Source organism: Gordonia sp. QH-12 (assembly GCF_001578675.1).
Taxonomy (GTDB): domain Bacteria; phylum Actinomycetota; class Actinomycetes; order Mycobacteriales; family Mycobacteriaceae; genus Gordonia; species Gordonia sihwensis.
In genome coordinates this window covers 110,260-225,602 of sequence record NZ_KQ969282.1, presented here as the reverse complement: position 1 = coordinate 225,602, position 115,343 = coordinate 110,260, and the positions used below count along the sequence as shown (strand labels likewise).

Annotated in this window: 79 protein-coding genes (2 of these 79 only partly in view); 52 read left to right on the top strand and 27 right to left on the bottom strand. The window is 68.8% G+C overall.

The genetic code is table 11. The annotated features are described in order from the left end of the window. The 4 genes in view from Y710_RS00985 to cydC are tightly spaced (at most 12 nt apart) and all read left to right on the top strand, a layout consistent with a single transcriptional unit that may run on beyond the window. Positions 1 to 1,155 carry the 3' portion of a cytochrome ubiquinol oxidase subunit I gene (locus tag Y710_RS00985; RefSeq protein ID WP_045538367.1) on the top strand. It extends 405 nt beyond the left edge of the window, so the window shows 1,155 of its 1,560 coding nt (coding positions 406–1,560); its start codon lies off the left edge, out of view; the stop codon is at positions 1,153 to 1,155. 12 nt (positions 1,156 to 1,167) lie between these two features. Then, positions 1,168 to 2,211 (top strand): cytochrome d ubiquinol oxidase subunit II, encoded by a 1,044-nt coding sequence (cydB, locus tag Y710_RS00980; protein ID WP_062365957.1) that lies wholly within the window; start codon positions 1,168 to 1,170, stop codon positions 2,209 to 2,211. Continuing rightward, complete coding sequence (gene cydD / locus Y710_RS00975) at positions 2,208 to 3,935, top strand: thiol reductant ABC exporter subunit CydD (RefSeq protein ID WP_062365954.1); 1,728 nt, start codon at positions 2,208 to 2,210, stop codon at positions 3,933 to 3,935. Before cydB ends, cydD begins: the two co-directional genes overlap by 4 nt. Next, complete coding sequence (cydC, locus tag Y710_RS00970) at positions 3,925 to 5,577, top strand: thiol reductant ABC exporter subunit CydC (RefSeq protein WP_062365950.1); 1,653 nt, start codon at positions 3,925 to 3,927, stop codon at positions 5,575 to 5,577. The genes cydD and cydC overlap by 11 nt, the downstream gene beginning before the upstream one ends. 10 nt (positions 5,578 to 5,587) lie before the next feature. Here the strand turns inward: cydC and Y710_RS00965 are convergent, their stop codons facing one another. Beyond that, entirely contained in the window at positions 5,588 to 6,205 is a 618-nt protein-coding gene (locus Y710_RS00965; RefSeq protein WP_062365948.1) for a heme-binding beta-barrel domain-containing protein, read from the bottom strand. A gap of 322 nt (positions 6,206 to 6,527) precedes the next feature. Between Y710_RS00965 and Y710_RS00960 the strand changes: the two genes are divergently transcribed. Both Y710_RS00960 and Y710_RS00955 read left to right on the top strand, forming a co-directional pair. Continuing rightward, the gene (locus tag Y710_RS00960; protein WP_006895719.1) at positions 6,528 to 7,223 is read left to right on the top strand and encodes a 3-oxoacid CoA-transferase subunit A; all 696 of its coding nucleotides are present in this window, start codon (positions 6,528 to 6,530) and stop codon (positions 7,221 to 7,223) included. Then, on the top strand, positions 7,220 to 7,882 hold the full coding sequence (locus Y710_RS00955; RefSeq protein WP_062365945.1) for a 3-oxoacid CoA-transferase subunit B: 663 nt from the start codon (positions 7,220 to 7,222) through the stop codon (positions 7,880 to 7,882). Before Y710_RS00960 ends, Y710_RS00955 begins: the two co-directional genes overlap by 4 nt. Positions 7,883 to 7,928: 46 nt before the next feature. On the opposite strand, the gene Y710_RS00950 is transcribed toward Y710_RS00955, so the two are convergent. The 4 genes from Y710_RS00950 to Y710_RS00935 form a co-directional block, all read right to left on the bottom strand. Next, positions 7,929 to 8,915 carry a hypothetical protein gene (locus Y710_RS00950; protein ID WP_062365943.1) on the bottom strand — a complete coding sequence of 329 codons (987 nt, stop codon included), beginning with the start codon at positions 8,913 to 8,915 and terminating at the stop codon, positions 7,929 to 7,931. A 201-nt stretch (positions 8,916 to 9,116) separates the two neighbouring features. Then, complete coding sequence (locus tag Y710_RS00945; protein ID WP_045538354.1) at positions 9,117 to 9,422, bottom strand: DUF1416 domain-containing protein; 306 nt, start codon at positions 9,420 to 9,422, stop codon at positions 9,117 to 9,119. A 48-nt stretch (positions 9,423 to 9,470) separates the two neighbouring features. Beyond that, entirely contained in the window at positions 9,471 to 10,298 is an 828-nt protein-coding gene (locus Y710_RS00940; RefSeq protein ID WP_006895709.1) for a sulfurtransferase, read from the bottom strand. Positions 10,299 to 10,574: 276 nt separating this feature from the next. Beyond that, positions 10,575 to 11,489, bottom strand: a complete 915-nt coding sequence (locus tag Y710_RS00935) for an LmeA family phospholipid-binding protein (protein ID WP_006895708.1) — start codon at positions 11,487 to 11,489, stop codon at positions 10,575 to 10,577. 92 nt (positions 11,490 to 11,581) lie between these two features. Here Y710_RS00935 and Y710_RS00930 point away from each other — a divergent pair, with 92 nt between their 5' ends. The 8 genes from Y710_RS00930 to Y710_RS00895 all read left to right on the top strand — a co-directional run bounded on the left by Y710_RS00930 (position 11,582) and on the right by Y710_RS00895 (position 20,320). Further along, positions 11,582 to 12,307: a winged helix-turn-helix transcriptional regulator gene (locus Y710_RS00930; protein ID WP_006895707.1), complete on the top strand. Its 726-nt coding sequence runs from the start codon at positions 11,582 to 11,584 to the stop codon at positions 12,305 to 12,307. Positions 12,308 to 12,344: 37 nt separating this feature from the next. Then, the gene (mshD, locus tag Y710_RS00925; protein WP_006895706.1) at positions 12,345 to 13,271 is read left to right on the top strand and encodes a mycothiol synthase; all 927 of its coding nucleotides are present in this window, start codon (positions 12,345 to 12,347) and stop codon (positions 13,269 to 13,271) included. Positions 13,272 to 13,406: 135 nt separating this feature from the next. Further along, positions 13,407 to 14,477: a phosphate ABC transporter substrate-binding protein PstS gene (gene pstS, locus Y710_RS00920; RefSeq protein ID WP_045539831.1), complete on the top strand. Its 1,071-nt coding sequence runs from the start codon at positions 13,407 to 13,409 to the stop codon at positions 14,475 to 14,477. 113 nt (positions 14,478 to 14,590) lie between these two features. Beyond that, positions 14,591 to 15,553 carry a phosphate ABC transporter permease subunit PstC gene (pstC, locus tag Y710_RS00915; RefSeq protein WP_231875653.1) on the top strand — a complete coding sequence of 321 codons (963 nt, stop codon included), beginning with the start codon at positions 14,591 to 14,593 and terminating at the stop codon, positions 15,551 to 15,553. Between the two features lie 11 nt (positions 15,554 to 15,564). Beyond that, positions 15,565 to 16,437, top strand: coding sequence for a phosphate ABC transporter permease PstA (pstA, locus tag Y710_RS00910; RefSeq protein WP_006895703.1), 873 nt, complete (start codon positions 15,565 to 15,567; stop codon positions 16,435 to 16,437). Between the two features lie 2 nt (positions 16,438 to 16,439). Then, positions 16,440 to 17,216 carry a phosphate ABC transporter ATP-binding protein PstB gene (gene pstB / locus Y710_RS00905; protein WP_006895702.1) on the top strand — a complete coding sequence of 259 codons (777 nt, stop codon included), beginning with the start codon at positions 16,440 to 16,442 and terminating at the stop codon, positions 17,214 to 17,216. A gap of 198 nt (positions 17,217 to 17,414) precedes the next feature. Continuing rightward, positions 17,415 to 18,032: a TetR/AcrR family transcriptional regulator gene (locus Y710_RS00900; protein ID WP_006895701.1), complete on the top strand. Its 618-nt coding sequence runs from the start codon at positions 17,415 to 17,417 to the stop codon at positions 18,030 to 18,032. A 47-nt stretch (positions 18,033 to 18,079) separates the two neighbouring features. Next, positions 18,080 to 20,320, top strand: coding sequence for a CocE/NonD family hydrolase (locus Y710_RS00895; RefSeq protein ID WP_062365941.1), 2,241 nt, complete (start codon positions 18,080 to 18,082; stop codon positions 20,318 to 20,320). A 77-nt stretch (positions 20,321 to 20,397) separates the two neighbouring features. Here the strand turns inward: Y710_RS00895 and phoU are convergent, their stop codons facing one another. From phoU to Y710_RS00870, 5 genes are all read right to left on the bottom strand, one after another. Further along, positions 20,398 to 21,060 (bottom strand): phosphate signaling complex protein PhoU, encoded by a 663-nt coding sequence (gene phoU / locus Y710_RS00890; RefSeq protein WP_006895699.1) that lies wholly within the window; start codon positions 21,058 to 21,060, stop codon positions 20,398 to 20,400. A 99-nt stretch (positions 21,061 to 21,159) separates the two neighbouring features. Next, positions 21,160 to 23,385 (bottom strand): LCP family glycopolymer transferase, encoded by a 2,226-nt coding sequence (locus Y710_RS00885; RefSeq protein ID WP_006895698.1) that lies wholly within the window; start codon positions 23,383 to 23,385, stop codon positions 21,160 to 21,162. Positions 23,386 to 23,519: 134 nt separating this feature from the next. After that, positions 23,520 to 24,653: a tRNA dihydrouridine synthase DusB gene (dusB, locus tag Y710_RS00880; protein WP_197462897.1), complete on the bottom strand. Its 1,134-nt coding sequence runs from the start codon at positions 24,651 to 24,653 to the stop codon at positions 23,520 to 23,522. Between the two features lie 95 nt (positions 24,654 to 24,748). After that, positions 24,749 to 25,741: an acyl-ACP desaturase gene (locus tag Y710_RS00875; RefSeq protein WP_006895696.1), complete on the bottom strand. Its 993-nt coding sequence runs from the start codon at positions 25,739 to 25,741 to the stop codon at positions 24,749 to 24,751. 263 nt (positions 25,742 to 26,004) lie between these two features. Then, the gene (locus Y710_RS00870; RefSeq protein ID WP_062365939.1) at positions 26,005 to 26,517 is read right to left on the bottom strand and encodes a nuclear transport factor 2 family protein; all 513 of its coding nucleotides are present in this window, start codon (positions 26,515 to 26,517) and stop codon (positions 26,005 to 26,007) included. Positions 26,518 to 26,646: 129 nt separating this feature from the next. Here Y710_RS00870 and Y710_RS00865 point away from each other — a divergent pair, with 129 nt between their 5' ends. The 5 genes from Y710_RS00865 (at position 26,647) to Y710_RS00845 (ending at position 32,822) form a co-directional block, all read left to right on the top strand. Further along, positions 26,647 to 28,431 carry a serine/threonine-protein kinase gene (locus Y710_RS00865; protein WP_062365937.1) on the top strand — a complete coding sequence of 595 codons (1,785 nt, stop codon included), beginning with the start codon at positions 26,647 to 26,649 and terminating at the stop codon, positions 28,429 to 28,431. After that, entirely contained in the window at positions 28,431 to 29,240 is an 810-nt protein-coding gene (locus Y710_RS00860; RefSeq protein ID WP_062365935.1) for a hypothetical protein, read from the top strand. Before Y710_RS00865 ends, Y710_RS00860 begins: the two co-directional genes overlap by 1 nt. Before the next feature lie 215 nt (positions 29,241 to 29,455). Then, complete coding sequence (locus tag Y710_RS00855; RefSeq protein ID WP_062365933.1) at positions 29,456 to 30,916, top strand: WS/DGAT/MGAT family O-acyltransferase; 1,461 nt, start codon at positions 29,456 to 29,458, stop codon at positions 30,914 to 30,916. Positions 30,917 to 30,940: 24 nt separating this feature from the next. After that, positions 30,941 to 31,618: a nitroreductase family protein gene (locus Y710_RS00850; RefSeq protein ID WP_006895691.1), complete on the top strand. Its 678-nt coding sequence runs from the start codon at positions 30,941 to 30,943 to the stop codon at positions 31,616 to 31,618. A 436-nt stretch (positions 31,619 to 32,054) separates the two neighbouring features. Next, entirely contained in the window at positions 32,055 to 32,822 is a 768-nt protein-coding gene (locus Y710_RS00845; RefSeq protein WP_062365931.1) for an alpha/beta fold hydrolase, read from the top strand. Between the two features lie 193 nt (positions 32,823 to 33,015). Here Y710_RS00845 and Y710_RS00840 read toward each other — a convergent pair whose 3' ends face one another. After that, entirely contained in the window at positions 33,016 to 34,599 is a 1,584-nt protein-coding gene (locus Y710_RS00840; protein ID WP_062365929.1) for a GMC family oxidoreductase, read from the bottom strand. 22 nt (positions 34,600 to 34,621) lie between these two features. Next, positions 34,622 to 36,325, bottom strand: coding sequence for an aldehyde dehydrogenase family protein (locus Y710_RS00835; protein ID WP_062365926.1), 1,704 nt, complete (start codon positions 36,323 to 36,325; stop codon positions 34,622 to 34,624). A 172-nt stretch (positions 36,326 to 36,497) separates the two neighbouring features. Between Y710_RS00835 and Y710_RS00830 the strand changes: the two genes are divergently transcribed. After that, positions 36,498 to 37,685: a PucR family transcriptional regulator gene (locus Y710_RS00830; RefSeq protein WP_062365924.1), complete on the top strand. Its 1,188-nt coding sequence runs from the start codon at positions 36,498 to 36,500 to the stop codon at positions 37,683 to 37,685. Between the two features lie 11 nt (positions 37,686 to 37,696). Here Y710_RS00830 and Y710_RS00825 read toward each other — a convergent pair whose 3' ends face one another. Continuing rightward, on the bottom strand, positions 37,697 to 38,608 hold the full coding sequence (locus tag Y710_RS00825) for an oxygenase MpaB family protein (protein WP_062365923.1): 912 nt from the start codon (positions 38,606 to 38,608) through the stop codon (positions 37,697 to 37,699). 656 nt (positions 38,609 to 39,264) lie between these two features. Further along, the gene (locus Y710_RS00820) at positions 39,265 to 40,326 is read right to left on the bottom strand and encodes an o-succinylbenzoate synthase (RefSeq protein ID WP_062365921.1); all 1,062 of its coding nucleotides are present in this window, start codon (positions 40,324 to 40,326) and stop codon (positions 39,265 to 39,267) included. A 243-nt stretch (positions 40,327 to 40,569) separates the two neighbouring features. On the opposite strand from Y710_RS00820, the gene Y710_RS00815 reads away from it, so the two are divergent. From Y710_RS00815 to Y710_RS00775, 9 genes are read left to right on the top strand one after another with little or no spacing between them, the layout of a single operon-like run. After that, positions 40,570 to 41,907, top strand: a complete 1,338-nt coding sequence (locus tag Y710_RS00815; protein ID WP_062365917.1) for a cytochrome P450 — start codon at positions 40,570 to 40,572, stop codon at positions 41,905 to 41,907. Positions 41,908 to 41,909: 2 nt separating this feature from the next. Beyond that, entirely contained in the window at positions 41,910 to 42,500 is a 591-nt protein-coding gene (locus tag Y710_RS00810; protein ID WP_006895680.1) for a TetR/AcrR family transcriptional regulator, read from the top strand. A gap of 50 nt (positions 42,501 to 42,550) precedes the next feature. After that, positions 42,551 to 43,432 carry an SDR family NAD(P)-dependent oxidoreductase gene (locus Y710_RS00805; RefSeq protein WP_062365916.1) on the top strand — a complete coding sequence of 294 codons (882 nt, stop codon included), beginning with the start codon at positions 42,551 to 42,553 and terminating at the stop codon, positions 43,430 to 43,432. Positions 43,433 to 43,450: 18 nt separating this feature from the next. Continuing rightward, complete coding sequence (locus Y710_RS00800) at positions 43,451 to 44,041, top strand: hypothetical protein (RefSeq protein WP_006895678.1); 591 nt, start codon at positions 43,451 to 43,453, stop codon at positions 44,039 to 44,041. Next, complete coding sequence (locus Y710_RS00795) at positions 44,038 to 44,547, top strand: hypothetical protein (protein WP_006895677.1); 510 nt, start codon at positions 44,038 to 44,040, stop codon at positions 44,545 to 44,547. The genes Y710_RS00800 and Y710_RS00795 overlap by 4 nt, the downstream gene beginning before the upstream one ends. Further along, complete coding sequence (locus Y710_RS00790; protein WP_062365915.1) at positions 44,544 to 45,155, top strand: hypothetical protein; 612 nt, start codon at positions 44,544 to 44,546, stop codon at positions 45,153 to 45,155. The genes Y710_RS00795 and Y710_RS00790 overlap by 4 nt, the downstream gene beginning before the upstream one ends. Continuing rightward, complete coding sequence (locus tag Y710_RS00785) at positions 45,155 to 45,751, top strand: hypothetical protein (protein ID WP_062365913.1); 597 nt, start codon at positions 45,155 to 45,157, stop codon at positions 45,749 to 45,751. The genes Y710_RS00790 and Y710_RS00785 overlap by 1 nt, the downstream gene beginning before the upstream one ends. A 17-nt stretch (positions 45,752 to 45,768) precedes the next feature. Next, positions 45,769 to 46,968, top strand: a complete 1,200-nt coding sequence (locus Y710_RS00780) for an NAD(P)/FAD-dependent oxidoreductase (RefSeq protein ID WP_006895674.1) — start codon at positions 45,769 to 45,771, stop codon at positions 46,966 to 46,968. Further along, complete coding sequence (locus tag Y710_RS00775) at positions 46,965 to 47,684, top strand: DNA alkylation repair protein (protein ID WP_006895673.1); 720 nt, start codon at positions 46,965 to 46,967, stop codon at positions 47,682 to 47,684. The genes Y710_RS00780 and Y710_RS00775 overlap by 4 nt, the downstream gene beginning before the upstream one ends. 21 nt (positions 47,685 to 47,705) lie before the next feature. Here the strand turns inward: Y710_RS00775 and Y710_RS00770 are convergent, their stop codons facing one another. The 3 genes from Y710_RS00770 to mftR all read right to left on the bottom strand — a co-directional run bounded on the left by Y710_RS00770 (position 47,706) and on the right by mftR (position 49,975). Next, on the bottom strand, positions 47,706 to 48,092 hold the full coding sequence (locus Y710_RS00770) for a DoxX family protein (RefSeq protein ID WP_006895672.1): 387 nt from the start codon (positions 48,090 to 48,092) through the stop codon (positions 47,706 to 47,708). Between the two features lie 58 nt (positions 48,093 to 48,150). Beyond that, a complete protein-coding gene (locus Y710_RS00765) occupies positions 48,151 to 49,209 on the bottom strand; it encodes a ferredoxin--NADP reductase (protein ID WP_006895671.1) in 1,059 nt (352 codons plus the stop codon). Positions 49,210 to 49,363: 154 nt separating this feature from the next. Then, positions 49,364 to 49,975 carry a mycofactocin system transcriptional regulator gene (gene mftR / locus Y710_RS00760; protein WP_062365906.1) on the bottom strand — a complete coding sequence of 204 codons (612 nt, stop codon included), beginning with the start codon at positions 49,973 to 49,975 and terminating at the stop codon, positions 49,364 to 49,366. A gap of 140 nt (positions 49,976 to 50,115) precedes the next feature. Between mftR and mftA the strand changes: the two genes are divergently transcribed. From mftA to mftD, 4 genes are all read left to right on the top strand, one after another. Beyond that, positions 50,116 to 50,208 carry a mycofactocin precursor MftA gene (gene mftA / locus Y710_RS00755; protein ID WP_101841532.1) on the top strand — a complete coding sequence of 31 codons (93 nt, stop codon included), beginning with the start codon at positions 50,116 to 50,118 and terminating at the stop codon, positions 50,206 to 50,208. After that, positions 50,208 to 50,579 carry a mycofactocin biosynthesis chaperone MftB gene (gene mftB / locus Y710_RS00750; protein ID WP_006895669.1) on the top strand — a complete coding sequence of 124 codons (372 nt, stop codon included), beginning with the start codon at positions 50,208 to 50,210 and terminating at the stop codon, positions 50,577 to 50,579. Before mftA ends, mftB begins: the two co-directional genes overlap by 1 nt. A 46-nt stretch (positions 50,580 to 50,625) precedes the next feature. Then, positions 50,626 to 51,873, top strand: a complete 1,248-nt coding sequence (gene mftC / locus Y710_RS00745) for a mycofactocin radical SAM maturase (RefSeq protein ID WP_231649972.1) — start codon at positions 50,626 to 50,628, stop codon at positions 51,871 to 51,873. Positions 51,874 to 52,143: 270 nt separating this feature from the next. After that, positions 52,144 to 53,361, top strand: a complete 1,218-nt coding sequence (gene mftD / locus Y710_RS00740) for a pre-mycofactocin synthase MftD (protein ID WP_006895667.1) — start codon at positions 52,144 to 52,146, stop codon at positions 53,359 to 53,361. 103 nt (positions 53,362 to 53,464) lie between these two features. Here the strand turns inward: mftD and Y710_RS00735 are convergent, their stop codons facing one another. The 3 genes from Y710_RS00735 to Y710_RS00725 form a co-directional block, all read right to left on the bottom strand. Beyond that, entirely contained in the window at positions 53,465 to 54,757 is a 1,293-nt protein-coding gene (locus Y710_RS00735) for an alkane 1-monooxygenase (protein ID WP_006895666.1), read from the bottom strand. A gap of 206 nt (positions 54,758 to 54,963) precedes the next feature. After that, positions 54,964 to 55,764, bottom strand: a complete 801-nt coding sequence (locus tag Y710_RS00730) for a mycofactocin-coupled SDR family oxidoreductase (RefSeq protein ID WP_006895665.1) — start codon at positions 55,762 to 55,764, stop codon at positions 54,964 to 54,966. 136 nt (positions 55,765 to 55,900) lie between these two features. Continuing rightward, positions 55,901 to 57,013: a CaiB/BaiF CoA transferase family protein gene (locus Y710_RS00725; RefSeq protein ID WP_045536410.1), complete on the bottom strand. Its 1,113-nt coding sequence runs from the start codon at positions 57,011 to 57,013 to the stop codon at positions 55,901 to 55,903. Positions 57,014 to 57,197: 184 nt separating this feature from the next. Between Y710_RS00725 and mftE the strand changes: the two genes are divergently transcribed. From mftE to Y710_RS00705, 4 genes are all read left to right on the top strand, one after another. Beyond that, entirely contained in the window at positions 57,198 to 57,911 is a 714-nt protein-coding gene (mftE, locus tag Y710_RS00720; protein ID WP_062365904.1) for a mycofactocin biosynthesis peptidyl-dipeptidase MftE, read from the top strand. Continuing rightward, positions 57,908 to 59,323: a mycofactocin biosynthesis glycosyltransferase MftF gene (gene mftF / locus Y710_RS00715; protein WP_006895662.1), complete on the top strand. Its 1,416-nt coding sequence runs from the start codon at positions 57,908 to 57,910 to the stop codon at positions 59,321 to 59,323. The genes mftE and mftF overlap by 4 nt, the downstream gene beginning before the upstream one ends. A gap of 18 nt (positions 59,324 to 59,341) precedes the next feature. Continuing rightward, a complete protein-coding gene (mftG, locus tag Y710_RS00710; RefSeq protein WP_062365902.1) occupies positions 59,342 to 60,652 on the top strand; it encodes a mycofactocin system GMC family oxidoreductase MftG in 1,311 nt (436 codons plus the stop codon). Between the two features lie 200 nt (positions 60,653 to 60,852). Continuing rightward, complete coding sequence (locus Y710_RS00705; protein ID WP_006895660.1) at positions 60,853 to 61,692, top strand: PIG-L deacetylase family protein; 840 nt, start codon at positions 60,853 to 60,855, stop codon at positions 61,690 to 61,692. On the opposite strand, the gene Y710_RS00700 is transcribed toward Y710_RS00705, so the two are convergent. From Y710_RS00700 to Y710_RS00670, 7 genes are all read right to left on the bottom strand, one after another. Further along, positions 61,671 to 62,336 (bottom strand): vitamin K epoxide reductase family protein, encoded by a 666-nt coding sequence (locus Y710_RS00700; RefSeq protein WP_006895659.1) that lies wholly within the window; start codon positions 62,334 to 62,336, stop codon positions 61,671 to 61,673. The two genes, Y710_RS00705 and Y710_RS00700, sit on opposite strands and share 22 nt — an antisense overlap. A gap of 6 nt (positions 62,337 to 62,342) precedes the next feature. Then, positions 62,343 to 63,092: a DsbA family protein gene (locus Y710_RS00695; protein WP_006895658.1), complete on the bottom strand. Its 750-nt coding sequence runs from the start codon at positions 63,090 to 63,092 to the stop codon at positions 62,343 to 62,345. Positions 63,093 to 63,230: 138 nt separating this feature from the next. Then, on the bottom strand, positions 63,231 to 63,722 hold the full coding sequence (locus Y710_RS00690; protein WP_006895657.1) for a hotdog fold domain-containing protein: 492 nt from the start codon (positions 63,720 to 63,722) through the stop codon (positions 63,231 to 63,233). Between the two features lie 11 nt (positions 63,723 to 63,733). After that, complete coding sequence (locus Y710_RS00685; protein WP_006895656.1) at positions 63,734 to 65,167, bottom strand: wax ester/triacylglycerol synthase domain-containing protein; 1,434 nt, start codon at positions 65,165 to 65,167, stop codon at positions 63,734 to 63,736. A gap of 96 nt (positions 65,168 to 65,263) precedes the next feature. Then, on the bottom strand, positions 65,264 to 66,694 hold the full coding sequence (locus Y710_RS00680) for a wax ester/triacylglycerol synthase domain-containing protein (protein WP_062365899.1): 1,431 nt from the start codon (positions 66,692 to 66,694) through the stop codon (positions 65,264 to 65,266). Positions 66,695 to 66,708: 14 nt separating this feature from the next. Continuing rightward, positions 66,709 to 67,872: a lipid II:glycine glycyltransferase FemX gene (locus Y710_RS00675; RefSeq protein ID WP_231875644.1), complete on the bottom strand. Its 1,164-nt coding sequence runs from the start codon at positions 67,870 to 67,872 to the stop codon at positions 66,709 to 66,711. A 150-nt stretch (positions 67,873 to 68,022) separates the two neighbouring features. Then, on the bottom strand, positions 68,023 to 69,390 hold the full coding sequence (locus Y710_RS00670; RefSeq protein ID WP_045536395.1) for a wax ester/triacylglycerol synthase domain-containing protein: 1,368 nt from the start codon (positions 69,388 to 69,390) through the stop codon (positions 68,023 to 68,025). Positions 69,391 to 69,842: 452 nt separating this feature from the next. Here Y710_RS00670 and rpsJ point away from each other — a divergent pair, with 452 nt between their 5' ends. From rpsJ to Y710_RS00595, 15 genes are all read left to right on the top strand, one after another. Then, the gene (rpsJ, locus tag Y710_RS00665) at positions 69,843 to 70,148 is read left to right on the top strand and encodes a 30S ribosomal protein S10 (protein WP_003938093.1); all 306 of its coding nucleotides are present in this window, start codon (positions 69,843 to 69,845) and stop codon (positions 70,146 to 70,148) included. A 16-nt stretch (positions 70,149 to 70,164) separates the two neighbouring features. Then, on the top strand, positions 70,165 to 70,821 hold the full coding sequence (rplC, locus tag Y710_RS00660; protein ID WP_006895652.1) for a 50S ribosomal protein L3: 657 nt from the start codon (positions 70,165 to 70,167) through the stop codon (positions 70,819 to 70,821). After that, positions 70,818 to 71,477 (top strand): 50S ribosomal protein L4, encoded by a 660-nt coding sequence (gene rplD, locus Y710_RS00655; RefSeq protein WP_006895650.1) that lies wholly within the window; start codon positions 70,818 to 70,820, stop codon positions 71,475 to 71,477. The genes rplC and rplD overlap by 4 nt, the downstream gene beginning before the upstream one ends. 2 nt (positions 71,478 to 71,479) lie before the next feature. Continuing rightward, positions 71,480 to 71,785, top strand: coding sequence for a 50S ribosomal protein L23 (gene rplW / locus Y710_RS00650; protein ID WP_006895649.1), 306 nt, complete (start codon positions 71,480 to 71,482; stop codon positions 71,783 to 71,785). Positions 71,786 to 71,817: 32 nt separating this feature from the next. After that, the gene (gene rplB / locus Y710_RS00645) at positions 71,818 to 72,654 is read left to right on the top strand and encodes a 50S ribosomal protein L2 (protein ID WP_006895648.1); all 837 of its coding nucleotides are present in this window, start codon (positions 71,818 to 71,820) and stop codon (positions 72,652 to 72,654) included. A gap of 17 nt (positions 72,655 to 72,671) precedes the next feature. After that, on the top strand, positions 72,672 to 72,953 hold the full coding sequence (gene rpsS / locus Y710_RS00640) for a 30S ribosomal protein S19 (RefSeq protein WP_006895647.1): 282 nt from the start codon (positions 72,672 to 72,674) through the stop codon (positions 72,951 to 72,953). Between the two features lie 2 nt (positions 72,954 to 72,955). Then, complete coding sequence (gene rplV / locus Y710_RS00635; protein ID WP_006895646.1) at positions 72,956 to 73,363, top strand: 50S ribosomal protein L22; 408 nt, start codon at positions 72,956 to 72,958, stop codon at positions 73,361 to 73,363. 3 nt (positions 73,364 to 73,366) lie between these two features. Beyond that, a complete protein-coding gene (gene rpsC, locus Y710_RS00630; RefSeq protein ID WP_006895645.1) occupies positions 73,367 to 74,173 on the top strand; it encodes a 30S ribosomal protein S3 in 807 nt (268 codons plus the stop codon). A 4-nt stretch (positions 74,174 to 74,177) separates the two neighbouring features. Then, entirely contained in the window at positions 74,178 to 74,594 is a 417-nt protein-coding gene (rplP, locus tag Y710_RS00625) for a 50S ribosomal protein L16 (RefSeq protein WP_006895643.1), read from the top strand. Further along, the gene (gene rpmC / locus Y710_RS00620; RefSeq protein ID WP_006895641.1) at positions 74,594 to 74,827 is read left to right on the top strand and encodes a 50S ribosomal protein L29; all 234 of its coding nucleotides are present in this window, start codon (positions 74,594 to 74,596) and stop codon (positions 74,825 to 74,827) included. The genes rplP and rpmC overlap by 1 nt, the downstream gene beginning before the upstream one ends. Then, complete coding sequence (rpsQ, locus tag Y710_RS00615) at positions 74,824 to 75,105, top strand: 30S ribosomal protein S17 (protein WP_006895639.1); 282 nt, start codon at positions 74,824 to 74,826, stop codon at positions 75,103 to 75,105. Before rpmC ends, rpsQ begins: the two co-directional genes overlap by 4 nt. 208 nt (positions 75,106 to 75,313) lie before the next feature. Further along, the gene (locus Y710_RS00610) at positions 75,314 to 76,804 is read left to right on the top strand and encodes an ATP-binding cassette domain-containing protein (RefSeq protein WP_045536400.1); all 1,491 of its coding nucleotides are present in this window, start codon (positions 75,314 to 75,316) and stop codon (positions 76,802 to 76,804) included. Then, entirely contained in the window at positions 76,804 to 77,622 is an 819-nt protein-coding gene (locus tag Y710_RS00605; RefSeq protein WP_006895637.1) for an ABC transporter permease, read from the top strand. The genes Y710_RS00610 and Y710_RS00605 overlap by 1 nt, the downstream gene beginning before the upstream one ends. 47 nt (positions 77,623 to 77,669) lie before the next feature. Continuing rightward, positions 77,670 to 78,479: an ABC transporter permease gene (locus tag Y710_RS00600; RefSeq protein ID WP_039867095.1), complete on the top strand. Its 810-nt coding sequence runs from the start codon at positions 77,670 to 77,672 to the stop codon at positions 78,477 to 78,479. A gap of 202 nt (positions 78,480 to 78,681) precedes the next feature. Next, on the top strand, positions 78,682 to 115,343 hold the 5' portion of the coding sequence (locus Y710_RS00595; protein WP_062365896.1) for a non-ribosomal peptide synthase/polyketide synthase. It continues 6,622 nt past the right edge of the window; only the first 36,662 of its 43,284 coding nucleotides appear in the window; it begins with the start codon at positions 78,682 to 78,684; its stop codon lies beyond the right edge, outside the window.

Below are 115,343 nucleotides of genomic sequence, written 5' to 3'. Positions count from 1 at the left end.
GTCAACGCCTCCGCCTACTTCATCATCGCGGCCAACTCGTGGATGCAGCACCCGGTCGGCGTCGAGTGGGATCCCGAACGCGGACGGCCCGCGATGAACAACTTCATCGCAGTGATCACCAACAACACCACGCTCGTCGCGTTCCCGCACGTCATCATGGGCGCCCTGCTGACGGCGTCGACGGTGGTCGCCGTGGTCGGTCTCTGGTGGATGGCGCGCAACACCTACCGCGCGTCGAAGATCGAGGAAGCCGCCAAGATCGGTGACGAGTCGATCATCCCGGCGACCACGTCGCCGAGCCAGGTCGGTGCGTCGCCGGAGAAGCTCCGCCACGACAACGCCACCCTGTGGAGACCGGTGAGCATCTTCGCACTCTGGGTGATCATCGGCTCGGGACTGGGATTGTTCATCACCGGCGACATGCAGGGCCAGCTCATGTTCAAACAGCAGCCGATGAAGATGGCCGCGGCCGAGTCGCTCTGCGAGACCGAGACCGGAGCGTCCTTCTCCGTGCTCAGCATCGGACGGCAGAACAACTGCGACAACATCGAGCACATCATCACCATTCCGAACATGCTGTCGTTCCTGTCCGACCACAGCTTCGACTCCGAGGTGAAGGGCGTCAACGAGCTGCAGAAGCAGTACCAGGAAGCGCTGAACATGCCGGGCCAGAACTTCGCGCCCAACCTGTTCGTCACGTACTGGAGCTTCCGCGCCATGATCACCTGGGCGCTCGGCTCAGTGGTCGTCGCCTTCGGCGGACTGTGGTTCCTGCGGAAGAAGCGCACGGAGGTTCCGAGGTGGTTCGGGCGTCTGGCGCTGTGGATGCTGCCGACTCCGTTCCTGGCGAATGCGTCCGGCTGGATCTTCACCGAGATGGGCAGGCAGCCGTGGGTGGTCGTCCCCAACTGGGCCGACGCCGACGGAGATCCGCTCAGGATCCACATGCTGGTGCAGGACGGCGTCTCGAACCACACACCGCCCATGGTGTGGGCCACGCTGATCGGGTTCACGCTGCTGTACGGCGCGCTCGGGGTGGTCTGGTTCTACCTCGAACGGCGCTATGTGATCGAAGGTCCCAGCGACAAGGACGCCGCAGCGCCCGACGTCGGCTCGGACGACGACGAATCCGCCGAACTCTCGTTCGCGTACTAAGAGGAGCATCCGATGAGTCTTGAGAACTTCTGGTTTCTGGTCATCGCGGTCCTGTTCACGATGTACTTCGTCCTCGAGGGCTTCGACTTCGGCGTCGGCATGCTGATGTCCTTCCTCGGACGACGCTCCGAGCCGGACGGCGACAAGCGCAGGCGAGTGCTGCTGAACACCATCGGACCGGTGTGGGACGGCAACGAGGTGTGGCTGCTCACCGGCGGCGGCGCGCTGTTCGCGGCCTTCGGCGGCTGGTACGCGACGATGTTCTCCGCGTTCTACCTGCCGCTCTTTCTGATCCTGATCGGCCTGATCGTGCGCGTGGTGGCGATCGAGTGGCGGGGCAAGATCAACGACCCGCGCTGGCGCTGGTGGTGCGACTTCGGCATCGGACTCGGATCGTGGATCCCGGCGATCCTGTGGGGCGTGGCATTCGCGAACGTGGTGCGCGGACTGCCGATCGACGCCGACCACCAGTACACGGGTGGCTTCTTCAACCTGCTGAACCCGTACGCGTTGCTCGGCGGCGCGACCACCCTGCTGGCCTTCCTCACTCACGGTGCGGTCTTCGTCGCGCTCAAGACCGCCGGGCAGATGCGTCACGATGCGCAGACCTTCGCGGCCCGGCTCGCCGTGCCGACCGCCGTGGTCGCAGCGGTGTTCCTGATCTGGACGCAGCTGGCGTACGGGCACGCCTGGACCTGGGCGATCGTCGTGGTGACCGCTGTCGCGGCGGTGGGCATGGTGATCGCGACGGCCGCACGGCGCGAGGGCTGGGCGTTCGTCGCCACCTGCATCGCCATCGCCGGAACCGTGGCGATGCTCTTCGCGTCGCTGTTCCCCGCGGTCCTGCCGTCCACCACGGACGCCGCGTACGACCTGACGATCGCGAACACGTCGTCGAGCCACTACACGCTGGTCATCATGACGTGGGCCGCGGCGATCATGACACCGGTGGTCATCGCCTACCAGGCCTACAGCTACTGGGTCTTCCGCAAACGGCTGTCGGTGGACCAGATCCCGCCGTCGGTGGGCCTGCCGCTGCAGAGCTCCGGTAAGTGACCGAGCCCCGGACCACGTCTCGTCGCCGCCCGCCGCTCGACCCGCGACTGCTCCGCGCGTCGCGGTCGGCGCGGCGGTACGTCGTGGCCTCGGCGGCGTTCGCGATCGGCAACGTCGTCGCGGTGGTCGCCTCGGCCATCGCCCTGGCCGGCCTGCTGTCGGAGGTGATCACCGATCCGGCGGCGCGCGGGTTCGCTGCTCAGTCGGTGCACCTCACGGTGCTCGCGGTGGCACTGACCGCCCGCGGCGCGATGAGCTACTTCGGTGATCGGGTGAGCCGGCGCGCCGCTCACGCGACCATCGACGAACTGCGCGTCGCAGCGCTCGACACTCTCACCGATCCCGGGCAGACGAGTCCGCGGCGGTTGCTCGACGAGCGCGAGCACGCGCTGACGGTGGTGCTGCGCGGACTCGACCGGCTCTCCGACTACCTGTCGGGGTATCTGCCGGCCCTGCTGTCGACGGTCGTCATCACCCCGCTCATCGTGGTGGTGGAACTGTGGACCGACCCGATCTCCGGCGTCATCATCATCGTGACCCTGCCGCTCATCCCGGTGTTCATGGTGCTCATCGGACTGGTCACACGAGACCGCACCCGGCGGAAGCTGGCGGCGATGAGCCGGCAGAACGCACAGCTGGTGGACCTCATGACCGGATTGCCGACGCTGCGTGCGCTCGGTCGTGCACAGGGGCCGGCGGGGCAGGTCGCCGAGCTGGGGGAGCGTCTGCACCGCAGCACGATGGGTTCGCTGCGGATCGCCTTCCTCTCCGGGGCCGTCCTGGAACTTCTCGCCACCCTCAGCGTGGCCCTGGTCGCCGTCAGTATCGGATTGCGGCTCGTCTTCGGTGAGATGAGCCTGTATGCGGGAGTGCTCGCATTGGTGCTGGCGCCCGAGGCCTACCTGCCTCTGCGCCAGATCGGCGCGCAGTTCCACAACGCCGAGGACGGTGTCGCGTCGGCGGATGACGTTCTCGATCTCATCGAGTCCGGACGCGCTGCTTCACGTGGAACAGCGCGCGCAGCCGCGAGCGGCGAGGCCGAGGCGAGCAGTCGGCCCGGTGAGGTCGGCGTCACGGTGGAACTCGATCGGCTCGGCATCCGCGGCCGCGACGGCTGGGCGCCGCGGGGCCTGTCGGCGACGGCGCGGCCCGGAGAACTCACCGTCTTCACCGGCCCCAACGGCGCGGGCAAGTCGACCGTGCTGGCCGCGGTGCTCGGACTTCACACGCCCGACGAGGGGCGGGTGCTGATAGCCGGTCGCGACCTCGCCTCGCTCGATCGGGACGCCCACTACGGTCGGCTGGTGTGGCTGCCGCAGCATCCGGTGATCGTCCCCGGAACCGTGGCCGAGAACCTGGATCTGTTCGGCGAGCTGCCGAAGGAAGCCGTCGCCGAAGCGATGCGCGCCTCGGCCTTCGACGAGATCCTCGCCGATCTGCCCGACGGAATGGACTCGGTGCTCGGCTCCGGCGGCGCCGGACTGTCGGCGGGCCAGCGACAGCGACTGGCGCTGACCCGAACGCTGGCCTCACCCGCGCGGCTGCTGTTGCTCGACGAGCCGACGGCGCATCTCGACGAGGGCACCGCCGGCCGGGTGATCGCCGCACTCGTCGACCGCGCGAGAGCAGGCGACACGGTGATCGTCGTCTCGCATCAGAAAGGCGTTCTGTCGGCGGCCGACGCGGTGGTCGACTTCGCGAAGGAGCTCTCCGATGGCCGCTGACCGCTCGCGCGATCCGATGCTCGCCGCCCTCGCCTTCACCGGGATGCGCGGGCGCGTTCTGGTGATCCCGATCCTGCTCGGCGCCGCCGGAGCGCTCTCGGCGCTCGGGCTGGCGGCACTGTCCGCCTGGCTGATCACGCGCGCGTGGCAGATGCCACCGGTGCTCTACCTCTCTGTCGCGGTCACCGGGGTCCGGGCGCTCGGCATCTCACGCGGCGTGTTCCGCTACGTCGAACGGCTCGCCACGCACGACGTGGCACTGGCGGCGATGGCCGACGCACGCACACGGATGTACCGGGCGCTGGCGCAGGGCTCGCCGGGCTACACCGTCGGCCTCCGGCAGTCGGAGCTGATGGCGCGTACCGCCGACGACGTCGATGAGATCGGCAGTGCGGTAATCCGCGGGCTGGTCCCGATGGCGGTCGGGGCGGTGACATCGGTGTCGGCCGTGGCGATCATGGCCTTCGTCTCGATTCCCGCCGCGATCGTGCTCGCGGTCGCATTGCTGGTGAGCGGTGTGCTCGCGCCTTGGCTGGCCGCGCGCGGGGCGGCCGATAAAGTCGCTGCCGCCGCGCGCGCCCGCGACGATGTCGTCGAAGCCACGTCGTCACTGCTGTGGCACGGCCCGGAACTGGCGGTCGCGGGGGTGCGCCGATCCGTGCTGGGGACGGTCGCCGCAGCCGATCGCCGTGCCGCGGACGCCGAGAACGCCGGTATGCGCCGGCAGGCGGCGGCCCAGGCGGTGACGCCGATCTCGATGGGCGTGAGCGTGGTCGCTGCGGCGATCATCGCGGTGCAGCTGGCGTCCGGGCTTCCCGGATCGCTGGCCGACGTCGCGTCGGGCACGGGTGTGACGCCGATGGTCTTCGGCATCCTGTTGCTTCTGCCGTTGTCGTCGTTCGAGACGACCGCACCGCTCACCGAAGCCGGCATGGCGTGGGAGAGCGGCCGCCAGGCCGCTCGGCGGGTGCTGGCACTCGTCGACGGCGCATCCGACGGTGACCGCGAGGCCGCCGACCCGGTCGTCGACCCGCGTCCGGTGACCCTGACTGCGGAGTCACTGCGGTGGGGATGGACCACCCCGCTGGGGGAGACGGACGACTTCCGCGTGGGCCCCGGGGAGCGTCGGGTGGTCGTCGGACCGAGCGGTGTCGGCAAGTCGACGCTGCTGATGACCTTGGCGGGGCTGCTCCCGCCGCTGTCCGGGACGGTGAGCGCCGGCCCCGGGGAACTACGCGAGCACGTCTGCTACTTCGCCGACGACGCGCACGTCTTCTCCACCACCGTCCGGGAGAACCTCCATGTGGCACGCGGCGACGTCTCCGACGACGAGATGCGCGCAGCGCTCGAGAGGGTGGGGCTGGGTGAGTGGCTCGGCGGTCTGCCAGACGGGTTGGGAGAGAAGCTGACCGGTGGGGGCGGAGCGTTGTCGGGCGGTCAGCGGCGCCGACTGCTGCTGGCGCGGGCCCTGCTGCACCCGGCTCCGGTGGTGCTGCTCGACGAACCGACCGAACACCTGGATGCGGGCGATGCGGAGCGACTGCTGTCGCTCATCTGCGGTGATCTCTTCGGCGAGCGCGCCGTGGTGGTGGTGACGCACCAGGACGTGTCACGGATCGACGTGCCGGTGGTGCGGTTGTGAGACCCGAGGGTCAGCCGACGACGCGGCGGAGCTTCGCGGACAGTCGCGGCGTCAGTTCGCCCTCGGCGTCGACGCGCTCCTCCACGTAGGCGAGGTCGCCGTCGGGGACCAACCCGAACAAGCGCTTCGCTCCGCCGGTGTGTGACCCGGTCTCGGAGCGGATGGTGACGTCGGTGGTGAGATTCCACGACGTCTGAGTGAGCGGACGGCCGTAGTAGAGCTCGATGGAGCCCTCGGCATGGGTCAGCAGCAATTCGATCTCGTCGTCCTCGCTGATCCGCCAGAAGCCGGACTCCCGGAGGTCGGGCCGCACGTACGAGCCGTCGTCGTCGATGACCCAGGATCGGGCCTGCCAGACGAGGTAATTGCCGCCGTCGTGCGAGACGATGATCTGCTGACCGAACTGATAGTCGTCGCCGGTCACCGGATCGTGCCCTTCGCCCTGTCCCTCCCAGACACCGACCATCGGCAGGAGAGCGAGCAGGCCGGAATGGAGATCGGGACCCTCGCGGAGGTTGGCGGTGTCCGGAGGAACGGGCAGATCGCCGACCGGCGTCAGGTTCTTACCTGCGGTCTGCTGAGCGCGTTGCTCGGCGTCGGAGATCGCTTCGTTCCCGGAGCGCGTCATGACTCGTCGTTGACCAGTCGGTAGACGGTGTACAGCGCGAACCAGATGATCAGCAGCGAGGCCAATCCGAGCAGGATTTCAAAGAAGAGGACCACGCTGCCGATAGTACCGCGCGCCGGTGGCGTCACCGAAACGAGTCGTCCGACTGCTTCCTAGATCACAGTGGTCGCCACGCTCGCCGAATAGTGAAATCCATCAGGTATCAATAGTGCCTCAATGAGTAATTGCCAGTCTGAATCGGGAGGCATAGCGTCGTAGGGGTAGCACTCGGACCGCCGGAACGGAACGCGTCCCGACGGCCGACCGACCGAGGAGGGCACCAGTGAGCGCCACCGTCTTCTGCGGAGACGTCGACGAAGCCGTGGCCGGCATCGCCGACGGGTCCACCGTTCTGATCGGCGGATTCGGACTGGCGGGTATGCCGTTCGATCTGATCGACGCGCTGATCCGGCAGGGGGCCACAGACTTGACGGTGGTGAGCAACAATGCGGGCAACGGCGACCACGGACTCGCCGCGCTGCTCGCGGCCGGCCGGGTCAGGAAGATCCTCTGTTCCTTTCCCCGGCAGTCGGACTCCTGGGTCTTCGACCGCCTGTACCGCGCGGGCGAGATCGAGCTCGAAGTGGTGCCGCAGGGCAACCTCGCCGAACGGATGCGGGCGGCCGGTGCGGGCATCGGTGCGTTCTACTGCCCGACGGCGGTCGGCACTCCGATCGCCGAGGGCCGGGAGACCCGCGAGATCGACGGTCGGACGTATCTGCTGGAGTACCCGATCAAGGGCGACGTCGCTCTGATCGGCGCGCACCGCAGCGACCGCGCGGGCAACCTCGTCTACCGGAAGACCGCACGCAACTTCGGGCCGGTCATGGCCGCGGCCGCCGCGACCACCGTCGTCCAGGTGGACGAGGTGGTGCCGGTCGGCGGCATCGATCCGGAAACCGTCGTGACGCCCGGCATCTACGTCGACCGGGTGGTCGCGACTCCCACTCGCCGATTCGCCGTGGAGGGCGCACGATGACCGATCGACTGATTCACGCTTCCGGGGCGCTTCGGAGGGCCGACGCGCCGATGACGAAGGAGCGTCTCGCTGCGCGTATCGCCGCCGACATCCCGGCCGGCTCCTACGTCAACCTCGGCATCGGTCAGCCGACCCAGATCGCCGACCATCTCGACCCCGGCGCCGGAATCACCCTGCACACCGAGAACGGGATGCTCGGGATGGGGCCGCAGGCGACGGGTGACGATGTGGACCTCGACCTCACCAACGCGGGCAAAGTACCCGTCACCGAGTTGCCGGGCGCCTCGTACTTCCATCACGCCGACTCGTTCGCGATGATGCGGGGCGGCCACCTCGACGTATGCGTCATGGGCGCCTTTCAGGTCTCCTTCGGCGGCGACCTGGCGAACTGGAGCACCGGTGCGCCGGACGCGATCCCGGCGGTCGGCGGAGCGATGGACCTCGCGATCGGCGCCAAGCAGGTGTTCGTGATGATGACTCTGTTCGCCCGCAACGGTGATCCGAAGATCGTGCCGCAGTGCACGTACCCGCTGACCGGACTGACGTGCGTCGATCGCGTCTACACCCCGGAGGCCATCATCGACGTCGGGGACGACGGCGCACAGATCGTCGAGACCTACGGTGTCGATCCCGTGGAGCTGCTGGACCGGTTGACGTAGCTCTCGTCGGAGAGTGCGGCTGTCCGCTCAGTTCGCGCGGGTCCGCTCAGTCGCTCACCGAGCGGAAGCCGCTCGCTTGAGCGGATTCCCATTCGCGTACACCGTAGGTCGGTAGGTGCTGCTGGAGGAGCCGCACCAGCGTGCGCTTCTGAAGATGCTCCCATCGCCATCGGACGACGCCGAGGCCCAAGCCGCGAAGAGCATCCTCTCTGATCTTCTCGCGGATCACGATGTCGCCCGCGTCCTCGTCCGTGTCGATGACCTCCCTGCGGTACTTGCCGAATCCGTCGAACTCGCCGATGACCAGTCCGTCCCAGTCGTAGTCGCAGATCGCGAGATGCCCATCGGGCAAGACGTACTCCGACTGCAGCTTCGGCGCGGGGACACCGGCTTCGATCATCTGTGCCCGGCTCCACGACTCCCCGGGGTTCGCTGACAGCCCGCTCGCGAGGCTCAGTGCGAATCTGGCTCTGGCGACACCGCGCCGGGGCATCGCGAGTCGTCGTTCCAGGTCGGCTCGGGACACTCCGGCGCGTAGCGCACCGTCGAAGACCGTCAGGATCTTGGCGAAGTCGGTCTGGCTGAGCGCGACGTCGACGGCGGTGCGGGGGAGATTCGTCAGGCGCAGTCGGCCGATTTCGATGACGTCGTCGTCGGCGACCAGACCCGAATGGATCATCCGTTCCCTGGTGCTGTTGCCGCCGCCGCTCCGGCCGTTGGTGAGGTGAACGAGCCGCCGATCGGGGAGCAGCAGGTCCAGCCCGAGGATCGCCGCGGCCGACTGATGGCTGACGACTCGACCGTCGCTTTCGCGACGGGCCGCTGCGGCTCCTGCCGCCAGACATCGGAACCGATAGTGCTGACGGGCCGCTGCGCTGGGCTCGGCGGGATACGCGCTCGCCAAGGCGAAAGCGCCGCGCCCGACGTCGTAGATCCGGCGTTCTCGACGGGCCTGTCTCAGCTCCAGCTCGGTGACACCGCAGTCGAGGGCGTCGGCACGCCAGATCAGTCCGTGTTCGTCGATAGGCCACATATGAATTGGACGCAGGCGCCGACGCATCGGTTCCGTTGTTCGCGACGTGGCGGGGTATTCGCTCAGTTGAGCGGTGAACGCGCGGTGAGGGAGCGAGCGTCGGCCGGTGAACTGAGCGGATGCTGCGTAGATTGCCGCACAGACGACGAGGCCCCGGTCAGCAGCAGCGGACCGGGGCCTCGTCGAACAGCTACGCGCGAATCACTTCGCGACGGTGACGTCCTGGTTGTGGACGCCCGGCCCCTCGGGCGAGACGGTCACGTCGCCGTTGCCCTGCGAGCTCAGCGCGCGCAGAGTCCAGGTGCCCGGGGCGGCGAAGAAGCGGAAGTCGCCGGTGGCCGAGGCGACGACCTCGGCGGTGAACTCGCCGGTGCCGTCGAGCAGACGGACGAAGGCGCCCGCGACGGGGTTGCCCGAACCGTCCACGACCTGACCGGTCAGGACGGTCTCCTTCTCAGTGTCGACGCCGGCGGGGAGGGTCTGACCCTGCTTGGGTGCTGCGCACATGTCACTAGTCCTCTCAGAGACTGTCGATGGGGGAGTTTGCGGGGCGGCTCAGCGCTCGATCGGAGCGCCGACCAGCGAGCCGTACTCGACCCAGCTGCCGTCGTAGTTCTTGACGTTCTTCTTGCCGAGCAGTTCCTGAAGGACGAACCAGGTGTGGCTGGAGCGCTCGCCGATACGGCAGTAGGCGATGGTCTCCTTGGCGTCGTCGAAGCCCTTGTCCGCGTACAACGCGGTGAGATCTGCGTCGGACTTGAAGGTCCCGTCCTCGTTGGCGGTGGTCGACCACGGGATGTTGATGGCGCCCGGAACGTGACCGCGCTGCTGCGCCTGCTCCTGCGGCAGGTGCGCCGGAGCGGCGATCTTGCCGGAGAACTCGTCGGGGCTGCGGACGTCGACGAGGTTCTTGGAACCGATCGAGTCGATCACCTCGTCGCGGAAGGCGCGGATCGAGTTGTCGGCGGCCTGGGCGACGTAGTCGGTGGCCGGGCGGGTCACAGCGTCGGCGCTGAGCGGACGGCCGTCGAGCTCCCACTTCTTGCGGCCGCCGTCGAGCAGACGGACGTCCTTGTGACCGTAGATCTTGAAGTACCAGTACGCGTACGCGGCGAACCAGTTGTTGTTTCCGCCGTACAGGACGACGGTGTCGTCGTTCGCGATCCCGCGCTCGCTGAGCAGTGCGGAGAAGCGCTCGGCGTCCAGGAAGTCGCGACGCAGGCCGTCCTGCAGGTCCTTACGCCAGTCGAGGCGGATGGCGCCCGGGATGTGGTTGCTGTCGTAGATCGAGGTGTCCTCATCGACCTCGACGAACACGACCTTGTCGGTGTTGAGGTTCTCTTCAGCCCAGTCAGCGCTGACGAGCACATCGGAGCGTGCCATATTTCGGTTCCTTTCGAAATGATCACCGCGCGCGGCGTGAGGCCGCGCCAGACGGCGAGTTCGTCGCACTGGGCGACGGGTGTTCCGGGCCGGGGACGGCGGTCGTCTGCGACGAGACGGTGGAGGATGCGGCTGAGATCGTCAGCGGTGCATCACGCCCGGTGCGTCACCGGCAAGCGACAGCAGCAGTCGACGACGCGACAGAGGTCGATCGCCAGTCGGCGGGTGAGCATCAGCCCACGTCGGTGCTGCATGGACCCGACCCTACAACAGAAATCAGGGCCTGCTCGGGAGCGGTTTCGCGTAGTCGACGGCGCGCACCGACACCGGTCCGGTCTCGCTGACGGCCACAAGGTCGCTTCCCCTGCTCAGGGCATGTTTCGCGGTGGTTCCCCAGGCCATCTGGAGGGCCGGAAGAGTGGTTGAAAACCTTTTTAATACCGCTGATCGAAATTCCTCTGGGACGTCGGCGGAGTAGTGCTCCTCGGGTCCGGTGTAGAAGTCGGTGGCTTCGATGCGGACACGGCCGTCGACCACCGACACGCGAGCCTTCACGCTCACCTTGACCTTCGGCGCGGTGTACTTCGCGGCCGACGGGGGATAGCCGTTCTGCGTCTCCGGCGAGCCGGGCAGAGGGACGGTTCCGCTCAGCATGATGCCCTCGGTGCGCTCGAGCAGGCCGTCGCCCGGCCCGCCGCCGCCCACTTTGTCCTCGGGAGCCGGGGTGTTGATGTAGAGATCGACGATCCCCATCAGGCGTCCGAGGGTGGGGGAGTTGATTCGTGTCTCGGTCCGCATCGACTGCGCCCGCAGCTCCGTCCGCGGGCCCAGATCGCCGGTGGGGCCGAGGTCGGTGCTCTGCAGCCGAGCGTCGACTGTCGAGGTGCACACCGGCACGCCGGAGCAGCCCTCGATCGGGACGCCGTCGGCGCTGATCAGCACCGAGCTGAAGTTCCCCTCAGAGCGGTGCGCGAGGAACGGGAAGCCGGCCATGATCACATCCGGTTCGAAGGGGACTCCGGGTGAGGCCTGGACGGCGCGTGCGAGGCGGTGCTCGGCGCGGGACGCCGCGAAGTCGTCGGCGATCAGCGCCAGGACGCCCACGACGACGAGGACGACTGCGATCCAGGCACCGATTCGCAGGTACCGGCGGGACGCGGGTTTCGGGGGGTCGTGGGCGGTGAGGAGCATCGGCGCTATTCTGTCATCTGATAACCGGGTGCTGCGACCAGCGTCGATCGACAGCCCACAGTGCTGAGGCCACGACGAGATCGGAGTGGTGTGTGGACCTGTTGCTGCTGACCGAAGAGCAAACTGCCGAAGCCGTCCTGGGATCGCTCTCCCTGCTGTCCCATCAGGTGGCCGTGCTGCCTGCCCAGACGTCCTCGCTGGTGCAGCTGGGCGAACCACAGGTGATCCTGGTGGACGCGCGCAGCGATCTCGCGGGTGCGAGAACCATGTGCCGGCTGGTGTCGGACACCGGCACCGCCCCGGTGGTGGCCGTCGTCGGCGAGGGCGGACTGGTCGCGGTGAACGCCGATTGGGGCGTCGACGACTTCCTGCTGCCGACCACCGGACCCGCGGAGCTCGACGCCCGGCTGCGCCTGGTGTCGACGCGCGTGACCGGTGGCGTGGACGAGCAGCCGGACAAGGTGACGCTGGGCGAGTTGGTGATCGATGAGTCCACCTACACGGCCCGATTGCGGGGCAAGCCGATCGATCTCACGTACAAGGAGTTCGAGCTGCTGAAGTTCCTCGCGCAGAACGCGGGCCGGGTCTTCACCCGAGCCCAACTGCTGCACGAGGTGTGGGGTTACGACTACTTCGGCGGCACCCGCACAGTCGACGTCCACGTCCGGCGTCTGCGAGCCAAACTGGGCAGTGATCACGAGTCACTGATCGGCACGGTGCGCAACGTCGGCTACAAGGCGGTGCGGCCGACGCGCCGGGGCGACCGCGACGGCGGCGACACCGCCGGCGACGACACCGAGCAGGACGAGACAGGGTAGGACGAGTGGTCGCCGGCTGCCGATACATTGGACTGTGATGAATGAGCAGATCCGGCACCGCGTCGTCTCCGACTCCCTGACCGCCGACGACTCGGCGTTCGCGCGCGAGGTGTGCGAACGCGCCGAACGCGTCGACGGTATCGCGCCGCTCGCCGAGCAGGCGCGCCTCGCGATCGACTCGGGGGCGGACCTGCATGTCCTCACCGATCATGGATACGCCAACGTCCTCGCGGCGCGCGACGGCGGCGCGGCGATAGTGGAAGCGGTGGTGGACCCCGACCACCGGGGCCACGGGGAGGGTCGTGCTCTCGTGGACGCCGCCCTGACCGCCGCCGGCGATCTGCCGGGCTCGGAACCGCCGCAGGTGTGGGCGCACGGCGACCTGCCCGCGGCCGCCGCCGTCGCCGCGGCACTCGGTCTGGTCCGTGCCCGCGAACTGCTGCAACTGCGCAGGCCCGTGGCACAGCCGCTGCCCGATCTCCCCCGGCGCGAGGACATCGCGCTGCGTACGTACGCGGGACCGTCCGACGACGCGGAGATCCTCCGGGTGAACAACGACGCCTTCTCCTGGCACCCGGAGCAGGGCGGATGGACGCTGCGCGACATCGCCGCCCGCACCGGCGCGGACTGGTTCGATCCCGACGGTGTATTCCTGGCGTTCGACGCCGCCGACCCGGACGTCCTGCTGGGATTCCACTGGACGAAGATCCATCCCGCCGCCGACGGAGCCGCGCCCCTCGGCGAGGTGTACATCGTCGGCGTCGACTCCGCCGCGCAGGGCCGTGGCCTCGGCGCGCTGCTGACGCTCGCCGGCCTGCGCTATATGGCCGACCTGCGCCCCGGCGGCCGCGGGCTCGACGAAGTGGAGTTGTACGTCGAGGGCGACAACTCTGCGGCGTTGCGCACGTATTCGCGGCTCGGATTCACCCGGTACACCGCCGACATCGCCTATCGCCGGGGCTGAACCCGGCGTCAACCAGCCGTTCATTTTCGTGCCCGGACTGTTACCCGGGCCGTCACTCGCCGGTCGCTCTGTCCTAACCGGGCGTCGATAGTTTCGCCTCGATACCTGAACAGATCGAAAGGCACCCCGACTCCCATGAGCGCGTCACCGAAGCTCGTCCGCACCGCAGGCGCCGCCGTTGCCGGCATCGCCGCGGCCTCCCTCGTCCTCACCGCGTGCGGTGACGGCGACTCCTCGTCCGGCACCGTCACCGGTGAAGGGTCCACGGCCCAGCAGAAGGCCATGGAGCACTTCTCGCAGGTCCTCACCGACAACGGCGGCGTCATCCTCGACTACACGGGCTCCGGCTCCGGCGACGGAATCAAGAAGTTCATCTCGGGCGACGTCGACTTCGCCGGCTCCGACTCGCCGCTCAAGCCGGCTGAGGCCGCCGACGCCAAGAGCCGGTGCTCGGGCAACGAGGCCTGGCACCTGCCGCTGGTCGCGGGGCCGGTCGCGATCGCGTTCAACCTTCCCGGTGTGGAGAAGCTGAACCTCAACGCGCCCGTACTCGCGAAGATCTTCGACTCCAAGATCGCCAAGTGGAACGATCCCGCGATCGCCGCGCTCAACCCGGGCGTCAAGCTCCCGGCCACGACCATCGTGCCGGTGCACCGCAGCGACAGCTCCGGCACCACCGACAACTTCACGCGCTACCTGAACACCGCCGCACCGGCCGACTGGCCGTACGAGCACAGCAAGGAGTGGGCCGGCCACGGCGGCTCGGGTGCCTCGAAGTCGACCGGCGTCGGCGACACGGTCAAGAAGACCGAGGGCTCGATCAGCTACGTCGAGTGGGGTTTCGCCACCGAGAACGAGCTGAGCGTGGCGGCCGTCGACTTCGGCGCCGGACCCACTCAGCTGACCAAGGACACCGCCGCGAAGGCTCTCGACGCGGCTCAGTTCGTGGACCCGTCCAGCAAGAACCTGGTGGTCGACACCGACGCCCTCTACCGACTCAAGGAGACCGGCGCCTACCCGCTGGTGCTCACGACCTACGAGATCGTGTGCTCCACCGGCTACTCGGACTCGGCGGTCTCCGACAACCTGAAGTCCGCGTTCACCACGATCCTGGACAAGGGCCAGGACGGCCTCGACAAGCTCGGTTACGTCCCGCTGCCTGAGGCCTTCCAGGCCAAGCTGCGCGGAACGATCAACGCGCTGTGACTCGCTCGGACACTCCCGTGACCTCCCGCGCAGATGCCGACGGGGACCCGGCCGTGTCCGAAACGCCCGTGGTCGGCGGAACCCCGTCGCCGCGGGCGGCCGGTGAGCGATCGCTGACTGCCGAGTCGGGCCCCGCGTCCGGCTCGGCGGTCAGCCGTCTCGGCGACCGCGTCATGTCGTCGCTCGCCACCGGCTCGGGCCTGTTGGTCTCGATCGTCATCGGGCTGATCGCGCTGTTCCTGCTCATTCAGGCGGTCCCTGCGCTCGCGAAGAACACCGTCGGCTTCTCCACATACACCGGGTCGTGGGTGGTGGCGGGCAGTGAGATCAAGTTCGGCATCCCCCAGCAGCTCTACGCGACGGTGCTGGTGTCGGTGATCGCACTGGTGATCGCGATGCCCGTGGCGCTCGGCGTGGCACTGTTCGTCAGCGAGTACGCGCCCAAGCGGCTCGCGACGGTGATCGCGTACGTCGTCGACCTGCTGGCCGCGATCCCGTCGATCGTGTACGGCCTGTGGGGAATCCTGGTGCTCGGTCCGGCGATGGTGGGGCCGAACCAATGGCTGGTCGATCACCTCGGCTTCCTCCCGTTCTTCCGGCAGCCGGCGAACGTCGCGAACATGTCGACCGGCGGCACCCTCCTCACCGCGGGCATCGTGCTGGCGATCATGATCCTGCCGGTGATCACCGCGGTCACCCGCGAGGTCTTCGCGCAGACGCCGCGAAACCAGCGTGAGGCCGCCCTGGCCCTCGGCGCCACCCAGTGGGAGGTCGTGCGATACGCGGTCCTGCCCTTCGGCCTCTCCGGCTACATCAGCGGCGCCATGCTCGGACTGGGCCGTGCGCTGGGCGAGACGATGGCGCTGCTGCTGATCATCTCCACGGCCGGACCGATCAACTTCAACCTGATGGAGAGCGGTCAGACGCTGGCGACCGTGATCGCGAACAACGCGGCCGAATTCGACTCGCCGATCAAGACCGGCGCCTACATCTCAGCCGGTCTGGTCCTGTTCGTCTTGACCTTCCTCGTGAACGCCGCGGCCCGCGGTGTGATCGCGCGCAGGGTTCGAGGCTGAGGAATCACGATATGGAACTGACACAACTCTCGCCGCGCCGGAAGGTCGCCGACACGACCGTGCGCGGCGCGGTGATCGCCGCGGTGGCCGTGGCGGTGCTTCCGCTCGGCTGGCTGGTGTACACGCTGATCGCCCGCGGCATCGGACCGGTGCTCGACATCGACTGGTGGACGCGATCGGAACGCTACGGCGGCGCGGCCAACGCGATCGTGGGGACGCTCGTACAGACGGCGATAGCGGCGGCCGTCGCGATCCCCTTGGGCGTGCTCGTCGCCGTCTATCTCGTGGAGTACGCGGACACCGGGAAGAGGCGCGGACGGTTCTCGCTCGTGCGCGTCACCACCTTCATGGTCGACGTGCTCTCGGGTGTGCCGTCGATCGTCGCCGCGTTGTTCATCTACGCGGTCTGGCGGACCACCCTCGATCTTCCTCGTTCCGGCTTCGCGGTGGCGCTGGCGCTGGTGCTGCTGATGGTGCCGCTGGTGGTCCGGTCCACCGAGGAGATGCTCAAGATCGTCCCGCAGGACCTTCGCGAGGCCGCATACGCGCTCGGCATCCCGAAGTGGAAGACGATCCTTCGGGTGGTGCTGCCCACGGCGATGTCGGGGATCATCACCGGGATCATGCTGGCGGTGGCCCGCGTCATGGGCGAGTCGGCTCCGGTGCTGATCCTGGTCGGCGCCACCCGGGCGATGAACCCGAATCCGTTCTCCGGCAACCAGCAGTCGTTGCCGCTCATGATGCTGCAGGAATACAACAAGGGGCCCAGCGGCTACGAGACCGTCTGGGGCGCCGCGCTGACGCTGGTGATCGCCGTCGCGATCGTCTACGTGCTCGCACGAGTGCTGTCACGGTTCACCGGGCCCCGAATGGAGAGAAGCTAGACATGGCCAAGAGTCTGACCATCGAGGATCTGAACGTCTACTACGGCGACTTCCACGCAGTGAAGGATGTCTCCCTGACGATCGCGCCGAAGTCGGTGACCGCCTTCATCGGTCCGTCGGGGTGCGGTAAGTCCACCGTCCTGCGCACACTCAACCGGATGCACGAGGTGACGCCAGGGGCGTACACCACCGGGTCGGTGAAGCTCGACGAACTCGACCTGTACGGCAGGGGTGTGGACCCGGTGGGGGTGCGAACCACCGTGGGCATGGTGTTCCAGCGGGCGAATCCGTTCCCGACCATGTCCATTCGCGACAACGTGGTGGCGGGGCTCAAACTGGCGGGCGTGCGTGACAAGGCCAGACTCGACGACGTGGCCGAGGCCAGCCTGCGCGGGGCCAACCTGTGGAACGAGGTCAAGGATCGGCTCGACAAGCCGGGCGGCGGACTGTCCGGCGGCCAGCAGCAGCGGCTGTGCATCGCGCGGGCCATCGCGGTGTCACCGCAGGTGCTTCTGATGGACGAGCCGTGTTCGGCGCTCGACCCGATCTCGACCCTCGCGATCGAAGATCTGGTGGCCGAGCTGAAGAACAATTACACGATCGTGATCGTCACGCACAACATGCAGCAGGCGGCGCGGGTGAGCGATCAGACCGCGTTCTTCAATCTCGCCGGTGCGGGACGGCCCGGGGAACTGGTGGAGGCCGGCGCCACCGCCGACATGTTCTCGAATCCGGTTCGGAAGGAGACCGAGGACTACATCTCGGGACGGTTCGGATGACGGTGCGCGTGCGCGCCCGGTACGGCTCTCGAGGCAGCATCCCCCGGATCTGACATCGACCGGTCGGATCTCACACCGACGGATACGACGGCGACCCCGGCCACTCTCCGCAGATAGTGGCCGGGGTTGCCTTTTGCCTAGCCGGTGACTACGGTCACCACGGAACAGTTTCGATCAATTGATCAACTTCGAGGGCAGATGGCGCGACTGACGGTGGAACAGCGGCGCGAAGCAGCGATCGACGCCGCGATGCGGGTGATCGCCCGCGACGGCGTCGAAGCCGCCACTACGCGTCGGATCGCTCTGGAGGCCCAGGTCGGACAGTCGAGCCTGTTCTACGCCTTCGCATCCCGCGACGATCTGCTCGCCGCGGTCGTCGAGACCGGGATCGCGCAAGAGCTGGCCGGCATGGGCGAATGGCTCCGCGAGGCGTCGGCGATGTTCACCACCTCCCAGATGAACATCGCGGATGTCGCGCGGGCCGCATTCGACTCCTTCATGCACGACCTCATCGAGAATCGGGACCGCGAATACGCGTTGGTGGAGCTGGCGCTCTACGCCCGACGAACCGAAGGTCTGGAGCACCTCGCCGAGAGTCTTTACCGCGGCTACAACGAGCTCGTCTCCGGACTGCTCGTGGTCGCGGCCGAGACCACCGGTGTCACGTGGACGCTCCCGGCCGAGGAATTGGCCACGATCGTCGTGGCCATGACCGACGGCATGACTCTCAGCTATCTGTCCACCGGCGACCGTGAAGCGGTCCGACGGATCGCGGACGGCGGTGTGCAGCTGCTGCTGGGTTACGTCGCGCAGTGACCCGTGCGCTGCGGGAGCGCCGGGAGAAGAACAGAATCGGGGATCAGATGTTCTCAGGAAGACGCGCGTTGCGCCGGACCGCGGCCGCGGTCGCCGCGGCGACCGTGCTACTCGCCGCGGTCGGGACGGTGGGCGAATCCGCCGCGGCACAGCCAGTCCACGTCGGCGGCGGGGTGTCGCAGGCGTATCTGACCGACGCGCGGCCGGGTACCGCGCTGACACTCGTCGACGACGCGGGCAATCGTGCGGGCTCGGGCGTCGCCGATTCGCTCGGATCGTTGATCGTGCGCGACCTGCAGCCGGGGCGCTACCGCTTCGTCGGGGCCGGGATCAAGAGCGCGCCGGTCGAGGTGACCGGCAAGGACTCTCCGCCGCCCGCGCCGTCGCTGTACGGGCAGACCCTTCACGAAGGGCTCAACTACATCACGATGCGCGACGGGGTCTCGCTCGCCGCCACGGTTCGGCTGCCGTACGGCAAGAAGCTCTCGGACGGGCCCTTTCCGACCGTGATCGAGTACTCCGGCTACCAGAACGCCGCACCGGACGACCTGGTGGTCGGCGCGGTCGGGGAGAAGGTCGGCCTGAAGGACCCGCAGGCCCCCGACACCTCCGTGATCGTCGGCTCGACGCTGGCGACGCAGATGCTCGGCTTCGCCTCGGTGAGCCTTCAGATGCGGGGAAGCGGTTGCAGTGGAGGAGACTTCGGCCTCTTCGACAATGTCGCGGCGTTCGACGCGTACGACGCGATCGAGACCGTGGGACGCCAGCGATGGGTGTCGGGGCATCGCGTCGGCATGGTCGGCATTTCGTTCTCCGGCATCTCGCAGATGTTCGCCGCGGGTACGCGACCACCCCATCTGGCCGCGATCGCGCCGATGAGCACCACCGATGACCTGTACTCCACCGGTCTGCCGGGCGGCATCTACAACAAGGGTTTCGCGAACTCCTGGCTCCGCGAACGGGTGCAGCAGGCGCAACCCGGGCCGGCAGGCGGACAACCGTGGGTGCGGGCGCGCATCGAGGGCGGCGACAAGACCTGTGCGAACAATCAGAAGCTCCGCCGTCAGACGCAGAACGTGTTCAAGCTGATCCGCGACAACCCGACGCGTGCGGCGAAGGTGTACCAGGAACGCTCGATCCCGGACTGGGCCGACCGCATCGACGTCCCGGTGTTCCTGGTCGGTGCCGCACAGGACGAGCAGACCGGACCCAACTGGGTCAATCTGATCAAGCATCTCGATCACAACCCGAACGTCTGGGTCAACATCATCAACGGGCATCACTTCGATTCGCTCGGACCGCAGATCCTCTCGCGCTGGGCGGAGTTCCTGCAACTGTTCGTCGCGAACCAGGTGCCGCACACGCCGCCGAACATGCAACCGCTGGGCACCGTCGTGTTCCCGGCGGCCACCAATGCACCCGGCCAGCAGATCCCGCCGGTGCGCTTCAGCGATTCGCGCACCGTCGCCGCTGCGAAAGCTCGTTTCAAGGCGCAGACGCCGCGACTGTGGGCGCTCTTCGACAACGGCGGTGGCGCAGCCGGTCCCGGCGGGCTCTCGTCGGCGTGGCAGCGATCGCTGTCCGCGTGGCCCACGAGCACCGAGCGGATGTTCCTGAACGACAAGGGCCGGCTCGGTTCCCGGCCCGCCGGCGGAACCGTGTCGTTCGCACCGAATCCGCTCAACCGGCCGCTGAACACGCTCAAGAACGCCTCCACCGACACGGCGGCGGCCTGGGGCATCCACCCGGACTACGATTGGCGTCCCGCACCGGGCCGCAGCGGGCTGGGCTTCATCAGCGCTCCGCTTTCCCGTGACAAGGTGGTTCTCGGGAACGGTTCGGTGACCCTCCGGCTGAAGAGCACGGCGAAGGTCACCGATCTGCAGGTCACGGTCTCTGAGGTGAACGGCAGGGGACAGGAGACATCGGTCGGGACCGGTGTGCTGCGCTCGAGCTTCCGCGGCGACGGCACCGCCCCCGATTTCACCACTCAGACGCCGCTGGCCGACGGATTCAACCAGATCACGATCCCGATCAACCCGTTGATGCACGGGTTCCGAAAGGGCTCACGGATCCGGGTCACGGTCTCCGCACCCGGCGGCGACCTTCCCTCATGGCAGTTCAGCACGCCTGCCACCGGCGGCAAGGTGATCGACACCGTCGACCTGAGCAAGTCGTACGTCACGATCCCGGTGATCGCGGGCGAGGTGCCCGGCGCCGGACCGGATTGCGGCTTCCTGCGCGGTTCGGCCTGCCGCGCCTACAAGCCGGCCTTCAACGGCGGCTGATCGCGCGGAGTGCATTCGTGCGCGAAAGCGCCCTCCGGCTCCGCTGATGCGGATCGCCGGAGGGCGCTTTCGTCGGGTCAGCTCGCCTCGAGCAGTTGTTCGGGAGTCTTCCCGGTGGCTTGGAAGACGACGCGGCGGGCGATGAGGACCGCGTGGTCGGCGAACCGCTCGTAATAGCGGCCCAGGAGAGTGACGTCGACCGCTGCGGCGACACCATGCGACCACTCGCGGTCCATCATGACGGTGAACAGATGGCGGTGCAGATCGTCCATCGCGTCGTCGTCGTCCATCAGGGTCAGCGCGTCGTGGTAGTCCTGGTTCTCGAGCACGCGGCGTGCGTTCTGCGCGAGCTCGACGGCGAGCCGGCCCATCTCCTCGAAGTACCCCGCGACCTCGTCCGGCAGGACCTTGGCGGGGTGGCGGCGGCGCGCGACCTTCGCCACGTGCAACGCCAGCGCCCCCATCCGGTCGATCTCGGACACCAGCTGGAAGCCGCTCACCACCGAGCGCAGATCACCCGCGACCGGCGCCTGGAGCGCCAGCAGCTGAAAAGCCTGATCCTCTGCCTCGGCCGACTTCTCGGCGACCGAGTCGTGGTTGGAGATCACTTCTTCGGCCAGTTCGAGATCGCCCTCGAGCAGTGCCTGGGTGGCCTGAGCCATCGCCGCACCCACCTCGTCGACCATGTCGCCGAGAGCCTTGTTCAGTGCAGCCATCTGCTCCTGATAAGCGTCACGCATGCAACCCAGCTTACGTAAACCGGCCGGCCTCGCCCTTCACCGACGGTGAAGTCGGCGTGAACACTCGGCGCGCAGGTTGTCGCAGCGGTGGCCGACGGGCTACGCGCAGGTCGTGTCGCCTGCGTTGGTGACCGAGAGGTCGTTGGGCAGGTCGCTGTTATCGGTGTTGGCCGGCAGTTCGCCGACGGAGAGCACCGAACCGGCGGTCGGGACCGAACCGATGGTCTGCGTGCCGCCGAAGTCGGACCCGACGATCACCTCGACGCCGGCCTTCACCGTGCTGTCCTCCTGGATCTGCGCTCCGGGGAACATCTTCGCGATCGTCGCCGCGGAGTCCTTCTCGCCCGGACCGTAGCGGACGACCGTGTCGGTCCGCTTCTCCGAGGAGTCGGCGATGCCGGACACGTCGATGCCCTGACGGACCAGTTCCTCCATCACGGACCCCGCGACGCCCGACTCGTCGGTGCCGTTGAGCACGCGCACGCTCATGTTGGACGCGTGCTGAGCGGTGAGTTCGGTCCTCGGCGCCGGGGGCTTCGGGGAAGCGGAGGGCTTCTTGGTGCTCGACGGCTTGGCCTTCTTCTCGCCGGGCAGCGGCTTGTCGTCGATGATCGCGTTGAAGATCGCGTCGATGTCGTCCATCCGCGGGATCTCGTTGTTCTGTCCGTCGGTGGACGTGCCCGAGGTCGGAATGGTCAGGAACGTGACACGCCCGGCTTCCATGCCCTGCATCGACTCGGCGAGCTGGATCAGCGAGTCGGTGTCGACGTTGTCGACGTAGCTGTTGGCGATGAACGAGCGCGCCACCTTGTTGAGCTTCGACGGGTTCGACAAGACGTCGCCCGACAGCGACGACCGCAGCAGCGACGACATGAACAGCTGCTGCCGCTTGATGCGACCGTAATCGCCGTTGCCCTCCGCGGAGATGTGCCGAGCGCGGACGTAGTTGAGGGCCTGGCGGCCGGTGAGCTTCTTGGTGCCGGCCTTCTTGAGGATGGTCCCCAGCTCGTAGTCGTAGAGCGGGACGGTCGAGCACACCTGGACTCCGCCGACCGTGCGGACCACGTCCTCGAACCCGGAGAAGTCCATCGCGATGAAGTGATTGATGTTCAGCCCGCTGATCTGCGTGAGCGTCTTCACCAGGCAGTTGGGGCCGCCGTCGGCGTAGACGCCGTTCAGCTTCACCGAACTCGCGGCCTCGAGCGTCCCGGAGTACTTCTGCGTCGAGTTGTCCCAGTTCTGGCATTCGGGACGGTCGACGGCGAGGTCGCGAGGCCACGACACCGCGACCACCCGGCTGCGGTCGGCGGGGATGTTGACCAGCAGGACGGTATCGGAGCGGGCGCCCTCGACGACGTCGGCGTCGCCCGCGCCGAGCTTGGAGTTCTTTCCCGCGCGGGTGTCGGTGCCGACGATCAGGTATGTCTCGTCGCCGGTCTGATCGCCCGGTTTGCGGACGTTGGAGTTCTCCGGGTCCAGGGCGTTGACGATGTTCCAGCCGCCGTTGATGCTGCGCATCATGTTCCATGCGTAGCCGGTGCCGACCAGCGACAGCACGCAGGCGAGGCCGAGCAGGATGCGCCCGGTGTTGGTGGCGATTCGCGTCGTGCGTTCCTTGCCGGTGGGCTTCGTCCGGCGACCGCCGCGCACGCGGGACAGCGCCGCGGTCAGATCGGGAGTCGGCTCCAGCGGGCGCTTGCGAGTCGGTTCGCCGTTGCCGGGATCGGTCGACGCGCCGCTCGCGGCGGCACCCGCGGCGGCCGCCGGGCTGCGAGGAGGCGCTGGCGCCGGAGTGGCAGCCGGAGGCGGGGGGACGGACGGGCGTTGCGCTCGGGACTCCTGAGACAAGCGCGCGGCCGTAGTGGTGTCTGAGAGGTCGACCGCCGACGAATCGGCGACCGGCGGGATCATCGCCGTGACCTCGGAGGCCGTCGGGTCGTCAGTGCTCGTCCGGGACGGCTGTGCGGGCGGGGCCGGCGGCTGCGGACGTTGTTGCGGCGCCGGGCGAGGGCTCGGCTGCGCGCGGCGCGGGGGCTGCGGCTGTGCGGCCCGTGCCGGCCCGGAGGCGGTCTCGTCCACCCCCATCTGCTCCATCAACTGGCGGACGGTCAGCCGGCCCCGCGGACGGACGTATCCCTCGCGGGACGACGGCTCCCGCAGACCCTCGGCGCGCTGACCGGCCGCACCGGGCTGTGACGGAGCGGCGTCGCCGAACCGTTCGCGGAAGTCGTAGGCACCGGATGTCCGGCCCGCCCGACGGGGTCGCCGGGGCTGTGCCGACTCGTCGTCATCGGGCTCGGGAGAGCCTGGGCGGTCAGAACTCACAGTGCTTCTTTCGTATGCGGCAGTGGTCTCGCAGTGGTCGCCGGGCAGGCCCGGAGTGCACACGCCACGCGTGCTCGGCACATCTTAATGCCGAGACCTGAGAACTCTCTGCGGTGCGCCCCGTCGGCGAGGGCTCAGCCGCCCGAGTGCATGATCTCGGCACCCTCGGGGACGACGTCCTCTTCGGGGTCGTCGAGCCATCCTTCGGGCAGCGCCACCGACGCGGGCGAACCCTGGCGGCCCCGCGGGCCATGACCGTCAGCGGGAAAGGGGACGTCGGAGGGCAGCTCGGCGACGAGTTCGCGCAGGTCGTCGAGGGTTTTCACCAGAGAGAGCGAGGAGCGCAGGTCGGAGCCGGCTGGGAAGCCGCGCAGATACCAGGCGACGTGCTTGCGAATCTCCCGCATGCCCTTGTCCTCGCCGTGGTGCGAGGCGAGCAGTTCGCCGTGCCGGATCATGATTTCGCCCACTTCGCCGAGGTCGGGCGGAGTGGGCGCATTCACACCGGCCAACCGTGCTGACAGCTCGGCGAACAGCCACGGGCGGCCGAGACAGCCGCGGCCGATGACCACGCCGTCGCAGCCTGTCTGCTCCATCATGCGGACGGCGTCCTCGGCCTCGAAGATGTCGCCGTTGCCGAGCACGGGCACGGTGGTGACATGCTCCTTCAGGCGCGCGATCTCGTCCCACGCCGCCGTGCCCGAGTAGCGCTGCGATGCGGTTCGGGCATGCAGCGCCACGGCTTGGGCGCCTTCCTCGGCGGCAATCCGTCCGGCGTCGAGATGCGTGTGGTGCTCATCGTCGATGCCGATGCGGAACTTGACGGTGACCGGGATGTCGGTGCCCTCGGTGGCGCGCACGGCGGCGGCGACGATGTTGCGGAACAAGCGTCGCTTGTAGGGGATCGCCGACCCGCCGCCCTTGCGGGTGACCTTCGGGACCGGGCAGCCGAAGTTCATGTCGATGTGGTCGGCGAGATCCTCGTCGACGATCATCTTGGCCGCGCGGTAGGTGTATTCCGGATCGACCGTGTAGAGCTGCATCGATCGCGGTGACTCGCTCGGATCGAAGGTCGTCATGTGCATCGTGACCGGATGCCGCTCCACGAGCGCCCGCGCCGTGACCATCTCGCAGACGTAGAGGCCGGAGACGGTTCCGGTCCGTGCGAGTTCGAGCTCACGGCAGAGCACGCGGAAGGCCACGTTGGTGACGCCGGCCATCGGTGCCAGCACCACCGGGCTGTTCAACTCGATCGACCCGATCCGCAGCGGGGTGCGATCAGTGGACGGACGCTGGAGAGACGACGGCGCACCGGCGCCCTCGGAGGTCTCCGAAGGCGCCGGTGCAGTCAGTGCGGTGGTACTCAGGATGCTTGCTTCTCCCGCTTGGCCGCCTCGCGAGCGAGCGCGCGGTCGCGCATCTCCTCGAAGCGGGTCGCGTCCTTGTCGAGCTGGTCGAGGAAGGCCGCGAGCTCGTCGCGGGTCTTCTCGCCGGCGGGGCTGAAGTCGTTTCGCTCGAAGACGTTCCATTTCCGGAGAACCGGCTGGACGACCTCTTCGAGGTGCTGGCGCAGATCGTAGATGCCGTGCTTGGCCATCAGCACGCCGTGGCGCCGGAAGTTCGGCATACCCGCTCCGGGCATCTGGAAGTTGGTGACGATGTCGGTGACCGCGCGCAATGTCTGGTCGGGCGCCAGATCCATGCCGGCCCCGCAGATGTTGCGGTAGAAGATCATGTGCAGATTCTCGTCGGCGGCGATGCGCTGCAGCATCCGGTCGGCGATCGGATCGTTGCACGCCTTACCGGTGTTGCGGTGGCTCACGCGGGTCGCGAGTTCCTGGAAGGTGACGTACGCGACCGAGTGCAGCAGCCCGATCTCCTCGCCGTTCGCCTTCATCTCGTCGGCGCGGTCCGCAGCCGCGAGCATCGGATCGTAGCCGTTGGTCATGTGGATCATGCGCGCCTCTTCGAGGGCCACCGGGTCGACGCCGCGGGTCACGACCAGGTAGTCGCGCATCACGATGCCGTGACGGTCCTCCTCGGCGGTCCAGCGACCGACCCAATGGCCCCAGGCGGAGTCCATCGAGAAGTTCTCGGCGATCACGCGGTGGTACGAGGGCAGGTTGTCCTCGGTCAGCAGGTTGGTGATCATCGCGGCCTTGGCGACCTCGTCGAGCTGCGAGTCCTCGGGCTCGTAGTCCCTGCCGCCCAGAGCCGCGTAGTTCTTGCCCTCGTCCCACGGCACGTAGTCGTGCGGGTTCCAGTCGCGTGCCGTCTTGAGGTGGCGATTGACGTTGGCCTCTGCCGTCGGCTCCAACTCCTTGAGGAGTTCGAGTTGTGTGAGTTGACGTGCCATCGGTGTTCCTCTGGTCGGGTTCAGGTCGTGTCGGGTCGCGGCCGAGCACCGCCGCGACGTGCCCGACATGCATATTCGGACTCCAGGCTACGTCACATGGACGCATGCCCCAAGTCTCCGCGCGCCCTGTGGGGGCGCTGAGAAACCGCAGCCCTCGGTGCGTAGATCGTCTGCCCGGGGCAGATCCGTTAACGTGCGGCCCGGTGGGTTACGTCACCGTAGGTTACCGCGAGGTCGGTAGTGAGGAGCGGTCGAAACGCCGGTCACCGCCGACCGAACATCGGGCCGGTCTTCTCCAGCCACCGGCGTCCGGCGTCGTCGAGCGTGCCCAGTTCGGCGGCGCGGTCACACCACGCCAGAGCCATCTGAGCGAACTCCATCGGGTTGTAGACGTCCTCCTCGCAGCTCCACAGCCCGTCGCCCGCGTAGGTGAGGATGGTGATGTTGGTGGCCGTGAACACCGAACCGTCGCCCGGATCGATCATCGGGTTGTCGATCTCGCAGATCACTCGGCCGGTCGCCGGATCGGCGACGTGCCAGAGCGACGGGTACTCGGCCATGTGGCTTCCGGGGAACGAGTGCATCGTCTTGTTCACCCAGGTGCGGATCGCCTCGCGGCCGTCGAATCGGCCGTAGGCGTGCTCGATGTACGTCGCGTCGACGGTGAACTGATCGGCCCATCGATCCCAGTCCTTACTGATCGCCACATCGGCGACGGTCTGCTGGAACTGAGCGAACGCGGTGTCGAGCTCGTCTGCGGAGAAGGATGCGGTCATGTCGGCCGATGGTAGGGGCGGGCCGCGGCGGACGGCCGTCATTCGGCGGGGATAGGCGCACATCTGATCTCCACGCCGCGCAGGTAGCATTCGGCGCGAACGGCAGTCACCTGGTGAAACGGCGGAGGAATGTTCGGAATCGGCGACGACATCGCGGGCTACCGCGTCCAAGCGGTGCTCGGCGCCGGAGGGATGGGCGAGGTCTATGAGGCGGCCCACCCGCGCCTGCCGCGCAGCGATGCGATCAAAGTGCTCCGGTCGGCACACGGCTCCGATCCGGTGGTGCGCCGGCGGTTCGAACGCGAGGCCGATCTGATGGCGCCGTTGACGCACCCGAACCTCGTGCGCGTCTACGACAGGGGCGGATTCGGCGACGTCCTGTGGATCGCGATGGAACTCGTGCCGGGCACCGATGCGTCGAAGATATCGAAGGCGTCGCCCGCCGGGATGGATCCGCGGCTGGTCGTCAACATCGTCAACGGCGTGGCCGCCGGCCTCGACGTCGCCCATCGTCACGGTGTACTCCACCGTGATGTGAAGCCTGCGAACATCCTGATCACCCCCGGCGGAGATCCGGTGAACCCGGAGGCGGTCAAAGTGACCGACTTCGGCATCGCTCAGGCGCTCGGCGAAGCGGGAGCGGGACTCACCAGCACCGGAACCACGGTCGGCACCATGCGGTACTGCTCGCCGGAACAGATCGACGGCCGTCGGGTGGACGCCCGCAGCGACATCTACTCGCTCGCGGCCACCACGTTCGAACTGCTGACCGGCAGCGCACCGTACGACTCGACCAGTCTGCAGGGACTGATGACGGCACATCTGTTCGCCGAACCGCCGCGGGCGTCCGAGCGGACGCGCTCGCTGCCGCCGGCCGTCGATGACGTGTTGCGAGCGGGCCTCGCGAAGGATCCCGCCGCCCGGCCACCGACGGCGACGGCTTTCGCCTGCGCGTTGTACTCGGCGTTCACCGGAGGACCGGTGAATGTGACGCCCAGCGGGCCGATGTTCGCGAACACTCCCGGTGCACCCGTCCCCGGGCCACACCGGGCGGGTGGCCCGTCCGGCCCGGCACCGGTGCCCACGGGGAGCCCGGACCGCTCGCACGGGGATCACTGGTACCGGCGGACTCCCGCGCTCGCGACCGTCGCGGTCGTTGCGGCACTGGCCCTGGGGGTGGGTGGAGCGTTCGCGTGGAACAGTGCGTCGGGCCTGTCGACACCGTCGTCGCCGGAGGCGAAGATGACCGCCGAGGGTGTCGACCTGTCGTGGCCGGCGGTGAGCGGGGCCGAGCAGTACCTGATCAAACAGGACGACGACGTCATCGACGTCACCGACGACAATTCCTATGTGGTCCGATCTCCGGTCCCCGGCGAGCACTCCTACTCGGTGGCGGCGCGCTCGACGTCGTCGGGCGGTTCGGCGTTCTCCGACCGGGCCGAGCTGACGGTCACCCAGACGTGGGGCGAGTTCCTCGACATGGCGAAGCTCTATCCGGAACTCGTACCGGCCACCCCGGTGAATTCGAACGGCTTCGAATCGCTCTGGTGCCGCGGACTGGGGCCGTACCCGGTGGACGACGACCAGAAGACGTCCCGGCTGATCGTGTGCGACAAGATCGACGGCGCCGATCGGCAGTACTCGGTGCAGATCGCCGCGTACGCGAACAGTGATGATGCGGGGACGGCCGCCGTAGGCCAGTTGCCGATCACGGCTCCGACCGACTTCGGCTTCAAGACCGCCCAGGGCACCAAGGGGCGGCTCTCGACGGGCGTGCAGAGCTCCGAGGCGAGAGCGGTATTCGTCTATTCCAGTTCGGACGATCCGCGCGCGCGTACCTACGTCGAGGTGGCCGTGCCGGACTCCAAGGACCCGAAGCAAGCGCGGGCGATCATGGAAAGGCTGCCGTTCTGATGAACGAACCGAGCGCACCCGGACGTGCCCGGACACCCGCCAGGCCCGTGCTGATCATCGCCGCGGTCGCCGTGCTGGTGCTGCTGGCATCGTTGTTCGCCGTGCGGGCGATGCTGGGCGGTTCGGCGCCGGACTCACCGGGCGGACTCAGTCTGTCGGCGGACGGCGGCGAGGTGAAAGCGGTCTGGAACGGCGTCTCCGGTGCGGACGAGTATCTGCTGATCCGGGACGACGGGGTGGTCGTCTACTCCGGGCCCGACACCACCGCGGTCGATCGGACCGCGGGCACCGGCGACCATCGCTACCGCCTGCGCGCCGCGGATTCGGGCCGGTGGTCGGCCGACGGTGCCGAGAGCAAGGTGACGGTGGTGTCCGGCTGGGGCGAGCTCGGCCCGCTGGCCGCACAGTTCCCCCGGCTGCTTCCGCAGACACCCGAGGCGACGGGATGGCAGGACCTCACCTGCCGCTCGATGGTCCGGGCGATGCCCGCCGAGCGCGGCCCGTCGAACACCGGATCGGGGCGAGCGCTGGTGAAGAGCCGCATGCACTGCTTCAACTCGGAAATGGTGATCCAGCCGGCGTGGATGACGTCGAAGGACGCCACCGACCAGGTGTTCACCGACATCTCGAAGAACGCCTCGCCGGAGTCGATCGGCTGGCGTCACGGTACCGGCTACGTGGTCGAATCCGAGCATGCGGCGTACCTGCGTCTGGCCGACCGCGACGACGTCGTGTTCACCGTTCTCCTCGACCGGGGCGGCAGGAGGGAACTGCTCGACGTCGCCAACCGACTGCCGATCGACGAGTAGCAGTCCGGCCGCGGTCGGTGATCGGGCAGGCCCCGCCCGGGCGGCGCCTGCCTTCGTGCACGCACTGTCGGTCCACGGCGCTACTGTGAATAAGCACCTGTGAGAACTCGTTTCAGGCGCTCGGGAACAGTGGAATACAGGACAGTGGCATACAGAACAGTGGCAGACACGGACTGTGGCAGACACGGACTGTCATACAAGGATTGGGGGCCGTCGTGCAGAGGTTGAGCGGTCTGGACGCGTCGTTCCTCTACTTGGAGACGCCGTCTCAGGTGATGAACGTCGCCGCCATCGTGGAGGTGGATCCCTCGACCATCCCGGGCGGATACACGTTCAATTCGCTGCGGCTGGAGATGGAGCGCCGGGTCCGCGGTCTCCCGATGCTGCGCCGCCGGCTCGCCGACTCGCTGACCAATGTGGACCACCCGGTGTGGGTGGAGGACGAAGACTTCGACATCGAGCGGCACGTCCACCGGATAGCGGTGCCCGCACCCGGAGGCATCGAGGAGATGGCGGCCCTCTGCGGGCACCTCGTGGCCCAGGTGATGGATCGGAAGAAGCCGCTGTGGGACCTGTGGGTTCTGGAGGGATTGTCCGAAGGGGCGATCGCGCTGGTGCTGCGCATGCACCACGCCTGCGTGGACGGTGCCACCGTCGCCGAGATCCTCGGCGAACTCGCGACGTCCACTCCCGAACCACCCGCGCTGGACGCTGCTCGGGTGAAGGAGAGCGCCGGAGGCGCCTCGCGACCCGGCATGGCTTTCGGCGGTGCGGTCAACTTCTTCGTGCAGCGTCCGATCGCAGCGATGAAGCTGATCCCGAAGACGCTCCCGGTGCCGTTCGAATGGTTCAAACGAGTACGGTCCGGCGACGGCATGCCCGCACCCTTCCTCGCTCCGCGGACCCGGTTCAACGGGCCGTTGACTCCGCGCCGGAACCTGGCCTTCGCGCGGTTGCCGCTCGGTGACGTCAAGCGTGTCAAAGACCACTTCGGTGTCAAGGTGAACGATGTGGTGCTGGCGATGGCGGGCGGCGCGCTCCGCGAGTACCTCCAGACGCGCGGCGAACTCCCCGAGGAGCCGTTGGTCGGGCTCGTCCCGGTCTCGGTGCGCGGGGTCACCGAGGACGATCTCATCGAGACCGGCACCAACAAGGTCACCGGTATGTTCACCCGTCTCCCGACGTCGGTGGCCGATCCGGTGGAGCGCATTCGGCTGGCGGGCAAGTACGCCAGGCAGGCGAAGGGGCATCACCAGGGCATCGATGCGAATCTGCTGCGCGCATACGCGGAGTTCGCGCCGGGCAACACCCTCGGCGCTCTGATGCGCCTCTACTCCGACCGCCGTCTCTCCGGCCTGCACCCGCCGATCTTCAACGCGGTCATCTCCAACGTCGCGGGGCCGGACTATCCGATGTACCTGCTCGGCGCGAGAGTGAAGGCGGTGTACCCGATGGGGCCGATCTTCCACGGCCTCGGGCTCAACATCACGGTGATGTCGGTGGACGGCGAGCTGAATGTCGGGCTGCTGTCGTGCCCGGATCTCTCACCGGATCTGTGGGACCTGGTCCGCGGATTCGGGACGCAGCTCGAGGAACTGGTGGCCGCGGTCGAGGCCGATGCGAACGGCGATTCGTCCGACGACGGCCCGTCGGATACCGGCCGACAGAGCGAGTAGAACGAACCCTCGCGGGCGACGGCAATGGAATTCGACGACGTGGTCAAGACGACGTTCGCAGCGCGCAGTTTCACCGACGATCCGGTTCCGGACGAGCGGCTGTCGGAGATCCTCGACATCGCGAGGTTCGCGCCGAGCGGCGGCAACCGACAGGGTGTGCGCGTGATCGTGGTCCGGGATCCGGGTACGAAAGCTCAGTTGGCCGAGTTGAGCAAGCCCGCGGCTCGGCGGTACCTGGCTCAGCGCTTCGCGGGAGAGAACCCGTGGAACCCGGTGCACCCGAGTGCCGTCACCGCGACCGATCTCGCTGAGACGCCCGGAGTCGACGAGTTCGTCGCGCCGATCGCGGCTGCGCCGGTGGTCTTGGTGGTGGCCGTCGACCTGGCGGTGGTGGCGGCCACCGATTCCGAACTCGACCGGGTGGGCGTGGTCTCCGGAGCGTCGGTGTATCCGCTCGTGTGGAACATCCTCACCACCGCCCGGTCGCGGGGATACGGCGGGACGATCACGACGATGGTCAGCGCGCAGGAGCCCGCGGTGCGCGAACTGCTTGGCATCCCCGAGACCTTCGCCGTGGCCGCCGCCGTACCGATCGGCCGGCCGGTGAAGCAGCTCACCCGGCTCCGGCGACGGCCGGTGAGCGATTTCGTCACCCTGGAGCGCTTCGACGGAACGGCTCTGGCCGGCCCGGCGGATCGGTGACCCCGCGACTCCCGCTCTGACTCGCGACTCCGCACGGCAGCCGATCGCACCGGGGAACGTGCGACGAGGGGCGCGCGGACATGCCGCGCGCCCCTCGTCGTCAGCTGGAACTAGTCGCTGCTGCCGCCGCCGAGCAGGCTGGAGAGGCTGCCCAGGTCGCTGGAGCCGCCGCTGCTGCCGCTGTCGCCGCCGCCGAGCAGACTGAGGATGAGGTTGATGATCTCCATGCGAATGTCCTTTCGAGACAAGTGAATTGGGAGGGTGAGGACGATTGCGTCAATCGCCGACGGGTGTGACACTACGTACTCTCACAGCAGTTAGTGAACTGCATCACGGAATGTTTCACGCGATCGGGCGACATATGGCGGCACGGAATCGACGTTTCGCGTGTCGGGCGTCCCGAATCTGGCTTCTGTCTGGGGCCTATCCTGGTGCGATGCGCGTGATTCACAGTGCCGACCCGGCGGAACCCGACCTCGCGGTCGACGTCTCGGGGTGTCCGACCGCCGGTGGGCCGCCGGTGGTCCTGGTACACGGAATGGGTGGCGACCACACCACGTGGCATTCAACGGTTCGCACGCTACGTGCCACCTGTCGTGCCACCGTGGCCGTGGACCTGCGCGGTCATGGGCGCAGCGGGCGCGCCGCGGACTATCGCCTCGACGACTTCGCGGCCGATCTCGGACGCGTGGTCGATGAACTGCGCCTGGTCCGGTTCGACCTCGTCGGGCATTCCCTGGGCGCGCACACCGCACTGCGCTATGCGATGGACCGGCCCGACCGCGTCCGTCGCCTCGTACTGGAGGAGATACCGCCGATGCCTCGCGATGAGGCGGATCTCGCCGAACAGATCGCACCGACCGCGACTCTGGGCGAGCGGATCCGCGGTGTCGGCGCGCTGCTCGCACGTCCGGGCCCGTTTCTTCGCTTCGACCGTTCGCTGCCCGACACCGTGCTGCGGCAGTTCGACGTCCCCGAACCCGAATGGTGGGCTCGGCTCAACACTGTGCCGGCGTCGGCATTGGTGATCTCCGGAGGCGCCCGCAGCTTCCTGCCGGGCCGGCATCTGCAGTCTCTCGCTGATGCGTTGCCGCGTGGCCGAATGGTCACGATCGATGCCGGGCACAGTGTTCACCGCGACCGCGGTCCGGAGTTCCTGTCCGCGCTGGTGGCGCATCTCGATGAGCCGGACGGGCAGGACTGACGCAGTCGGCGCGATCGAGCGATCCGAGTGTCAGCCGCGCAGGGCGGAGGCGAGGATTCCTGGAACCAGGGAGTGATCGAGCGTGTCGAGATCTGCATTAGTGTTGTTGTCGGACAGGTAGTTTCGACTCGCTGCGCTCGCTCAACCGGCCTGCGGGGAGACCCAGGGTAATCGAGCGGTCGGGGAGGCCGGGTCAGCCCTTGATCAGATCCGCGGCGCGTTCGCCGATGACGACCGTCGGCGCGTGGGTGTGGCCGCGGACGATCTTCGGCATCACGGAGGCGTCGGCGACGCGCAGACCCTCGACGCCGCGGACCTTGAGGTCGGGCGTCACGACGCTGGCACTGTCCGAGCCCATCCGGCACGTGCCGGTCGGGTGGTAGAGCGTGTGCGAATGCCAGGTCAGCGCATCTTCGAGAGTGGCTTCGATGGTGTCCAGCTCCCGCTTCGGCTGCAGGAACCGGCCGATCTTCGACGCCAGCGGCTCCGACGTCGCGATCCGGTGGGCGGCGCGCAGACCTGACATCAGGGCCGCGCGGTCGGCGCCGTCGGCGTCCGACAGGTAGCGCGGGTCGATGAGGGCCTTGGCGGTCGGGTCCGACGACGCCAGTGAGACTGTGCCGCGACTGCGTGGGTCGACGAGGATCGGACCGAGACCGATGCCGTGACCTGGCGCGTCCCCGATGCCCTCGTCGTAGAACGGCGCCGGACCGAAGATGATCTCGATGTCGGGCAGCTCCAGGTCGGGGCGGCTGCGGATGAAGCCGTAGGCCTCACCGACATTCGAGGTGAGCATGCCGCGGCGGCGCGTCAGATAGTTGAGCAACTCCAACGGCTTCTCGGCGCCGTAGAGGGTGTCGGAGTCGACGGCGAAGCCGATCAGCGACATCAGGTGATCACTGAGGTTGCGGCCGACCTCGGGCAGATGCTGTGCCACGGCGATGCCGTGCGCGCGCAGTTGCTCTTGATCGCCGATGCCCGACAGCAGGAGAAGCTGCGGCGTGTTGATCGCGCCGCCCGAGAGGATCACCTCCTTGCGGGCGCGGACGGTGTGGGTGACGCCGTCCTTGAGGTACTCGACGCCCACTGCGCGCGAGCCCTCCAACAGCACCCGGGTTGCGTGCGCATCGGTGAGCACCGTCAGGTTCCGGCGCGACCGCGCGGGCTTGAGGTACGCGTCGGAGGCGCTCCAGCGCGACCCGTTCTTCTGGCACACCATCGTCTGCGTGAAGCCTTCCGGCTGAGGCAGATTGGCACGTTCGCGCTTGAATCCAGCCTGTTCGGCCGAGGCGAGGAAGTCGGACGTCCAACCGCGCGGGCTGCGCTGGTGGGCGACGTTGAGCGGCCCGTCGCGTCCCTCGTCGCCCTCGACGGCGCCCTCGATCGACTCGATGCGCTTGAAGTACTCGACGACGCTGGCGAACGACCATCCGTCGCCGGCCTCCAGCGCCCATGCGTCGTAGTCGGCGGCGTATCCGCGCACCCACATCATCGCGTTCATCGACGACGATCCGCCGATCATCTTGCCGCGCGGGAAGAACACCCGGCGGTCGCCGAGCTCTGGCTGCGGCTGGGTGAGGTAGTTCCAGTCGAGGTCGGTCTGGAACTGCTTGGAGAAGGCGGCGGGAATGCGGACGGACTGGCTCTTGTCCTCACCGCCGGCCTCGAGTGCGACCACCGTGTCGGCCGACCGCTCGCTCAGACGGGCAGCGACGACGGCTCCGGCGGAACCGGTGCCGACGACGACGTAGTCGGCGTCCATGGAAGTGGTTGTCATTGAGTCCCTTTCAGTCGAACGGTCAGCCGCGCAGGGCGGAGGCGAAGATTCCGGGCAGACGACTCGCCCGCGGATCGGCGGCGAACTCGGTGAGCCGCTTGCCGGTCGTCGCGGCGGTCTTGTTGTTCACGAACCATGGCGGCTTCGGCGACAGTGCGAGTTCTCCGCGGATCACCGATCGCGGGGCGGGGCGGAACGGCCCGCGGACCACGGTGCGCTCGATTCCGTCCATCAGCCAGGCGTTGTGCACCACGCCGATGCCGCTCTGCACGTCGTCGATGGTGTGGCCGGGGTACGCGCCCCACGACGCGGTCGGCGTCAGGTAACCGACGCCGGTCCAGGCGTTGATGGCGATGGTTCCGTAGTGGAGATCCTCGACGAGGTCGTCGAACGCCGCGCCGAGTTCCTTGACGCTGGCCGGCGCCGCGATGATGTTGACGCCGAGGGTGCCTGCGAAGACCTCGTTGGCCGTGCGCGCCGCGGCACCGGTGAAAGCCGCACCGGTGCAGGGGATCTCGACGACGCCGTAGACCGGTGAGAAGTACTCGCCGGACAGGATGGGTTCGGTCGCATCGGGGCGGACGTCGTCGACCAGCAGGCGACCGCCGCCCGGGCCCAGGCGTTCGGCGTTCGGGTACGACTCCAGCGCGCTCGCGACGCGGTCGTCGCTCCCGGGGTAGTAGGCGGCGCGCTCGGGTGCGGCGGCGATGGCGTTGCGCACCTCGGCGAGGAACCGGTCCTTCTGATCCCAGTCCGACGAGATGATGAGGGCCTGCGATGCGACGCAGTTGTATCCGCCGTTGTGCAGACGCTGAGTGGCCACGTGCTGTGCCTGGAACTTCAGATCGGCGTTGCTCCACCGGCCGGGGATCACGATGGTGGGGGAGACTCCGCCCAGCTCGCTGGTGACCGGCTTGGTCAGCTTGGGGTCGCCCGCGCGCTTGCGGTCGACGGCCTCGTCCCCGACACCCCACACGATGGCGTCGTGGGTGCGTGCACTGCCGGTCATGTGCACGTGGTTCACGAGATCGTGCTGGACCAGCGTGCCGCCGACCTCGGCCCCGCCGGTGACGATGCGGACCGCGCCGACCTCGATCAGCGGGGCGAGGACCTTGCCGAAGACGGGAAGCAGCGGATCGGTGATCGGGTTGAGCTTGAGCACCACCACGCGGTTGTGGGCGATCAGCTCGTACAGCACGTCTAGCGGTGCGATCGACATGATGTTGCCTGCGCCCAGCACCACGCCGATGCCCGCGGTCCGCGACGGGTCGAGCTGCGCGAGCCCGGCCTCGGCCTTTGCTGCGGCGCGACTGACTCCCCGGCGCAGCCACACCTCGGCGCTGAAGCCGCTGAGCAGCAGCCCGTCGTAGACGCTGGTCGGCAGGACGTTGACGGCGACGCGGTCGCGGACGTCGTGGAACTTGACGTCGGCGAGCGGACTCCGGCCCTGTGCGAGGTGGTCGAGGGTGTCGGCGAGGACGCCGAGGCTGGCGGCCATCACATACGGTCCAGACATCCATTCCTCGCCGACCAGCGGCGAGTTCGGGTCGAGGCCCTTGATCTGCACGGCCGTGTCGACCCACTCCTGGGCGTGGGCGCCGGTCAGATCGCGCATGCGCATCAGGAGGTCGCGACGCTGCTCGAGCGTCGTCGTCGCCCAGCGGCGTTCGCCGTCGACGAGGTCGGTCAGCGCGGACTCGACCGCCTGCAGTTCGAGGTCTTGCATTTCTGCTCCATTCGCCAGGTGAGCGTGCACGCTCGGCAGTGATCGCTCCATTGTGTGAGTGGGGTCACCGACGGTGCCAGGTATGGCGGCACAGGGTTGATCCGGCCGACTTTGTGCCGGTGCACAATGGCCGCGTATCGTGGGTCACACTGCGACGATTGGACATGCACGCGTGAACTCCCCGACCACTCCGCGGTTGAACTCACCCGCGCTTCTGCTGCTCAGCGACGTCGACTCGGTGGCGGAGGAGTTGGCGGTCCGCATCACCCAGGCCGACCGTTTCTACGTCGACGGCGGCCCGCTGGCGGAGGAGGAGTTGCGGGGCGCGTGCCGGGACAATCTGGCGGAGATCATCCGGGCGCTCGCCGGGGCGGAGCCGAACCTCAAGCCGGCGCTTGCGGTCGGCCGGCTCAAAGCCGAGCGAGGGGTGCCCCTGGCGGCGCTGCTGCACGCGTTCCGGCTCGGCGGCCGACTGATCTGGGAACAGCTGACGGCGCTGTCGAAGGGGCCGGGCGACCCGGAAGTCCATGAATGCGCGACCCTGCTCTGGGAGCTGATCGACGCATTCTCCGACGCCGCGGTCGAGGCGTACCGGGACACCGAGACGCTCCTCGCGCACTCCGACGCGCAGGCGCGCTACCGCCTGATCAGGATGCTCTTCGACGACCACGCCGACGGTTCGGTGCGTTCGCTCGGTGCCCTGCGAACGCTCGGGGTGCCTGAGGACGGCGTGTTCCAGGTGGTGGTGATCATTCCGGCGGATCCGGGCCAGGCGCTGCCGGCACCGGTCACGTCATCCTTGCGCGACGCCGGGGCTCAGACGGTCTGGGACAGCCAGGCGGACGTGCACATCGGGCTGCTGCGCACCGCGTCGTCGCGAGAGGCGGTGCGGGCGGTCGACAGACTCGGGCAGGCTGTCGCCGGGCGGATCGGCGTCAGTGCGGAGTTCGGTACTCCGCTGGGGATTCCGGAGGCTCTCGGACAGGCCCGGCTGGCGGCGCGCAGCACGCCGCCGGGCACGGAGGGGCTGGTGCGGTTCGGCAGTGACCCGATGGCCCATCTGCTGGTGACCGCGTCCGGCGCGGCGCGAGTGTTCACCGAGTCGGTGCTGGGCGGTGTGCTTCGACTGCCCCCACCCGACCGCGACGATCTGCTTTCGGTGCTGGCGGAGTGGTATCGCTGCCACGGGGCGGCCGGCGACGTCGCCGAGGCGCTCCACTGCCACCGGAACACGGTCCGCTACCGATTGCGCAAGGTTCGGGACCTCACTGGACGCGACGTGACCGACCCGGTGCAGTCGGCCGAACTGTACGCCGCATTGCGGTCAGTTGAAGTGCTGGGGATCGTGGCAGATGAGTGACCGGCGCTCGCTCACCCGTTGTGGATCCGGCGCGGATCCACGCCGGTGCGTTCCCAGCCCTCGGCCGCCCACGGTGTGTACAGCAGCCGGATCGGAAGCCGGTTGAACAACGGGTTCGCTGCGCGCATCCCCGCTGCGAAGCGATCGAAACGGCGCTGCTTCCGGTCGTCCCAGTCGAGTCCGCACACCTCGCGCATCTGGCGGGGGAGGGTGCCGACGATGACGGTTCGTAGAAAGGCGTTGATCGGGGCGGAGATCACGCGCCACAGCGGCCGGGGCATCCAGCGCGGTCCGGGAACGCCCTTACGCAGGTACCCGGTGGCGTAAAGGATGGTCCTGGTGGGGACGAACTTGTCGCACATCGTCTCCCAATAGACGCAGAAATCCTCGTAGGTCTCCGGCTGGCTGCGCGCGGAGACGCCGTACAGCTGATACCACGTCTTGCTCTCTTCGAAGATCTGCTCCTTCTCCTCGTACGACAACCGCCGGATGAATGTGTCTGTGATGGTCAGGACTTGATCGACGAAGGTCGCGTGCGCCCAGTAGTAGAGCTCGGGGTTCAGCGCGTGATACCGCGAGCCGTCGGGCACCGTTCCCTTGATGTCGCGGTGGAAGTCGCGGACCCGTCGGCCCCACTGGTGCGGCTGGTCGGAGTACACGGTCCGCATGATCGGCGGGCCTGTGCGCCGGGCGCGGCCGAGGAAGTCGGAGAAGATCACCGAGTGGTCTTCCACGCCCTGCGCGAGTTGTTCGATGCAGTTCTCCGTCCCGGCCAGACGCTGGAAGCCGAGGACTCCCCGGATGTCGCCGTAGAACTTCCACACCAGGGAGTCGGCGCCGAGGCGCAGATCGATGGAATCGATATCGACGTAGGCGGGTTCGGCCTCTCCGACGCCCGCCTCGAACACGTCCGGTGAGTTCATGCGGTCTCCTATGACGCGTGCGGCGTGATGACGTCGACTGTAGCGCCGCGGTGGAACAGATGTAAATATTTGTGTCAAAGTTTGCGAGGAGACCTCAGGGTTATCGAGCCGGGAGGCGCCGCAGGCGCCGAGCGTGTCGAGATGGGCGTGACTGTTATTGCCTGGCGGGTGGTTTCGACTCGCTGCGCTCGCTCAACCGGCCTGGGGGGAGACCTCAGGGTGATCGAGCGTGTCGAGATTGCGTGAGCGTTGCCTGGCGGGTGGTTTCGACTCGCTGCGCTCGCTCAACCGGCCTGTGGGGAGACGCCAGGGTTATCGAGCGTGTCGAGATGGGCGTGACTGTTATTGCCTGGCGGGTGGTTTCGACTCGCTGCGCTCGCTCAACCGGCCTGGGGGGAGACCTCAGGGTGATCGAGCGTGTCGAGATTGCGTGAGCGTTGCCTGGCGGGTGGTTTCGACTCGCTGCGCTCGCTCAACCGGCCTGTGGGGAGACGCCAGGGTTATCGAGCGTGTCGAGATGGGCGTGACTGTTATTGCCTGGCACGTGGTTTCGACTCGCTGCGCTCGCTCAACCGGCCTGGGGGGAGACCTCAGGGTTATCGAGCGTGTCGAGATGGGCCTGTGGGGAGACCGCAGGGTGATCGAGCGTGTCGAGATCAGCGCCGGGTCAGCAGGTCGTGGCAACGACGCAGGCGCTCGTGCCACCATCGAGTCCGCTCAGCGGACGCCAGCGGAAGGTCGATACCCGGCTCCACACGTCGCGGCCGAACCGTGCCGTGTTCGATCCGGAACGACCGCGCGACGTCGCGGACGAAGAGCTCGCCGGTACCCAATCCGCACGCGCGGTCGAGGTCCGGGAGTGCGGCGGCCGCTCCGATTCCGGCGGCCATGCCGACGGCGGTGTCGAGGGCGCTGGAGACGACCACGTCCATCGGGAGCCGTTCCGCCAACGCGACCAGCGCCCGCATACCGCCTAGTGGCGCCACTTTGAGTACGGCGATGTCGGCGGCGTCCAGCGCGGCCACCCGCATCGGATCGCCGGCCCGGCGGATGGACTCGTCGGCCGCGATCGGGACCGAGACGGCGCGGCGCACCTGCGCGAGTTCCTCGACCGTCGCGCACGGCTGCTCCACGTACTCCACGTCACCGATCGCGGCGACGGCCTCGATCGCCTGTTGCACGCTCCAGCCGCCGTTGGCGTCGATCCGGACGGTGCCGACGAGGTCACGGGCGGCCGCGACCCGCTCGACATCGTCGGCCAGACTCTGTCCCGGTTCGGCGACTTTCACCTTGACCGTGTCGACGCCGGGATACCGCGCGATGAGGCCGGCCACCTCCTCGGCGGGAACCGCGGGCACCGTCGCATTCACTCGCACCGAGTCGCGAACGGGCGCCGGCGGACCGAGGTAGGCGGCCTCGATGCCCGCCGCGAGCCAGGTCTTGGCCTCCGCGTCCTCGTATTCGACGAACGGGGCGAACTCGCCCCAGCCCGCGGGACCGGAGAAGATCAGCGCCTCGCGGACCTTGACCCCACGGAATCGGGTGTGCATCGGCAGCGCGACCACCTTGGCCGATTCCAGCAGGTCGTCGGCCGACGGCATGCTCGGCGGCGGCGGGTTCTTCGGCTGCAGCCGGAAGGTCGGCACACCCTTCTTCCGGTCGTCCGACGTACCGAACGGCGACTGCTTGTTACGGCCGGTTGGCGAGGAGAAGACCATGTCGGCCAGCGTATCGCCCGACTGCCCCTCGGTTCCGCGGGAAGTGTCGGGGAGACGGTTTCGGCTCGCTGTGCTCGCTCAACGAGCTTTGAGGGCGGACGCCGGCCTGAAGTGAGGGGACGTCCACGGCGTGCGACGGATTCGCAAATATGTCCCACGAACTATAGACACAGATCTACCTATTTGTTTCAATCGAGATATGGGCCGGATCACAACTGAGGCGGCCGGTATCGAGGAGGAACGATGGTTGCAGTGCTCGCCCAGCCGGAGGCCGGCAGCGATCTGAAGGCGGTGCCGCTCAGCGATCGCAATGGAGTGCTGGAGATCCTTCAGATGCGACGGGATCCGTTCGGCTACTCCGACCGCAAACGTCTGCAGTACGGCGACGTCTCGGGAATGAACGCCTTCGGCGTCCGCATCGTCACGTGCATGGGCGCCGAGGCGGCGAACGAGATCCTCATGAACAAGGACCGCGCGTTCGCGAACGCTCCGGCATGGAGCTACTTCATCGGACCGTTCTTCAACCGCGGCATCATGCTGCTCGACTTCGAGGAACACCGGAACCACCGGCACATCCTCCAGCAGGCTTTCACGCCCAAAGTCCTCAAGGGCTACATGGACGAACTCCAACCGATGGTGGCCGACCGCGTGTCCCGGTTCCCGACCGGCCGAGTGAAGCTGTTCTCCGAACTCAAAGCGCTCACGCTGGACGTCGCACTCGAAGTATTCCTCGGGCTCGAACTGCCGCAGCACGAGGCGGACCGGCTGAACAAGGCCTTCATCGAGACCGTCCGCGCCGGCGTCGCATACGTCCGCAAGCCGGTCCCGGGCGGTCGCTGGTGGAAGGGCGTCCGCTCGCGCAAGGTCCTCGAAGACTTCTTCTACGAGCACATCGCCGCCAAGCGGGCCAACGCGACCCCCGACCTCTTCTCCGTGCTCTGCCACGCCGAGGGCGACGACGGCGAGACCTTCACCGACGAAGACGTGGTCAACCACATGATCTTCGTGCTCATGGCGGCGCACGACACGTCGACCATCACGATGACCCAGATGGCGTACTGGATGGCGAAGTACCCCGAATGGCAGGAGAAGGCCCGCGCGCAGTCGTTCGAGTTCGGACCCGACCTCGATTACGCAGACCTGAGCGGGTTGACCGTCTTGGACTCGATCATGAAGGAGTCGCTGAGACTGTGTCCGCCGGTTCCGGCGCAGCCGCGCATGGCAGTCAAGGACACTCAGGTCCAGGGCTTCTTCATCCCGGAGGGGACGATGGTCTCGGTGCCGCAGCTGATCAATCACCGCGACCCGCAGTACTACACGCACCCGGCGATGTTCGACCCCGAGCGCTTCTCCGCCGAGCGCGCCGAGGACAAGGGGCACCGGATGGCGTGGATGCCCTTCGGCGGAGGCGTGCACAAGTGCATCGGACTGTACTTCGGCCAGATGGAGATCAAGACCGTGATGCACCACCTGCTCCGCGGCTACGAGTGGTCGGTCCCCGCCGCGTATCAGGTGCCGATGGATTACAGCGCCCTGCCGGTGCCGAAGGACAAGCTCCCGGTGCAGATGCGGAAGCGGTAGTCGTGCCTGCGACGCGAAAGGCCAGGATCACCGCCTCGGTGTCCGAACAGGAACGCGACATCCTCGACGCTGCGGCCGCGGAGTTCGCCGCTGTCGGCGTCCGGAAGGCGGGGATGGACGAGGTGGCGCGGGCCGCGGGAGTGAGCCGGTCGACGCTCTACCGTCGTTTTCCGAACAAAGAGGCGTTGTTTCGGGCGGTCGCGCTGGAGACCTTCGAGGCCGGCCTGTCACGTCTCGAGGAAGCCGTCGAGGGGATGCCGCCGCGAGAGGCGGTCGCCGAAGCCTTCGCGCGCGGGGCCGAGATGGTGCAGACAGATCCACTCCTGCGACGGGTGGTTCACGAAGACCGGACCGTACGCGAAGTGACCTCCGGTGTCAGCGCACTGTTCATCGAGATGGTCACCGCGAGGATCGCCGCGACCCTCCGTTCGGCCGGCGCCACGATGGCCGACGACGACCTGCTGCAGGCCGTGGAGATCCACGTGCGCGTCGTCATGTCGTATCTCGAAGTCCCAGCGAGCGACCCGGCTCACTCGACCTCCGACTACGCGCGTGCGGTGGCTCGCAAGCACCTCGCGCCGATGATCCACTGAGTACCCATCGGGCATCCGGCCGGATGCCGCCCCTCGACCCAGGAGCACCCATGTCTGTTTCGCTGACCAGCCGGTTGTCGCGTGATCGACGGCGCACGGCGCGTCTGGCCCGGATCCGCGCGCGGCTGGCGGGGAAGGTCGTCGCGATCACCGGCGGAGCACGCGGCATCGGCTTCGAGGTCGCGACTGAGCTCCTCGACGCGGGTGCGAAGGTGGCGATCGGTGACGTCGATGTCGATGCGGTCGGTAAGGCGGCGGCAGATCTCGGCGTGGAGGGAATCGAACTCGACGTCACCGACCGCTCGTCGTTCGAGAACTTCCTGGACACCGTCGCCGACCGGATCGGTCCCGTCGACGTGCTGGTCAACAACGCCGGAATCATGCCGGTGGGCCCCTTCCTCGACTACCGCGAGACGCTGATCCGGGCGACGCTCGACGTGGACCTGCTCGGGGTGATCCTCGGCAGTCAGGCTGCGGCGACTCGCATGGTGGCCCGCGGACACGGCCAGATCGTCAACATCTCGTCGGTGGCCGGACGTCTGCCCACACCGGGGTTGACGGTGTACAACGCGGCGAAGGCAGGCGTCATCGAGTTCTCGGAGGCACTCGATTCGGAGCTCGCCGGCCACGGTGTGCGGGTCGGAGTGGTGATGCCGACCTTCACCCAGACCGGACTCATCGACGGGCTCGCGACCAACTCGATGGTCACCTCCGTGAATACAGCCGTCGTCGCCGAACAGGTGCTCGCCTCCATCGCCGGCGTCCGGGTGCGTGCCGCTGCCCCGCGCTCCATGGGCTGGGTGAACGCCTACCCGATTCTGCCGCGGAGCCTGAAACGCGCCTTGCTGCGCACCACACGCTCGGGCGAGATCTTCATGAACCCCGATGCCGAGTCACGATCCGCTTACAGCAGACGGATAGGCCAGAGCTGAATCAGTACGCTCGACCGGGTGGGGTTCAGATCAGACGACCGCCTCAGACAATGGAGGCGCGCGCGCAGCGAACTGCGCAGTGCGCGTGACGATTTGGCGGAGGCCGAGGCGTCGGCCGGGTTGCGTTCGCGGATGTCGCGCCGCACGCGGTGGATTCTCGCGACGGTCGCCGTCCTCGCGCTCGCAGCTGCGGGGGCCGGAATCTGGTACGCAGCGGCAGCACCCCAGCGGTATTCGGACGAGGACTATCTGAAAGCGGCGACGGCCGAGGTGGAACTGCTGCTGGACGTCGACGCGAACGACCCCGCACGTGCCAAGCGCATCCTCGCCGGCGCCACCGGCTCCTTTCACGACGCCTTCGCGCAGTCGGCGGACGCCTACAGCTCATATGTCAAGGACTCCGGCGCCCACGGCCAGGGCCGCATCGACGCGGCCGCCGTGCAGTCCAGTTCGGCCGACGGCGCCGAGGTGATGGTCGCCGCCAGTGTCCAGGTCGGCGACCGTGACACCGAGCAGGACGCGGCCCCGCTGCAGAATCTGCGCCTGGTCGTCAGCCTGGTCCCCGAAGACGGAGACCTCAAGGTCGACGGGTTGGTGATGGTTCCGTGAACCGCTTCCTCACCTATCTCGAGAAGCCGATGTCGACGTGGGGAACGGTGCTCCGACTCGGCGTGACCGCCGTCGTCTTCACCGCGGGGTTGATCTTCTGTATCAGCGGACTCGACGACCACGCTGAACAGCGCGACGCCGCGCAGGCGCGGCAGACGCTGCAGGAGAAGGCCGGAACCATCGTCGCCGACGTCTTCTCCGTCGACTCGCGAACCTGGGCCGGCGACCGGAAGACCGCGCGCAGCCTGGTGGCGCCACCGCTGTCGATCGCGTCGGGCCCCGCACTGAACGGGCCTCCGCCCGACGGCACCGCGTCGGTGAGTTGGGTTCCGCAGAACGTCGCCGTCTCCTGGGCCGACGGTGACGCGGGAGAGGCGCTGGTGATCGTGCAGGTCACGGTGACCTCGCGCAGCGGGCACAGTGAGAGCAGAACCAAGGCGGTCCAGGCGTCGTACGTCCGCTCCGACGACCGCTGGCTGCTGAGCGGATTGGAGGAACTGCAGTGACCGACGACGCCGCCGACACCCGACGACTGCAGCAGGCCCGCGAGCGGTACGACCAAGCCGTCCGGTCGGAGCGGCTGGCGCGGGCGGCCGCTGAACCCGCGCTGGTCAGGCGCTCCCATCGCCGGGCCGCGGGGGTCCGATTGGCTGTGGTCGCCGCGGTGATCGCCGCGCTCGGACTCATCGGCGTGGGCTGGTGGGCGCACAGTTCGGCGGACTCGATGGCGACTGCGGCGAGCGAGGAGCAGGCGGCGCGCGAGGCCGCCGAGCACGCGATCGTCACGATGCTCACCTCCGATCCGGCGCACGCCGACCGATATGTCGGCGACATCCTGGCAGTCAGCACCGGCGACCAGCGGATCCGGATTCAGGGCGCCCGCGAGCAACTCCAGTCGACGGTGGCGTCGCAGCCGCGCCCCAGTTCCGGTCAGATCCTCTCCTCGGGCGTCGTGGGTACCGAGGACGGCAAGACGTCGGTGCTGGTGGTCGCGCAGGCCACCAGCCCGGAACTGATCGGCGGTGATCCGTCGCAGAGCCGGGTCGGTGTCAGCGTGACGATGGCCGAGGTCGACGGGCACTGGCTGGTGCAGCAGACGGAGGCGGTGTCCTGATGGGAACTCACTCGAGGGACGACGCGGGCGTGGGTGCCGTCGCCGAACCCGAGCGTCCAGCGGCCGGGTCGGGCCCCTGGTCGCGGTGGCGGGCGCAGGTGCCCGGTGATCGTCGGTGGCAGACGGCGTGGGCGCTGGTGACGGCCGCGGCGCTGGTGGTCGCGGTCGTCGGATGGATCGTCGGAGTGCAATCGCGTGCCGAACCCGTCGTACCGGACCATACGGCCGTGCGTGCGGCGTCCGAGGGCGTGGCGGCTCTGATGACCTTCACCCCGGACGACTCCGCCGCGCAGCGTGCCGAAGTCCAGAAACACCTGACCGGCGCGCTGGCCGCAGACTATGCTGCTCGCGGCCCCGACGTGGTCTTTCCCGACGCGGTCTCCGCGAAGGTCTCGATGCGAACCACCGTCTCGAGCGCGGCTCCGGGGGAGCGGCACGACGAACAGATGTCGGTGCTGGTGTTCGCCACTCAGGAAGTGACGGTGGGCAAACAACAGGACTATCCGACGAGAACGGGTATCGCACGATGGGCCACGGTCACTAGAGTGGGCGATGTTTGGCGGTTGTCGCGGGTGGAGAACGTTTCGCCGCAATGAGATTGGGATGTGACGCAGTGGTCGAGGCACCAGTGGTGGTCGTGGGGGCGGGACTCGGCGGGGTCCGCCTGGCGGAGAACCTGCGCAACGGCGGATACGACGGGCCGATCACGCTGCTCGGGGCCGAGCAGCATCCGCCCTACGACCGTCCGCCGTTGTCGAAGACCGTCCTCACCGGCGACGACGAACGCGTCGACCTCAAGCCCGCGGAGTTCTTCCGGGACTCGGACATCGATCTGCGCACCGGTACCCGGGTGGTCGCCGTCGACCCGACGTCCCACACGGTCTCCGTGGAATGCGACGGAACCGTCGAGCCGTTGCCGTACGGCACGTTGGTCCTGGCGACCGGGCTGGCCGCACGGCGCTTCCCGGGGTCGGAGGGCGTCGCCGGAGTGCACGTCATCCGGACCGTCGAGGACGCGCTGGCACTGCGGGCGGAAGCGACGTCGGCGAGCCGCGCGGTCGTGATCGGCGCCGGGTTCATCGGCTGCGAGGTGACCGCGAGTCTGCACTCGATGGACATCTCGGTGACTCTGGTGGAACCCACGCCGGCGCCGCTCTCGGGGCCGCTCGGCCCCCGGATCGGTGAGATGGTCACCCGCCTTCACGTGGAGGCCGGGGTCGACCTGCGGGTGGGCGTGGGCGTCGACGAGATCGTGACGGAGGACGGCCGCGCGGCGGGCGTCGTCCTGTCCGACGGCAGCCGGGTGGACGCGGATCTGATCGTGGTCGGCATCGGCGGCTACCCGGAGCTGGAGTATCTCGAAGGATCGGGTATCGAACTCGCGGACCGTGCGGCCGGAGGCGGCGTCGCGTGCGACGGTGTCGGCCGCACCGGGGTGGCGGACGTGTACGCCCTCGGCGACTGCGCCAACTGGCACGACGTGGACGGTCACGGCCACCGCGTCGAGCACTGGACCCACACGGTCGATCAGGCCGCGATGGTGGCCGCGCACCTGTTGGGTCACGCGATCCCGCATCAGACAGTGCCGTACTTCTGGAGTGACCAGTACGGGCTCAAGTTCCAGATGCTCGGCACGCCGCGCCCGGACGACGAGGTGCATCTGGTGGACGACGACGGCCGCAAGTTCTTGGCGTACTACAGCCGGGAGGGGCTGCTGACCGGCGTCGTCGGCGCCGGCCGAGTGGGCAAGCTGATGAAGGCACGACAGTTCCTGCTCACCCCTACGCCGATCTCCACGCTGCTCGGCGGATGAACGCCGACTCCGGTGCCTCTGAGATCGTCTCGGCCGTCGAGGCGCTCGGGGATCCGGAGCGCGCGGCGTCGTCGCAGCGATTCTTCAAGACCGGACCGGGCCAGTACGGAGAAGGCGATCGTTTCGCCGGTGTGCCGGTGCCGAAGCTTCGGGCCCTGGCCCGGAGTCTGCGTGGACTTCCGCGGTCGGTGATCGTCGACCTCCTCGGCGACCGGACCCACGAGGTCCGTCACCTCGCACTGTTGATTCTGGCCGACAACTACTCGCGCGAGAGCGGCGATCCCGAACGGTGGGTGGACGTCTATCGGGACGCCGTGCGCGGCGGTCGAGTGGACAACTGGGATCTGGTCGACGTCTCCGCGTACGCGATCCTCGGGGATCGGTGCCTGCGCTCGGGCGACTGGTCGGAATTGCTCGAGTGGGCAGCATCGGACGATCTGTGGCAGCGCCGCGCCGGTATCGTCGCGACGTTCGCGTTCATTCGGGCGGGGCGCTGGGAGCAGATCGAGGCGGTGGCTCCATTGGTGATCGACGACCGGCGCGATCTGATCCAGAAGGCGTTCGGCTGGATGCTGCGCGAGGCGGGCAAGCGCGCCGACGAGCAGACGCTGCTCCGCTATCTGGAGGTCAACGCCTCGTCGATGGGCCGTACCGCGCTGTCGTACGCCGTGGAACGACTGTCGACGGAACGCAGGGCTCACTTCCGCTCGCTGTGAGCGGGATCGGAACGCTACCCCTCACTCAGCGGCGGCGCGGCGCGGCGCACCCCGTCGTACCAGGAGAGCGAGGGCGATGAGCGGCACCTGCAGGGGCAGGCGGGCCCATGCGACAGCCTTCAGCGCCGGGCTCTTGTCGACCCACAGACGCACCATGTTCACGTTCGCGGGAAAGACGGCGATGAACAGCATCGCTGCCAGTCCAGCTGCGGTGCGTCGGGTACGCGGAGCGAGAACCGCTGCGCCCAAACCGATCTCGGCCATGCCCGAGGCATAGGTCCACGCGCGCGCGTCGCCGGGCACCTCATCGGGAACGATGGCGTCGAACGGCTTCGGCGCGGCGAAATGCAGTGCGCCGGGGACCAGCAGGATCAGCGACAGGACTCGGGCCAGACGTTCGTTCGTCATGGGCCGAGTCTAGTGCCTGACTCCGGCGGGCCGGTCGCGCGAGTCGGTTCCCCGCGAGTCAGAACTCGATCTTGAGCTTGTCTGCGGTGGGCCGGGCCTGGCAGCCGAGGATGTAGCCGTCGGCGATGTCGTCGGGATCGAGGGCGCCGGTGACCTCCATGTCGACCGTGCCCTCGACGAGCGTGCAGGCGCACGAACCGCACTCGCCCTCCTGGCACGAGTACGGCGCGTCGAGTCCGGCGGCCAGCATGATGTCGACCAGGGTGCGCGACCGCGGCCACGCGAGGGTGTGCGTCTCGCCGTCGAGTTCCACTTCCACTTCGGCGGCGGCTGCGGCCTCCTCGGCCGAGACCTCGCCCAGTTCGACGTCCGCGAACGGGTCGCCCGAGAGCGAGTTGTAGATCTCGACGTGCACCCTCTTGCTGTCGAAGCGGGCCTTGATCAGGGCGCTGTGGGCGGCGTCCATGAACGGGCCCGGCCCGCACATGTACGCGGTGTGCGTGGCCGACATCGGGGCGAAGAGCGTCGCCAGGGTGCGGTCGCTCGGCAGACCCTGTACCGATTCGAGCCAGTGCAGCACCGTCAGCCGGGCCGGGTACTTGGCCTGCAGCCGGCGCAGTTCGTCGGCGAAGATCACGTCGTTCTCGCTGCGGTTGGCGTAGAAGAACGTGATCTGACCGGTTCCGGTGAGCAGGGCGTGCTTCAGAATCGACATCACCGGGGTGACGCCCGACCCGGCTGCGATCAGCAGCAGCGGGGTGTGGAAGTTCGCCGGGGTGAAGACGCCCGAAGGCGGCAGTGCCTCGATCTGCGAGCCGGCCTCCAGGTTGTCGCAGATCCAGTTGGATCCGTAACCGTCGGCGGTGCGCTTGACGGTGACCTTCGGCAGTTTGTCGTGGCGGGGCGCCGACGACAGCGAGTAGCACCGCGCCACGGAACCGGTCTGATCGCTCGGGATCCGCAGAGTCAGGAACTGCCCGGGCAGGTAGTCCTCGAACTTCTCCCGGTGGGTGTCGGGGATGTCGAAGACGATGCTGCGCGCGTCGGCGGTCTCATCGATCACCTCGGAGACGGTGAGGATGGCGCTGCGCGCGCTGTGCGGGGTCAATTCGGTCATCGGTTGACTCTCTGTGGAATCGGGCCCGGCGCTCGGCCGCGGCAAAACTGAAACGTGTTCTATTTAGGATATCAGCGCTTCGAAGTCTGTCACAGACCTCGTTCCGGATGGCGGGAGCCGGGCGTGCGACGGCGAGTCCGCCGGGGCGGTCGGGCTACGTCTGCGTGAGTGATGCGACCCCGTCGATCAGGATGCGGCTGCCCGATCGCAGCAGGTCGGTGAGGTCGGCCGACGGGTCCGGGAGCCATTGGTCGTATGCGGCGAGCGCGGTGCCCAGCGTCTGCCAGGCGATGGTCTGCGGAACGTGCGACGCGGGGTCGAGCCCGAGTCTGGCACCGCAGTGGTCGGCGATGACCTGTCGCCAGTCCTGGTACATCAGCATCGAGTGGGCCTGGAGCGCCGGTACGCCCAGGAGCAGTGCCATCCGGCGGCGATGTTTGTCGATCTCGGATGCCGGGACGGTGTTGAAGGCGATCAGCGCATCGCGGAGGGTGGCGCCGAGCGGCACGTCGTCGGAACTGTTCCGCAGAAGGTCCCGGAGACCGTCGAGGTGCTCGTTGAACTCACCCCAGGCCAGAGAGTTCTTGGACGGGTAGTAGCGGAACAGCGTGCGGCGGGCGATTCCGGCGGCGGCGGCGATGTCGTCGACGCTGGTCTCGTCGAAGCCGTGCTCGGTGAACAGATCGATCGCGATGGCGCTGAGTCGGCCGCGTGTGGTCGCGGCCGGCCGGCCGCCGAGCACTCCCGCACGCCCAGATCTGGTCATCGCTCATCATCTCCGATCCAAGAAACCGCCGGTCACGATCTTACGACGCACAATTCTCGCCAACCCCTAGAGATTCTGCACCCAGTGCCATTATGGTGTGAAGCGAACCACATCAGTACTCGTGAAGGAGGATGGTTCATATGGCCGATCAGGCGAATGCGACTCAGCAGGATCTCGTGGCTGAGTCTCTGGTGGAGGAAGTGTCCATCGACGGGATGTGTGGCGTCTACTGATGACGACGGCATCGACCACTGTTCCCGGCGGCCCTGCGGCCGCCGGGAGCGGTACCCCATTCGACGTATCGCGTGCGTGGCGGATGAATCCGAAAGTCGCTCTGCGACCGGAGCCGTTCGGCGCGCTGCTGTATCACTTCGGGACGCGCAAACTCTCGTTTCTGAAGAACCTCGAGGTGGTCCGGCTGGTCCAGTCTCTGGACGACCACGACAGTGCCGACGCTGCGATGACCGCGACCGGCATCGGCGACGGCGATCGCCCGCTGTATCTGCAAGCCCTCTCCGCGCTGAGCGAGTCCGGAATGATCATCGAACGGCAGGCCCCGGACGCCGCCTCTCGACCCGCGCCGGCGCACCCGACCGAGGAGTGACCCTGTGACCACCCTGGAATCCCGCCCCGGCGCCGAGGCTCTCGGCATGCCGTCCCTCACGCCGCCGCTGACGGTGCCCGCGCCGCCGAAGGTCGGGCGCCTCGTCGACCAGTTCGAGCGGGGGCTGGACGCGCCGATCTGCCTCACGTGGGAACTGACGTACGCCTGCAACCTGTCGTGCGTGCACTGCCTGTCGAGCTCGGGCAAGCGTGATCCGCGTGAGCTCTCGACCGAACAGTGCAAGGCGATCATCGACGAGCTGCAGCGCATGCAGGTGTTCTACGTCAACATCGGCGGCGGCGAGCCGACCGTGCGGCCCGACTTCTGGGAGCTCGTCGACTACGCGACCGATCACCAGGTCGGCGTGAAGTTCTCGACCAACGGGTTGCGGATCACTCCGGAGGTGGCGGCGCGGCTGGCCGCGTCCGACTACGTCGACGTCCAGATCTCGCTCGACGGCGCCAACGCCGAGGTGAACGACGCCGTCCGCGGTCCGGGGTCGTTCGACATGGCGGTCCGCGCGCTCGAAAACCTCGCCGACGCGGGATTCCGCGACGCCAAGATCAGCGTCGTGATGACCCGTCACAACGTCGCGCAACTCGACGAGTTCAAGGCTTTGGCCGACAAGTACGGTGCCACGCTGCGCATCACGCGCCTGCGTCCCTCCGGGCGCGGCGCCGATGTGTGGGACGATCTGCACCCGCTTCCCGAGCAGCAGCGCGAGCTCTACGAATGGCTGGTGGCCCATGGCGACCGGGTGCTCACCGGAGACTCGTTCTTCCACCTCTCGGCGTTCGCCGGAGCGGGTGGCAGCGGTCTGCCGGGTCTGAACCTGTGCGGGGCCGGCCGGGTCGTGTGCCTCATCGATCCGGTGGGCGACGTGTACGCCTGCCCGTTCGCGATCCACGAGAACTTCCTCGCCGGAAACATCACCACCGACGGCGGATTCCAGGAGATCTGGCAGCGGTCGGAGCTGTTCACCGAGCTCCGGGAACCGCAGAGTGCCGGGGCATGCGCCAGCTGCAACCACTACGACGCGTGCCGCGGTGGATGCATGGCGGCGAAGTTCTTCACGGGACTGCCGCTCGACGGTCCCGACCCCGAGTGCGTCCAGGGCTACGGTGAGTCGCTGCTGGCCGGCGAACGGTCGAAGCCGACCGCCAACAAGGACCACTCCCGCGGGGTGCCGCTGACCTTGATGACGCGCCCGCCGTCGCGCGACTGCGACGAGAACCCGCTCGCCGGATTCATGCCGACCACCGCGACCGGCTGCTCGTCGTCGGGCTGCTCCTGAGCGATTGCCTTTTGCGCCAGTTGAGCGAGCGTCTTCCCCCAGGCTTGTTGAGCGAGCGAAGCGAGTCGAAACATCGGCGAGCTTCCAGCGGGCACGCGGGCGGTTTGCCGTTTCGACTCGCTTCGCTCGCTCAACTGGCCTGAGAAGGACGCTCGCTCAACTGGCCTGAGAAGGACGCTCGTTCAACTGGCCTGGCGAGACGCTCGCTCAACAAGCCCGCCCAGCACAACGCGAACTCTCACATCATTCACAGCAGGAAAGAGACTGATCATGTCCAAGTTCTCCGAACTCATGGAGAAGAACCCGTGGCGGCAGAACCCGTGGTTCGAGACCATCGGCGAGGCGCAGCGTCGAGCCAAGAAGCGGTTGCCGAAGACGGTCTACTCGTCGCTGATCGCCGGCACTCAGGCCGGTATCACCGTCAACGACAATGTGGACGCCTTCGGGGAGCTCGGGTTCTCGCCGCACGTCATCGGGGTGAAGCCGGAGCGCAATCTCGCCACCCGCGTCATGGGGCAGGACCTCCCGTTCCCGGTGATGATCTCGCCCACCGGTGTGCAGGCGGTCAATCCCGACGGCGAAGTGGCGGTGGCGCGAGCCGCGGCCAACCGCGGAACCGCGATGGGACTGTCCAGCTTCGCGTCGAAGCCGGTGGAGGAAGTGACCGCGGTCAACGACAAGATCTTCTTCCAGATCTACTGGCTCGGCAGTCGTGAGGACATCCTGGCGCGCGCCGAGCGCGCCCGCGCGGCCGGCTGCAAGGGCCTGATCGTCACCACCGACTGGGTGTTCAACGTCGGGCGCGACTGGGGCAGCCCGGAGATCCCCGAGCAGGTCGACTTCAACGCCGTAGCCAAGCTGGCGCCTGAGATGATCACCAAGCCCCGGTACACGATGAGCTGGTTCCGCGACGGCAAGCTCATCATCCCCGACCTGAGTGCGCCGAACATCGCGCACAAGGGCGAGCCGGGACCGACCTTCTTCGACGTCTACGGCCAGTGGATGAACACTCCGCCGCCCACCTGGGAGGACATCCAGTGGCTGCGTGAGCAGTGGGGCGGCGAGTTCATGGTCAAGGGCATCACCCGAATCGACGATGCGCGCCGCGCGGTCGACATCGGCGCCACCGCGATCTCCGTCTCCAATCACGGCGGCAACAATCTCGACGGCACGCCGGCCACGATCCGCGTCCTCGGACCGATCGCGGACGCGGTCGGCAACGAGGTCGACGTTCTGCTCGACGGTGGCATCCGCCGCGGCAGCGACGTGGTCAAAGCGCTCGCACTGGGCGCCAAGGCCGTCATGATCGGCCGCGCCTACCTGTGGGGTCTTGCCGCCAACGGGCAGACCGGCGTGGAGAACGTCCTCGACCTGCTTCGCATGGGCGTCGACTCGGCGATGATGGGTCTGGGTAAATCCGACGTCGCCGATCTCTCGCGAGCCGACCTGATCATCCCCGAAGGATTCGAGCAGATTCACGGCGCGTGAGTCACGGGGCGACCCGTCGACGGCGATTCGGCCGGCGGCCCTGATCGGGGCCGCCGGCCGATCACATTCGCCGAGTCACCGTCGTCAAGTCATCGCCTGGCCGTCACGTCTTCGCGTGAGTGAACCGACCCCATACGGTGTCGACGACGCCGACCGCGGGCCGCGGCGTCACGCCCCGCGGCTTCTCCCGGCCCTTCGACGGAGGTGCGATCGCGGCAGCCCGTTCGGTGGCGGGCGGCGGGAACCTCCGCAGGAGCCGCTCGCGTCGCGACGGCTGCACGTTGGCGCGCATCACGTCGCCGCGGTAGTGAGCCACCACGCGCGGGTCCATCACGCGTCGCCACAGGGGAGGCATCAGTGCCAGCAGCAGCATCGCCGCGTAACCGGCCGGCATCTGCGGCGCGGTGTCGTACGACCGCAGCGCTTGATAGCGGCGCCGCGGATTTGCGTGATGGTCCGAGTGGCGCTGCAGATGGTAGAGGAACAGGTTGCTGCAGATGTAGTCGCAGTTCCAGCTGTGCTCGGGAAGAATCTTTCCCGGACGTCCGTTCTCACCGACGGGCCGGAGGAGTCCGTAGTGCTCGATGTAGTTGACGCCTTCGAGGATCAGTGCCGAGATGGCTGCCTGCAGGACGAACCAGGGAAGAACGCCGGGGCCGAAGGCGATCGCGACGGCCGCTGCCAGCACCGCGGTGAGCAGCCAGGTCTGGACGACGTCGTTGCGCAGCGTCCAGAAACCCTTGCCCTGCCGCCGGAGCCGGTCGCGCTCGAGCCGGATACCCGAGCGCAGCCCGCCGAAGATCGCGCGGGGCCAGAACGCCCACAGCGATTCGCCCAGCCGTGCGCTCGCCGGGTCGCCGGGTGTCGCGACCAGGACGTGATGTCCGACGTTGTGCTCGATGTAGAAGTGTCCGTATGCGCTGGGAGCGAGCGCGATCTTGGCCAGCGACTTCTCCAGCCGCGGCTTCTTGTGACCGAGTTCGTGCGCCACATTGATCGCGATGGCGCTCGAGACCGCGATCGTCATCGACATGGCGATGCGCTCACCGGTGGCCATCGGCGCGTGCGCCAGACACCAGAAGCCGAAGAAGAATCCCGCGTACTGGACCGGAAGATAGGCGTACACGCACCAGCGGTAGTACGGGTCCGCTTCAAGACGCGCCAGAACCTCGTCGGGCGGATTCACTTGATCGAGCCGGACGAGTAGATCGATCAGAGGAATCAGTACCACGAAAACGAGGAAACCGACGGCCCAGAAGATCCCCCACGACAGATAATGAACCAGCAACCACGCGATGCCGGGGCCGAAAGCCGCCACGATGCCGAGAGGCCAGAGATAGCGTTTGCGGTCGCGCCATCGGTCGGCCTGATCCGGTTGCCGCCCCTGTCGTCGCATACCCCTCGCCTCCCCACCGCTGCCCCCAACGGCCGGTGATTTCAAGACTAACTTCACATCGGCGTCGGATACTCGGATATCGACGAGGAAAGCAGGTTCGTTATCCGGTTTTCACGCCGATGATGACCGCAGGCACGGATCTGACAGACACCGTCTTCGCATGTCAGACGAATGAGACATGCTCGGCGGACGCGGCTGCGATCGAGTCAGACCTTCGAATGACCCATGTCGATCTGGAACTCGGCGCCGGTGACCGACTGGGCCGTCGAGAGGTACAGCACGGCGTCGGACAGATCGTCGAGGCTGGCGACCGGGTAGTGGCCGAGCATTGACGGGAAGTGCATGCCGTACTCCTCGAAGGCCTTCATCGCGGAGGTGTCTTCGAGCCCCATCGGGGTGTGCACCGCGTACGGGTGGACGGTGTTGACGCGGATGCGCTTGGGCCCGAGTTCCTTGGCGGCGGTCTGCGCCAGGCCGCGCAACCCGAACTTGGACGCCGAGTACGACGCCTGCACCGGCATCGCCTTGAGGCCGGCGACGGACGAGATGATGGTGATGCTGCCGCCGTTGCCCGCGTCCAGGATCGCCGGAATGGACGCCTTCAACGTCTTCCAGGTGCCGACCAGGTTCACATCGATCACATCGGTGAACTGCTCCTCGGACAGTTCCCACGTGAGGCCCCAGGTGAGAATGCCGGCGTTGGCCACGACATGGTCCAGGCGACCGAACTGTTCGACGCCGTCGGCCACGAGCTGCTCCTGGAAGGCGAGGTCGCGGGTATCGCCCTGCCGCGCGAGGATCTTGCCGCCCGCTTCTTCGACGAGCCGGACGGTCTCGGCGAGGTCGTCAGCGGTCGACGGCGGGTAGGTCATGTGGTCGGCCACCGGGCCGGCGAGGTCCATGCCGATGACGGACGCGCCTTCGCGTGCGAACCGGACCGCGTGGTTGCGCCCCTGGCCGCGTGCGATGCCGGTGATGTAGACGACCTGACCGTCGAACTGTCCCATGCTGGTATGCCTCTCGTCACAATGCCCTGAGAGCCAAACTGTAACACGTTCTAGTCAATCGGAAACGGCCGGGACGCACGACGCCGGAGGGGCGTGCGTCGTGCGTCCCGGCCGTCGGGCCGAGTCGGAGTAGGTCTCAGTCCTGCCAGACCGTCGCCGGGTCGGTGGCCTCACGTGCGGGGCCGACGGGGGTCTGCGTGGCCGATCGCTGGAACCGCGGTGCCACCTGCGCCTGCGTGACGCCGTCGATCTCGACGAGCGTGCCGCGGGCGGCCAGGTGCGGATCGTGAGGAGCCTCGGTGAAGTCGAGGATCGGGGACGTGCAGGCGTCGGTGCCGTCGAAGATCGCCGCCCACTCGTCGCGCGTCTTGGTCTTGAACGTGTCGGCGAAGATCTGCTTCAGCTCGCCCCACTTCGCGGTGTCGAGCTGATTCGGCAGCGACGCCGGGTCGAGTTCGAGACCTTTCAGGAGTTCGGCGTAGAACTGCGGTTCGATGGCGCCGACGGCCATCCACTTGCCGTCGGAGGTCTCGTACACCTCGTAGAACGGGGCGCCGGTGTCCAGGAGGTTGACTCCGCGCCGGTCCTGCCAGAGTCCGGTGCCGCGGAAGGCCCACATCATCTGCCCGAGGACCGACGCTCCGTCGCACATTGCGGCGTCGATGACCTCGCCCTTACCTGAGGCGGCACGCTCGACCAGTGCGGCGAGGACGCCCATGACCAGGAACATCGAGCCGCCGCCGAAGTCGCCGACCAGGTTCAACGGCGGGGTCGGCTTCTCGTTCGGGCGGCCGATGGCGTGCAGCATTCCGGTGAGCGAGATGTAGTTCATGTCGTGTCCGGCGAGGTCGGCGCGCGGACCGTCCTGACCCCAGCCCGTCATCCGGCCGTAGATCAGCCCGGGGTTCACCGCGTGCAGATCGTCCGGACCGAAGCCGAGCCGCTCCATGACGCCGGGGCGGAAGCCCTCGATGACCACATCGGCTTTGGCGACCAGGTTGAGAATGGTCTCGCGATCGGCCGGGTTCTTCAGATTGGCTTCGATGACGCGGCGGCCGCGCAGCAGGGCGTCGGCGTTCCGCTCCGGAGACGGCAGTTCGCCTGGCCGCTGGACGCGCACGACGTCGGCGCCGAGGTCGGCCAGCAGCATCGCGGCGTGCGGTCCGGGGCCGATGCCCGCGAACTCGATGACGCGGATGTCGGCGAGGGGGCCGGAACGTCCGGACGGCCGGCGGGTGGGAGTAGACACGGGGAGGACTCCGTTCACAGGTATCACCACGACCTGACGGCGTGGTCTGGGTCACGTGCGGTCGTCACTATACACGTGTACCGGATTCGCACTGATGGTGTCAGTGGTTCGGATGAGGCGCGCAGACCGGCAAAAGGGCCCCAACGGTTCCCTAGCCAGGGGGCACGTCGGTAACGTTGTCGCAATGACACCGGCGACCGAATTGGCGTCCCGGACGTGGCATGAACTGGTCGGGGCCGAGCCGACGTTAGTCGTGCCGGTCGGGGCTGTCGAACAGCATGGCCCGCATCTGCCGCTCGACACAGATGCGCGCATTGCAGACGCCGTGTCGCGCGAAGCGGTTGCCGCACTGGATGATTCGTCGGATGCTCTGGTGGCGCCGTCGATCTCGTACGGCGCTTCGGGCGAGCACGAGGGCTTCCCGGGGACCGTCTCGATCGGGCGTGAGGCCCTCCGACTGCTGGTTCTCGAGTACGGGCGCAGCGCGATGCGCTGGGCCGGTCGGCTGCTGTTCGTGAACGCCCACGGCGGCAACGCGCACGCGATCGCGGACGCCGTCGCGCGGTTGCGCTACGAGGGACGCGACGCGGCCTGGTTTCCCTGTGCGTTCCCGTCGGCCGACGCGCATGCCGGCCTCACCGAGACGAGCGTGGTACTGGACCTCGCGCCGGAGTCGGTCCGCCGGGACCTGCTCGCGGCCGGGAACACGGCGCCGATCGCCGAACTGCTCGATCCGATGCGAAAGGGTGGCGTCGCGGCCGTCTCGGCCACCGGAGTGCTCGGCGATCCCACTGCCGCGAATCCGGCGCTCGGTCGTCGGCTCCTTGCGGACCTGGCCGGGCAGTTGGCGGAATCGGTGCGTGCCTGGGACGTCGACGAGGCGGGGAGGCTTCGGTGACGCCACCGGTGAACGCCGACCTCCCGGTAGGGTTCCAGGTCCAGATCGATCCGCGCTGCGTTCGGCGCGGCGACCTCCGCAACCTGGTCGGCGGCTCGCCGCTGCGGGTGCTGAAGCTCTCGGATGCAGCGCTGGGGATGACTTCCGCGGACGGTCGGATCGAAGTCAGCGACGCCGGGACGCGCAGCCTCGCCCGAACCCTGCTCGACGCCGGAATCGCACACCCGCGCCCGATGGCCGGACCCAAGGAGTGCGAGGTCACGGTGGTGATCCCGGTGCGCGACAATCAGGCGGGTGTGGACCGACTCGTCGAAGCGCTTCCCGGGCTGCGGGTGATCGTGGTGGACGATGCCTCGTCGCGGCCGATGACTGTTCCCGACGACGAACGCCTCCGTGTGATCCGGCTGGAGGTGAACGCGGGGCCCGCGGCCGCGCGCAACGCCGGTTTCGACGCCGCCGACACCGAGTTCGTCGCCTTCCTCGACTCAGACACCCGCCCGTGCGGTGAGTGGCTGACGATGCTGCTGAGTCACTTCTCCGACCCCGCGGTCGCGATCGTCGCACCGCGGATCGTCGGACTCGGCGACACCGCGGGCCGCGACGGACGGACGCCGGTGGCGGCCTACGCGAACAGGTACTCCTCACTGGACATGGGGCCGAATGAGGGCCCGGTGCGGCCGGGCACTCCGATCGCGTACGTGCCGAGCGCGGCGATGGTGGTGCGTCGCGCCGCCTTCGCCCGGTTCGATGAGTCGCTGCGTGTAGCTGAGGACGTCGATCTGTGCTGGCGCACGCACGCGGCCGGTTGGGTGGTCCGATACGACCCGGTCGCGCACGTCGCACACGACCATCGGCAGTCGCTCCGGGCGATGCTCGACCGCCGTCGCTTCTACGGCACCGGCGCGGCTGAACTCGCGAGTCGGCATGATCGGTTGGCCGCTCCGGTGATGACGAGCATTCCGCTGGCGGTCGCGGTGGTGTCGCTGCTGACTCGGACCAGGATCGGCCTGGGAGTGGCGATGCTGGTCTCCGGCTGGATCTTCGGTCGCATCCGGAAGCCGCTCGCAGGCGTGCCGGCGCGTGACCTCATCGCAGCGCGCAACGTCGGCCGAGCGCTGGGCTACGGTGTCCTGCAGATCTGGTCGGCGGCCCTGCGTCACTACTGGCCGCTGTCGCTGCTCGGTCTGGTGGTCTCGTCGCGATTCCGACGGTGGTTCCTTGAGGCCGCGGTGGCCGAGGCTGCGGTGATGTGGTTGCGATCCCGGATCGCCGAGCCGTCGTCGCCGATGGTGGAACCGGTGGGGTACTCGGTGATCCGGCGGCTCGACGACTTCGCCTACGGACTCGGCCTGTGGCAGGGTGCGGTGACCAATCGCGACTGGTCGGCGCTGCGGCCTGTCGTCACCCGCTGACACGGACCGCGTGAGGCGATGAGCGGCCACCGGGCGCGTGCCGTCGAGACCGCCGACGTGGTCGTCGTGGGAGCGGGCAGCGCCGGGTGCGTGGTGGCCGATCGGCTGTCGCGCGATGCTGGCAGGAAGACCCTGCTTCTCGAGGCGGGGCATGCCCTACCTCCGCGTACGGCGGTGACCGCGATGAGCCGGCTGCCGATCGCGCCGGGAAGCGAGCGCGTGCGGCGAGTGCGGGAGCGGCGCGGACGCGATGTGGTGCGCGGCTATGGCGCCGGCGGGTCGTCCGCGGTCAACGGCGGCTATTTCCTGCGCGGACACCGCGACGACTATGCGGCGTGGCCGTGGCCGGCGAGCCGGATCGACGACGCCTTCGACGTGCTCGACGGCGGTGCCGCCGGGGGCGGGGTGATGCGCGTGCGGGAGGTTCTCGACGGCGAACTCGGTCCGGCGGGGTCGGCCTTCGAGACTTATTGGCGAACCCGCGTGGCCGCGGGACCCGAGGGCGCTTGGCCGGTGGTCGGCGTGAATCGGGTCCGCAGCAACAGCATCCGCGACGGGGGAGTGTTACGGCGGTGGACGGCGATGGATGCCTTCGCCCCCGCGGTCCGAGGCGGGAGCGAGGTGATATCGCTGGCCTCTGCGGGTGGACGGGTGACGGGAGTGCACACCGCCGCCGGGCGCATCGACGCCGCCACCGTGGTGCTCACCGCGGGCACGCTGGGCACGGCAGAGCTGGTGTTGCCGCTGCTGGGCGGGGAACTGTCGGTGTACGAGCATCCCGAATCGCTGGTGCGCTTCGCCGCTCGGCGCCCCCTCCGGACGCAGGTGCTGCTGCCGACCGTGGTGCACACCGCAGACGGCCTCGAAATCCGCTGCTACAGCGATGATTTCGCGTCGTTCATCGATGGGATTCCAGCCGGGGGCGTCCCGATCGGAGTCGCGGACATGACTCACGGCACCACCGGGCGCATCGGCATCGAGGGCGATGAGGTGGTGATCGATCTCGGTGTGCCCGACGCCGGCGGTCTCGAGCGGTTGTCGGAGGGAGTTGACGAGGTGCTGGAGATGCTGCACTCGCCGGCGTTCGACGGCCTCGTCGAGCCGGGATCGGTGACGGTGGATCCGGTGGTCGGGCTGTCGTCACATGCCTGGGGGACGCTCCCGCTGGGGGCGACCGTGGCACCGGACGGTTCCGTTCACGGCGTTCCCGGGCTCCACGTCGCCGACGGGTCGGTGCTGCCCGCGCCGCTGCGTTCGGGGCCGCACGCGAGTGTGATGGCGACGGCGGCGCTGATCGCCGAGGAACTGGTGGCGGGCGAGTCGGTCTGATCTGCCCGCGCCGAGTCGGGCGATCAGATGAAGTTCGTCGCGCCGCTTCCGGAAGGTCGGAGAAGGTCGGCACCGGATCGGCCGGAAACCGCAGTTCACGGGGGTTCTCTGCTGTAAAATCCGTTGGCCTGCCTGGTCAGCGCATTATCCGGCTGAACGACCGATTCTGATGGTCCACACCGGCCATTAGCGTCGGCGCGATGATGAGTGAGCGCGATTACCAAGAGCGGTCGCTGGCGGCGGTGATGAGCGGTGAGGCGAGGTGTGCCTTCCTCTTCGCACACTACGACGACAGCGTCTTCGACGCCTTTCACGCCATGGCGCATGCGAGCGGCGGAGCCATCGACATAGTCCTGTGCACCGAGTGCCCACGGGGTCGATGGGGCGAGTTCCGTCGACGATCGCTGCCGCCGGCGCTTCGCAACTCATTGCCGGTGAAGGTCGCGGCCAGATTCGTGGGCCGTCCGGTATTCGCCGAGTGGGACTACTACTGCGGACTCGCACTGACACCGGCCGAAGTGATCGACGTGCGCAGAGCCGAGCACGCCGCGGCGTGTGCAGCGGCGGGCGTACCGACGTTCGCCCTGGGCGATTACGAGGTGCAGTACTCGCGGTCGAGCCGCACGCGCTATCGACACGCGGTCGACGCGGCGACGGCACTGCTTCGGGATCACGATGTTCAGACGATCGTCACGCACCCCGCCTCCGCTCGTCATCCGGATCACCGACGCACGCATCGGTTGGCGCAGGAATGCCGCGAGCGCACCGGCGTCGATCTGGTGACGGTGTGCGAGCGGCCGTACACGGTGTGTTCGGAGGCCGACGGGTGCCGGGAGGTCGAGACCGACTCGGCGCTCGTCGCCTCACTGCTCCCGCTGGCGGATGAGGAGTGGGCGGGAAAGCTGGCCGCGACCAACGAGTACCGTACCCAGATCGGCGGACTCGAGAAGACCTTCGGATCGGCGTGGATGGACCGTGACCGACTCGGCGTCGAGTGCTATCACAGCCTCTGCGGCTCTCAGATCAGCGTGCGCCAGTAGTCCCAGAACTGGACGGTGATCATGGCGATCACGACCACGTAGTAGACGGGCAGCGCGATCCACAGCCACTCGCGGGCCGACCGGCCGCCGCGCGAGTCGGGCAGCACGCGCGAGATGCTGAGGATCAGCACCACCGGCATCAGCGTCCACACCACCATGCAGTACGGGCACAGCGCGTGAATGCGGTAGAGGCTCTGGAAGATCAAGTAGCCGACGAAGACCTGGCCGAGTGCCGAGACGACGGCCTGTCCGGCCCAGTACCAGCGTGGCAGTCGGACTCGTGCGATCGACAGCACGGCGGTCACCAGGATCACCGCGAAGGCGGGCAGGCCGAGCAGCGGATTCGGGAATCCGAAGAACTTGCCCTGATCGGTCACCATCACCGATCCGCACGAGATGATCGGATTGATGCTGCACGCGGGCGTGAACGACGGATCGATGAGCAGTTGGATGCGGTCGAGCGTCAGTGCGACCGCGGCAGCCATCCCGAGAACACCGCACACCAGCAGCACCCAGGCGGCCACCACGGGCACCGGGCGACGCTCTCGCCAGAAGCCCCGGGGGGCGGGCGGTGCGGTCTCAACGTCGCTCGCCGTGACTACGGGCGAACCGTCCTCGATCTCGGCCGGCGTCTCATCCGTCATGGCGGGCTACTTCGCGAGGGCCGCGTTGACGGCGTCGGTCAGGCCCTGCGGTCCCGCCTGCGGGTCGAACTGCTGTCCGTTGATGCGGATCCACGGAGTGCCCTGGAACTCGGGATTGCTTGTCGTGTCGGCGGTCTGCTTGGCCACCCACTGACCGAACTGGTTGTTCTCGATGCAGTCGGTGATGCCTTCCGCGCCGGCCTGCTTCGCGAGCGAGATCAGTTCGCTGTCCGGGAGTCCGGCGCCGCCCTCCTCGGGCTGGTTGGTGAAGAGGAGATTGTGGAACTTGAGCCAGATGCTCCAGTCGCCGTTCTTGGCGGTCGATTCGGCGACGCACGTGGACGCGTTCATGGCGCGGCTGGAGTAATTCGTGGTCGACATCCGGTCGAGGAATGCGATCGGGTGGTAGTCGACAGCGACCTGCGGGTTCTTCTCGAGTTCGGCGAGGGTGCCGCCGAAGCTCTGCTCGAAGGCACGGCACCCGGGGCACTGGAAGTCCTCGACGGTGGTGATGACGACCTTGGGCTCCGTGCCCGCCGGCGCACTGGTGATCCGGATGGAGCCGTCCGGCCGCATCACGGTGGGCGTGTCGGAACCGCCGGTGGTCGAGGCGCTGTCCTTGTTGTGGTTGATCGCCCAGAACGTGACGCCGACTGCGATGACGATCAGCACCACCGCCGCACCGATTTTGTAGATGAGGGAACGGCGGCGCTCGGCCTGCCGAGGATCGATGACGGTCCGGTTCTTCTGGGCCACGATTCTCTTCCTCCGCTATCGCTCAGCGAGTCTCCGGCCACCCTGTGTGTCCGGCGGTTACGAGTGCAACCCTACTGGCAGTCGACTGAGAAACTCATTACAGACCTGCGGAAAGGACCAAGGGCGTGCCTGATTCGGTCACTTCGGCGTCACCCAGGTGGTGATGTCGCAGTGGACCACCTCGGTTCCCGCAGTATCGAGGATCCGGATCGTGACCATCACTTCACGACCCTCGGTGATGGTCGAGAAGTCCACCGGTTCGGCCAACTCCGCGTGGGCGGTCAGTCGCGTGGTGGCCTTGGCGAGGTACTGCGTGCTCATCGCCTTGGGGATCCAGCGGTGCCCCGTCGGCACGGTGGCCTCCATCAACATCCCCATCGCGGTCTCGGCGAGATTGCAGGCCGCGATGGCGTGAAAGGTTCCGAGGTGGTTGTGAACGCCGAACCAGTTGGGCGCCGAGACACGGCAGTATCCGGGTTCCATCTCCTCGACGAGCGGGAGAATGGTGCCGAAGTACGGCACGCGCGCGACCATGCCGAGCGAGAACAGTGCGTTGCCGAGCCGACCACCGGGCAGACGCTTGCGGAGGGCGTACGTCGCACTGTTGGTGTTACCGGGAGTTGCAGTCATGAGTTCCGATGCTATCGGGCAGTCGCGCCGAGCGCGGCGTCGCGCAGTCCCTCATACGAGCTCCGCAACGCGGCTGCATACCGCTCGGGGTCGGGAATCAGATCGCGGTCGCAGAGAGCGGTGATCCCCATCCATTCACCTGCCACATTGTGGGCGTGTGAGAGGCCTGTGCCGTTGAGCGGACCGAAGACGACGCTGCACGCGCGGGAACGGCCGAAGAACTGCGGGTCGAAGGGCAGCCGAAAGCTGGTCATGACGGAGGTGTTGAACGGTTTGCCGTCGGGTTCCGTGCGCCTCGGATACCCGCGAGCGTCTTCCCTCAGTCTGCGCAACGCGCGGGCGACGAACCCCGGCGGCACATATCTCGCGGTGATGTCGTCGGCCGTGGCCTCGATCGGGTGACTCAGCCGCTCGCGTTCCCCGAGCACGGCGTCATGGACCGCTCGAAGCCGTTCGAGCGGGTCGACAACCGTGCTGTGCAGGTCCACCGTCATCATGACGAACCGGTTGTTGCCTTCGGTCGTGTCGTCTGACGCGAGCGAGCCGTCCGCGGTCTTCGGTCGCACGGTCATTGGAACCGAAGCGACCAGAGATCCCGCAGGTGTTGAACCGATCGCGTCGAGGTAGTCGTGCATCGCCCCACCGATCACGGTGAGGGCGATGTCATTGATCGTCGCCGAGCCGGCAGCACTGCGAATGTCGCGTACCTGCTGCCAGGGAAGGTGAGTGGCCACTACTGCCCGGCGCGGTCCGACGGGCCCATCGATCGGCGTAGGCGTCGGTTCCGAAGGAGGCAATGGATAGTCGGCGTCGCCGCGCGCCGACTCCAACTCGGCGAGAGTTCGGCGGTGTTCATCCGCCGCGCTGATGAAGTCGCCGACCGAGCGGCGGATCCGGCGGAGTATCGCGTGGCCGCGGTCGCCGGGGACGGAGATCGGGGCGAACGGTCCATTCGCGCCGGGGAGTTCGGAGCCGAACAGCGCGGCGTAGATGGTCTGCATCTCGATTCCGTCGGCCGCGGCGTGGTGCACGCGCAGCGTGATCGCGACGCCCGATCGCCTGACCGGGCCGAACCCGTCTGGGCAGGGAATGACGTGGACCTCCCACAGCGGTCGCGTCAGGTCCATCGGGGTCTCGGCCAATTCCCCGAGCAACCCGAGCACGCCGCTTTCAGAGACGGCAGGGTGAAGGAACACGTGGTGCTCGAATCGGAAGTCGTCGTCTTCGATCCACACGGGATAGTCGAGGTCGAGAAATGACCGCTTGAGACATCTGCGGAAGATCATCCCGGTGGTTCGAGCGCGGAACCAGTCCGTCACGGCCTCGGCGGGCAATTCCGTGGCAGGGTCGTCGACGACGAAGAATTGGGTGGCGACGTTCATTTGGCGCGACCGCGGTCCGTCCGTGTATACGAACAGGGCGTCTTTGGGTTGCAGACGTGCCATCGAGGACTCTTCCGATCGTGACGGTGGGGAGTCTGCGGACGTGGGCCCGGGGCGGAGAGCAGGCACGGCCGGTGGACTTGGGGCGATCGCCCGATGTTATCCGGCAGTGGTGCCGAGGGTGGCGTTCCGGAGATCTGCGTATGCCGCATCGAGCGCTGACGCGTACTCGGACGGGTCCGGTACGAGATCGGTATCGCACAGTGCTGTCACACCGCACCAGTCGTCGCCGGCACCGTGTGCGTGGGAGATGCCAGTGCCGTTGAGTGGCCCGAATCCCAGCCCGCAGACCTGGCGGCAGTCCAGGAGGCGGAGTTCGAACGGCAGCCGGTAAGCAGTCATCACCGACGTATTGAAAGGTCGGTCGTCGGGCTCGTCACGCCGTGGATAGCCGCGGGAGTCTTCTGTTCGTCGTCGCAGTGCCCGGATCAGGAAGCCGGGCGGTACGTAACTGACGGTCGCATCCGCGGATGCCTCGGCCCGGTGGCTGAGCCTGAGGCGCTCGCCCAGCACTGCGTCGTGGACCGCTCGCAGCCGGGCGATCGGGTCCGGTTGGGTGCTGTGGAGGTCGACCGTCATCATGACGAACCGGTTGTTGCCCTCACCATCGTCGTCGGTCACGGTGCCGTCGGCCTCCCGTGGCCGTACCGTCATGGGAACCGACGCCACCAGTGAGCCGTCCGGCGGGCTCCCGACAGCGCAGAGGTAGTCGTGCATCGCCCGGCCGATCACGGTGAGAACAAGGTCGTTGACGGTGGCCTCGCCGGCACTGCGGCGGATCTGTCTGACCTCCGTCCACGGCCAGTAGACGACGGCCACGCCACGCTTGGGGCCGACCGGACCGTCGATCGGGGTGACGGTCCGGTCTGTCGGCGGCACCGGGTAGTTTTCGGCGGCGCGCACCGTTGTTCTCTCATCGAGCGCGGCGCGATAGTCGCGAACGGCCCGACGGAAGTCAGTGATCGATCGAACCACCTGCGTGAGCGCTCCCGCCGCGGTGTGGCAGTCGGACCCCGGTAACAGCTCCCGTTCGGAGTTTCCGGCCGACGATTCCTGCCCGAAGAGACTGGCGAGGATCGCCTGGACGGCGATCCCGTCCGCAGCGGCGTGGTGGATGCGGACGGCCACGGCGAAGCCCTGGTCCGCTATCGGGCCGAATCCGTCGGGGCACCGGCTCACATGGATCTCCCACAGTGGACGGGACAAATCCATAGCGGATTCGGCCAGTTCTCCGAGGAACTCGAGGAAGCCGTCCGAGGTCATCGGGTCGTGCATGAACAAATGGCGATCGAGACGGAAGTCGTCGTCGTGCAGCCAGACGGGGTACTCGAGGTCGAGCATCGACCGTCGGAGCCTGCGACGAAAGAGTGGCCCGCGCGTGCGTGCGGCGAACCACTCGTGCACGGCGGACTCCAGCGGCAGGTCGTGATCAGCGGCGCTCACGAAGAAACCACAGCACACGGTGATCTGACGAGATCGCGGTCCGTCGGTGTAGACGAACATCGCGTCCTTGGGCTGTAGGCGTTCCATCGTGGGACCTCGGTTCAGTGGCGCAGCAGTGCGCGGACGGAGTTCGCCGGAGCCCACCGAAACCAGTCCAGGTCGGGGTTGGCGATGACAGGACGGCGGCGCAATGCCGCTATGCCAGGCGACCGGGCCATCGTCATGAGGACGTGGTCGGCGGTGTCGAGCAGCACGGTGCGGAGCCTGCTGACGGGACGTTGGTAGCAGCCGACGTAGTCGACGACGTTCTTGCTGAAGCTGAGCTTGAATTGACCCACCCCGTGGAGTGGGTGCTCGGGTGTGTCGAGATGAGCGCGAGAGGGCGACCCGTACAAGTCGTACTCGGTGCAGCCGTTCTCGCGCGCCCACCTCATGATCTCCCATTGGACGGCGTGCCCGGCGCCGGTGGTCCCGAGGCCGCTCGAGGAACTGTCGTCCGATGCACTGCGCACGGAGGCGCCGGTCAGGTAGAGGGCGCGATGACCGAATCTGAGTGCGAAAGCCGTGGCGACCACCTCTCCTCGCCGGCGGGCGAAGAACAACTGACCGGCGCCGGACTTCTGCAGGTGCTGGTACGTCGTCGTCGCAGTGTGGAGATCGGGTATCCCGAATCGTCCGTTCGCGGTGGATCGGAGGAGATCGAAATTGATTCGGCAGTTCGCATCGGTCGCCTCGACCCGCTCCACCACCACATCCTCACGGGTCGCACGCTTGATCCATCGCCGGGCCCGCGTGCTGAATCTGGCCAGGACATCCTCGTCCGTGCCACTCAGATCGACCAGGATGGTGTGCTCGATGGTCCAGGTCATCGTCCGACTCAGACCGTGTGCGATCAGGGTAGCCTCAGCCTGCTCGGAGGCGGGAATATACGGATCGACGCGAATCGTCATCACGCCGAGTTCAGCAGCCAGCGGGGTGAGTGAATCGACGACGAGAACGAGGTCCTCGACCGAGGTGACACCCGGACCGGGGATCTGCCAGTAGTCGCCGAGCGTCGGGACAGTCGCGACCACAGCCAACACAGCCAGGTCGCCGACCATCAGATATTCGACGTGATGCCCTGCGAGCTGCTGGGTGTGTGCGAACGCGCGAGACCGGAAGACCGAACCTCCATCGGGGTTGGCGCGGATCAGGTCGTCCCATCGCTCGATCTCGCCGGCTGTCGCCTGTCTGGCCTCGCCGAGGGCGAACGTCGCGTTCTTCACATCTGTATCCGACTTACACATCCCGCGCTTCTCGGTGCTGCTCCTCTTTCTGAAAACGCATGAGAATGCAGCCTATCGCCGCCCTGGGTACGCGGTCAGTCGCACGTTCGGCCCAATTCCGTCCGCGGAGACGGGGCGGGCGCCCGGAGTTCAGTGGATGGTGTTCACGCAGGCGTCGGTGAGAACGGCAGCGTGATGACGGAGCTTGCCGAGGTAGTCGTCCAAGTCGCGCAACGCGCTGAGGTCTGCCGTCACGTTGATCGTCAGCCGGTCGCCGAGCGAGGTGACCACATGCTGCAACGTCATCCGATCGCCGATGTTGAGCCACATCAACTGGTCGATCACCGGATCACCGAGGAAGGTGGCGTCGACGAGATCGCTGCGGACGTTGGAGATCAGCGTGGCGGCGGTGCTCGCGGCCGGGGAATCGACGCCTGCTTCGGCGACGCCGGATCGCTGAGCCCGTTTCCTGGACAGACCGAGGACAGTCGGTGCGAGCCGAGTCTGCAAGGCGCGGAAGGCGATCGCATCCTCACTGCGGACCCGCGCCTTGGCAGCCGCGGTCGAGGCGTGTACTCGCCGGAGCCGCTCGATCGGGTCGGATTCGTCGCCGTGCAGTTCCACGATCTCCTCGGAGAACGAGTTGGCGTCAGCGGTCAGATCGTCGGCCTGGAAGGGCGACGCGGCGTACAGCGGCACCGCCGGCTCGCCGCCGTCGAGCTCCGTCAAGGTCTCGAACAGCGCCCGGCCGATGATCGCGGTGACCGCATCGTTGACGGTGGCTCCCGGAACAACGTCGCGGACCGCGCGGACCTCGCGCAGACTCAACGGCACCGAACCGATGTGAATCGGTCCGCGCAGGGCGTGGTTGAAGCGCGTTCCCCGGGGGAGTTCGACCGACTTCAGGTTGGCCGCGTGCCGTGACAGACCCGGCAGCGCCGCGAGATGACGCACCAGTGCGGCCGGGATCGACAGCGCCGATCTCAGGTTCCCGGGCGGCCGGTGGCCGGGGACGGGTGGAGCGGGCACCGGCTCGTCGCGCAGCGCGCGGCGCATGACCGCGGCGATCTTGGTTCCGTCGCCGGCCGCGTGATGGGTGCGCAGCACCACCAACGTGACCGGTTCGGGGTAGTCGAGATCCATGCCGGTCACGCCGGTGATCACCGTCAGATCCCACGGCGGCCGCGACAGATCGACCGGCGTCGAGACCAGTTCCGCCACGATCCGCTCCGCGCCCGCCGGCTCGCCGCCGTCGACGACCCGGATGTGCGCGGCGACGTCGACAGACGGATCCGTGACCCAGTGCGGCAGGCCGGCGTGGCCCCATGAGTGCCGCAGCGTGCGGGTGAACATCGGCCAGCAGTCGAGTCGTTCCCTCATCCAGGCGGCGACTCGGGAGACGTCGAGTGACTCCCCGGTGGTGGCGACGACGTCGCAGTGGATGACGGACGTGACGGCGGGGGTCAGAGCGACGGTGTCGCGGACGCTCAGCGGGACAGCATCATGAATGTCGGTCATACAGACGACAGTAGTGTCGTCTGTTCAGACTATCTCGCGAAGTGCGGGACGTCAGTCGCGAGTCACCCACGGAATCGGGCGCGTCGGCGGATTTGAGCTCATCGGCGGGGTGGTGCATACTATTCAGGTTGCCTCGCGTAGGGGCGAACAAACTTCCAGGACCGCAAAGCGCGGATCCGGGCGTGTAACGCGGGACCCACAGTGTGGGCTCGGATGAATTCTCATCCGGGGAACCGGACCGACACGCCCGACCGCGGGTGCCGGAGGCGAAGCCGACGAGAGTCGGCAGCCGGACGAGAGTTCGGCACCGTACAACGACAGTAGAACAGCGTCGATCCGCCAAATGTCAAGGCGTGGTCATGTGGCATCAGTTGCCGCCCGTGAGTGATCTCGGGTGTGGAGTCACGCGGTGTTGTGCTGTCGAGAGATGAACAGACGGAAGAGGACACAGCGTGGCGGGACAGAAGATCCGCATCAGGCTCAAGGCCTACGACCACGAGGCGATCGACGCTTCTGCGCGCAAGATCGTGGAGACCGTGACCCGCACGGGTGCGCGCGTGGTCGGCCCGGTGCCGTTGCCCACCGAAAAGAACGTGTACTGCGTCATCCGTTCGCCGCATAAGTACAAGGACAGCCGCGAACACTTCGAGATGCGCACGCACAAGCGACTCATCGACATCCTCGACCCGACGCCGAAGACGGTCGACGCGCTGATGCGCATCGATCTCCCGGCGAGTGTCGACGTCAACATTCAGTGACGGGGGATTGGATCAAATGAGCAATCAGAATGCAACCAAGGGCATCCTGGGCACCAAGCTCGGCATGACCCAGGTTTTCGACGAGAACAACCGGGTCGTCCCCGTGACCGTCATCGCGACCGGCTCCAACGTCGTCACCCAGCTGCGCACCGCAGACCGTGACGGCTACACCGCCGTTCAGCTCGCGTACGGCGCCGTCGACCCCCGCAAGGTGAGCAAGCCGGTCGCCGGCCAGTTCGCCAAGGCCGGCGTCACCCCGCGCCGCCACCTCACCGAGATCCGTGTCAACGACATCTCGGAGTTCGAGGTCGGCCAGGAGCTGGGTGCCGACATCTTCGCCGAAGGCGTGAAGGTGGACGTAACCGGTACTTCCAAGGGCAAGGGCTTCGCCGGTGTCATGAAGCGTCACGGCTTCGCCGGTCTGGGTGCCAGCCACGGTGCGCACCGCGTGCACCGTTCGCCGGGCTCCATCGGTGGCTGCGCCACGCCGGGTCGTGTCTTCAAGGGCACCCGCATGGCAGGCCGCATGGGCTCCGACAAGGTGACCACGCAGAACCTGACCGTCCACAAGGTGGACGCCGAAGCCGGTCTGCTGTTGATCAAGGGCGCGATCCCCGGCCGCAAGGGCGGCATCGTGGTGGTCCGCGACGCAGTGAAGGGTGGCGCCAAGTGAGCACCGAAACCGCAACCAAGCTGACGCTCGACGTCCGCAACGCCGACGGCACCACCAATGGCACCGTCGACCTGCCGGCCGAGCTCTTCGACCAGACCGCGAACATCGCGCTCATGCACCAGGTGGTCGTGGCCCAGCAGGCCGCCGCCCGCCAGGGCACGCATTCGACCAAGACGCGTGGCGAGGTCTCCGGCGGCGGCGCCAAGCCGTACCGCCAGAAGGGCACCGGCCGCGCTCGTCAGGGCTCGATCCGCGCTCCGCAGTTCACCGGCGGCGGCACCGTTCACGGTCCGCAGCCGCGTGACTACACGCAGAAGGTCAACAAGAAGGTCAAGGCCGCTGCGCTGCGCGGCGCCCTGTCGGACCGTGCTCGCAACGAGCGCATCCACGTGGTGACCGAGCTCGTCGCCGGCCAGACCCCGTCGACCAAGGCTGCTCGCGAGTTCCTGGCGAAGCTGAGCGAGCGTCGCAAGTTCCTGGTGGTGCTGTCCCGTGAGGACGTCACCGCGTGGAAGAGCGTCGCCAACCTGGGCAACGTCCTGCCGATCGCGCCGGATCAGCTCAACACCTACGACGTCCTCGACTCGGATGAGGTCGTGTTCAGCGTTGAGACCCTGAACGCCTTCATCGAGCAGAACCAGAAGAAGGAGGCCTAGGAATGGCTACGCAGGCAGACCCGCGTGACATCATCCTGGCGCCGGTGATCTCGGAGAAGGCTTACGGGCTGATCGAAGACAACGTGTACACGTTCCTGGTGCACCCGGATTCGAACAAGACTCAGATCAAGATCGCCATCGAGCAGATCTTCGATGTGAAGGTCTCCAGCGTCAACACCGCCAATCGTCAGGGCAAGCGCAAGCGCACCCGTTACGGCTACGGCAAGCGCAAGAACACCAAGCGCGCCATCGTGACGCTGTCCGCTGACAGCAAGCCCATCGAGATCTTCGGGGGAGCGGTCTCCTGACCGCCCGCGAAGAAGAGTAGGGACTAAGACTCATGGCAATTCGTAAGTACAAGCCGACGACGCCGGGCCGTCGCGGATCGAGCGGTGCCGACTTCTCCGAGGTCACCCGTTCGCATCCGGAGAAGTCGCTGGTTCGTCCGCTGCACAGCACCGGCGGCCGCAACGCTCACGGCCGGATCACCACCCGCCACAAGGGTGGCGGCCACAAGCGCGCCTACCGTCTGATCGACTTCCGTCGTAACGACAAGGACGGCATCAACGCCAAGGTCGCGCACATCGAGTACGACCCCAACCGCACCGCGCGCATCGCGCTGCTGCACTACGTGGACGGTGAGAAGCGCTACATCCTGGCGCCGAAGAACCTGAAGCAGGGCGACGTCGTCGAATCCGGCCCGAACGCCGACATCAAGCCGGGCAACAACCTGCCGCTGCGCAACATCCCGACCGGTACCCAGATCCACAACGTGGAGCTGCGTCCGGGCGGCGGCGCCAAGATGGCTCGTTCGGCCGGCGCCTCGATCCAGCTGCTGGGCAAGGAGGGTCCGTACGCGACCCTGCGCATGCCCTCCGGTGAGATCCGCCGCGTCGACGTGCGCTGCCGCGCCACCGTCGGCGAGGTCGGCAACGCCGAGCAGAGCAACATCAACTGGGGCAAGGCCGGCCGTATGCGCTGGAAGGGCAAGCGCCCGACCGTCCGCGGTGTCGTCATGAACCCGGTCGACCACCCGCACGGCGGTGGTGAGGGCAAGACCTCGGGTGGTCGCCACCCGGTGAGCCCGTGGGGACAGCCTGAGGGCCGCACCCGCAAGAACAAGGCCAGCGACAAGATGATCGTCCGTCGCCGTCGTACCGGCAAGAACAAGCGATAACTAGGAGGAGGTAAAAAATGCCACGCAGCCTGAAGAAGGGCCCGTTCGTCGACGACCACCTCCTGAAGAAGGTGGATGCACAGAACGAGAAGGGCACCAAGCAGGTCATCAAGACCTGGTCGCGCCGCTCGACCATCATCCCCGACTTCATCGGTCACACCTTTGCGGTCCACGACGGTCGCAAGCACGTGCCCGTGTTCGTGTCCGACTCGATGGTGGGTCACAAGCTGGGCGAGTTCGCTCCCACCCGTACCTTCAAGGGTCACATCAAGGATGACCGGAAAGCGAAGCGCCGGTAACCATGACTACTGAGACTGAAAACGCAGTGCAGAGTGCACGGGCGACCGCGAAGTTCGTTCGCGTGACCCCGATGAAGGCACGCCGCGTCATCGACCTGGTTCGCGGAAAGAACGTGGACGAGGCTCTCGACATCCTGCGGTTCGCGCCGCAGGCGGCCAGTGAGCCGGTCTACAAGGTGCTCGCCAGCGCGGTCGCGAACGCTGAGAACAACGTGGGCCTGGACCGCCGGACGCTCGTCGTCTCGGAGGCCTTCGCCGATGAGGGCCCGACCCTGAAGCGGTTCCAGCCGCGTGCACAGGGCCGCGCCTTCCGCATCCGCAAGCGCACCAGCCACATCACCGTGGTCGTCGCCGCTGCGGAGAACGGCGGACGTGCTCGTTCGCGCCAGCAGAAGAAGAAGGGAGCCTAAACAGTGGGCCAGAAGATCAACCCGCACGGCTTCCGGCTGGGCATCACCACGGACTGGAACTCACGTTGGTACGCCGACAAGCAGTACGCGGAGTACGTCAAGGAAGACGTCGCGATCCGCAAGCTGCTGAGCACCGGCCTCGAGCGCGCCGGCATCTCCAAGGTGGAGATCGAGCGCACCCGTGACCGCGTCCGCGTCGACATCCACACCGCTCGTCCGGGCATCGTCATCGGCCGCCGCGGCGCCGAGGCCGATCGCATCCGCGGCGACCTGGAGAAGCTGACCGGCAAGCAGGTGCAGCTGAACATCCTCGAGGTCAAGAACCCCGAGGCCGACGCACAGCTCGTCGCGCAGGGCGTCGCCGAGCAGCTCAGCAACCGTGTGGCGTTCCGCCGCGCGATGCGCAAGGCCATCCAGTCGGCCATGCGTCAGCCGGGCGTCAAGGGTATCCGAGTCCAGTGCTCGGGTCGTCTGGGCGGTGCCGAGATGAGTCGCAAGGAGTTCTACCGCGAGGGACGCGTGCCGCTGCACACGCTGCGCGCCGACATCGACTACGGGCTCTACGAGGCACGTACCACCTTCGGCCGCATCGGCGTGAAGGTGTGGATCTACAAGGGCGATATCGTCGGCGGCCGTCGTGAGCTGGCCGCAGCCGCGCCCGCCGAGGATCGTCGCGGACCGCGTCGTCCGAGCCGTCCGCGCCGCGACGCGCGTGGTGGCCAGGGCGGTCGCAGCAGCGACGCTGCGCAGGCTCCGGCCGCCGACGCCACCGCGTCCGCTCCGGCGTCTGCAGAGAACCAGGAGGGCTGAGGCCATGTTGATCCCTCGCAGGGTCAAGCACCGCAAGCAGCACCACCCCAGCCTGAAGGGCCGGGCCAAGGGCGGAACCAAGGTCACCTTCGGTGACTACGGCATCCAGGCTCTGGAAGGTGCGTACATCACCAACCGTCAGATCGAGTCTGCTCGTATCGCGATCAACCGCCACATCAAGCGTGGCGGCAAGGTCTGGATCAACATCTTCCCGGACCGCCCGATCACGAAGAAGCCCGCCGAGACCCGCATGGGTTCCGGTAAGGGCTCGCCCGAGTGGTGGGTGGCCCCGGTGAAGCCGGGCCGCGTGCTGTTCGAGATGAGCTACCCCAATGAGGAGACCGCTCGCGAGGCACTGCGCCGCGCACAGCACAAGCTCCCCATGAAGACCCGAATCGTGACCCGAGAGGAGCAGTTCTGATGGCACTCGGAGTCGCTGCTTCTGAGCTCCGTGAGCTCAGCGATACCGACCTGGTCGCGCGCCTGAAGGAGTCGAAGGAAGAGCTTTTCAACCTTCGCTTCCAGATGGCCACCGGTCAGCTCGACAACAACCGTCGTCTGCGCACCGTGCGCCGCGAGATCGCGCGTGTCTACACCGTGATGCGTGAGCGCGAGCTGGGCCTCGCGTCCGGACCGGAGGGTGAAGACGCATGAGTGAGGACCAGAAGGTGAACACCGAAGATCGCGCCAGCCGCAAGGAGCGGATCGGCTACGTCGTCAGTGACAAGATGACCAAGACCATCACGGTCGAGCTGGAGGATCGTACGCGTCACGCGCTGTACGGCAAGATCATCCGCACGACCAGCAAGGTCAAGGCGCACGACGAGGAGCAGATCGCCGGCGTCGGCGACCGCGTCCGGATCATGGAGACCCGACCGCTGTCGGCGACCAAGCGCTGGCGTCTGGTCGAGGTGCTCGAGAAGGCCAAGTAGGCCCGATCGGCGCTTCGCGTACGACGAACATACGACCGCCCGTCCCGGGATTCCGGGGCGGGCGGTCGTCGTCGGAGTGGATGATCGTTCGCGTCGATCTGGCGGCGCCGGCCGATACCGTGGTGCACTGTCGATATACTGCGCCGGGTACCGCTTAGCGGCACCGGGCATCGACAGCCGATTGCCGCAACCGACTAGTTAGGACACCATGCCGGACGCTGGCCACAGGCGTGACGACGAATCGAATGCTCTTCGAAGCGGCGCGGAGCCACTGACGTCTGGCTCGGATGAGCTGTCCGACGTGCCCGGATGGGGATCCGACGAAGACGATCCCGTCGCCGAACAGTTGCGGGCATGGCGCTCCGAACTCGGTACGGGGACGGCCGGACCCGCGCCGTCGGCTGAGCGGGCGACTCCGACCCCGGTCCCGCGCGACGAGCCGCAGGAGACGGTGCACGAGGCGCGTCACTCCACGCCGAAGGAGGAGTGGACGCAGAATCCGATGACGGCGCCGTGGCTGCTCAACGGACTCGGCTTCCGCAAGGAGGAGCCGGAACTGGTGGAGCAGCGGCCGCGCCGCGCGCCGCGGATGCCCGAGGGCCGCAGCGCCGCGTGGGACGTCATCTCCGCGCAACAGCCGGTGGTGAAGCCGGCCGAACCGGAGATCAGCCCGGAGGAGGCTGCGCTCTCCGCTGCCCGTACGGTCTCGTTTCCGGCGCTCGACATGGTGCCCATCGGGGAGAAGGCCGGTCCGGTCGAATACGCGATCGAGGTCGATGGCCTGCGCAAGGTCTTCAACGACATGGTCGCCGTCGACGATGTGAGCTTCAAAGTGCCCAAGGGCAAGATCGTGGCACTGCTCGGACCCAACGGCGCCGGGAAGACGACCACGGTGAGCATGCTGTGCACCCTGCTGCGACCCACCTCGGGTACGGCGACCGTCAACGGATACGACGTCCTCAAGGACGCGGCGCAGGTCCGGCGGTCGATCATGCTCACCGGGCAGTTCGCCGCGCTGGACGAGTCGCTGACCGGGCGTGAGAACCTCGTGCTGTTCGGCCGGCTGATGGGACTGCGGAAGCCCGCGGCTCGGGCCCGTGCCGACGAGCTGCTGGAGTTCTTCTCTCTCGTCGCGGCGGCCGACAAACGGGTGGGCCAGTACTCCGGTGGCATGCGGCGGCGCATCGACATCGCCTGCGGGCTCGTCACCGAACCGAAGGTGGTGTTCCTCGACGAACCGACCACGGGCCTGGATCCGCGCAGTCGGCAGGACGTGTGGGAACTGGTGGAACAGCTGCGCGATTCCGGCGTCACCATCTTGCTGACCACCCAGTATCTCGAGGAAGCCGACATGCTGTCGGACAACATCGTGGTCATCGACAAGGGCCGGGTGATCGCCGAAGGCACCTCGGACGAGCTCAAAGCAGCGACCGGTGCGGCCTACTGTGAGGTGACACCCGCGCACCCGGCGTACCTGCCGCGGCTGCGGGCCCGCCTGGCCGATCTGCTCGGCGCCAACGCCAAGGACGACGGAGAGACGATCTCCGTCCCGGCGCCCGACGGTCCGGACACGCTCGCCGAGGTGATCCGGCGGACCGAGGCGGCACGGATCCCGCTGGCCGACATCGCCTTGCGCCGGCCTTCGCTGGACGAGGTGTTCCTGGCGCTGACTGATCCGAACAAGGACCGGGGCGCCTGATGGCCCACGAGGCGACCGTCGCTCCGCGGTTGTTCGGTCCGGACGGCGCGACCGCGCAGATCAGTCCGGTCCAGCAGTGGTGGACGCTGACCGGACGCGGACTGCGCAAGGTGGTCCGCAACGGCGAGATCGTGCTCGCCTTCCTCTCGCCGGCGCTGCTGGCGCTGTGCTTCTATCTCCCGCTGCGCAAGATCATGAATGCGCAGATGGACATGAACTATGCGCAGTACCTGATGCCGATCATCTTTCTGCAGTCGCTGGAGTTCACTGCCTCGTCGGCGGCGATGCGCTCGTCCTTCGACGGCTCGGAGGGCGTCAACACCCGCTTCCGCGCGATGCCGATGCGACCCGCGGTGCCACTGCTGGCGCGCACGGCCACCAATGCCGTGCTTCTCACGGTCTCGCTCGTGTGCGCCACCGTCGCGACCCTCATCATGGGGTGGCGGCCCGGCGGGGGAGTCACCGGAACTCTCGCGCTCTACGGAATCGGGGCGTTGATCGGTCTGCTGCTGGCGACGGTGGCCGACGGCATCGGCCTGATCGCGGGCAGCCCGCAGGCCACCAGCCAGACGATGGGTCTGCCGACGCTGATCCTGGGCATGCTGTCGACGGGATTCGTTCCGGAGGAACGGTTCCCCGAGTGGATCCGGCCGTTCGCTCGAAACCAGCCGATCTCCCAGTTCGCGGGAGTGATGCGTTCGGCCGACGACGGCACGCTGACGTGGCACCAGTTGTTCCCGTCGGTGTGCTGGATGATCGGGCTCGCGGTGGTCGCGGCCATCCTCCTCGGGATCTACATGCGGAGGAACGCGCGATGACCGATCAGTCGAGCACGGCGCCGGGCGCCGGGGAGACACAGGAAGCGATGGAGTTCCCGCCGGTGCAGTCGCCCGCGGAGACATCGCTGCGCGCCTGGATCACGCAGTCGGCGATCCTGACCGGCAGGCAGGTGATGGTGCTGGCGCGAGACATTCCGACACTCACCCAGATCCTGCTGTTCCCCGCGCTGAGCATGATCATGTTCAAGGTGGTGCTGGGCGACGTGATCGGTCAGGCGACGGGACAGAACAGCGCGTACGGCACCGTGCCGCTGGTGGTCCTGGTGGCGGCGATGTTCGGTTCGGTGGCGTCGGCCACCCGGCTCAACGTGGAGCGGCGCAGCGGGTTGCTGAGCCGGTTGTACGTGATGCCGATCAACCGATCGGCGGATCTCGCATCGCGGGTGGCCGCCGATTCGGTGCGAGTCCTGATCACTTCGGCGATCCTGCTCGCGGCGGGCCATCTCATCGGATTCCGGTTCACGCAGGGTGTGGGACCGGCCGTGGGACTGTTCGTGGTCGCGATGGCCTACGGCGCCGCGTACGGGATGCTCGCGCTCGCCTTGGCGGTGAACGCCGCCCCCGGTGCGCCGCTGGTGCCCTATCTCGGACTGTTGTCGAGCCTGCTGATGTTCTTCAATTCCGGATTCTCGCCGGTGGAGGCGTACCCCGATTGGCTTCAGCCGGTGGTGCAGAACCAGCCGATGACGCCTGCGATCGAACTGATGCGTTCGCTCGCCGCGGGCGGGCCGCTGATGGACAACGCGATCAAGGTGGCGTGCTGGGTGATCGGCATCTTCGCGGTCACGATTTATCCCGCTTTGCGCGGGTATCGCAAGGCTGCGGTGGGACACTGAGCGGTGTCGTGCGACGCGAGGCGGCCGACTCCGGCCCGGGGGTGGAATCCAGGCGGTTTCCGTCTACGCCGTAGGCGGGCTTAGAATTGACCACTTTGGGTACGAATATTTACGAGGTGATGCGCTAGTGACGGGCGATGCTCATGAGACTGACGACACACGAACAACTGTTCGTGCGGGTCAGGATGATGCTGCGGCCGGCATGGGGGAGTCGGCGCCCGGGCAGCGGGGTGTGCCCGCCGGAGCGTTCCCACTCTCCGCAGCGCAGTTCGGGCTGTGGCTGTCGCAGCAGCTGCATCCCGAAGTGCCGATCAACATGGCGCAGTACGTGGAGCTGCGCGGTCAGCTCGATCTCGACCTGCTCGAAGAATGCCTGATCGCCACCGGCAAGGAGATCGGATCCGGCTACCTGCGGATCATCGACGTCGACGGCCGCCCGTACCAGCTCGTCGACCGCGACATCGAGCAGTCGCTGGTCCGCGTCGATCTCTCTGAACGCCCCGATCCGGAGGCCGCGGCGCACGAGTGGATGCGCGCCGAGTACACGGCGCCGATCGATCTCGAGACCGGTCCGCTCTTCTGCTGTGCGGTCATCACGATCGGCCCCGACCACCACTACTGGTATGCGCGAGTGCACCACGTGGCGCTCGACGGCGTGGGTGCCATCACGTTGATGACCCGCGTGGCGGAGCTGTACACGCAGGCGCTCGACGGCGCGCCGCTGCCGTCCGATCCGGCGGACCACCTGCGCGAGCTGTACGAGGTCGAGGACGCCTACCGGTCGTCGCGCCGATTCGAATCCGACCGCGAGTACTGGGCGCAGGTCGTCGACGACATGCCCGAACCCGAGTCGTTCGCTTCGCGTCACGCCGCGCCGCAGGCGCTGAGCACCGTCGCGAGCACTGCACTGCCGCGCGATCTGGCCGAGGCGATGACGACCGACGGAGCCTCCTTCGCACCGGTCACCATCGCCGCGTTCGCGGCGTACTTCGGCCGGCTGACCGGAACCGACGACGTCCTGCTGTCGCTTCCCGTCTCGGCGCGCACCACCGCGCTGATGCGCCGGGCGGGCGGCATGGTCTCGAATGTGGTGCCGCTCCGGATCGCCGTGCCCGCGGACGCCACTGTCGACGCCCTCGTCGAATCGGTGCAGGTCCAGCTGGTGGGCGCGCTCCGCCACCAGCGCTACCGCACGGAGGACATCCGTCGCGACGCCGGTTCGCTCGGCGCGGACCGCGCCTATTTTGGCCCGGTCGTCAACATCATGATGGGTCTGGGCGACCTGCGCCTGGGCGCCATCGAATCACGACTGCACGTCCTCTCGTCCGGTCCGGTCGACGACCTGATGCTCAACCTGTACGAGACGGGTACCGGCAGCACCCACATCGACTTCATCGCGAACCCGGCCCGATACACCGAGGCCGAGAACGAGCGTCACCACGCCCGCTTCGTGGACTTCCTCAAGCGTTTCGTGGCCGCCGGAGCCGACACCGCGATCGGCGACCTCGAGGTCCTCGGCGCCGGCGAGCGCGAATGGCTGCTCTCGCGCGAGGGCGGCACCGCCGCGGAGCCACGCGGTTTCGGCGACATCCTGGCCGCTTCGGCCGCGGTGTACCCCGACCGGGTGGCCGTCGAGTTCGGAGGCACCGTCTGGACCTACCGGGAACTCGACGAACGCTCGAACCGCCTGGCACGTGTCCTGATCCGGCGAGGGGTGGGACCGGAGAGCCTGGTGGCGCTGGCGGTCCCGCGCTCGCTCGAATCGGTGCTGGCGATCTGGTCGATCGCGAAGGCCGGAGGCGCCTACCTGCCGATCGATCCGGGCTATCCGTCCGACCGCATCGCCCACATGGTGACCGACTCCGGCGCGGAGCACGGTCTGACGACCATCGCGAACCGCGCCGCCCTCCCGGACGGCGTCGATTGGCTCGCGCTCGACTCGCTGGAGGCGACCACCCTCGCCGACGCGGAGTCGGCCGCGCCGATCACCGACGCCGAACGGCTCGCCCCGGTCCGGCCCGACAACCCCGCTTACGTCATCTACACGTCCGGTTCCACCGGACTGCCGAAGGGCGTCGTGGTGCCCAACCGCGGGTTGTCGACGCTCGCCGAGGACCTGCGAGTGGTGTACTCGGTCTCATCCGACGCCCGGGTTGCCCAGTTCGCCTCCCCGAGCTTCGATGCGGCATTCGGTGAGATGCTCGCCGCGTGGGCTCATGGCGGAGCTCTCATCGTCGTACCGCCGACCGTGACCGGCGGCGACGAACTCGCGGGACTGCTCGCGGCCGCACGCGTGACCACGCTGGTCTCGACCCCGCCCGCCGCGCAGACGCTCGACCCGACCGGCCTGGACTCGATGCGCCGGGTGGTGACCGGCGGCGACGTGCTGCCCGCCGAACTCGCGGCGCGGTGGGACGGCCGGTTGCGCAACGCCTACGGTCCCACCGAGACCACGGTGATCGTCACGATCACCGAGCCACTGGCCGCCGGGACGCCGATCACGATCGGCGCGCCGATGAGCGGGGTTCGAGCGCTGGTGCTCGACCACCGCCTGCGGCCGGCGCCGGTCGGTGTCGCGGGCGATCTGTACATCGCCAATCCCGGTACTGCGCGCGGCTACCACGCCCGCCCGTCGCTGACCTCCTCGCGCTTCGTCGCCGATCCGTACGGCCCACCCGGCAGCCGCATGTACGCCACCGGCGACGTGGTCCGGTGGACCGACGACGGCGAGCTCGACTACATCGGGCGCTCGGACTTCCAGGTCAAGATTCGCGGCTTCCGCATCGAACTCGGCGAGATCGACGCCGTGATGGAGAACTGCCCGGGCGTCGACTTCGCCACTACGCAGGTCCGTACCGGTTCAGCCGGTCAGCCACAGCTGGTCACCTACGTGCTGGCCGAGGACGGCGTGGATCTGGACCCGTCGGGTCTGCGGATCGCCGCCGGACAGGTGCTGCCCGAATACATGGTGCCCGCCGCGGTGGTCGTGCTCGACGAGGTGCCGCTCACGGTGAACGGCAAGCTCGATCGCGCCGCCCTGCCCGATCCCGACTTCAGCGCGAGCACGGCGGAGTACCGCGAGCCGTCGACCGAGCTGGAGAAGCGGATCGCCGAGGTCTTCGCCGACGTCCTCGGTCTCGACCGTGTCAGCGCCGACGCGAGCTTCTTCGAGCTCGGCGGCGACAGCATCATCTCCCTGCAGTTGGTGTCGCGGGCCAAGAACCTCGGCATCGTCTTCACCGCGCGCGAGGTCTTCGAACAGCAGACGGTGGCCGGTCTGGCCCAGGTGGCGCGGACCGCCGACTCGGCAGAGGCGGAGCTGACCGAACTTCCGGGCGAGGGCGTCGGGCCGATGCCGCTGACCCCGGTGATGCACCAGATGCTCGAACTCGGACGCTACGAGGCGTTCGCACAGGCGCTGACCCTCGTCCTCCCGGCGGGCGCGAGCGATGAGGGCGTCGCCGCCACCATCGCCGCCGTCGTGGATCATCACGACATGCTGCGCGCGGTGCTGCGCGCGGACGGCCCCGAACCCGTCATCGTCACGCGACCGGCGGGCAGCGTGGACGCGACATCGCTGATCTCGAACGTTCCCGCCCGGGGACGCGCCGGATCGGCCGAGCTCGCGGAGCAGATCGGCCGAGTCGCGGCCGAGTCGGCGCGCCGCCTGAGTCCGGACACCGGTGTCATGGCGCAGTTCGTCCGACTCACGGGATCGGGCGAGACCGACGGAGACCGACTGGTCGCCGTCGTGCACCACCTCGCCGTCGACGGTGTGTCGTGGCGCACGCTGGTCCCCGACTTCGCACTCGCGTGGGTGAGCGTCTCCGCCGGCGCGACCCCGTCCCTTCCGCCTGTCGGAACCTCGATGCGCCGATGGGCGCACGGACTCGCCGAGGCCGCCCGCCGCGCCGACCGTGAGGCCGAGCTCGAGCACTGGCGGCGGATCGTCGCGGACGGCGACCAGCCGGTGGGCCGGCGCCCGCTCGATCCGCGGGTCGATGTGGCCGCCACTGAACGGCGGCTCGAGGTCCGGCTCAGCCCGGAGACCACGAGAGCCGTGCTCGCGGTGATTCCGCGGCAGTACCGTGCGGGCGTCAACGACGGTCTGCTCGCGGCGCTGGCGCTGGCGGTCGCCGCATGGCGCGGCGCGGACGGGCGACGCAGCATGCTCGTCGATCTCGAGGGCCACGGCCGTGAGGAGTCGGCGGTGCCCGGTGCCGATCTGGCACGGACCGTCGGCTGGTTCACCAGCGTGTACCCGGCTCGGCTCGACGTCGGCGACGTGGATCTGGACGCCGCGTTCGAGGGCGGGCCGAGTACGGCGGCGCTGCTCAAGACGATCAAGGAACAGCTGCGGCGGATTCCGGGTGAGGGCGTCGGCTACGGCCTGCTGCGGCACCTGAATCCCGATTCGCGCGCCGAGATGATGCAATGGCACCGCCCCGAGATCGCGTTCAACTATCTGGGCCGGCTGTCGTCAGGTGAGATTCCCGCCGAACTGCGCGCCGTGGGCTGGCTGCCCGACGGCGAGATGCTCGGCGCGGGTGCCCAGCGTCACGAGGACATGCCGCTCTCGGCCGCGCTGACGATCGATGCGATCGCCGCCGAAGACGGAGACGGCGTCGCACTCACTGCGACCTTCAGCTACGCCTCGGAGCTGCTCAGCGAGACCGAGGTGGTCGAACTCGCCGATCTGTGGGCGCGCGCCCTCGACGCGATGGCATCGCTGTCGCAGTCGCAGACCACGGGCGGCTTCACGCCCGCGGACCTTCCCCTGGTGAACCTCTCGCAGGAACAGATCGATGCGTGGGAGCGCGACTTCGAGTCGCTGTCCGACATCTGGTCGCTCTCACCGCTGCAGGAGGGTCTGCTGTTCCACGCCGGCCTCGCCGAGCACTTCGTGGACGTCTACACCGCGCAGATCGTGCTCGACCTGAGCGGCGAGGTCGACGCCGAACGCATGCGCGCGGCGGGCCAGGCGCTCGTCGACCGGCATCCCAGCCTGCGTGCCGCCTTCGTCTACGACGACACCGGCGTCCCCGCTCAGATCATCGTCGACGACGCGCGGCTGCCCTTCGAGTCGACGGATCTGTCAGACCTCGACGAGCAGGAGGCGCAGCGGACGGCGCGCGATCTGGTCACGTCGGATCGGGAGACTCGCTTCCGTCTCGACCGGCCGCCGCTGATCCGGATGCGGCTGATCCGCTTCTCGGACGGCGCGTACCGTCTGGCGCTGACCAATCACCACCTCCTGCTGGACGGCTGGTCGCTGCCTCTGGTGCTGACCGACCTTCTGGCGCTGTACGGCGCCAACGGCAACGGCTCGGGCATGGCCGCCGCGCCGAGTTACCGCGCCTATCTCGACTGGCTGTCGGGCCAGGACCCGCAGGCCTCGCTGGACGCGTGGTCGCGGGCCCTCGCCGGCCTCGACGAGCCGACCGTCCTCGCCCCGCAGTCGAGCGAGCTCGCGATGCCGACGCCCGAGGAACTTCTTCTGGACCTCGACGAGGATGTCGAGGCGGCGCTCGCCGCCGCCGCCCGGACGCTCGGTGTCACGGTGAACACCGTGGTGCAGGCCGCGTGGGGTGTGCTCCTGGCCCGCCTGACCAGTCGCTCGGACGTCGTGTTCGGCGCCACGGTCTCCGGCCGGCCGCCGCAGCTGCCGGGCGTGGAATCCACCGTCGGTCTCTTCATCAACACCGTTCCGGTCCGGGTTCGGCTCGACCGCACCGAATCGATCCGCGATCTCCTGCGCCGGGTGCAGGTCGAGCAGGCCGACCTGCTCGACCACCACTACACCGGACTCACCGATATCCAGCGGGCGGCGGGTCTCGGCCCCCTCTTCGACACGTTGACCGTGTTCGAGTCCTACCCGATCGACCGCTCGGTGCTCGCCGACGTCGACGCGGTCGCGGGCATGAGAGTGGTGGACGTCGAAGTCAACGATGCCACCCACTACCCGTTGACACTGGTGGCGCTGCAGGACCCGCGACTGCGGTTCAAACTGAAGTTCCTGCCGACGGCGTTCAGCGCCGAGGCCGCCGACCGACTGCTGACGAGGCTGGTCCGGGTGCTGGCGACCGTCGCCGCGGACCTCGACCGACCGGTCGCGTCCATCGACGTCCTCGACGAGGGGGAACGCGCGGTCCTGGCACCGATGACCCGGATGCCGGCGTCCGTCTCGGACACCGGGTTCGACCTCTTCGACACGGTCCGCAACGAACACGCCGACCGCCCCGCGGTGCGGTTCGACGGCGAAGAACTGACCTACCGGGAACTGTCCGGCCGCGCGGCGCGACTGGCACGGGCACTGCTCGACCGCGGCGTCGGCCCGGAGAGCTTCGTCGCCCTCGCGCTGCCCCGTTCGCTCGACTCGGTGGTCGCGATGTGGGCGGTGCTCGAGTCCGGAGCGGCCTTCGTGCCGGTGGACCCGAGCTATCCGGCCGACCGCATCGAGCACATGCTGACCGACTCCGGTGCGAGTGTCGGCATCACCGTCGCCGCACACGCCGCCGATCTTCCCGATGAGAGCACCGACTGGCTCGTGCTCGACGACTCCGTGCTGCGGGTGGAACTGGTGGGCCGATCGGCCGAACCGGTCACCCCCGCCGAGCGCGGCGGGGCATGCCGCCCGGACCAGGCCGCGTACATGATCTACACCTCGGGCACCACGGGTCTGCCCAAGGGCGTCATCGTGCCGAGGCACGGTCTGGAGAGCTTCGCGCTCGAACAGCGCGAGCGCTACCGCGTCACGCCCGATTCGCGGGTGCTGCACGTCGCCTCACCGAGCTTCGACGCCTCCGTCCTGGAGTTCGTGATGGCCTTCGGTACCGGCGCGCTCCTGGTCGTCTCACCGCCGACCGTCTTCGGCGGCACCGAACTGAGCGACCTGATCACACGCGAATCACTGAGCCACGTCTTCCTCACACCGTCGGCGCTGGCCACCATGGACCCCGAGCGGTTGGGCGAGCGTCCCGAGATCCTGGTGCTCGGAGGCGAAGCCGTCTCCGACGACCTCGTCGCCCGCTGGGCTCCCGGCCGCCAGGTGTTCAACGCCTACGGTCCCACCGAGACCACCGTCGTGGCCGCCGGCACCGACGCGCTGGTCGCGGGACGCCCGGTGACCATCGGCGGACCGATCCGCGGCACCGGCCTGCTGGTGCTCGACGAGGATCTGCGTCCGGTGCCGGTGGGAGCGGTCGGCGAACTGTACGTGACCGGCGCCGGTCTGGCTCGCGGTTACCACGCGCAGGCGGCACTGACCGCCGCTCGTTTCGTGGCGAACCCGGTCGGTGCTCCCGGCGACCGGATGTACCGCACCGGCGATCTGGTGCGGCCGAACGCCGACCTCGAACTGGAGTACATCGGCCGTTCGGACTTCCAGGTCAAGGTGCGCGGCCTGCGCATCGAGCTCGGGGAGATCGACGCGGTCCTCGCCACTCATCCGGACGTCGACTTCGTCGCGACCCTCGGGGTGGACGACGAACGCGGACAGACACAGCTGGTGGCGTACGTGCGGCCGGTGGGCGGCCGCGACGTGGACACCGCCGAGCTGATCGACCATGCGGCCCGTTCCCTCACCGGATACATGGTGCCGTCGGCGATCGTGGTCCTCGACGAGGTGCCGCTGACTCCGGTGGGCAAACTGGACCGGCGTGCGCTCCCGAAGCCGGAGTTCGAGTTCGCGGTGTCCGAGTACGTGGCTCCGGTGACGCCGCCCGAGGAGATCGTGGCGGCGGCCTTCGCCGACGTGCTCGGCCTCGACCGCGTCGGCGCCACCGATGAGTTCTTCGACCTCGGCGGCAACTCGCTGATCGCCACGCGGGTCATCGCCCGGGTGAACGCCGAACTCGGCACCGACATCGGCGTCCGCGATCTGTTCGAGGCACCGACGGTGGCCGCACTCGCCCTACGCGCCGAACGGTCGGCCGCCGGGGCGGGCAGGCTCGCGCTCACGGCGATGGAGCGGCCCGCGCACATTCCGCTGTCGCTCGCGCAGCAGCGCATGTGGTTCCTCAACCGCTACGACCCGGCCTCGGGGAACTACAACGTTCCGCTCGCCATCCGTCTGACCGGAGAACTCGACGTCGACGCGCTGCGTGCCGCGGTGCGCGACGTGATCGAGCGCCACGAGTCGTTGCGGACGGTGTTCCCGGATTCCGACTCCGGCGCCTACCAACAGGTGCTCGACGCCTCGCAGGTCGCCTTCCGGCTCGATCCGATCGCGGTCTCGGAGGACGAACTCGCCTCGCGCGCACTGGAACTCGGTGCGACTGGCTTCGACGTGACCGCTCAGGTCCCGATCCGCACGGCGTTGTTCCGGATCAGCGACGACGTTCACGTCCTCGCTCTGGTGATGCACCACATCATCGCCGACGGTTTCTCGATGGCGCCGCTGGCGCGCGATCTGGTCATGGCGTACACCGCCCGGACCCGGTCGAGTTCACCCGGCTGGGCCCCGCTGGAGGTCCAGTACGCGGACTTCGCGATCTGGCAGCGCGCGATGCTCGGCGACGAGTCCGATCCGCACTCGGTCGCGGCCGCCCAGATCGGATTCTGGCGCGAGGAACTCGCCGGTGTCCCCGAACTCCTGGAACTTCCGGCCGACCGACCGCGGCCCGAGGTGGCCTCGGGATCGGGCGGGCGCACCCGCGTCCGGATCGACGGGGCCCTGCGCGCCCGAGTCGAAGACGCCGCACGGCGTCACGGCGCCACTCCGTTCATGACCCTGCACGCCGCGCTGGCCGTCCTGCTCGCACGCGTGTCGGGGGAGAGCGACATCAGCGTCGGCACCCCGGTCGCGGGCCGCGGTGAGCGGCTGCTCGACGACGTCGTCGGCATGTTCGTCAACACCCTCGTCCTGCGGACACGAGTCGACGGCGCCGATTCGTTCAGCGACCTGCTAGCGAAGGTCAAGCACACCGATCTGGAGGCCTTCGAGCACGCCGACGTGCCGTTCGAACGGCTCGTGGAGATCCTCAACCCGGCCCGATCCACCGCGCACGCCCCGCTGTACCAGGTGCAGTTCGCCCTGGAGAACTTCGAGACCCCGACAGTGGACCTTCCGGGCTTGACCGTGGAGGCCGAGGGCATCGAGACCACCGTCTCCAAGTTCGACCTCGAGGTCACCGTGACCGAGCGCGCCGCCGGCTACGACGTGACGTTCGTCTACGCGACCGATCTCTTCGACGAGGACACCGCCGCCGGGTACGCGGAGCGATTCGTCCGCGCCCTCGACGCGCTGATCGCGGCACCGGACCGGCCGGTCGGCGACGTGGACCTGTTGCGGCCTCGCGAGCACGAGTTGCTCGAATCGTGGACCGCTGGACCGCAGGCACCTGCGCGCGCGACGCTCGTCGAGCGGTTCGAGGAGCAGGCCGCCCGGACTCCGGACGCCGTCGCCCTGGTGACGGGCGATGAGGTCCTGACCTACGCGGAGTTCGCGGCACAGGTGCACCGCCTCGCGCGGGAACTCCTCGCGTCGGGCGTGCGACCGGGCGACCAGGTCGGTCTGGCGATGCGCCGGTCCCGTCACCTGGTGGTCGGCATGTACGCGATCCTGGCGGCGGGCGGCGCCTACGTCCCGCTCGACCCGGCCCACCCAGCCGAGCGCAACGCGCATGTGATCGACACCGCCGATCCGCGGCTGATTCTGACCACGTCCGCCGACTCGGCCGCGCTGCCCGTCGATCGCGAGCTGCTGCAGATCGACGGACTCGACCTGGGCGCACACCCGGACGGGCCGCTCACCGACGCCGAGCGCGGCGGTGTGCTGCGTCCCGAGTCGGCGGCGTACACGCTGTTCACCTCGGGTTCCACCGGGCTGCCGAAGGGCGTCACCGTGCCACATGCGGCGGCTGCCAATCAGCTCGACTCGATGCAGCGCGAATACCGTCTCACCGCAACCGATGTGGTGCTGCAGAAGACACCGATGACGTTCGACGCGTCCGTGTGGGAGTTCTTCTGGCCGCTTCAGGCGGGCGCACGACTGGTGCTGGCGGGGCCCGACGGTCATCGGGACCCGGCTCAGCAGGCGCAGTTGGCGGCCGAGCACTCGGTGACCGTGGTGCAGTTCGTGCCGTCGATGCTGCCGCTGGTGGTCGAGACCTTCGCCGAGCGCGCAGTGACCTCGTTGCGGCTGCTGTTCTCCGGCGGCGAGGTGCTGCCGGCATCGGTCGCAGAAGACGTCATGGAACGCCTGCGCACCGAGGTGCACAACCTGTACGGCCCCACCGAGTCGGCGATGCAGGTGACGCGCCGCGCGGCCGGTGCCGGAGCCGGTTCGGTGCCCATCGGTTCGCCCGTCGAGGGCGTGCGCGTGCACGTGCTCGACACCCGGCTGCGTCCGGTCCCGGTCGGCACGCCCGGCGAACTGTACCTCGCGGGCGCGCAGCTGGCTCGGGGCTACGCGGGCCGTCCCGACCTGACGGCCGAGCGATTCGTCGCCGCACCGTACGACGCGGCGGGCGAGCGGATGTACCGCACCGGCGACCTGGTCCGGTGGACCGCGGACGGCGAACTCGAGTTCCTCGGCCGCACCGACGACCAGGTGAAGCTGCGCGGCCTGCGCATCGAGCCGGGCGAGATCGAGGCGGCGCTGGCCGCCCATCCCGGAGTCGATCAGGCGGTGGTGACCCTGCACCACGGGGAGCACACCGGCGATGCGCTCGTCGCATACGTCTCGGCCGCTCCCGGTACCGAGCGGGTGACTCAGGAAGATCTGAAGTCTCATGTGTGCGCTCGGGTGCCCGGCTACATGGTGCCGTCGCTGTTCATCGTGCTCGACGAACTGCCCGTCGGTGCCAGCGGCAAGATCGACCGCCGTGCGCTCCCGGCACCGGAGCTGGTGCTCAGCGCCGGGGTGTACGTCCCTCCGCGCAACCCGGTCGAGGAGATCATCGCGACGATCTTCGCGGAGACGATCGGCGTCGAGCGCGTGGGTGCGACCGACGACTTCTTCGCCGTGGGCGGCAACTCGCTCGTCGCCACCCGGGTGATCGCGCGACTCAACGACGCGTTGGGCACCGACGTCGGAGTCCGCGAGATCTTCGAGGCCCCGACCGTCGCCGAACTCGCCGTGGTGGCCGAGCAGCGGACGGGTGCGGTACGGCCCAAGCTGGTGGCGCGCGAGCGCACCGAACCGGCACCGTTGTCGCTGGCTCAGCAGCGCATGTGGTTCCTGAACCGATTCGATCGGGATTCCGCGGCCTACAACATGCCCTTCGCCATCCGGTTGACCGGTGCGCTGGACGTGTCCGCGATGCGCGCGGCGATGCTCGACGTCTGCGAGCGTCACGAGGCCCTGCGCACCGTGTACCCCGATTCCGCCGACGGACCCCGACAGGTGGTGCTGCCGGTGCGAGATGTGGCGGCGACCGCCGACCTCGTCGAGGTGGCGGTCGCGGAGGCCGACCTCGAAGCGGAAGTCGTCGCGCTGGCGACGGCACCCTTCGACGTCACCGCCGCACCGCCGGTCCGCGTGCATCTGTTGGCCGTGGGCCCCGACGAACACGTCTTGGTCTTCGTCCTGCACCACATCGCCTTCGACGGGTGGTCGTCGGCTCCGCTGGCCCGCGATCTGATGATCGCGTACGTCGCACGGACCGCCGGACAGCCGCCGGAGTGGTCGCCGCTGCCCGTGCAGTACAGCGACTTCGCCGTCTGGCAGCGGGAACTGCTCGGCGACGAGAACGATCCGGCATCGCTGGCCGCGCAGCAGCTGGCCTACTGGCGCGCCGAACTCGCCGATCTTCCCGACGTGCTGGAGCTGCCGACCGATCGGCCGCGGCCGGCACAGCAGTCGTTCCGAGGCGGAGACGTCGCCTTCACCTTGAGCCCCGAACTGCATGCGGCGCTGCTCGAGGTGGCTCGCTCCACCGACACGACGCTCTTCATGGTGGTCCATGCGGCACTGTCGGCGCTGCTCGGACGACTCTCGGGCAGTGACGACATCGCGATCGGCACGCCGATCGCCGGCCGCGGTGAAGCCGCGCTCGACGATGTGGTCGGCATGTTCGTCGGCACCCTGGTGCTGCGCACGGAGATCGACGAGAACGCGGCCTTCACCGATCTGCTGGCGCAGGTGCGCGAGCGAGACCTGGGTGCCTTCACCAACACCGAGATCCCGTTCGAGCGTCTCGTGGACGCGCTCAACCCGACCCGGTCCGCGGCGTACCACCCGCTGTTCCAGGTCTCACTGTGGTTCCAGAACATCGCGCGCGCCGAGCTGGAGCTTCCCGGGCTCACCGTCTCCCCCGCCGAGTTCGAGACCGGTCTGTCGCGGTTCGACCTGCAACTCACCGTGACCGACCGGACCGACGCCGAAGGCGCGCCGGGGGAGATCGACGTGGTGCTCACCTACGCCGAGGATCTGTTCGACAGGTCGACGGCGGAGCGTTTCGGCGACCGATTCACGTCGGTGCTGACACAGGTGGCGGCCGATCCCGCGGTGGTGGTCGGCGACATCCCGATCATCGGCGACCAGGAGCGGACCCGGGTCCTGGAGACCTGGAACGCCACCGATCACCGGATCGAATCCATCGATGCGGACAGCGACACGCTCGTGTCCCTCTTCGACGCGCAGGTGGCGCGATCGCCCGAAGCCACCGCCCTCGTATACGAGGGCGAGCAGATCACGTACGCGGAGTTCGACGCGCGAGCCAACCGTCTGGCACGGCATCTCATCTCGATGGGTGTCGGTCCGGAGTCGTTGGTCGGCCTGTCGATCCGCCGTTCGATCGATCTGCTCGTCGGCATGTACGGCATCCTCAAGGCCGGCGGCGCCTACGTGCCGCTCGATCCGGACCACCCCGCGGAGCGCAACGGATACGTTCTGGAGAGCGCCTGCCCGGTGACGGTCGTGACCACGACCGCCGACTCCGGAGCGGTCCCCGCGGACGTGCCGACGCTCGAGATCGACGTCCTCGACCTGTCCGGCGTCGCGGGCACCCCGGTGACCGACGCGGACCGCCGTTCGCCGCTGCGCCCGCAGAATCCGGCGAACCTGATCTACACCTCCGGCTCCACCGGCCGTCCCAAGGGCATCGCGGTGCCGCATGCCGGTCTGGTCAATCAGCTGTGCTGGATGCAGGGCGAATACCAGCTGACCGCCGACGACGCGGTGATGCTCAAGACCCCGATGACCTTCGACGTCTCCGTGTGGGAGTTCTTCTGGACCCTGCAGACCGGTGCCCGCCTCGTCATCGCCCGTCCGGACGGCCACCGGGACCCCGAGTACCTGTCGACGCTGATGCGCGAGCAGAACGTCACCGTGGTCCAGTACGTCCCGTCGATGCTGGCGATGTTCGTGTCGAGCTCGTCCGCGCGGATCCCCGACACCGTCCGCGCCGTGATCGCGATCGGCGAGGCGCTGCCGATCGAGACCGCCGAGGCCTTCCGCGAACTCTCCGCCGCGCCGCTGGACAACCTGTACGGACCCGCGGAGGCGTCGCTGGCCGTCACCTACTGGCGTCACACCGAAGCCGACCAGGGCGTGGTCCCGATCGGCGTCCCGATGTGGAACACCCGCCTGTACGTGCTCGACTCGCGCCTGCAGCCGGTGCCTCCGGGCGTCGCGGGAGAGCTGTACCTGTCGGGCGTCCAGCTGGCGCGCGGCTATCACGGTCGTCCCGACCTGTCGGCGGACCGGTTCGTCGCCGATCCGTTCGGCGCCCCGGGCGAGCGGATGTACCGCACCGGCGACCTGGTCCGGCACCGCGCCACCCCGGACGCCGACGACGCGGGGGTCCTCGAGTACATCGGCCGCACCGACTTCCAGGTCAAGGTGCGCGGAAACCGCATCGAGCTCGGCGAGATCGAGGCGGCCCTGCTGTCCGCGCCCGGCGTCACGCAGGCGGTGGTGCTGGTGCGCCACGACCCGCACACCGGCGACCAGCTGGTCGGCTACGTGGTGGCGCCCGCGGACGTGACCGGCGAGTCGGTCGCGGCGCATGCGGCGGGATCGCTGCCCTCGTACATGGTCCCGGCGGCCGTGGTGGTGATGGACGAGTTCCCCCGGAACAGCAGCGACAAGCTGGACCGGAAGGCGCTGCCCGAGCCGTCCTTCGACCTGCTCGCCGCCGAGTACGTGTTTCCGCGCGACCCGGTCGAGGAGATCATCGCGGGCGTTTTCGCCGGCGTCCTCGGTCTGCCGCGGATCAGCGTCGAGGAGAGCTTCTTCGACGCCGGCGGCAACTCTCTGATCGCGACCCGAGTGATCTCGCAGGTCAGCGACGCACTCGGCGTCGACCTCGGGGTACGCGACCTGTTCGACGCGCCGACGGTCGCCCAACTGGCCGCCCGCGTGGAGCAGAGCGGGGGCGCTTCGCGGCCCGCACTGACCCGGGCCGACCGCGGCGACACCGCACCGCTGTCGCTGGCACAGCAGCGGATGTGGTTCCTCAACCGGTTCGATCCGGCCTCGCCGGCCTACAACCTCCCCCTGCCGGTCCGGATGACCGGTCCGCTCGATGAGCCCGCTCTGCAGGCCGCAGTCCGCGACCTCCTCGACCGGCACGAGTCGCTGCGGACCCGGTTCCCCGACTCCGACAGCGGTCCGTACCAGCAGATCCTGCCGGTCGGCGACGCGGTGCCCGACCTGCGCCCGATCGAGGTCACCCGGGACGGCGTGCAGCAGGCGGTCGCGAAGGCCGTCATGACCGGATTCGACGTCACCGCCGAGGTGCCGCTGCGGGTTCGGCTGCTCCGGGTCACCGACGGTGACCCGCGCGGCGAGCACGTGCTCGTCCTGGTGCTTCACCACATCTCCGGCGACGGTCTGTCGATGGCGCCGCTGGTGCAGGACGTGATGGTGGCCTACGGCGCGCGGGCGGCCGGCGAGCAGCCGGCCTGGGCGCCGCTGGAAGTGCAGTACGCCGATTACGCGATCTGGCAGCGCGACGTGCTCGGCGATCCCGCGGACTCCTCGTCAGTGGCCGCCGCCCAGATCGATTACTGGCGCGAGACCCTCGCCGGGCTGCCCGACCGCCTCGAACTGCCCACCGATCACGAACGCCCGCAGGTGCAGTCGATGCGCGGCGCCATCCATCGCACCCCGATCGGCGCCGAGCTCTACTCCGCGATCGGCGCGTACGCCCGCGCCCGGGGCGTCACGCCGTTCATGGTCCTGCACGCCGCCTATGCGACCGTCTTGGCCGGGTTGACGGGTACCGCGGACATCGCTGTCGGCACCCCCGTCGGCGGTCGTGGCACGCGTGCGCTCGACGACCTGATCGGCATGTTCGTCAACACGCTCGTGCTGCGCACCCGGGTGCGTCCGGACGAGAGCTTCGATGCGCTCGTGGCTCAGGTCCGCGCCGCGGACCTCGCGGCCTTCGAGCACGCCGAGGTCCCGTTCGAGCAGCTGGTCGAGGTTCTCGACGTCACGCGCTCCACCGCGCATTCGCCGCTGTTCCAGGTGGCGCTCGCACTGCAGTCCGAGGCCCCGACGAGCTTCGAGATGGCGGGGCTGGACGTCGAGGCCGTCGACGTCTCGACCGACACGGCCAACATCGATCTCCAGCTCACGGTGCGCGAGAACACCGAGGTCGGCGCCGAAGCCGTCTTCACCTACGCCGCCGATCTCTTCGACGAGCCGACCGTCGAGTCGTTCGGCGACCGCCTGGTCCGCATCCTGCGGGCAGCGGTCGAGGCTCCCGAGACCGCCGTCGGCGATCTTCCTCTCCTCGGCGACGCCGAGCGCGCCGACCTCGTGGACCGGCGCGGCGGGGACGCGGCGGAGCCGCGGACCCTCGCCGATCTGTTCGGCGCCACCGCCGGGCGGCACGCCGACCGCGTCGCTGTCGAGTTCGACGGGCAGAGCCTGACCTACGCCGAGCTCGCCGAGCGCTCCAACCGGCTGGCGCGACGGCTGATCGACCACGGTGCCGGCCCCGACACGGTGGTCGCCCTCGCCATGACCCGATCGATCGACGCGATGGTCTCGATCTGGGCCGTGGCGGCCGCCGGAGCGGCCTACCTGCCGATCGATCCGAAGCTGCCCGCCGACCGCATCACGCACATGGTCTCCGACTCCGGCTCGGTGATCGGTCTGACGCATTCGGCCACCGCCGACACCCTGCCGTCGCAGGCGCGGCCGGTCGACGGCTGGACCCTTCTCGACGACGCAGCGCTGGCGGAGGATCTGGCGGGCCGCTCGGGCGCACCGCTCACCGATGCGGACCGGCGTGCGCCGCTGACCGTCGACGACCTCGCCTACGTGATCTACACGTCCGGCACCACCGGTCTGCCCAAGGGCGTCGCGGTGCCGCACCGCGGGCTGTCGACGCTGGCCGACGACGTCGTCGGGTACTACGAGACCTATCCGGGCGCGCGGATGCTGCAGTTCGCGGCGATCAGCTTCGACGCCGCCGTCGGCGAGATCCTCGCGACCTTCTGCGCGGGTGCGACGATGGTCATCGCCCCGACCGACCTCTACGGCGGTGCCGAACTGGCGGGCTTCATCCGCGATCAGCGGATCACGTCCTTCGTCGGCGCGCCGAACGCGGTGCAGACGGTCGACGCGAGCGAACTCGACCTGGTGACCCGCGTGGTGGTGGGCGGCGACGTGTGTCCGCCGGAACTGGTCGCCCGCTGGGGCGGGAGGCTGCGCAACGCGTACGGGCCCACCGAGACCACCGTGATCGTCACGATGACCGATCCGCTCGCCGCGGGCGAGCCGATCACGATCGGCTCGGCGATGAGCGGCGTGCACACCCTGGTTCTCGACGACCGGCTGCGGCCGGTCCCGGTCGGGACGCCGGGCGAGCTGTACATCACCAACGCCGGCCTCGCGCGCGGCTACCTCGGCCGGCGCGGTCTCACCGCCGAGCGGTTCGTCGCGAACCCGTACGCGGTGGGGAAGCGGATGTACCGCACCGGCGACGTGGTGCGCTGGACCGCAGACGGCGAACTCGCCTACATCGGCCGATCCGACTTCCAGCTGCAGATCCGCGGCTTCCGCGTCGAACTCGGCGAGATCGACGCCGCGCTCACCTCGCACCCCGACGTGGCCTTCGCCGTCACGTTGGGTGTCCCCGGACCGGCCGGCGACACCGTGCTGGTCGGCTACGTCCAGCCGGTGGCCGGAGCTGTCGTCGACACCGATGCGCTGGCGGCGCACGCCGCGCACCGGCTGCCGCCGTACATGGTCCCCGCGGTCATCATGGTGATCGACGAGGTGCCGTTGACCCCGATCGGCAAGGTCGACCGCAAGGCGCTGCCCGCACCGGAGTTCACCCGCGCGGCGGTTCACGTCGCGCCGGTGGGCGAGGTGGAGGTCGGCGTGGCCGAGGTGGTCGGCCGGGTGCTCGGTGCCGAGCGCGTCGGCGCCACCGACGACTTCTTCGACCTCGGCGGCAACTCGCTGATCGCGACGCGCGTCGTCGCGCAGATCAACGCCGAGTTCGGCTCCGACCTGGGAGTGCGGGATCTTTTCGAGGCACGGACCGTCGCCGAACTCGCCACCCGCGTGTCTCGAGGCTCGGCCGACGGCCGCCCGGCGCTGACGCCGCGTGAGCGGGCGGCGCGGGCACCGCTGTCTCTGGCGCAACAGCGAATGTGGTTCCTCAACCGGCTCGACCCCTCGTCGGCGGCGTACAACATCCCGCTGGCGGTCCGGCTCACCGGTGAGCTCGACGCCGATGCCTTCGGCGCCGCGCTGGGCGACGTGGTCGCGCGGCACGAGACGCTGCGCACCGTCTACCCCGATGCGGGGGACGGCGGGCACCAGCAGATCCTCGACGCGGAATCGGCGGGACTGGACCTGATCCGTGACCGGGTCGGCCCGGACGAGGTGGCGGGCCGCGTCGCGGCGCTGGCCACCGAAGGCTTCGACGTGACCGCCGAGGTCCCCATCCGCGCCGCTCTGCTGCGGGTGGCGGAACCGGGCGAGGACGTGACCGATCACGTCTTCGTGCTGGTCCTGCACCACATCGCGTCCGACGCGTCGTCGCTGGCACCGCTGGTCCGCGACGTCATCACCGCCTACACCGCCCGCGCAGCGGGTCACGCCCCGGACTGGGCGCCGTTGCCGGTGCAGTACGCCGACTACGCGATCTGGCAGCGTGAGCTCCTCGGAGACCTGGACGACCCGCACTCGCGCGGTGCACGCCAGCTGGCCTACTGGACCAAGGCGCTCGCCGGGCTCCCCGATCAGCTCGACCTGCCCACCGACCGGTCGCGCCCGGCGCGTCCGTCGATGCGCGGTGGCCGTGTGGAGTTCACCATCGACGGTGAAGTGCATCGCGCGGTCACCGAGATCGGTCGCGCGCACGGCGCGTCGACGTTCATGGTGATGCATGCGGCGCTCTCGGTGCTGCTGGCCCGACTGTCGGCCACCACCGACATCGCGATAGGCACCGCGGTCGCCGGCCGCGGGGAACCCGAACTCGACGGGCTCGTCGGCATGTTCGTCAACACCCTGGTCCTGCGCACCGTGGTGGAGCCCGAAGTCGACTTCGCCGGTGTCCTCGCTCAGACGCGCGCCACCGACCTGGCCGCGTTCGGGCACACCGAACTGCCCTTCGAGCGTCTGGTCGAGGCGATCAGCCCCACCCGCTCGCAGTCGCACCATCCGCTGTTCCAGGTGGCGCTCGACTTCCAGAATGCGGGCGAGGTCGCGGTGGAGCTGCCGGGCCTGGCCATCGCGCCGGAGCAGATCAGCGCCGACGTCGCGAAGTTCGACCTGCAGCTGACGGTCGCCGAGACCGTCGACGAATCGGGTACTCCGGCCGGGATGCGGGGCTCGTTCGACTACGCCACCGACCTCTTCGACGCGTCGACCGTCCAGGTCTTCGCGGAGCGGCTCGTGCGCATCCTGTCGACCGTGGTCGTGGACCCGACGGTGCCGATCGGCGACGTCCCGATCCTGTCGCCGACCGAGAGCGACGAGTTGAGCGCGGTCGCCGGCCCGGCGTCCGTGGCGCCCCGCACCTTCCCGCAGATCCTGGCCGACGCCGTCGCCGACGATCCGAACCGGATCGCGGTGGAGGAGGGCTCCGCGGCGCTCACCTATCGTCAGCTCGACGAGCGGTCGAACCAGCTGGCCCGGCTGCTGGCCGAGCGCGGCATCGGCACCGGCGATTACGTCGCGGTCGCCATGCCGCGATCGATCCGCACCGCGACTGCCGTCTGGGCGATCGTCAAGACCGGCGCGGCGTTCCTGCCGATCGATCCGAGCTATCCGGCCGACCGCATCGCGCACATGCTGACCGATTCGGGTGTACGGATCGGTCTCACGACGTCGACCGAGCGTCCCGAGCTCTCCGGTGAGGTCGACTGGATCGTCTTCGACGAGATCGATGCGCTGCTGGCGGCCGAGTCGGTCGCCGAGGTGACCCCGGTGCGCCGCATGCGCGTGGACTCGCCGGCCTACGTCATCTACACCTCCGGGTCCACCGGTCTGCCCAAGGGCGTCGTGGTGACCCATCGGGGACTGGCGAACCTGGTCGCGGAGCAGCGCGCGCACATGCAGCTGGTCCCCGGCTCGCGGTCGCTGCAGTTCGCGTCACCGAGTTTCGACGCCTCGGTGTTCGAGATGATGATGGCCTTCGGCAGCGCGTCGACGATGGTCGTCGCGCCCGCGGGGCTGCTGGGCGGCGTGGAACTGTCGGACTTCCTGCGCGCGAACCGGGTGACCCACGCCTGCATCACGCCGGCCGCGCTGGCCGCGGCCGATCCGCAGGGACTGGACGACCTGCGCGTGCTGGCCGTGGCGGGCGACGCCTGCCCGCCCGAACTCGTGGCCCGCTGGGCACCCGAGCGCACCATGCTGAACCTGTACGGACCCACCGAGACCACCGTCTGGTGCACGGTGTCCGAGCCCCTGCGTGCGGGTGCGCCGATCACGATCGGCGCACCGACGCGCGGCTTCCGGCTGACCGTGCTCGACGGCCGCCTCCGGCCGGCTCCGGTGGGAGTGGCCGGTGAGCTCTACCTCGCCGGACCGGCCTTGGCCGCCGGCTACCACGATCGCGCCGGGCTGACCGCCGAGCGATTCGTCGCGAACCCGTTCAGCGAGGGCGAGCGGATGTACCGCACCGGCGACGTGGTCCGGTGGACGCGCGACGGGCGGCTCGAGTACGTCGGCCGCTCGGACTTCCAGGTCAAGGTCCGCGGCTTCCGCATCGAACTCGGCGAGATCAGCGGCGCGCTCTCGTGCCACGACAGCGTCGGATTCGTCACCACGGAGGGCGTCACCGCACCCGACGGCGGCACCGCGCTGGTGTCGTACGTGCTGCCCGCTCCCGGACACGTGGTCGACGAGGTCGCGCTGAAATCGTTCGCGGCGGAGTTCCTGCCCGCGTACATGGTTCCCGCTCAGGTCGTCGCACTCGACGAGGTCCCGCTCACGCCTGCGGGCAAGCTGGACCGCCGGGCACTGCCCGCGCCGTCGTTCACCATCGAGGAGGGCGACTACCAGGCGCCCCGCAGCCTCACCGAGGAGATCGTCGCAGGCGTCTTCGCCGAGGTCCTCGGCCTCGAGCGCGTCAGCGTCAGCAGCGGGTTCTTCGACCTCGGCGGCAACTCGCTGTCGGCGACGAAGGTCACCGCGCGCGTCGGCGCGGCGCTCGGCGTGCGCGTCGGGGTCCGCGACCTGTTCGACGCCCCGACGGTGGCCGAGTTCGCCGCCCATCTGGAGACGGCGACCGCCGACGAGCGGCCTCCGCTCACGGCCCGCCCGCGTCCGGATCGGATTCCGCTGTCGCTGGCCCAGCGCCGGATGTGGTTCCTCAATCAGTTCGACACGGAGTCGGCCGCGTACAACGTGCCCCTGGCCGTGCGGTTGAGCGGCGAACTCGACGTCGCCGCCCTCGAACAGGCAGTGGAGGACGTGCTCGCGCGTCACGAGGTGCTCCGCACCGTGTACCCGGACTCCGCCGACGGTCCCTACCAGGAGATTCTCCCGGCCTCTCGCGTGGACATCACGCCGATCCCGGTGACCGAGGCCGAGGTCGTCGCGCGCGCGGTCGACCTGATCTCCGAGGGCTTCGACGTGACCGCGCGGCCGCCGGTGCGGATCGCGCTGCTGGAGCAGAGCCCCCGCGAGCACGTGCTCGTGGTCACCATGCACCACATCACGGCCGACGGTGCGTCGGTCGCGCCCCTCGCCCGCGACATCATGGTCGCGTACACCGCGCGTGCCGCCGGTGCGGCGCCGCAGTGGTCGCCGTTGCCGGTCCAGTACGCCGACTACGCGCTCTGGCAGGGCGAGACGCTCGGCGACGTGGACGATCCGGAGTCACTGCTGGGGCGCCAGCGCGATTACTGGACCGATCGCCTCGCCGGTCTGCCCGAGGTGCTGGACCTGCCGATGGACCGGCCGCGTCCGGCGGTCCAGTCGACGGCCGGTGCGGGCAGCCCGTTCACGATCGACGCCCGCCTGCACAGGCGGCTCCTCGAGGTCGCGGAGGCGCACGACGCGACCCTGTTCATGGTGCTGCACGCGGCCTTCGCCGCGCTGCTGTCCCGGTTGGGCCGCGAATCCGACATCGCGATCGGCACGCCCGTGGCCGGGCGCGGCGAGCAGTCACTCGACGAGTTGGTCGGCGTGTTCGTCAACACCCTGGTGCTGCGTACCCGCGTCGACGGCGGTGCGAGCTTCGCCGACCTGCTGGCGCAGGTCCGGCAGAACGATCTCGCCGCGTTCACCCACGCCGACATGCCCTTCGAGCAACTCGTCGACGTGCTGGCGCCGTCGCGGTCGACGGCGGTCTCGCCGCTTTTCCAGGTGATGTTCACCATGCAGAACAACGCCCCGGCGAGCTTCGACCTGCCGGGTCTGTCGGTGAGCGGACTCACCTCCGACTTCGATGTCGCCAAGTTCGATCTGCAGCTGACCGTGACCGACCGGCGGGACGCCGACGGGTCGCCCGCCGATCTGCCCGCGACGTTCAGCTACGCCACGGCGCTGTTCGACCGGACGACCGTCGAACGCTTCGCCGAGGCCTACCTCGCGGTCCTGCACGGGATCTGCGACGACGCCGACCGCATCGTCGGCGACGTGCCCGTCACCTCCGCGCAGGACCGAGCCGACCTGGCCGCGGTCAACACGACCGCTGCTCCGGTGGAACCGGGCACGCTCGCGGGAGTGTTCGCCGCGCAGGCCGCGCGCACTCCGGACGCCACGGCGCTGGTGTTCGGCTCCGGCGCCTCCCGGCAGAGCCTCACCTACGCGGAGTTCGACGCCCGGACCAACGCGCTCGCACGGATGCTGATCGACGCGGGCGTGGGACCGGACGTCCCGGTGGCACTCGGCCTTCCGCGGTCGCTGGAACTGCTCACCGCGATGTACGCGATCGTCAAGGCCGGCGGCGCCTACGTCCCGGTCGATCCCGACCATCCCGCCGAGCGCACCCTGTACGTGCTCGACTCCGCCTCGCCCGCCGTGCTGCTGACGGCGTCGGACACCGACCTTCCCGCGCCCGACGGGTTGCCGGTGTGGACCGTCGACACGGTGGACCTCGACGGATGGTCGACAGCGCCGATCACCGATGCCGAGCGGTCGGCGCCGCTGCGCGGGACGAACACCGCGTACGTCATCTACACCTCCGGTTCCACCGGCCGCCCCAAGGGCGTCGCGGTGCCGCATTCGGCGATCGTGAATCGCCTCGCCTGGATGCAGCACGAGTACGCGCTCACCCCGGACGACGTTGTGGCGCAGAAGACCCCCGCGACCTTCGACGTGTCGGTGTGGGAGTTCTTCTGGCCGCTGCAGGTGGGCGCGTCGCTCGTCATCGCGCAGCCGGACGGGCACCGCGACCCGCTGTACCTCGCCGAGCTGTTCGAGGCGGAGTCGGTCACCACCGCGCACTTCGTCCCGTCGATGCTGTCGGCGTTCACCGGGGCGGTGGCTCCGGGATCGGTCGGCTCGCTGCGCCAGGTGTTCTGCTCGGGCGAGGCACTGACGCCGCGGGCCGCGCAGGCCTTCGCGGCGTTGAGCGATGCGCGTCTGCACAACCTCTACGGCCCCACCGAGGCGGCCGTCGACGTCACCTACCACGAGGTCACCCCGGCCGACACGGCCGCCGTGCCGATCGGCGCCCCGGTGTGGAACACCGGAGTCCACGTCCTCGACGACCGTCTGCATCCGGTGCCGGTCGGCGTGGCAGGCGAACTGTATCTCGCCGGCGTGCAGCTGGCGCGCGGTTACGTGGGACGCGCGGACCTCACCGCCGACCGCTTCGTGGCGAACCCGGCGGCCGACGGGGAGCGGATGTACCGCACCGGCGACCTGGTCCGATGGGTCCGGACCGACGGCGGGCTGGAACTGGACTACATCGGCCGCACCGACTTCCAGGTCAAGCTTCGCGGTCTGCGCATCGAGCTCGGCGAGATCGAGGCGGCGCTGCTCGATCAGCCGACGGTCGCGCAAGCCGTCGTGGTGGTGCGCGAAGACGTTCCGGGCGCACAGCAGCTCGTCGGCTACGTCGTCGGCGACGTCGCGTCCGGTGAACTCGATGTCGACGCTCTCACCGAGGCGATCTCGGCTCGCCTGCCGGAGTACATGGTGCCCACGGTGCTGATGCCGCTCGACGAGTTCCCGTTGAACGCCTCGGGCAAGCTCGACCGCAAGGCGCTGCCCGCGCCCGACCGGACCGAGTCGGTCACGCAGTACCGCGCACCGGCCGACCGTGTCGAGACCGTGCTCTGCGATCTGGTCGCCGAACTGCTCGGTCTCGACCGCGTGGGTGTGGACGACTCCTTCTTCGCGCTGGGCGGCGACTCGATCATGGCCATTCAGCTGGTCTCGCGCGCCAAGCGCGAGGGCATCGTCCTGCGTCCGGCCCAGGTCTTCGAGCACCGCACCGTCGCCGCGCTGGCGCGGGTGGCCGCCGCCGAGGCCGCAGCCGGCCTGGACGAGCTGCCGGGAGGCGGGGTCGGCGAGGCACCGCTGACGCCGATCATGCACTGGATGATCGAAGACCTCCGTGCGTACGACGAGTTCTCCCAGGCCGTGCTCCTGACGCTCCCCGAGTCCGTCGAGGAGTCGGATCTGGCGGCCGCGATCGCCATGCTGCTCGACCACCACGACGTCCTGCGCGCCCGCCTCGTCACGAGTACCGGAACCGCTGCCGACGCCACCGGTCTGTCCATCGGCCCGGTGGGCTCGGTTCCGGCGGCCGGACTGCTGACCCGCGTCGACGTCGACGCCGCTCCCGGAACCGAGGCCTTCGCCGCGGCCGCGGAGGAACAGATGCGCCGCGCCGGTGCCCGGCTCGATCCGCGGTCCGGCGTGACGACCCAGTTCGTCTGGCTGCACCGCACCGACGGCGGGCGCGACCGTCTGCTGGTCCTGGCCCACCACCTCGTGGTGGACGGTGTCTCGTGGCGGTCGCTGGTTCCCGACCTCGCGCTGGCCTGGTACCGCGTCACCGAGGGGGCCACGGCGGAACTGTCGCCGGTGGCGACGTCGTTCCGCCGCTGGGCCCACGCCCTCGCCGAGGCCGCACCGTCGCGGGCCGGGGAACTCGAGTTCTGGCGTTCCACTCTGACCGGCGACGATCCCGCGCTGGGTGCGCGGTACGCCGACCCCGAGATCGACACCGTCGAGACCGTCGATGACCTGCGGATCGAGTTGCCGCCGCAGATCGCCGAGGCCGTCCTCGGCCGGGTACCGGGAACGGTCCACGGCTCGGCGACCGACTCCCTGATGACCGCGCTGGCACTGGCCGTCGCGGCGTGGCGAGCGGCGCGGGGAGTCCACGCCCCGAGCGCACTCGTCACGCTGGAGGGGCACGGCCGCGAAGAGCAGGCCGTCCCCGGCGCCGACCTGTCCGGCACGGTCGGCTGGTTCACCAGCTCGTACCCGGTGCGCGTCGACCTCTCGGGACTCGACGTCGACGACGCGCTGGCCGGTGGTCCGGCGGCCGGCGCCGCGCTCAAGCGGGTCAAGGAGCAGTTGCGCGCGGTGCCCGACAACGGCATCGGCTACGGCATGCTGCGCTATCTGACCGAGGAGGGGCGCTCGGCGCTCGCCGGACTGCGCACGCCGCAGATCGGCTTCAACTACCTCGGCCGCGTCTCCGCGGGCACCGGGACAGTCGACGACGCCCCGTGGCAGCTCGACGGCGACTCCGGAAGCCTGGGCGGCACGCGTGATGCCGCGATGGCCCTCCCGGCCGCGCTCGACATCAACGCCTCGGCGGTCGACTCCGCCGACGGCACGCGCCTGGGCGCCACTTTCTCCTACGCCACCGGTGTCTTCACCGCCGAACAGGTCCGCGAGATCGCAGATCTGTGGGTGGAGGCGCTCACGGCTCTGACCCGGTACGCGGACGCGCCCGGTGCCGGCGGTCTCACCCCGTCGGATCTGCCGCTGGTGCGGCTCGACCAGCGAGCCGTCGAGGCCGTCGAGGAGCGTCACGGCGACGTGGCCGACATCTGGTCGCTCTCGCCGCTGCAGGAGGGACTGCTCTTCCACGCGCAGTTCGCGGGTGACGAACTCGACGCCTACATGGTGCAGACCGTCCTCACGCTGGAGGGCGTGGTCGATCCCGCCCGCCTCCGCGCGGCGGGCGAGGCACTGCTGCGCAGGCATGCGAACCTCCGGGTCGCTTTCGACTCGATCGACGGACTGCCCGTCCAGGTGGTGCCCGCGGCCGTGAGGCTGCCGTGGGCCGAGGTGGACCTCCGGGCCGCCGCGGACCCGCAAGCGGCCTTCGACGATCTGCTGGCCGCCGACCGCCGGCGCGGCTTCGACATGGCGACGCCGCCGCTGCTGCGGTTCACCCTCGCCCGACTGGGCGAGTCCGACTACCGGATGCTCTCGACCAACCACCACGTCCTGTTGGACGGCTGGTCCACACCGCTGCTGCTCAAGGACCTGCTGTTCCTGTACGCGGCCTCCGGTGACGGCTCGGCGCTGCCCGTCGTCGGCGAGTACCGCGAGTTCCTCGTGTGGCTCTCGCACCGCGACCACCGGTCGTCGCTGACCGCCTGGGCCGCCGCGTTCGACGGACTCGACGAGCCGACACTCGTCGCCGGCGAGGCGACGGCGGCATCGGCCGACTCCGCCGACACCGAACGGCTGCTGCCCGCCGGGTTGACGTCCACCCTCGGCGCACTGGCGCGGGCTCACGGCATCACCCTCAACACCCTCGTCCAGGCGGCGTGGGGTCTGGTGCTGTCGGCGCAGACCGGTCGCAACGACGTCACCTTCGGTACCACCGTCTCCGGCAGGCCCGCGGACCTTCCGGGCGTGGAATCGATGATCGGCCTGTTCATCAACACCCTGCCCGTGCGTGTCACGGTGCGTCCGGGGGAGTCGGCGCAGGAGTTCCTGCGGCGCCTGCAGGCCGAACAGGCGGCACTGCTCGACCACCACTACCTGGGTCTCTCGGAGATCCAGCGCGCGGTGGGCGCGGGCGCGGGATTCGACACGCTGAGCGTCTTCGAGTCGTACCCGGTCGATTCCGAGGCCCTCGCGCAGGCCGCCGACATCGACGGCATGCGGGTCACCGGACTGCGCGGCATGGACTCCACCCACTACCCGCTGACGCTGGTGGCGAGTTCAGCCGACCGTCTCCACCTGCAGCTCAAGTACCTGACCGATCTGTACGACGCCGCCGCGGCGGAGACCGTGCTCGACCGCGTGGAGAGGGTGCTCACCGCATTCGCCGAAACGCCGGAGGCACCGATCGCGTCGATCGGCGTGCTGAGCGACGCCGAGCGTTCCGACGTGCTGGGACTGGGCTTCGTGCCCGGTGTCGCGCCCACGGCCGACACGCTGGCCGATGCGTTCGCCGCGCAGGCGGCGGCCCACGCCGACCGGACCGCCGTGGTCGCGGGCGGCGAGCGGCTGACCTATGCGGAACTGGCCGGACGGGTCGACCGTCTGGCCCGGGTGCTCATCGCCGAGGGCGTCGGGCCCGAGTCGCTGGTCGCGGTCGCCATGCCGCGGACGGCCGACCTGGCCGTGGCGTTGCTCGCGGTGGTCACCGCGGGCGGCGCATACGTGCCCGTCGACGTCACGTACCCGCAGGACCGGCTGTCGTACATGCTCGCCGACGCCCGTCCGACGGTGGTCGTGTCCACCGCCGCCGACGCGGAGTCCCTGCCCGCGCACGAACTGCCCGTCCTGCTGCTCGATTCGCCGGACCTCGCCGAGCGGATGGCGGCGCAGCCGGAGGGCCCGGTGACCGACGCCGACCGACTGGCACCGCTGCGCCCGCAGCATCCCGCGTACGTCATCTACACGTCGGGGTCCACCGGGCGACCCAAGGGCGTGGTGATTCCCCACGTCGACGTGCTGACGCTGATGGCCGACACCCAGCTCGACTTCGGCTTCGACGAGACCGACGTGTGGACCATGTTCCACAGCTACGCCTTCGACTTCTCCGTGTGGGAGCTGTGGGGCCCGCTGCTGCACGGCGGCGCCCTGGTGATCGTCGACTACCTGACCTCGCGTTCGCCGGACGAGTTCCTCGAACTGCTGCGTCGCGAGCGCGTCACGGTCCTCAACCAGACGCCGTCGGCCTTCTATCAGCTGGCCGAAGCCGACCGCGTCGCGGGCGCGGGGGAGGAGTCCGTTCCCGATCTGGCGCTGCGCTACGTCGTCTTCGGCGGCGAGGCGCTCGACCTCGCGCAGTTGGAGCGCTGGTACGAGCGGCACGACGACCAGGAGGTCGCGCTGGTCAACATGTACGGCATCACCGAGACCACGGTGCACGTCAGCTATCTGCCGCTCGACCGCGAGTTCGCCCGCGCGTCCAAGGCCAGCGTCATCGGGCGCGGACTGCCGGGCATGGGCGTCTACGTCCTCGACTCCCGGCTGCAGCCCGCACCGGTGGGCGTCGTCGGCGAGATGTACGTCCACGGCGGCCAGCTGGCGCGCGGCTATCTCGGCCGTCCCGACCTGTCGGCCGAGCGATTCGTGGCGGATCCGTTCGGTGCGCCCGGCGAACGCATGTACCGCTCCGGCGACCTGGCCCGCTGGAACGCCGACGGACAGCTGGAGTATCTGGGCCGCAGCGACTTCCAGGTGCAGTTGCGCGGATTCCGGATCGAACTCGGTGAGATCGAGTCCGCGCTGATGCGGTATCGCGGTGTGGCCGCCTCCGCGGTGGTCGTGCACACCGACGAGCACACCGGCGACCGCCTCGTCGGCTACGTGGTGCCCGAGGCCGGCGCCCACGTGGAGCCCGGCGCGGTGCTGGACCACGTCAGCGGATTCCTGGCCGCGTACATGGTCCCGTCGACGATCGTCGTGCTCGACGAGTTCCCGCTGACGGCCAACGGCAAGCTCGACCGCCGAGCGCTGCCCGCCCCCGACACGGCAGGTGCCGCGACGGAGTTCGTCGCCCCGCGCGATGCGGTCGAGCAGGCGATCGTCGACGTCTTCGCCGAGGTGCTCGGAGTCGACCGCGTCGGCGTTCACGACGGCTTCTTCGATCTGGGCGGCAACTCGCTGGTCGCGACCCGGGTGGTGGCGCGCGTCAACGCGGCGCTCGACGCCGAGTTCGGCGTGCGGGACCTGTTCGACGCGCCGTCGGCCGCCGAGTTGGCCCAGTGCTACGAGCGGACCGGCCGGACCGCCGAGCGCCCGGCGCTGGTCGCCGGGCCGCGACCGGACCGGGTGCCGCTCTCGCTGGCTCAGCAGCGGATGTGGTTCCTCGCGCAGTTCGACCCGTCGTCGCCCGCATACAACATTCCGATGGCGATTCGCCTCACCGGCGATCTCGACGTGGATGCCCTCGCCGCCGCGATCACCGACGTGCTGGAGCGGCACGAGTCGCTGCGCACCCGCTTCCCGGACTCGGCCGACGGGCCCTACCAGGATGTGCTGCCGACCGCGGCGGTCCCGGTGGACCTGACACCGGTCGCCGTCGACGCGGCGGATCTGCTTCCCGCGGTCGCGGACGTCCTCGGCTCCGGCTTCGATGTGACGGCCGCTCCGCCGGTGCGGGTGCGGCTGCTCCAGGTGGCCGACACCGACGTCGCCGAGCACGTGCTGGTGATGGTGGTCCATCACATCAGCGCCGACGGCATGTCGATGGCACCGCTGGCGCGGGACGTGATGGTGGCCTACACGGCGCGCGCCGCGGGCGAGGCGCCCGGCTGGTCGCCGCTGGAGGTGCAGTACGCCGACTACGCCGTCTGGCAGCGGGCGGTCCTCGGCGACGAGAACGATCCGGAGTCGGTGGCCGCGCGGCAGATCGGCTTCTGGCGGAGCGAACTCGCCGGCCTGCCCGACGCACTCGACCTGCCCACCGACCGTCCGCGTCCGGTGGAGCAGTCGATGGCCGGAGCCCGGCACGTGTTCGAGATCGGCGAGGACGTGCGCCGAGCGGTGGCCGACCTGGCGGCCGCGCATCGTGCGACGCCGTTCATGGTCGTGCACGCGGCGCTGGCGGTGCTGCTCTCGCGGCTGGCTCGGGAGACCGACATCGCCGTCGGCACTCCGATCGGCGGCCGCGGCGAGGCCGCGCTCGACGATCTCGTCGGCATGTTCGTCAACACCGTCGTGCTGCGTTCGCAGATCGACGGCGACGAGACCTTCGCCGGATTGCTCGATCGCGTGCGCCAGTCCGACCTCGCGGCGTTCGGGCACGTCGACGTGCCCTTCGAGCAGCTCGTCGAGGCGCTCAATCCGGTGCGCTCGACGTCGCATCACCCGTTGTTCCAGGTCTCGCTGTCACTGCAGAATCAGCAGCGGGCCGAGCTCGAACTGCCCGGGCTCACGGTCGGTGCGCTCGACCCGGGCGTCGAGGTGACTCAGTTCGACCTCGACCTGACACTCGGCGACGCCGTCACCGAGGACGGCGAGCCGAATGGGATGTACGCCTACTTCGTCTACGCCACCGAACTGTTCGACGCCTCGACCGTCGCGACGATCGCCGAGAGGTTCGTCCGGCTGCTGACGTCGCTGACCGCCGATCCCGAACAGCGGGTGGGCGACGCGGCCTGGCTGTCGGAGGCAGAGCGCGCCGCGGTGCTCGCCGACGGCGCGGGCCCGGCCGTCGAGGTCGCCGAGCGGACTCTGCTGGCGCGCTACGAACGTCAGGTGGCCGCCACCCCGGATGCGGTCGCGGTCGTCTACGAGGGCCGCGAGATCAGCTACCGGGACTTCGACGCGCAGGCCAACCGCTGGGCGCGCCGGCTCATCGGCGCCGGCGTGGGACCGGACACGGTGGTCGCGATCGCCGTGTCGCGGTCGGTGGAGATGCTGACCGCGATGTACGCGGTCGCCAAGGCCGGCGGCGCCTACGTCGCGATCGACCCGGAACAGCCGCGCGAGCGTTCGGCCTACGTGCTCGACTCGGCCGAGCCGGCCGTCGTGATCTCCACCGAGGCCGACCGCGGGGCACTGCCCGACGGCGTCGAGCCGATCCTCCTCGAGGACGAAGCGGTCGCGGGTCTGTCGCCGGAACCGGTGACCGACGCCGACCGGATCGTTCCGCTGCGCGGCGACCACCTCGCGTACCTGATCTACACCTCCGGCTCCACCGGCCTCCCCAAGGGCGTGGCACTCACCCAGCAGGCGATCGCGAACTACCTCGCGTGGATCGTCGACCGGTACTCGCTGGACGAGTCGTCCCGAGTGGTGCAGAAGGCTCCCGCGACCTTCGACGTCTCGGTCTGGGAGACGTTCGCGGTCACCCAGGTGGGCGGTCGCGTCGTCGTGGCCGCTCCGGGCGGACACCGCGACCCGGACTATCTGGCCCGACTCATCGCCGAGCAGCGGGTCACCGTCGCGGAGTTCGTTCCGTCGCTGCTCAGCGCGTTCCTCACCGCGGGCCACGCATCCGCACTCGACTCGCTCGAGTACGTCGTGGCGGGCGGCGAGGAACTGTCGGCCGGACTCCTGAAGGAGTTCACCGCGGCCACCGGCACCGTCATCGACAACACCTACGGTCCGACGGAGACCACCGTCGGCATCCTGTTCGAGCCGGCGGTCCAAGCGCTCGGCGAGGTCGCGACGGTGCCGATCGGGCGTCCGTCGTGGAACGCCGGCGCTCTGGTGCTCGACGACCGTCTGCACCCGGTTCCCGTGGGCTCGGCGGGCGAGCTGTACCTGACCGGCGTCCAGTTGGCCCGCGGGTACCTCGGCCGCCCCGATCTGACGGCCGAACGGTTCGTGGCCGATCCGTTCGCGGCCGACGGCACCCGGATGTACCGCACCGGCGATCTGGTGCGATGGAACCACGCCGGACGGCTGGAGTTCCTGGGGCGCACCGACTTCCAGGTGAAGCTGCGCGGCCTGCGCATCGAGCTGGGCGAGATCGAGGCGGCGCTGGCGAGCCACCCCGAGGTGGACCAGACGGCCGTGATCCTCCATCACGATGACCACGTCGGCGATCAGCTGGTCGCGTACGTGGTCGCAGCCGGCGTCGAGGCTCTCGACGCGGGCGAACTGAAGACGTACCTCGGGACGCGACTGCCCGCGTACATGGTGCCCGCCGCATTCGTCGCGCTCGACGAGATGCCGCTGGGCGCCAGCGGCAAACTCGATCGACGCGCTCTCCCGGCGCCGCACCTCGAGGCGGACGCGGGCGAGTACGTGGCTCCGCGGTCGCCGGTCGAGGAGGTCGTCGCGGGAGTGGTGGCCGAGGTGCTCGGCCTCGATCGGGTCGGCGTCACCGACGACTTCTTCGCGCTCGGCGGCAACTCGCTGGTCGCCACCCGGGTGATCGCTCGGGTCAACGAGGCTCTCGGCTCCGACCTCGGCGTGCGCGCCCTGTTCGACGCACCGACCGTCGGCGGGCTCGCCGAGACGGCCGAGCGGACCGGCACCGGCCGGACCCGCCCCGCACTGGCGCCGCAGCCGCGCCCGGAGCGGATCCCGCTCTCGCTCGCGCAGCAGCGCATGTGGTTCCTGAACCGGTACGACCCGGAGTCGGCGGCGTACAACGTCCCGCTGGCCGTGCGATTGTCGGGCGAACTCGACACCTCGGCGATGGCTCAGGCCGTCCGGGACGTGGTGATCCGGCACGAGTCGATCCGCACGGTCTTCCCGGCCGGAGACGACGGCCCCTACCAGTCGATCCGGCCCGCCGACGAGGTCCTCGGCGACCTCGCACCGGTCGACGTGGCCGCCGGCGAGATCGCCGGTGTCGTCCGAGACTTCGCGCTGGCGCCCTTCGACGTGACGGCTCAGGCCCCGCTGCGCGTGGCCCTGTACCGGATCGCCCCCGACGAGCACGTGCTGGCGTTCGTGGTCCACCACATCGTCGGCGACGGCTCGTCGACGGCGCCGCTGGCACGTGACGTCATGGTGGCGTACCTGGCGCGCTCGGCGGGCTCGGAGCCCGGCTGGGCGCCGCTGCAGGTCCAGTACGCCGACTTCGCGATCTGGCAGCGGTCGCTGCTGGGGGCGGAGGACGACCCGGCGTCGCTGGCGGCACAGCAGGTGCAGTACTGGCAGAGCACGCTCGCGGGCCTTCCCGAGGTTCTCGACCTGCCGACCGACCGGCCGCGTCCGGCGGACCGGTCGCAGCAGGGCGCGAGCGTCGGCTTCGAACTCGACGCGCGGGTCCACGACGGCCTGCGGAACATCGCGTCCGAGGGCGGCGCCACCATGTTCATGGTGGTCCACGCGGCGCTGGCGACACTTCTCGCGCGACTGTCGAGCAGCTCCGACATCGCGATCGGCACGCCGATCGCGGGCCGCGGTGAGCGCGCCCTCGACGATCTGATCGGCATGTTCGTCAACACCCTGGTGCTGCGCACCCAGGTGGAACCGGACGCCGGCTTCGCCGATCTGCTGTCGCAGACCCGGGGTGCCGACCTCGGTGCCTTCGCCAACGCCGACCTGCCGTTCGAGAGGCTGGTCGACATCCTCGATCCGGTGCGCTCCAGCGCGCATTCGCCGCTGTTCCAGGTGGTGCTGTCCACCGAGGACATCGGCGAGGAGCGGTTCGAGCTCCCGGGGCTCACGGTCACCGGGCTGGCCGACGACACCCACGTGGAGAAGTTCGACCTCGAACTGTCGTACCGTGAGCGCTTCGACGACGACGGTCGTCCGGCCGGGCTCGCGCTGACCTTCGGCTACGCCACCGACATCTTCGACGAGAGCTCCGTCCGGGCGTTCAGCGACCGCCTCACGCGCATCCTGGCCGCGGTGGCTGCGGACGCCCGGGTGCGGATCGGCGACATCGAACTCCTCGAGGACGCCGAGATCGAGGCGCTCGCACCGGTCCGCGGCGCCGCACCGGCCGGACCGGCGACCCTCGCCGAGATGCTCACGTCCACGGCCTCGGCGAACTCCGCGTCCACCGCACTGGTGCTCGGCGACGAGGCCATCGGCTACGCCGAACTCGACGAACGCTCCAACCGGCTGGCGCGGGTGCTGATCGCCCGCGGCGCGGGCCCGGAGACCGTGGTCGCGCTCGGCATGGCGCGCTCGATCGACTCCGTCGTGGCCATGTGGGCCATCGCCAAGTCCGGCGCGGCCTTCCTGCCGGTGGACCCGGGATACCCGGCCGACCGCATCGCACACATGCTGACCGATTCCGGTGCGGTCCTGGGCGTGACGACATCGGCCTGGCGCGACGCCTTCGGCTCCGTCGGCCGATGGCTCACACTCGACGACGCGGACACCGCGAGCGCGGTGGACGCGGCCTCGGCCGCGGCGATCACCGATGCCGAGCGCACAGCCGCGCTGCACGTCGCGCAGACCGCCTACCTCATCTACACCTCCGGCTCCACCGGTCTGCCCAAGGGCGTCGCGGTGACCCACGAGGGCCTGATGAACTTCGCGACCGAACTGCGGGAGCGCTGCGGAACCAGGCCGGGTTCGCGGGTCCTGCACTTCGCATCGCCGAGCTTCGACGCGTCGGTGCTGGAGTACCTGCTGGCCTTCGGGGCCGGTGCCACCTTCGTGATCGCACCGACCTCGGTGTACGGCGGCGACGACCTGGCCGAGCTGCTGCGGCGTCACGATGTGACGCACGCCTTCATCACTCCGGCCGCGCTCGCCTCCGTCCACGAGACGGGCATGGACCAGCTGGAGATGATTGGCGTCGGCGGCGACGTCTGCCCGCCCGAACTGGTCGCCCGCTGGGCGCCCGGGCGCCGCATGTTCAACATGTACGGTCCCACCGAGGCGACTATCTCGGTCACGATCGACGGGCCGCTGCAGCCCGCCGAACCCGTCACCATCGGGTCGCCGAACCGCGGTGTGGAAGCACTCGTGCTCGACGCCCGGCTGCGGCCGGTGGCCGTCGGCGTGCCCGGTGAGCTGTACGTGGCGGGGCCGGCTCTGGCGCGCGGCTACCACGATCGACTCGGTCTGAGCGCCGAGCGATTCGTCGCGAACCCGTACGGCGGGAACGGGGCGCGCATGTACCGCACCGGCGACCTCGTTCGCTGGGTCGAGGCTGAGCGCGGACTGTCCCTGGAGTACCTCGGCCGCTCCGACCAGCAGGTCAAGGTCCGCGGCTTCCGTATCGAACTCGGCGAGATCAACGCCGTGCTGGCCGCCCACACGGCGGTGGAGTTCGTGCACACCAGCGGTCACGTCACCGACGGCGGCGACACCCTGCTCGTGTCGTACGTGCTGCCCTCGAACGGCGAGGAGCTCGCAGTGCGTGAACTTCTGGCGTTCGCCGGCGAGCGGCTGCCGGGCTACATGGTGCCCGCCGCGATCGTGATTCTGGACGAGATTCCGCTGACCCCCGCGGGCAAGCTCGACGTCCGGGCGCTGCCCGCCCCCGAGATCACCGAGACGGCCGGAACCTATGTGCCGCCGCGCACCCCGACCGAGGAGATCCTCGCGGGCGTCTTCGCCGAGGTGCTCGGCGTGTCCCGCGCCGGATCGACCGACGGGTTCTTCGATCTCGGCGGCAACTCGCTGTCGGCCACGCGCGTCACGGCGCGCGTCAACGCGGTGCTCGGCGCCGACCTCGCGGTTCGCGACGTGTTCGACGCACCGACGGTGGCCGGTCTGGCCGCGCTGATCGACGCCCGGCGCGGCTCGGGAGCGGACCGCCCCGCGCTGGTCCCGGTCCATCGCCCGCACCGGATCCCGTTGTCGCCGGCGCAGCGACGGATGTGGTTCCTGAACCAGTTCGATCCCGAGTCGGCCGCGTACAACATCCCGCTCGCGGTGCGTCTGACGGGCGAACTCGACGTGGACGCGCTGCGTGCGGCGATCGCCGACGTGGTCGCGCGGCATGAGACGCTGCGCACGGTGTACCCGGCCGTCGGCCGCGAACCGCATCAGGTGATCCTGCCCGCCGACACCGTTCCCGATCTGCCGGTGATCGAGGTGTCCGCCGACCGGATCGTCGACGAGGTGACCGCGTTCGCGGCCCGCGGCTTCGACGTCACAGCGGCGCCGCCCCTGCGGATGGAACTGCTGGAGGCGGCACCCGACGAGCGCGTGCTAGTGGTCGTGATCCATCACATCTCCGGCGACGGCTCGTCGACCGCACCGTTGGTGCGCGACGTGATGGTCGCGTACGCCTCCCGTGCCGCGGGCATGGCGCCGCAGTGGACGCCGCTTCCGGTGCAGTACGCGGACTTCGCCGTCTGGCAGCGGGAACTCCTCGGCGATGAGCGCGACCCGCAGTCGCGTGCGGCACGTCAGCTGGCCTTCTGGACCGAGGCACTCGCCGATCTGCCCGCGCAGATCGAGCTGCCCGCCGATCGGCCGCGCCCGCGCGTGCAGTCGCTCGACGGCGGCGCGGTGGCGGTCACCGTCGACGCGGACACCCACCGCGGCCTGATCGAGGTGGCGCGGGATCGCGGGGCGAGCGTCTTCATGGTCGTCCACGCCGCGCTGTCGGCGCTGCTCGCGGGGCTGTCGGGGTCGTCGGACATCGCCGTCGGCACCCCCACCGCGGGCCGTGGAGACGCCGCGCTCGACGATCTCGTCGGCATGTTCGTCGGCACCCTGGTGCTGCGTGCCCAGGTGGAGCCCGGCATCACGTACGCCGAGTTGATCGACCAGGTTCGCGAGTTCGACCTGGCGGCGTTCGGCAACGCCGACATCCCGTTCGAACGTCTGGTGGAGGTTCTCGATCCCGAACGGTCGACCGCGCACTCGCCGCTGTTCCAGGTGATGCTCTCGTTCCAGAACCTCGAGCGCGAAGACCTGGAACTGCCGGGCCTGACGGTCTCGGCGGTCGGCTCGGGACCGGAACCGGCGAGGTTCGATCTGTCGATCGGCGTCGAGGAGGGATACGCCGACGACGGCAGCCCGGCGGAGATCGCGGTCTCGTTCGGCTACGCGACGGCGTTGTTCGACGAGTCCACCGTGCGCGGTTTCGGCGACGCCTTCGTCCGGGTGCTGCGGGCACTGGTCGCCGATCCGGACGCGGCGGTCGGCGATGCGCCGCTCGCCGGCGAGGACGACCGTTCGGCACTCGCCGCGGTCAACGCCACCGGGCACGATCTCGTCCCCGCGACGCTCGCGGACCTGTTCGACGCGCAGGTCGCGCGGACGCCGGACGCCGAGGCACTGGTCTTCGAGGGCCGACGACTGTCGTACGCGGACTTCGACGCTCAGGCCAATGCCCTGGCGCGGAAGCTGATCGACGCCGGTGTGGGACCGGACGTGCACGTCGCCCTGGCGGCGCGCCGCTCGCTCGACCTGCTGGTCGGCATGTACGCGGTGATCAAGGCGGGCGGTGCGTACGTGCCGGTCGACCCGGACCACCCCGCCGAGCGAACCCAGTACGTCCTCGAATCGGCGGCACCGCAGGTGGTGCTCGCCGACACAGGCGTGGACCTCGAGGTGCCCGACGGTGTCCCGGTGTGGACGCTGGGTGCGATCGACGTCGACGACTACCCCGACGGTCCGGTGACCGATTCCGAACGGCTCGCACCGTTGCGCGGAACGAACATCGCGTACGTGATCTACACCTCCGGGTCCACGGGGCGCCCGAAGGGCGTCGCGGTCCCGCACTCCGGTGTGGTCAA

Coding starts and splice junctions, on each gene's coding strand:
- Y710_RS00670 (WP_045536395.1), bottom strand. CDS start 69,390: ATGACCGACATTCATGATGCTGTCCCGCTGAGCGTCCGCGACACCGTC.
- pstB (WP_006895702.1), top strand. CDS start 16,440: ATGGCCAAGAGTCTGACCATCGAGGATCTGAACGTCTACTACGGCGAC.
- Y710_RS00940 (WP_006895709.1), bottom strand. CDS start 10,298: ATGGCACGCTCCGATGTGCTCGTCAGCGCTGACTGGGCTGAAGAGAAC.
- Y710_RS00700 (WP_006895659.1), bottom strand. CDS start 62,336: ATGACGGATGAGACGCCGGCCGAGATCGAGGACGGTTCGCCCGTAGTC.
- Y710_RS00705 (WP_006895660.1), top strand. CDS start 60,853: ATGATGAGTGAGCGCGATTACCAAGAGCGGTCGCTGGCGGCGGTGATG.
- rplW (WP_006895649.1), top strand. CDS start 71,480: ATGGCTACGCAGGCAGACCCGCGTGACATCATCCTGGCGCCGGTGATC.
- Y710_RS00770 (WP_006895672.1), bottom strand. CDS start 48,092: ATGACGAACGAACGTCTGGCCCGAGTCCTGTCGCTGATCCTGCTGGTC.
- cydC (WP_062365950.1), top strand. CDS start 3,925: ATGGCCGCTGACCGCTCGCGCGATCCGATGCTCGCCGCCCTCGCCTTC.
- mftC (WP_231649972.1), top strand. CDS start 50,626: ATGCCGTCCCTCACGCCGCCGCTGACGGTGCCCGCGCCGCCGAAGGTC.
- pstS (WP_045539831.1), top strand. CDS start 13,407: ATGAGCGCGTCACCGAAGCTCGTCCGCACCGCAGGCGCCGCCGTTGCC.
- rplP (WP_006895643.1), top strand. CDS start 74,178: ATGTTGATCCCTCGCAGGGTCAAGCACCGCAAGCAGCACCACCCCAGC.
- Y710_RS00945 (WP_045538354.1), bottom strand. CDS start 9,422: ATGTGCGCAGCACCCAAGCAGGGTCAGACCCTCCCCGCCGGCGTCGAC.
- Y710_RS00965 (WP_062365948.1), bottom strand. CDS start 6,205: ATGACGCGCTCCGGGAACGAAGCGATCTCCGACGCCGAGCAACGCGCT.
- Y710_RS00735 (WP_006895666.1), bottom strand. CDS start 54,757: ATGCGACGACAGGGGCGGCAACCGGATCAGGCCGACCGATGGCGCGAC.
- Y710_RS00900 (WP_006895701.1), top strand. CDS start 17,415: ATGGCGCGACTGACGGTGGAACAGCGGCGCGAAGCAGCGATCGACGCC.
- Y710_RS00955 (WP_062365945.1), top strand. CDS start 7,220: ATGACCGATCGACTGATTCACGCTTCCGGGGCGCTTCGGAGGGCCGAC.
- Y710_RS00840 (WP_062365929.1), bottom strand. CDS start 34,599: ATGACAACCACTTCCATGGACGCCGACTACGTCGTCGTCGGCACCGGT.
- Y710_RS00685 (WP_006895656.1), bottom strand. CDS start 65,167: ATGGCACGTCTGCAACCCAAAGACGCCCTGTTCGTATACACGGACGGA.
- Y710_RS00870 (WP_062365939.1), bottom strand. CDS start 26,517: ATGACCGCATCCTTCTCCGCAGACGAGCTCGACACCGCGTTCGCTCAG.
- Y710_RS00680 (WP_062365899.1), bottom strand. CDS start 66,694: ATGGAACGCCTACAGCCCAAGGACGCGATGTTCGTCTACACCGACGGA.
- Y710_RS00860 (WP_062365935.1), top strand. CDS start 28,431: ATGAACGAACCGAGCGCACCCGGACGTGCCCGGACACCCGCCAGGCCC.
- mftR (WP_062365906.1), bottom strand. CDS start 49,975: ATGACCAGATCTGGGCGTGCGGGAGTGCTCGGCGGCCGGCCGGCCGCG.
- Y710_RS00605 (WP_006895637.1), top strand. CDS start 76,804: ATGGCCCACGAGGCGACCGTCGCTCCGCGGTTGTTCGGTCCGGACGGC.
- mftG (WP_062365902.1), top strand. CDS start 59,342: ATGAGCGGCCACCGGGCGCGTGCCGTCGAGACCGCCGACGTGGTCGTC.
- Y710_RS00935 (WP_006895708.1), bottom strand. CDS start 11,489: ATGCTCCTCACCGCCCACGACCCCCCGAAACCCGCGTCCCGCCGGTAC.
- Y710_RS00895 (WP_062365941.1), top strand. CDS start 18,080: ATGTTCTCAGGAAGACGCGCGTTGCGCCGGACCGCGGCCGCGGTCGCC.
- Y710_RS00820 (WP_062365921.1), bottom strand. CDS start 40,326: ATGGTCTTCTCCTCGCCAACCGGCCGTAACAAGCAGTCGCCGTTCGGT.
- Y710_RS00875 (WP_006895696.1), bottom strand. CDS start 25,741: ATGGCACGTCAACTCACACAACTCGAACTCCTCAAGGAGTTGGAGCCG.
- phoU (WP_006895699.1), bottom strand. CDS start 21,060: ATGCGTGACGCTTATCAGGAGCAGATGGCTGCACTGAACAAGGCTCTC.
- Y710_RS00865 (WP_062365937.1), top strand. CDS start 26,647: ATGTTCGGAATCGGCGACGACATCGCGGGCTACCGCGTCCAAGCGGTG.
- Y710_RS00835 (WP_062365926.1), bottom strand. CDS start 36,325: ATGCAAGACCTCGAACTGCAGGCGGTCGAGTCCGCGCTGACCGACCTC.
- Y710_RS00610 (WP_045536400.1), top strand. CDS start 75,314: ATGCCGGACGCTGGCCACAGGCGTGACGACGAATCGAATGCTCTTCGA.
- mshD (WP_006895706.1), top strand. CDS start 12,345: ATGAATGAGCAGATCCGGCACCGCGTCGTCTCCGACTCCCTGACCGCC.
- Y710_RS00765 (WP_006895671.1), bottom strand. CDS start 49,209: ATGACCGAATTGACCCCGCACAGCGCGCGCAGCGCCATCCTCACCGTC.
- Y710_RS00690 (WP_006895657.1), bottom strand. CDS start 63,722: ATGACTGCAACTCCCGGTAACACCAACAGTGCGACGTACGCCCTCCGC.
- Y710_RS00850 (WP_006895691.1), top strand. CDS start 30,941: ATGGAATTCGACGACGTGGTCAAGACGACGTTCGCAGCGCGCAGTTTC.
- mftD (WP_006895667.1), top strand. CDS start 52,144: ATGTCCAAGTTCTCCGAACTCATGGAGAAGAACCCGTGGCGGCAGAAC.
- Y710_RS00600 (WP_039867095.1), top strand. CDS start 77,670: ATGGAGTTCCCGCCGGTGCAGTCGCCCGCGGAGACATCGCTGCGCGCC.
- mftE (WP_062365904.1), top strand. CDS start 57,198: ATGACACCGGCGACCGAATTGGCGTCCCGGACGTGGCATGAACTGGTC.
- Y710_RS00805 (WP_062365916.1), top strand. CDS start 42,551: ATGTCTGTTTCGCTGACCAGCCGGTTGTCGCGTGATCGACGGCGCACG.
- Y710_RS00775 (WP_006895673.1), top strand. CDS start 46,965: ATGAACGCCGACTCCGGTGCCTCTGAGATCGTCTCGGCCGTCGAGGCG.
- Y710_RS00825 (WP_062365923.1), bottom strand. CDS start 38,608: ATGAACTCACCGGACGTGTTCGAGGCGGGCGTCGGAGAGGCCGAACCC.
- rpsS (WP_006895647.1), top strand. CDS start 72,672: ATGCCACGCAGCCTGAAGAAGGGCCCGTTCGTCGACGACCACCTCCTG.
- rplB (WP_006895648.1), top strand. CDS start 71,818: ATGGCAATTCGTAAGTACAAGCCGACGACGCCGGGCCGTCGCGGATCG.
- rplC (WP_006895652.1), top strand. CDS start 70,165: ATGAGCAATCAGAATGCAACCAAGGGCATCCTGGGCACCAAGCTCGGC.
- mftB (WP_006895669.1), top strand. CDS start 50,208: ATGACGACGGCATCGACCACTGTTCCCGGCGGCCCTGCGGCCGCCGGG.
- pstA (WP_006895703.1), top strand. CDS start 15,565: ATGGAACTGACACAACTCTCGCCGCGCCGGAAGGTCGCCGACACGACC.
- Y710_RS00950 (WP_062365943.1), bottom strand. CDS start 8,915: ATGTGGCCTATCGACGAACACGGACTGATCTGGCGTGCCGACGCCCTC.
- Y710_RS00815 (WP_062365917.1), top strand. CDS start 40,570: ATGGTTGCAGTGCTCGCCCAGCCGGAGGCCGGCAGCGATCTGAAGGCG.
- mftA (WP_101841532.1), top strand. CDS start 50,116: ATGGCCGATCAGGCGAATGCGACTCAGCAGGATCTCGTGGCTGAGTCT.
- cydB (WP_062365957.1), top strand. CDS start 1,168: ATGAGTCTTGAGAACTTCTGGTTTCTGGTCATCGCGGTCCTGTTCACG.
- rpsQ (WP_006895639.1), top strand. CDS start 74,824: ATGAGTGAGGACCAGAAGGTGAACACCGAAGATCGCGCCAGCCGCAAG.
- Y710_RS00785 (WP_062365913.1), top strand. CDS start 45,155: ATGGGAACTCACTCGAGGGACGACGCGGGCGTGGGTGCCGTCGCCGAA.
- Y710_RS00730 (WP_006895665.1), bottom strand. CDS start 55,764: ATGGGACAGTTCGACGGTCAGGTCGTCTACATCACCGGCATCGCACGC.
- rpmC (WP_006895641.1), top strand. CDS start 74,594: ATGGCACTCGGAGTCGCTGCTTCTGAGCTCCGTGAGCTCAGCGATACC.
- Y710_RS00845 (WP_062365931.1), top strand. CDS start 32,055: ATGCGCGTGATTCACAGTGCCGACCCGGCGGAACCCGACCTCGCGGTC.
- rplV (WP_006895646.1), top strand. CDS start 72,956: ATGACTACTGAGACTGAAAACGCAGTGCAGAGTGCACGGGCGACCGCG.